The sequence below is a fragment of the Arthrobacter sp. SAFR-044 genome, from assembly GCF_051965175.1.
GTDB lineage: Bacteria > Actinomycetota > Actinomycetes > Actinomycetales > Micrococcaceae > Arthrobacter.
The window spans coordinates 1-110,292 of record NZ_JBQCMK010000013.1 but is presented as its reverse complement, the minus strand read 5'-3'; the positions used below and the strand labels follow the sequence as shown (position 1 = coordinate 110,292).

Annotated in this window: 107 protein-coding genes, 1 tRNA gene and 2 pseudogenes; 36 read left to right on the top strand and 74 right to left on the bottom strand. The window is 66.9% G+C overall.

Annotated elements, in window-relative coordinates; all coding sequences use genetic code 11:
• From ACTHQS_RS17920 to ACTHQS_RS17890, 7 genes and pseudogenes are all read right to left on the bottom strand, one after another.
• Nucleotides 1–302 (bottom strand): annotated as a pseudogene (locus tag ACTHQS_RS17920) (bifunctional D-altronate/D-mannonate dehydratase); the annotation flags it as partial.
• Between the two features lie 50 nt (nucleotides 303–352).
• The gene (locus ACTHQS_RS17915) at nucleotides 353–1,324 is read right to left on the bottom strand and encodes a sugar kinase (protein WP_440171590.1); all 972 of its coding nucleotides are present in this window, start codon (nucleotides 1,322–1,324) and stop codon (nucleotides 353–355) included.
• On the bottom strand, nucleotides 1,321–1,995 hold the full coding sequence (locus ACTHQS_RS17910) for a bifunctional 4-hydroxy-2-oxoglutarate aldolase/2-dehydro-3-deoxy-phosphogluconate aldolase (protein ID WP_440171588.1): 675 nt from the start codon (nucleotides 1,993–1,995) through the stop codon (nucleotides 1,321–1,323). The genes ACTHQS_RS17915 and ACTHQS_RS17910 overlap by 4 nt, the downstream gene beginning before the upstream one ends.
• Before the next feature lie 5 nt (nucleotides 1,996–2,000).
• Nucleotides 2,001–3,176 carry a galactonate dehydratase gene (dgoD, locus tag ACTHQS_RS17905; RefSeq protein WP_440171586.1) on the bottom strand — a complete coding sequence of 392 codons (1,176 nt, stop codon included), beginning with the start codon at nucleotides 3,174–3,176 and terminating at the stop codon, nucleotides 2,001–2,003.
• Between the two features lie 11 nt (nucleotides 3,177–3,187).
• Complete coding sequence (locus tag ACTHQS_RS17900; protein ID WP_440171584.1) at nucleotides 3,188–4,066, bottom strand: carbohydrate ABC transporter permease; 879 nt, start codon at nucleotides 4,064–4,066, stop codon at nucleotides 3,188–3,190.
• Nucleotides 4,063–5,016, bottom strand: coding sequence for a carbohydrate ABC transporter permease (locus ACTHQS_RS17895; RefSeq protein ID WP_440171582.1), 954 nt, complete (start codon nucleotides 5,014–5,016; stop codon nucleotides 4,063–4,065). The genes ACTHQS_RS17900 and ACTHQS_RS17895 overlap by 4 nt, the downstream gene beginning before the upstream one ends.
• Before the next feature lie 95 nt (nucleotides 5,017–5,111).
• Nucleotides 5,112–6,410 (bottom strand): ABC transporter substrate-binding protein, encoded by a 1,299-nt coding sequence (locus ACTHQS_RS17890; RefSeq protein WP_440171581.1) that lies wholly within the window; start codon nucleotides 6,408–6,410, stop codon nucleotides 5,112–5,114.
• A 138-nt stretch (nucleotides 6,411–6,548) separates the two neighbouring features.
• Here ACTHQS_RS17890 and ACTHQS_RS17885 point away from each other — a divergent pair, with 138 nt between their 5' ends.
• Nucleotides 6,549–7,298 (top strand): FadR/GntR family transcriptional regulator, encoded by a 750-nt coding sequence (locus ACTHQS_RS17885; protein ID WP_440171579.1) that lies wholly within the window; start codon nucleotides 6,549–6,551, stop codon nucleotides 7,296–7,298.
• Between the two features lie 62 nt (nucleotides 7,299–7,360).
• On the opposite strand, the gene ACTHQS_RS17880 is transcribed toward ACTHQS_RS17885, so the two are convergent.
• Genes ACTHQS_RS17880 through ACTHQS_RS17870 form a run of 3 tightly spaced genes read right to left on the bottom strand, consistent with a single transcriptional unit; the run spans nucleotide 7,361 to nucleotide 12,068 of the window.
• The gene (locus ACTHQS_RS17880; RefSeq protein ID WP_440171577.1) at nucleotides 7,361–8,326 is read right to left on the bottom strand and encodes an alpha/beta hydrolase; all 966 of its coding nucleotides are present in this window, start codon (nucleotides 8,324–8,326) and stop codon (nucleotides 7,361–7,363) included.
• The gene (locus ACTHQS_RS17875) at nucleotides 8,323–9,312 is read right to left on the bottom strand and encodes an alpha/beta hydrolase fold domain-containing protein (RefSeq protein WP_440171576.1); all 990 of its coding nucleotides are present in this window, start codon (nucleotides 9,310–9,312) and stop codon (nucleotides 8,323–8,325) included. The genes ACTHQS_RS17880 and ACTHQS_RS17875 overlap by 4 nt, the downstream gene beginning before the upstream one ends.
• The gene (locus ACTHQS_RS17870) at nucleotides 9,309–12,068 is read right to left on the bottom strand and encodes a family 78 glycoside hydrolase catalytic domain (RefSeq protein WP_440171575.1); all 2,760 of its coding nucleotides are present in this window, start codon (nucleotides 12,066–12,068) and stop codon (nucleotides 9,309–9,311) included. The genes ACTHQS_RS17875 and ACTHQS_RS17870 overlap by 4 nt, the downstream gene beginning before the upstream one ends.
• Nucleotides 12,069–12,228: 160 nt before the next feature.
• Between ACTHQS_RS17870 and ACTHQS_RS17865 the strand changes: the two genes are divergently transcribed.
• The gene (locus ACTHQS_RS17865) at nucleotides 12,229–13,059 is read left to right on the top strand and encodes an IclR family transcriptional regulator (RefSeq protein ID WP_440171574.1); all 831 of its coding nucleotides are present in this window, start codon (nucleotides 12,229–12,231) and stop codon (nucleotides 13,057–13,059) included.
• Nucleotides 13,060–13,064: 5 nt separating this feature from the next.
• Here ACTHQS_RS17865 and ACTHQS_RS17860 read toward each other — a convergent pair whose 3' ends face one another.
• Both ACTHQS_RS17860 and ACTHQS_RS17855 read right to left on the bottom strand, forming a co-directional pair.
• Nucleotides 13,065–14,216, bottom strand: a complete 1,152-nt coding sequence (locus tag ACTHQS_RS17860; RefSeq protein ID WP_440171572.1) for a cation:proton antiporter — start codon at nucleotides 14,214–14,216, stop codon at nucleotides 13,065–13,067.
• 142 nt (nucleotides 14,217–14,358) lie between these two features.
• On the bottom strand, nucleotides 14,359–15,282 hold the full coding sequence (locus ACTHQS_RS17855) for a LysR family transcriptional regulator (protein WP_440171570.1): 924 nt from the start codon (nucleotides 15,280–15,282) through the stop codon (nucleotides 14,359–14,361).
• A 100-nt stretch (nucleotides 15,283–15,382) separates the two neighbouring features.
• Between ACTHQS_RS17855 and ACTHQS_RS17850 the strand changes: the two genes are divergently transcribed.
• Nucleotides 15,383–15,766 (top strand): CBU_0592 family membrane protein, encoded by a 384-nt coding sequence (locus ACTHQS_RS17850; protein ID WP_440171568.1) that lies wholly within the window; start codon nucleotides 15,383–15,385, stop codon nucleotides 15,764–15,766.
• Nucleotides 15,767–15,770: 4 nt separating this feature from the next.
• Here the strand turns inward: ACTHQS_RS17850 and ACTHQS_RS17845 are convergent, their stop codons facing one another.
• The 9 genes from ACTHQS_RS17845 to ACTHQS_RS17805 all read right to left on the bottom strand — a co-directional run bounded on the left by ACTHQS_RS17845 (nucleotide 15,771) and on the right by ACTHQS_RS17805 (nucleotide 27,806).
• A complete protein-coding gene (locus ACTHQS_RS17845) occupies nucleotides 15,771–17,258 on the bottom strand; it encodes a family 43 glycosylhydrolase (RefSeq protein ID WP_440171566.1) in 1,488 nt (495 codons plus the stop codon).
• Between the two features lie 79 nt (nucleotides 17,259–17,337).
• Nucleotides 17,338–17,802 (bottom strand): phage tail protein, encoded by a 465-nt coding sequence (locus ACTHQS_RS17840; RefSeq protein WP_440171564.1) that lies wholly within the window; start codon nucleotides 17,800–17,802, stop codon nucleotides 17,338–17,340.
• 80 nt (nucleotides 17,803–17,882) lie between these two features.
• A complete protein-coding gene (locus ACTHQS_RS17835) occupies nucleotides 17,883–18,836 on the bottom strand; it encodes a glycoside hydrolase family 43 protein (protein ID WP_440171563.1) in 954 nt (317 codons plus the stop codon).
• Nucleotides 18,836–21,133: a family 78 glycoside hydrolase catalytic domain gene (locus ACTHQS_RS17830; RefSeq protein ID WP_440171561.1), complete on the bottom strand. Its 2,298-nt coding sequence runs from the start codon at nucleotides 21,131–21,133 to the stop codon at nucleotides 18,836–18,838. The genes ACTHQS_RS17835 and ACTHQS_RS17830 overlap by 1 nt, the downstream gene beginning before the upstream one ends.
• Before the next feature lie 53 nt (nucleotides 21,134–21,186).
• Complete coding sequence (locus tag ACTHQS_RS17825) at nucleotides 21,187–22,116, bottom strand: MBL fold metallo-hydrolase (protein WP_440171559.1); 930 nt, start codon at nucleotides 22,114–22,116, stop codon at nucleotides 21,187–21,189.
• Nucleotides 22,116–23,120, bottom strand: coding sequence for an oligopeptide/dipeptide ABC transporter ATP-binding protein (locus ACTHQS_RS17820; protein ID WP_440171557.1), 1,005 nt, complete (start codon nucleotides 23,118–23,120; stop codon nucleotides 22,116–22,118). Before ACTHQS_RS17820 ends, ACTHQS_RS17825 begins: the two co-directional genes overlap by 1 nt.
• Nucleotides 23,117–25,237, bottom strand: a complete 2,121-nt coding sequence (locus ACTHQS_RS17815; protein WP_440171555.1) for a dipeptide/oligopeptide/nickel ABC transporter permease/ATP-binding protein — start codon at nucleotides 25,235–25,237, stop codon at nucleotides 23,117–23,119. The genes ACTHQS_RS17820 and ACTHQS_RS17815 overlap by 4 nt, the downstream gene beginning before the upstream one ends.
• Nucleotides 25,234–26,187 carry an ABC transporter permease gene (locus tag ACTHQS_RS17810; protein ID WP_440171553.1) on the bottom strand — a complete coding sequence of 318 codons (954 nt, stop codon included), beginning with the start codon at nucleotides 26,185–26,187 and terminating at the stop codon, nucleotides 25,234–25,236. Before ACTHQS_RS17810 ends, ACTHQS_RS17815 begins: the two co-directional genes overlap by 4 nt.
• A 62-nt stretch (nucleotides 26,188–26,249) precedes the next feature.
• Nucleotides 26,250–27,806, bottom strand: a complete 1,557-nt coding sequence (locus tag ACTHQS_RS17805; RefSeq protein ID WP_440171551.1) for an ABC transporter substrate-binding protein — start codon at nucleotides 27,804–27,806, stop codon at nucleotides 26,250–26,252.
• Nucleotides 27,807–28,028: 222 nt separating this feature from the next.
• Here ACTHQS_RS17805 and ACTHQS_RS17800 point away from each other — a divergent pair, with 222 nt between their 5' ends.
• Nucleotides 28,029–29,288, top strand: coding sequence for a glycoside hydrolase family 1 protein (locus ACTHQS_RS17800; RefSeq protein ID WP_440171549.1), 1,260 nt, complete (start codon nucleotides 28,029–28,031; stop codon nucleotides 29,286–29,288).
• A 51-nt stretch (nucleotides 29,289–29,339) separates the two neighbouring features.
• On the opposite strand, the gene ACTHQS_RS17795 is transcribed toward ACTHQS_RS17800, so the two are convergent.
• The 3 genes from ACTHQS_RS17795 to ACTHQS_RS17785 form a co-directional block, all read right to left on the bottom strand.
• Nucleotides 29,340–30,170, bottom strand: coding sequence for a nucleoside hydrolase (locus ACTHQS_RS17795; RefSeq protein WP_440171547.1), 831 nt, complete (start codon nucleotides 30,168–30,170; stop codon nucleotides 29,340–29,342).
• A gap of 76 nt (nucleotides 30,171–30,246) precedes the next feature.
• Complete coding sequence (locus ACTHQS_RS17790; RefSeq protein ID WP_440171545.1) at nucleotides 30,247–30,684, bottom strand: universal stress protein; 438 nt, start codon at nucleotides 30,682–30,684, stop codon at nucleotides 30,247–30,249.
• A 33-nt stretch (nucleotides 30,685–30,717) separates the two neighbouring features.
• Nucleotides 30,718–31,002 (bottom strand): hypothetical protein, encoded by a 285-nt coding sequence (locus tag ACTHQS_RS17785; RefSeq protein ID WP_440171543.1) that lies wholly within the window; start codon nucleotides 31,000–31,002, stop codon nucleotides 30,718–30,720.
• A gap of 193 nt (nucleotides 31,003–31,195) precedes the next feature.
• Here ACTHQS_RS17785 and ACTHQS_RS17780 point away from each other — a divergent pair, with 193 nt between their 5' ends.
• Nucleotides 31,196–31,501 (top strand): hypothetical protein, encoded by a 306-nt coding sequence (locus ACTHQS_RS17780; RefSeq protein WP_440171541.1) that lies wholly within the window; start codon nucleotides 31,196–31,198, stop codon nucleotides 31,499–31,501.
• Here the strand turns inward: ACTHQS_RS17780 and ACTHQS_RS17775 are convergent.
• Nucleotides 31,486–32,238, bottom strand: a complete 753-nt coding sequence (locus ACTHQS_RS17775; RefSeq protein ID WP_440171539.1) for a GAF and ANTAR domain-containing protein — start codon at nucleotides 32,236–32,238, stop codon at nucleotides 31,486–31,488. The two genes, ACTHQS_RS17780 and ACTHQS_RS17775, sit on opposite strands and share 16 nt — an antisense overlap.
• Before the next feature lie 103 nt (nucleotides 32,239–32,341).
• Here ACTHQS_RS17775 and ACTHQS_RS17770 point away from each other — a divergent pair, with 103 nt between their 5' ends.
• Nucleotides 32,342–33,895 carry a carboxylesterase/lipase family protein gene (locus ACTHQS_RS17770; RefSeq protein ID WP_440171537.1) on the top strand — a complete coding sequence of 518 codons (1,554 nt, stop codon included), beginning with the start codon at nucleotides 32,342–32,344 and terminating at the stop codon, nucleotides 33,893–33,895.
• On the opposite strand, the gene ACTHQS_RS17765 is transcribed toward ACTHQS_RS17770, so the two are convergent.
• From ACTHQS_RS17765 to ACTHQS_RS17745, 5 genes are all read right to left on the bottom strand, one after another.
• Entirely contained in the window at nucleotides 33,873–34,313 is a 441-nt protein-coding gene (locus ACTHQS_RS17765) for an SRPBCC family protein (protein WP_440171535.1), read from the bottom strand. The two genes, ACTHQS_RS17770 and ACTHQS_RS17765, sit on opposite strands and share 23 nt — an antisense overlap.
• A 77-nt stretch (nucleotides 34,314–34,390) precedes the next feature.
• Nucleotides 34,391–34,882: an RpiB/LacA/LacB family sugar-phosphate isomerase gene (locus tag ACTHQS_RS17760; RefSeq protein WP_440171533.1), complete on the bottom strand. Its 492-nt coding sequence runs from the start codon at nucleotides 34,880–34,882 to the stop codon at nucleotides 34,391–34,393.
• Nucleotides 34,882–36,627, bottom strand: a complete 1,746-nt coding sequence (locus ACTHQS_RS17755; protein ID WP_440171531.1) for a dihydroxyacetone kinase family protein — start codon at nucleotides 36,625–36,627, stop codon at nucleotides 34,882–34,884. The genes ACTHQS_RS17760 and ACTHQS_RS17755 overlap by 1 nt, the downstream gene beginning before the upstream one ends.
• A gap of 56 nt (nucleotides 36,628–36,683) precedes the next feature.
• Nucleotides 36,684–37,457 (bottom strand): SDR family NAD(P)-dependent oxidoreductase, encoded by a 774-nt coding sequence (locus ACTHQS_RS17750; protein WP_255174113.1) that lies wholly within the window; start codon nucleotides 37,455–37,457, stop codon nucleotides 36,684–36,686.
• 142 nt (nucleotides 37,458–37,599) lie between these two features.
• Nucleotides 37,600–38,424: a sugar phosphate isomerase/epimerase family protein gene (locus ACTHQS_RS17745; RefSeq protein WP_440171529.1), complete on the bottom strand. Its 825-nt coding sequence runs from the start codon at nucleotides 38,422–38,424 to the stop codon at nucleotides 37,600–37,602.
• 185 nt (nucleotides 38,425–38,609) lie between these two features.
• Here ACTHQS_RS17745 and ACTHQS_RS17740 point away from each other — a divergent pair, with 185 nt between their 5' ends.
• The 5 genes from ACTHQS_RS17740 (at nucleotide 38,610) to ACTHQS_RS17720 (ending at nucleotide 43,259) form a co-directional block, all read left to right on the top strand.
• Nucleotides 38,610–39,947 (top strand): MFS transporter, encoded by a 1,338-nt coding sequence (locus ACTHQS_RS17740; RefSeq protein WP_440171527.1) that lies wholly within the window; start codon nucleotides 38,610–38,612, stop codon nucleotides 39,945–39,947.
• Between the two features lie 36 nt (nucleotides 39,948–39,983).
• A complete protein-coding gene (locus ACTHQS_RS17735; RefSeq protein ID WP_440171525.1) occupies nucleotides 39,984–40,910 on the top strand; it encodes a transketolase in 927 nt (308 codons plus the stop codon).
• Nucleotides 40,907–41,938, top strand: coding sequence for a transketolase family protein (locus tag ACTHQS_RS17730; RefSeq protein ID WP_440171523.1), 1,032 nt, complete (start codon nucleotides 40,907–40,909; stop codon nucleotides 41,936–41,938). The genes ACTHQS_RS17735 and ACTHQS_RS17730 overlap by 4 nt, the downstream gene beginning before the upstream one ends.
• Nucleotides 41,939–42,057: 119 nt before the next feature.
• The gene (locus ACTHQS_RS17725; RefSeq protein ID WP_440171521.1) at nucleotides 42,058–42,717 is read left to right on the top strand and encodes a GntR family transcriptional regulator; all 660 of its coding nucleotides are present in this window, start codon (nucleotides 42,058–42,060) and stop codon (nucleotides 42,715–42,717) included.
• Nucleotides 42,718–42,809: 92 nt separating this feature from the next.
• Nucleotides 42,810–43,259 (top strand): transferase, encoded by a 450-nt coding sequence (locus ACTHQS_RS17720; protein WP_440171519.1) that lies wholly within the window; start codon nucleotides 42,810–42,812, stop codon nucleotides 43,257–43,259.
• 39 nt (nucleotides 43,260–43,298) lie between these two features.
• On the opposite strand, the gene ACTHQS_RS17715 is transcribed toward ACTHQS_RS17720, so the two are convergent.
• Complete coding sequence (locus ACTHQS_RS17715; RefSeq protein ID WP_440171518.1) at nucleotides 43,299–44,351, bottom strand: LacI family DNA-binding transcriptional regulator; 1,053 nt, start codon at nucleotides 44,349–44,351, stop codon at nucleotides 43,299–43,301.
• 168 nt (nucleotides 44,352–44,519) lie between these two features.
• Here ACTHQS_RS17715 and ACTHQS_RS17710 point away from each other — a divergent pair, with 168 nt between their 5' ends.
• Nucleotides 44,520–46,445: an adenylyl cyclase gene (locus ACTHQS_RS17710; protein WP_440171516.1), complete on the top strand. Its 1,926-nt coding sequence runs from the start codon at nucleotides 44,520–44,522 to the stop codon at nucleotides 46,443–46,445.
• A 53-nt stretch (nucleotides 46,446–46,498) separates the two neighbouring features.
• Here the strand turns inward: ACTHQS_RS17710 and ACTHQS_RS17705 are convergent, their stop codons facing one another.
• From ACTHQS_RS17705 to arfA, 12 genes are all read right to left on the bottom strand, one after another.
• Nucleotides 46,499–47,536 carry a HoxN/HupN/NixA family nickel/cobalt transporter gene (locus ACTHQS_RS17705; RefSeq protein ID WP_440171514.1) on the bottom strand — a complete coding sequence of 346 codons (1,038 nt, stop codon included), beginning with the start codon at nucleotides 47,534–47,536 and terminating at the stop codon, nucleotides 46,499–46,501.
• Nucleotides 47,536–48,366, bottom strand: a complete 831-nt coding sequence (locus ACTHQS_RS17700) for an urease accessory protein UreD (protein ID WP_440171512.1) — start codon at nucleotides 48,364–48,366, stop codon at nucleotides 47,536–47,538. The genes ACTHQS_RS17705 and ACTHQS_RS17700 overlap by 1 nt, the downstream gene beginning before the upstream one ends.
• 164 nt (nucleotides 48,367–48,530) lie before the next feature.
• Nucleotides 48,531–49,145: an urease accessory protein UreG gene (gene ureG / locus ACTHQS_RS17695; RefSeq protein ID WP_440171510.1), complete on the bottom strand. Its 615-nt coding sequence runs from the start codon at nucleotides 49,143–49,145 to the stop codon at nucleotides 48,531–48,533.
• 28 nt (nucleotides 49,146–49,173) lie between these two features.
• Nucleotides 49,174–49,839, bottom strand: coding sequence for an urease accessory protein UreF (locus ACTHQS_RS17690; protein WP_440171508.1), 666 nt, complete (start codon nucleotides 49,837–49,839; stop codon nucleotides 49,174–49,176).
• Nucleotides 49,840–49,989: 150 nt separating this feature from the next.
• Nucleotides 49,990–50,475: an urease accessory protein UreE gene (gene ureE / locus ACTHQS_RS17685; protein ID WP_440171506.1), complete on the bottom strand. Its 486-nt coding sequence runs from the start codon at nucleotides 50,473–50,475 to the stop codon at nucleotides 49,990–49,992.
• A gap of 21 nt (nucleotides 50,476–50,496) precedes the next feature.
• Complete coding sequence (gene ureC, locus ACTHQS_RS17680; protein WP_440171504.1) at nucleotides 50,497–52,227, bottom strand: urease subunit alpha; 1,731 nt, start codon at nucleotides 52,225–52,227, stop codon at nucleotides 50,497–50,499.
• Nucleotides 52,224–52,577, bottom strand: a complete 354-nt coding sequence (locus tag ACTHQS_RS17675) for an urease subunit beta (RefSeq protein ID WP_440171502.1) — start codon at nucleotides 52,575–52,577, stop codon at nucleotides 52,224–52,226. Before ACTHQS_RS17675 ends, ureC begins: the two co-directional genes overlap by 4 nt.
• An 11-nt stretch (nucleotides 52,578–52,588) precedes the next feature.
• On the bottom strand, nucleotides 52,589–52,891 hold the full coding sequence (locus tag ACTHQS_RS17670; protein WP_324643838.1) for an urease subunit gamma: 303 nt from the start codon (nucleotides 52,889–52,891) through the stop codon (nucleotides 52,589–52,591).
• A 109-nt stretch (nucleotides 52,892–53,000) separates the two neighbouring features.
• Complete coding sequence (locus ACTHQS_RS17665) at nucleotides 53,001–53,558, bottom strand: cysteine hydrolase family protein (RefSeq protein ID WP_440171499.1); 558 nt, start codon at nucleotides 53,556–53,558, stop codon at nucleotides 53,001–53,003.
• A 77-nt stretch (nucleotides 53,559–53,635) separates the two neighbouring features.
• Nucleotides 53,636–54,640: a LacI family DNA-binding transcriptional regulator gene (locus tag ACTHQS_RS17660; RefSeq protein ID WP_440171497.1), complete on the bottom strand. Its 1,005-nt coding sequence runs from the start codon at nucleotides 54,638–54,640 to the stop codon at nucleotides 53,636–53,638.
• On the bottom strand, nucleotides 54,640–55,227 hold the full coding sequence (locus ACTHQS_RS17655; protein ID WP_440171495.1) for an HhH-GPD-type base excision DNA repair protein: 588 nt from the start codon (nucleotides 55,225–55,227) through the stop codon (nucleotides 54,640–54,642). Before ACTHQS_RS17655 ends, ACTHQS_RS17660 begins: the two co-directional genes overlap by 1 nt.
• 55 nt (nucleotides 55,228–55,282) lie before the next feature.
• Nucleotides 55,283–56,809, bottom strand: a complete 1,527-nt coding sequence (gene arfA, locus ACTHQS_RS17650) for an arabinosylfuranosidase ArfA (RefSeq protein WP_440171493.1) — start codon at nucleotides 56,807–56,809, stop codon at nucleotides 55,283–55,285.
• 305 nt (nucleotides 56,810–57,114) lie between these two features.
• Here arfA and ACTHQS_RS17645 point away from each other — a divergent pair, with 305 nt between their 5' ends.
• Together ACTHQS_RS17645 and ACTHQS_RS17640 are read left to right on the top strand one after the other, a co-directional pair.
• Nucleotides 57,115–58,065 carry an ANTAR domain-containing response regulator gene (locus ACTHQS_RS17645; protein ID WP_440171491.1) on the top strand — a complete coding sequence of 317 codons (951 nt, stop codon included), beginning with the start codon at nucleotides 57,115–57,117 and terminating at the stop codon, nucleotides 58,063–58,065.
• Nucleotides 58,066–58,148: 83 nt separating this feature from the next.
• Nucleotides 58,149–58,616, top strand: coding sequence for a hypothetical protein (locus ACTHQS_RS17640; RefSeq protein WP_440171489.1), 468 nt, complete (start codon nucleotides 58,149–58,151; stop codon nucleotides 58,614–58,616).
• Between the two features lie 4 nt (nucleotides 58,617–58,620).
• Here the strand turns inward: ACTHQS_RS17640 and ACTHQS_RS17635 are convergent, their stop codons facing one another.
• The 5 genes from ACTHQS_RS17635 to ACTHQS_RS17615 all read right to left on the bottom strand — a co-directional run bounded on the left by ACTHQS_RS17635 (nucleotide 58,621) and on the right by ACTHQS_RS17615 (nucleotide 62,973).
• Nucleotides 58,621–59,460, bottom strand: coding sequence for an anti-sigma factor domain-containing protein (locus ACTHQS_RS17635; RefSeq protein WP_440171487.1), 840 nt, complete (start codon nucleotides 59,458–59,460; stop codon nucleotides 58,621–58,623).
• Complete coding sequence (locus tag ACTHQS_RS17630) at nucleotides 59,447–60,061, bottom strand: RNA polymerase sigma factor (RefSeq protein WP_440171596.1); 615 nt, start codon at nucleotides 60,059–60,061, stop codon at nucleotides 59,447–59,449. The genes ACTHQS_RS17635 and ACTHQS_RS17630 overlap by 14 nt, the downstream gene beginning before the upstream one ends.
• 45 nt (nucleotides 60,062–60,106) lie before the next feature.
• Nucleotides 60,107–60,850: a class F sortase gene (locus ACTHQS_RS17625; RefSeq protein WP_440171486.1), complete on the bottom strand. Its 744-nt coding sequence runs from the start codon at nucleotides 60,848–60,850 to the stop codon at nucleotides 60,107–60,109.
• A 113-nt stretch (nucleotides 60,851–60,963) separates the two neighbouring features.
• Nucleotides 60,964–61,800 (bottom strand): DUF4397 domain-containing protein, encoded by an 837-nt coding sequence (locus ACTHQS_RS17620; RefSeq protein ID WP_440171484.1) that lies wholly within the window; start codon nucleotides 61,798–61,800, stop codon nucleotides 60,964–60,966.
• Nucleotides 61,801–61,953: 153 nt separating this feature from the next.
• Complete coding sequence (locus ACTHQS_RS17615; RefSeq protein WP_440171482.1) at nucleotides 61,954–62,973, bottom strand: LacI family DNA-binding transcriptional regulator; 1,020 nt, start codon at nucleotides 62,971–62,973, stop codon at nucleotides 61,954–61,956.
• 135 nt (nucleotides 62,974–63,108) lie between these two features.
• Between ACTHQS_RS17615 and ACTHQS_RS17610 the strand changes: the two genes are divergently transcribed.
• Both ACTHQS_RS17610 and ACTHQS_RS17605 read left to right on the top strand, forming a co-directional pair.
• Nucleotides 63,109–63,237, top strand: coding sequence for a hypothetical protein (locus ACTHQS_RS17610; RefSeq protein WP_440171480.1), 129 nt, complete (start codon nucleotides 63,109–63,111; stop codon nucleotides 63,235–63,237).
• Between the two features lie 3 nt (nucleotides 63,238–63,240).
• Nucleotides 63,241–63,858 (top strand): M23 family metallopeptidase, encoded by a 618-nt coding sequence (locus ACTHQS_RS17605; protein WP_440171478.1) that lies wholly within the window; start codon nucleotides 63,241–63,243, stop codon nucleotides 63,856–63,858.
• A gap of 98 nt (nucleotides 63,859–63,956) precedes the next feature.
• On the opposite strand, the gene ACTHQS_RS17600 is transcribed toward ACTHQS_RS17605, so the two are convergent.
• Nucleotides 63,957–64,029, bottom strand: a tRNA-Lys gene (locus ACTHQS_RS17600).
• A gap of 211 nt (nucleotides 64,030–64,240) precedes the next feature.
• Between ACTHQS_RS17600 and ACTHQS_RS17595 the strand changes: the two genes are divergently transcribed.
• The 4 genes from ACTHQS_RS17595 (at nucleotide 64,241) to ACTHQS_RS17580 (ending at nucleotide 67,420) form a co-directional block, all read left to right on the top strand.
• Nucleotides 64,241–64,900, top strand: coding sequence for a hypothetical protein (locus tag ACTHQS_RS17595; RefSeq protein ID WP_440171476.1), 660 nt, complete (start codon nucleotides 64,241–64,243; stop codon nucleotides 64,898–64,900).
• A gap of 314 nt (nucleotides 64,901–65,214) precedes the next feature.
• Nucleotides 65,215–65,832: a DUF47 domain-containing protein gene (locus tag ACTHQS_RS17590; RefSeq protein ID WP_159634237.1), complete on the top strand. Its 618-nt coding sequence runs from the start codon at nucleotides 65,215–65,217 to the stop codon at nucleotides 65,830–65,832.
• Between the two features lies 1 nt (nucleotide 65,833).
• A complete protein-coding gene (locus ACTHQS_RS17585; protein ID WP_440171475.1) occupies nucleotides 65,834–66,844 on the top strand; it encodes an anion permease in 1,011 nt (336 codons plus the stop codon).
• Nucleotides 66,845–67,012: 168 nt separating this feature from the next.
• Nucleotides 67,013–67,420: a hypothetical protein gene (locus tag ACTHQS_RS17580; RefSeq protein WP_440171473.1), complete on the top strand. Its 408-nt coding sequence runs from the start codon at nucleotides 67,013–67,015 to the stop codon at nucleotides 67,418–67,420.
• A gap of 30 nt (nucleotides 67,421–67,450) precedes the next feature.
• Here the strand turns inward: ACTHQS_RS17580 and ACTHQS_RS17575 are convergent, their stop codons facing one another.
• From ACTHQS_RS17575 to pstS, 5 genes are all read right to left on the bottom strand, one after another.
• Nucleotides 67,451–67,879 (bottom strand): hypothetical protein, encoded by a 429-nt coding sequence (locus ACTHQS_RS17575; RefSeq protein WP_440171471.1) that lies wholly within the window; start codon nucleotides 67,877–67,879, stop codon nucleotides 67,451–67,453.
• A gap of 85 nt (nucleotides 67,880–67,964) precedes the next feature.
• Entirely contained in the window at nucleotides 67,965–68,744 is a 780-nt protein-coding gene (pstB, locus tag ACTHQS_RS17570) for a phosphate ABC transporter ATP-binding protein PstB (protein ID WP_018763202.1), read from the bottom strand.
• Between the two features lie 76 nt (nucleotides 68,745–68,820).
• Complete coding sequence (gene pstA / locus ACTHQS_RS17565) at nucleotides 68,821–69,933, bottom strand: phosphate ABC transporter permease PstA (protein WP_440171469.1); 1,113 nt, start codon at nucleotides 69,931–69,933, stop codon at nucleotides 68,821–68,823.
• Complete coding sequence (gene pstC / locus ACTHQS_RS17560) at nucleotides 69,934–70,866, bottom strand: phosphate ABC transporter permease subunit PstC (protein WP_440171467.1); 933 nt, start codon at nucleotides 70,864–70,866, stop codon at nucleotides 69,934–69,936.
• A gap of 103 nt (nucleotides 70,867–70,969) precedes the next feature.
• Nucleotides 70,970–72,091 (bottom strand): phosphate ABC transporter substrate-binding protein PstS, encoded by a 1,122-nt coding sequence (gene pstS / locus ACTHQS_RS17555; protein ID WP_440171465.1) that lies wholly within the window; start codon nucleotides 72,089–72,091, stop codon nucleotides 70,970–70,972.
• 251 nt (nucleotides 72,092–72,342) lie between these two features.
• On the opposite strand from pstS, the gene ACTHQS_RS17550 reads away from it, so the two are divergent.
• Entirely contained in the window at nucleotides 72,343–73,470 is a 1,128-nt protein-coding gene (locus ACTHQS_RS17550; RefSeq protein WP_440171463.1) for an FUSC family protein, read from the top strand.
• 49 nt (nucleotides 73,471–73,519) lie between these two features.
• Complete coding sequence (gene radA / locus ACTHQS_RS17545; RefSeq protein ID WP_440171461.1) at nucleotides 73,520–74,893, top strand: DNA repair protein RadA; 1,374 nt, start codon at nucleotides 73,520–73,522, stop codon at nucleotides 74,891–74,893.
• A gap of 109 nt (nucleotides 74,894–75,002) precedes the next feature.
• Here radA and ACTHQS_RS17540 read toward each other — a convergent pair whose 3' ends face one another.
• Nucleotides 75,003–75,242: a hypothetical protein gene (locus ACTHQS_RS17540; RefSeq protein ID WP_440171459.1), complete on the bottom strand. Its 240-nt coding sequence runs from the start codon at nucleotides 75,240–75,242 to the stop codon at nucleotides 75,003–75,005.
• Nucleotides 75,243–75,361: 119 nt separating this feature from the next.
• On the opposite strand from ACTHQS_RS17540, the gene ACTHQS_RS17535 reads away from it, so the two are divergent.
• Entirely contained in the window at nucleotides 75,362–75,850 is a 489-nt protein-coding gene (locus tag ACTHQS_RS17535; RefSeq protein ID WP_440171457.1) for an NUDIX domain-containing protein, read from the top strand.
• A gap of 118 nt (nucleotides 75,851–75,968) precedes the next feature.
• Here the strand turns inward: ACTHQS_RS17535 and ACTHQS_RS17530 are convergent, their stop codons facing one another.
• Genes ACTHQS_RS17530 through ACTHQS_RS17515 form a run of 4 tightly spaced genes read right to left on the bottom strand, consistent with a single transcriptional unit; the run spans nucleotide 75,969 to nucleotide 79,518 of the window.
• Nucleotides 75,969–76,373, bottom strand: a complete 405-nt coding sequence (locus tag ACTHQS_RS17530) for a universal stress protein (RefSeq protein ID WP_440171455.1) — start codon at nucleotides 76,371–76,373, stop codon at nucleotides 75,969–75,971.
• Nucleotides 76,370–77,917, bottom strand: coding sequence for a tripartite tricarboxylate transporter permease (locus ACTHQS_RS17525; protein ID WP_440171453.1), 1,548 nt, complete (start codon nucleotides 77,915–77,917; stop codon nucleotides 76,370–76,372). Before ACTHQS_RS17525 ends, ACTHQS_RS17530 begins: the two co-directional genes overlap by 4 nt.
• Nucleotides 77,918–77,926: 9 nt before the next feature.
• Entirely contained in the window at nucleotides 77,927–78,502 is a 576-nt protein-coding gene (locus tag ACTHQS_RS17520; protein WP_440171451.1) for a tripartite tricarboxylate transporter TctB family protein, read from the bottom strand.
• A 5-nt stretch (nucleotides 78,503–78,507) separates the two neighbouring features.
• Nucleotides 78,508–79,518 carry a Bug family tripartite tricarboxylate transporter substrate binding protein gene (locus ACTHQS_RS17515; RefSeq protein ID WP_440171449.1) on the bottom strand — a complete coding sequence of 337 codons (1,011 nt, stop codon included), beginning with the start codon at nucleotides 79,516–79,518 and terminating at the stop codon, nucleotides 78,508–78,510.
• A gap of 149 nt (nucleotides 79,519–79,667) precedes the next feature.
• Here ACTHQS_RS17515 and ACTHQS_RS17510 point away from each other — a divergent pair, with 149 nt between their 5' ends.
• From ACTHQS_RS17510 to ACTHQS_RS17490, 5 genes are all read left to right on the top strand, one after another.
• Nucleotides 79,668–80,552 carry a LysR family transcriptional regulator gene (locus ACTHQS_RS17510; RefSeq protein WP_440171594.1) on the top strand — a complete coding sequence of 295 codons (885 nt, stop codon included), beginning with the start codon at nucleotides 79,668–79,670 and terminating at the stop codon, nucleotides 80,550–80,552.
• A 141-nt stretch (nucleotides 80,553–80,693) separates the two neighbouring features.
• A complete protein-coding gene (gene kdgD / locus ACTHQS_RS17505; RefSeq protein ID WP_440171448.1) occupies nucleotides 80,694–81,608 on the top strand; it encodes a 5-dehydro-4-deoxyglucarate dehydratase in 915 nt (304 codons plus the stop codon).
• Nucleotides 81,609–81,635: 27 nt separating this feature from the next.
• Nucleotides 81,636–83,249, top strand: coding sequence for an aldehyde dehydrogenase (NADP(+)) (locus tag ACTHQS_RS17500; RefSeq protein ID WP_440171446.1), 1,614 nt, complete (start codon nucleotides 81,636–81,638; stop codon nucleotides 83,247–83,249).
• A complete protein-coding gene (locus tag ACTHQS_RS17495) occupies nucleotides 83,246–84,574 on the top strand; it encodes an enolase C-terminal domain-like protein (RefSeq protein ID WP_440171444.1) in 1,329 nt (442 codons plus the stop codon). Before ACTHQS_RS17500 ends, ACTHQS_RS17495 begins: the two co-directional genes overlap by 4 nt.
• A 95-nt stretch (nucleotides 84,575–84,669) precedes the next feature.
• Entirely contained in the window at nucleotides 84,670–86,022 is a 1,353-nt protein-coding gene (locus ACTHQS_RS17490; RefSeq protein ID WP_440171442.1) for an MFS transporter, read from the top strand.
• A 103-nt stretch (nucleotides 86,023–86,125) separates the two neighbouring features.
• Here ACTHQS_RS17490 and ACTHQS_RS17485 read toward each other — a convergent pair whose 3' ends face one another.
• Nucleotides 86,126–87,355 (bottom strand): beta-ketoacyl-[acyl-carrier-protein] synthase family protein, encoded by a 1,230-nt coding sequence (locus tag ACTHQS_RS17485; protein WP_440171440.1) that lies wholly within the window; start codon nucleotides 87,353–87,355, stop codon nucleotides 86,126–86,128.
• 8 nt (nucleotides 87,356–87,363) lie between these two features.
• The gene (locus ACTHQS_RS17480; protein ID WP_440171438.1) at nucleotides 87,364–88,977 is read right to left on the bottom strand and encodes a peptide chain release factor 3; all 1,614 of its coding nucleotides are present in this window, start codon (nucleotides 88,975–88,977) and stop codon (nucleotides 87,364–87,366) included.
• A 532-nt stretch (nucleotides 88,978–89,509) separates the two neighbouring features.
• Here ACTHQS_RS17480 and ACTHQS_RS17475 point away from each other — a divergent pair.
• Together ACTHQS_RS17475 and disA are read left to right on the top strand one after the other, a co-directional pair.
• Entirely contained in the window at nucleotides 89,510–90,043 is a 534-nt protein-coding gene (locus ACTHQS_RS17475) for a 2'-5' RNA ligase family protein (protein WP_440171436.1), read from the top strand.
• Between the two features lie 214 nt (nucleotides 90,044–90,257).
• Nucleotides 90,258–91,334, top strand: coding sequence for a DNA integrity scanning diadenylate cyclase DisA (gene disA, locus ACTHQS_RS17470; protein WP_440171435.1), 1,077 nt, complete (start codon nucleotides 90,258–90,260; stop codon nucleotides 91,332–91,334).
• Between the two features lie 90 nt (nucleotides 91,335–91,424).
• Here the strand turns inward: disA and ACTHQS_RS17465 are convergent, their stop codons facing one another.
• Nucleotides 91,425–92,132 (bottom strand): hypothetical protein, encoded by a 708-nt coding sequence (locus tag ACTHQS_RS17465; RefSeq protein WP_440171434.1) that lies wholly within the window; start codon nucleotides 92,130–92,132, stop codon nucleotides 91,425–91,427.
• Nucleotides 92,133–92,305: 173 nt separating this feature from the next.
• On the opposite strand from ACTHQS_RS17465, the gene ACTHQS_RS17460 reads away from it, so the two are divergent.
• The 3 genes from ACTHQS_RS17460 to ACTHQS_RS17450 are packed head-to-tail and all read left to right on the top strand — an operon-like array spanning nucleotide 92,306 to nucleotide 94,252.
• Nucleotides 92,306–93,226: an A/G-specific adenine glycosylase gene (locus ACTHQS_RS17460; protein ID WP_440171592.1), complete on the top strand. Its 921-nt coding sequence runs from the start codon at nucleotides 92,306–92,308 to the stop codon at nucleotides 93,224–93,226.
• A gap of 59 nt (nucleotides 93,227–93,285) precedes the next feature.
• Nucleotides 93,286–93,717 (top strand): DUF3592 domain-containing protein, encoded by a 432-nt coding sequence (locus ACTHQS_RS17455; RefSeq protein WP_440171433.1) that lies wholly within the window; start codon nucleotides 93,286–93,288, stop codon nucleotides 93,715–93,717.
• Nucleotides 93,718–93,745: 28 nt separating this feature from the next.
• Nucleotides 93,746–94,252, top strand: coding sequence for a hypothetical protein (locus ACTHQS_RS17450; protein WP_440171431.1), 507 nt, complete (start codon nucleotides 93,746–93,748; stop codon nucleotides 94,250–94,252).
• Here ACTHQS_RS17450 and ACTHQS_RS17445 read toward each other — a convergent pair.
• From ACTHQS_RS17445 to lysS, 10 genes are all read right to left on the bottom strand, one after another.
• Complete coding sequence (locus ACTHQS_RS17445; protein WP_440171429.1) at nucleotides 94,249–94,422, bottom strand: hypothetical protein; 174 nt, start codon at nucleotides 94,420–94,422, stop codon at nucleotides 94,249–94,251. The two genes, ACTHQS_RS17450 and ACTHQS_RS17445, sit on opposite strands and share 4 nt — an antisense overlap.
• Nucleotides 94,423–94,457: 35 nt before the next feature.
• The gene (locus ACTHQS_RS17440; protein WP_440171428.1) at nucleotides 94,458–95,210 is read right to left on the bottom strand and encodes an HPr family phosphocarrier protein; all 753 of its coding nucleotides are present in this window, start codon (nucleotides 95,208–95,210) and stop codon (nucleotides 94,458–94,460) included.
• The gene (gene dhaL, locus ACTHQS_RS17435) at nucleotides 95,207–95,839 is read right to left on the bottom strand and encodes a dihydroxyacetone kinase subunit DhaL (RefSeq protein WP_440171426.1); all 633 of its coding nucleotides are present in this window, start codon (nucleotides 95,837–95,839) and stop codon (nucleotides 95,207–95,209) included. The genes ACTHQS_RS17440 and dhaL overlap by 4 nt, the downstream gene beginning before the upstream one ends.
• A 2-nt stretch (nucleotides 95,840–95,841) precedes the next feature.
• On the bottom strand, nucleotides 95,842–96,843 hold the full coding sequence (dhaK, locus tag ACTHQS_RS17430) for a dihydroxyacetone kinase subunit DhaK (RefSeq protein WP_440171424.1): 1,002 nt from the start codon (nucleotides 96,841–96,843) through the stop codon (nucleotides 95,842–95,844).
• A 250-nt stretch (nucleotides 96,844–97,093) separates the two neighbouring features.
• Nucleotides 97,094–97,603 carry an amino-acid N-acetyltransferase gene (locus ACTHQS_RS17425; RefSeq protein WP_440171422.1) on the bottom strand — a complete coding sequence of 170 codons (510 nt, stop codon included), beginning with the start codon at nucleotides 97,601–97,603 and terminating at the stop codon, nucleotides 97,094–97,096.
• Between the two features lie 159 nt (nucleotides 97,604–97,762).
• On the bottom strand, nucleotides 97,763–99,883 hold the full coding sequence (locus ACTHQS_RS17420; protein WP_440171420.1) for a prolyl oligopeptidase family serine peptidase: 2,121 nt from the start codon (nucleotides 99,881–99,883) through the stop codon (nucleotides 97,763–97,765).
• A gap of 387 nt (nucleotides 99,884–100,270) precedes the next feature.
• Nucleotides 100,271–102,763 (bottom strand): ATP-dependent Clp protease ATP-binding subunit, encoded by a 2,493-nt coding sequence (locus ACTHQS_RS17415; protein ID WP_440171418.1) that lies wholly within the window; start codon nucleotides 102,761–102,763, stop codon nucleotides 100,271–100,273.
• A 344-nt stretch (nucleotides 102,764–103,107) separates the two neighbouring features.
• Nucleotides 103,108–103,437 (bottom strand): histone-like nucleoid-structuring protein Lsr2, encoded by a 330-nt coding sequence (locus ACTHQS_RS17410; protein ID WP_440171416.1) that lies wholly within the window; start codon nucleotides 103,435–103,437, stop codon nucleotides 103,108–103,110.
• A gap of 140 nt (nucleotides 103,438–103,577) precedes the next feature.
• Nucleotides 103,578–103,754 (bottom strand): hypothetical protein, encoded by a 177-nt coding sequence (locus ACTHQS_RS17405; RefSeq protein WP_307492758.1) that lies wholly within the window; start codon nucleotides 103,752–103,754, stop codon nucleotides 103,578–103,580.
• Between the two features lie 2 nt (nucleotides 103,755–103,756).
• Nucleotides 103,757–105,295, bottom strand: a complete 1,539-nt coding sequence (gene lysS / locus ACTHQS_RS17400) for a lysine--tRNA ligase (RefSeq protein WP_440171414.1) — start codon at nucleotides 105,293–105,295, stop codon at nucleotides 103,757–103,759.
• A gap of 68 nt (nucleotides 105,296–105,363) precedes the next feature.
• On the opposite strand from lysS, the gene ACTHQS_RS17395 reads away from it, so the two are divergent.
• Together ACTHQS_RS17395 and ACTHQS_RS17390 are read left to right on the top strand one after the other, a co-directional pair.
• Complete coding sequence (locus ACTHQS_RS17395; protein WP_440171412.1) at nucleotides 105,364–106,278, top strand: alpha/beta fold hydrolase; 915 nt, start codon at nucleotides 105,364–105,366, stop codon at nucleotides 106,276–106,278.
• A gap of 61 nt (nucleotides 106,279–106,339) precedes the next feature.
• A complete protein-coding gene (locus tag ACTHQS_RS17390) occupies nucleotides 106,340–107,176 on the top strand; it encodes an alpha/beta fold hydrolase (protein WP_440171410.1) in 837 nt (278 codons plus the stop codon).
• A gap of 79 nt (nucleotides 107,177–107,255) precedes the next feature.
• Here ACTHQS_RS17390 and ACTHQS_RS17385 read toward each other — a convergent pair whose 3' ends face one another.
• Together ACTHQS_RS17385 and ACTHQS_RS17380 are read right to left on the bottom strand one after the other, a co-directional pair.
• Nucleotides 107,256–108,758, bottom strand: coding sequence for a DHA2 family efflux MFS transporter permease subunit (locus ACTHQS_RS17385; protein WP_440171408.1), 1,503 nt, complete (start codon nucleotides 108,756–108,758; stop codon nucleotides 107,256–107,258).
• A gap of 130 nt (nucleotides 108,759–108,888) precedes the next feature.
• Nucleotides 108,889–109,455: a type 1 glutamine amidotransferase domain-containing protein gene (locus tag ACTHQS_RS17380; RefSeq protein ID WP_440171406.1), complete on the bottom strand. Its 567-nt coding sequence runs from the start codon at nucleotides 109,453–109,455 to the stop codon at nucleotides 108,889–108,891.
• Nucleotides 109,456–109,768: 313 nt separating this feature from the next.
• Here ACTHQS_RS17380 and ACTHQS_RS17375 point away from each other — a divergent pair.
• Nucleotides 109,769–110,292: pseudogene (locus tag ACTHQS_RS17375) on the top strand (HNH endonuclease signature motif containing protein); the annotation flags it as partial.

Below are 110,292 nucleotides of genomic sequence, written 5' to 3'. Positions count from 1 at the left end.
GCGAGCTTGCCCTTGATATCCCACAACGCCATGTCCACCGCAGCGATCGCCGCCATCGTCACCGGACCCCGCCGCCAGTACGAGGACCGGTACAGGAACTGCCACGTGTCCTCGATCCGGTGCGGATCCTTCCCGATCAGCAACTGCGCCACGTGCTCCTTCAAGTACGCGGCAACCGCGAGCTCACGGCCGTTCAGCGTGGCATCACCAATCCCGGTCACACCATCCTCGGTAGTAATCCGGAGGGTCACAAAGTTCCGGGAAGGGCTGGTGACGAAGACGTCGGCGGCAATGATTTTCATGGCTGGCTTTCGGGTCGGGTTTCTGAAGGTCTGGAACGTGAAGGCAGGAGTCAGCGCACGGTGCTGCCCCGGGCGGCATCAAGCAGGGCCAGTTCGTCGGGCCGGGGCAGCCCTTCCCAGTCACCTCGTGTGCTGACGGCGAAGGCGCCGGCAAGGATGCCGTGGTGCAGGCGGCCGGCGGTATCGACGTCGTCGAGCCGCGCGGAGAGGTAGCCTGCGGTGAAGGCGTCCCCGGCTCCCACGGTGTCCACGCAGGTCACGGCGAGGGCTGGTGCTTCCAGGCGCCCTTCGGCTGTATAGACCGCCGCGCCCGCTGCGCCACGCTTCACCACCACTTCCCTGACCCCGGCGTCGAGCAGCCGTGCCGCTGCGGACGCTTCGTCTGCAACAGTCCCTGCCGCCCCGTTCCCCTCGTGCGGCGGGGCAATCAGGTCGAGCTCGTCGTCGGACGCTATGACGACGGCGGCATGCCGGGCCAGCGGGCCAAGCACGGCACGCGCCTGGTCCCGGGACCAGAGCTTGCTGCGGTAGTTCACGTCGAGGCTGACCACCATGCCTTCATGGGGGGCGCGTTCGGCCGCGTATTCCACGGCGTCCCGGGCTTCCGGGCTCAGCGCTGCCGTGATGCCGGTCAGGTGCAGGATCCGGGCGCCGGAGTCCAGCGCGGCCGCCACGTGCCCGCGCGAGATGCTGGCCCCCGCCGAACCGGCGCGGTAATAGAAGGCCCGGCTGAGGTCGGCCGTGCGCTGCTCCAGGAACATCACGCCGGTGCTGCGGTCCGGGTGGACGCTGTGGTGCAGCTGGATGCCTTCGCCCCGGAGTTGTTTCAGGATGAACTCGCCGTGCGGATCCGCTCCCACCAAGCCGGCCCAGGCGGCCGTGTGGCCAAGGCGTGCAACACCGATGGCAACGTTCGATTCCGCCCCGGCCACCTGCATGGCCAGGGTCCCGCCGGAAGCCAGCGGGCCGGTGGACCGGAGCGAGACCATGGACTCGCCGAAGGTCAGCAGGTCCACAGTCACGAAGGGGTCCCGGTACGGGCAGCGAACTCGGCTGCGAGGCCAAGGAAGCTGCGGGCGCGGCCGCGCATCTCCTCGAGGTCACCACCTGAGGCTGATGTCCCGAACAACGGACCGCCCAGTCCGACGGCGATGGCGCCGGCTTCCCAGTACCCGGCGGCTTCGTTCAGGCCCACCCCGCCGACGGCGATGAAGGGGATGTCCGGGAAGGGATCCCGGACGGCCTTCAGATAACCGGGTCCGCCGATCGAGGCAGGGAACAGTTTGATGGCGGTGGCGCCGCGTTCCATCGCTTCATAGGCCTCGCTGGGCGTCAGCGCCCCGGCCAGGACGGGGATTCCGGTGCTGGCCGCTTCACTGATCGAGGGGGCCAGGGAGGGCGTGACGATGAACTGGCCACCGGCAGCGGTGACGTGTGCGACGTCGGCCTCGCTGAGGACGGTGCCGGCGCCCACCAGGCAGCCCGGCGGGGCAGCCGCGCGGACTTCGCGGATGGCGTCCAGCGCGTTGGGCGTGGTGAGGGCGATCTCCACGTACCGGAAGCCCTCCTCCATCGCCGCGAGCGCGGCCTTGGCGGCAGCACCGCCGTCGTTCCCGCGGACGATGCCGACGAGTCGTGCCTGCCGGATGCCGTCCAGCAGGCTGGCTGACGCAACAGCATTGTGGGATGTCATGGGGTTCACCATTCTGCGAAGGATCCGTCGGGGTGGCGCCATACCGGGCCGCGCCAGGCGTGGCCGCGCTTGTCCGCTGCCCGTACCACTGCCTCGTCGATTTCGACGCCCAGTCCGGGCCCGGTGAGCCGCTCAATGTGGCCGTTCACGAATTTGAACGGCGTCTTGTCCACCACGTAGTCCAGGACTTCGGCGCCCTGGTTGTAGTGGATGCCGATGCTTTGTTCCTGGATGAGGAAGTTGGGCGTGGCAAAGCCCACCTGCAGGCAGGCTGCCAGCGCCAGGGGACCCAGCGGGCAGTGCGGCGCCAGGGGACCCAGCGGGCAGTGCGGCGCCAGCTGGACTTCGTAGACCTCGGCCAGCGCGGCGATCTTGCGGACCTCGGTGATGCCGCCGGCGTGCGACAGGTCCGGCTGGGCCACCGCGATGCCTGCCTGCAGCGCCGGCAGGAACTCCTGCCGGTTGTAGAGCCGCTCCCCCGTGGACACCGGCGTGGTGGTGGAGGACGTGAACTCCCGGAGCAGGTGGGTGTTCTCCGGGACCACCGGCTCTTCGAGGAAGAAGGGCCGGAACGGTTCCAGCAGCGGCGCCACCCGTCTGGCGTTGGCCAGGCTGAAGCGGCCGTGGAAATCGACGGCGACGTCCCGGTGGTCGCCCAGGACCTGGCGGGCAGCGGCAACACGGCGGATGACGCCGTCGATCTCGGCAACCGAGGCGACGGGGCTCATCCGGCCGCTGGCGTTCATTTTGACGGCGGTGAGCCCCACCTCGAGCTGGGCGCTGATCTGGTCGGCCACCTCGTTCGGCTCGTCGCCGCCCACCCAGCCGTACATTCGGATCCGGTCGCGGACGTGGCCCCCCAGGAGCTGGTGCACGGGGGTGTTGAAGTGCTTGCCCGCGATGTCCCACAGGGCCTGGTCCAGGCCGGAGACGGCGCTGGCGAGGATGGGGCCGCCGCGGTAGAAGGAGCCCTTGGTCATCACCTGCCAGTGGTCTTCGATCCGGAGGGCATCCCTGCCGATGAGCAGTTCCGAGAGCTGCCCGACGGCGGTGCGAACCGTCTCGCTGCGGCCCTCGCAGGTGGCCTCGCCCCACCCCACGATGCCGCTGTCGGTCTCGACCCGGACGAAGAGCCAGCGAGGGGCAACGATGAAGGTCTCAATCCTGCTGATGAGTGTCATGTGTTGAAGCCCTAGCCCTTGGTGGCGCCGGCGGTCAGGCCGGAGACGATGTACTTCTGCGTGAAGAGCGCAATGATCATGATGGGAATGGTGACAACGGTTGCGGCGGCCATCAGCCCGCCCCAGTCGATGCTCGCGTAGGAGACGAAGTCGAAGATGGCCACCGGCAGGGTCTTGGTCTTGGAGCCGGAGAGCACCAGGGCGAACATGAAGTTGTTCCACGAGAAGATGAAGGACAGGATGCCGGCGGTGGCGATGCCGGCCACGGACAGGGGCAGCGTGATCCGGCGGAACGCGCCAATGGGGGTGAGCCCGTCCACCTCGGCCGACTCCTCGAGTTCCAACGGCAGTGAATCGAAGTAGCTCATCATGATGTAGACGATCAGGGGCAGGGCGACGAACATGTGGCTGAGGATCAGCACTTCGAAGCTGCCCACCATCCGCAGGTTGGAGAAGACGTAGTACCAGGGCACCAGGAGTGACACACCCGGAATGACGCGTGCCATCAGGACCACGAGCGCGGAGCGGTGCATGGTGAAGCGGCTCATCGCGTACGCCGCGGGGACGCCGAGGACGATCGACAGTGCCGTGGAGACAAAGGCCACCCAGAAGCTGTTGAAAATGAACACGAAGTAGTTGTTGCGCTGGAGCACGTTGGCGTAGTTCTCGAAGGTGGGCGAGAACACCACTGCCTTGGCCGTGTCATAGATGTCCACGTTGGTCTTGAGGGACGCGAGCAGCATCCAGAACAGCGGAGCCAGCAGGAACAGCACCACAACGATCAGGGCCACAACCCGGAACACCTTGTAGGCGCGGGTGGCAAGCGGCTTGCGCCGCCGCGGGGCCGGCGTGGCGGCGGCGGGAGTGCTGGAGTCTGTCACGACGGTCATTTGCTTACCGCTTTCTTGCGCATGGTCAGCAGCCACATGATGCCGATGATGATCATGAAGAACAGGATCAGGACGGCGGAGGAGAGCCCGTACTGGTTGTAGTCGAAGCTCAGCCCGTAGGCGTACACGTTCAGCGTCTCCACCTCATGGAACGAACCGCCGCCCTTGCCCTTGGTGGCGTACAGGATGTCGAAGGTCTTCAGGGCGTCGATGCCCCGCAGGAGGATCGCCACGATCACGGTGGGCATCATGAGGGGAAGAGTGATGTAGAAGAACCGCTGGAAGGCGTTCGCGCCGTCCACGCGGGCAGCCTCGTCCGGCTCGTCGGACAGCGAGGTCAGTCCGGCGAGCAGGATCAGCACCACCATCGGGGTCCACTGCCACACGTCCATGAAGATGGTGGTCCCCAGCGCGGTGTCCTGCCCGGAGAGCCACGGCTGGGGCGGAATGCCGATCGCGCCCAGGAGCTGGTTGGCGAAGCCGATGTTGGGATCGAAGATGAGGCGCCACATCATGCCGACAGCCACGGGAGTGGCCACCAGCGGCAACAGGATTGCCACCCGGACCCACTTTTCGCCCCGGAAGGGCCGCCACAGGAGCAGCGCTATGCCCATGCCGAGGACCACTTCGAAGGCCAGCGCGACGCCGGTGAAGGCAAGCGTGCGGCCCACGGCAGGCCAGAACCGTTCCATGTCCGTCAGGACGGTGAGGTAGTTTTTGAGGCCGATGAAGTCGGTGGCTGCCCGGACGGAGCCCTGGGAGTCGGTGAGGCTCAGGTAGAGGGTCCAGGCCAGCGGGAAGACGATGAGGACGCCGACGAAGATCATCGCCGGTGCTGCAAACAGCCATTTGCGGTGCCGGTTGGCCCAGGCGGAGAAGCTCCGGCCGGTGCCCTTACGGCCGCTGGCATTGCGGGTGCCGGCGCTGCGGGGAGGGTTCAGAACAGACATGGTTCACCTAAAAAGTTGGGGGTGAAGATGGGCCGCGCCGGGACGGTGATGGGACCGTCCCGGCGGGCTGGTGCGGCAGGCGTGCGCCGCGGGCGCTACTTCTTTTCGCTGTCCAGGAAGGTCTGGAAAGCAGTCTGGGCCTCGTTGGCCGCGGCGGCAGTGTCCGCGCCGGTGATGCTGGCAACAATGGGCCCGCCCACGATTTCACGGGCCTTGCCGACCGTGATCACTTCGGGACGGTCGTGTCCGACGCCGTTCTTGGCGCTGGCGGCAATGGCGTCAGCAAGGTCCTTCGGGTAAGTGGAGGTTCCTTCCGGGTTGGACCAGACAGAGGCACGGGGTCCGGGGACGCCCGCCTTCTGGGCTTCCAGGGTGCGTTCCTTGCTGGTGGCCCACTGGATGAACTTCCAGGCGTTGTCCTGGTTGCTCGAGTTCTGGTTGACGCCCAGGGCCCAGGAGGGGATGTTGTAGGGCTTGCTTCCGGCGGGGCCGGCGGGGAGCGCCGCAAAACCTACCTTGTCCGCGACCTTGGACTTTGCCGGGTCCGTGGCGTTCTTGTAGAGGGAATCAGCCTCGGTGTAGAAGGCGGCGCCGCCCTGGGTGAAGATGGCCATGGCTTCCGGCCAGCTCATGTCGGTGCTGACGTTGGCCGGCCCGTAGTTGCGGATCAGGCCGCCGTAGTAGGCGTAGGCCTTCTTTGCGGCGTCAGTGTTGATGGAGGCCTTGCCGCTGGAGTCGATGAAGTCACCGCCGAAGCTGTACAGGAAGCTGGAGAACTGCGTGACGGCCGTGGACTTGCCGGTGCGGGCAACGAAGCCTGCAGTGTCAGGCGAAGAAGCCTTGATGGCCTTGGCTGCGGCTTCAAGCTCTTCCATGGTCTTGGGGACCTGGAGCCCTGCGGCCTGCAGCAGGTCCTTGCGGTAGTAGAGGACTTCGCGTTCGGTGATGATCGGCACGCCAACCACCTTGCCGTCGGCAGTGGTGGCCTTGACGGGGCCTTCCTGGTAGTCCTTCCAGTCCCAGCTGGAGTCGGAGGACACCTTGCTGGTGAGGTCCGCCAGGTAGCCGTTCTTGGCGAAGGCTTTGCCTTCCTGCAGCGGGCGGTACATCATGACGTCGACTTCGTCGCTGCCTGCGTTGAGCTTGACGTTGTACTGGTCGGAGAGCTGGTCCTCGCCCAGCTGGGTCAGCTCCACCTTGAGTCCGCTGGACTTCTCGAATTCCGGGATGGCGGCCTTGATGCCTTCGGTCCAGACGTGGTTGGCAAGGGTGACCCGGACGGTACCGGCCTCCTTCGCCTGGTCGCTGCCGCCTCCGCCGCCGCTGCAGGCCGTCAGCCCCAGCGACATCGCCGCGGCCACTGCCGCGTACTTCACAATTGAACGCCGCTTCATTACGACTCCCTTTGTTCAAGGCCGCGGACTTAGCCGGGCCGGGTTGCACACGCCTCTTTACGTCTGCTCTGTTTAGCGAGCATAAACAAATAAGGCAGACATATACAAGACCTTGCCATGTCCCCATATGATTTATTCATGACCATCCCAAAGGCGGCGTTGTCCCCCGACCTGCATTCCTCGCTGGTCGAGAACCTGGGGCTCGCCATTGCCGAGGGAACCCTGGCGCCGAATTCGATCCTGCGCCTGGACGAGCTCGAGGCGCAGCACAAGGTGTCCCGCTCCGTCATCCGTGAGGCCACCCGCGTCCTGTCCTCCATGGGGATGCTCGAGTCCCGCCGGCGCCTCGGCACCGTGGTGCAGCCCGAGGCCAGCTGGAACCTCTACGACCCCCAGGTAATCCGGTGGCGGCTGGCATCCGCCAAGCGGCTGGAGCAGCTGCGGGCCCTGAACGAACTCCGCGGGGCCATTGAGCCGCAGGCCGCCCGCCTGGCCGCTGAACGTGCGTCACTGGACGAGGCCAGCGACCTTGTCTCGATGGCCGCGCGGCTCTGGGCGGCGGGGCAGCGGGGAGACCAGAATGAGTTCCTCCGGCTGGACATTGAATTCCATGCAGGCGTCCTCAATGCCTCCGGCAACCTGATGTTTTCCCAGTTGCACAACCTGGTGGCGGAGGTGCTGGCGGGACGGACCCAGCACGGCCTGATGCCGCACCTGCCGGACCACGAGGCTCTGCAGTTGCACGTTGATGTGGCCAGCGCCATCCAGCACCGCGACCCAGGTGCCGCGCTCGCGGCCATGAGCAGGATCGTGGAGCAGTCCACCGAGGAGATGGGCGATATCTGGTCCAGCAGCCACGCGGCCGAAGAGACGCCAGGGAAGCCCTGACTGCCCGGCCGCTCTCGCGTCCAGGGAGCACCAGGCGCCGGAGGCATCAAGGCCTCCGGCGCCTAAGCCCTGCGCACCGCCGCCAGCTCGCCCGCCAGGAAGTCCAGGGCCGCCTGTCCTTCCGGCAGCCCGGCGGTGTGGTTGAGGTGGCCGTGGACTGCGCCCTCGGCAAGGAAGTAGGACACCGGAACCCCTGCCCGCTCCAATGCCGAGGCAAACTGCTCGGTTGAGCCGCGGGCGTCGTCGTACTCGCAGGCAAGCAAAGCGGTGGGCGGAAGTCCGGCAGGGTCCGCGTAGCCGGGCATGGCGTAGGACGGTGCCATGCTGACCGGACCGCCCACGTAGTTCTCCGCCGTCCGGATGCAGTCCTCCAGCGTGAACCGCAGGTGCCGCGGCAGCCCGGCCATGACCTCTTCGTCCAGTCCCCCGGCGGGTGGCGGGAGTTCGGCGTCCAGGAAGGGATAGGCCAGCAGGAGTTTCGCGGGCAGTGGCTTGCCGGCGTCGATCAGGTAGAGCGCGGCGCCCACGGCGAGGTTGCCGCCGGCACCGGCCCCGCCCAGGTAGAGCAGGTCCGGATCCAGGCGCAGTGATTCGGCGTTCTTCCGCGCCCAGAACCATCCGGCCAGGGCGTCATCATGCGGAATGGGAAAGGACACGCCATTGCGCGCCAGGCGGTAGTCCACGGACAGCACCGGCGTCCCCTGGGCCGCGAGCACCCGTGCCAGGTAATCCGATTCGGGGATGTCCACGCTCCCGCTGACGAAGCCGCCGCCGTGCAGCCACACCAGGGCAGGGCTGCCGGCAGCGGCGGCCTCCCCGTAGATCCGGATGGCCACCGGCCCGTGCCGGCCATCCGCCGTCACCGTGCGGATGGGAACATCGGGCCCGGGCGAACGCACGGCGTCCGGGTTGAGGAACTGCGGGCCTTCCGGCCTGGCCAGGTACTCCGCGAACCCCGCGTCGGGCGCCTGGGCGTCGTTCTCCGGGCCGGCCGCCGGCGCGGAGGCGGCGGGTTTGGTGGGTGTCATGGCGTGCCCAGCTTCCGTGAGAAGTAATCGACGGCGGCTGCCAGGATGGTGTCCATCTGGTCCTCCGCGCCGAAGAAACAGTGGTCGCCGCCCTCGATGGTCACCACGTCATGCTCGACGCCGGCCTCCGCGAGCGCGGCGGCCAGGAGTTCAGTCTGCGAGTGCGGGACCAGTCCGTCACTGTCGCCGTGGACCAGGAGGAACGGTGCGGCGTCGGGGGTGACGTAGCTGACGGGGCTGGCAGCGGCCAGCAGGTCACGGTCGTCCGAGCCGCCCACCAGCATATGTTCGGGTTGCAGGGACATGCCCGGCGGCACGGCAGCGGTCAGCGCGGCGGGGAACAGCCCGGCCGGCCGCTGCATGGGCGGGATGTCCGCCAGGGAGGAGACGCCGTAAAAGTCGACGACGGCGCTGACGCGGCTTGGGTGCCCCTGCGCGCCGAGGCCGCCCTCCAGGTCCGGGCGGCTGCCGGTGAGTCCGAGGAGCGCTACCAGGTGGCCGCCAGCGGATTCGCCCCAGGCACCGAACCGTTCCGGATCGATGTTGAGCTCGGCGGCGAATTCGCGGAGGTACCGGACGGCGGATTTGAGGTCGTGAAGCTGCGCGGGGAACGGGGCCTCCAGCGAATGCCGGTAGTCGGCGGTGGCGCAGGCGATGCCGGACTCGTTGAGCATCCGGAAAACAGAGTTGGGCGCGAAGGTGGGCGGCAGTTCGCGGCGGTCGCCCAGCTGGAACGCGCCGCCGTGCACCCAGAGCACCAGGGGCGTCGGTCCGGCGGCCTCGCGGGGCAGCCAGATGTCCAGCTTCAGCGGGCGGAAGCCGATGGCCCGCGCGTACGTCACTTCGCGGTGCACCAGGGAAACGTCGCCTGCCAGCTCCGGCGTGCCGGGGGCGTCATAGACCGGGAACGGCGGAACGGTGCGCCCTCCGGGGCGGGAAGCATCGCGGGAAGCGTCAAGTACGTCGGTAGCGCGGTCCACTGTCATAGTGTGCTCCTCATCAGGTCAGGTTGGGTGCTGTCCCCGCCGGCGGCGGCAAGGAAAGTATGGTGTCCGGGTCCGACGACGGCCGCCGCCGCCGCAGGCAACATAAGGCTTCCGGGCAGCAGCACCTCGGCGGTGGTGCCGGCGGGGATCGTGGCGGTGAGCGTCAGCACGCCGTCGTCCGCTATGTCCTCAGGCGCTGCCGCCTCAGACGCAGTCCCCGCTGAAATTGCCCACGCCACCTCGATCAGGCCGCGCGGCCCCACGTGCGAGGTGGCGGCGGAGGTGAGGCCGGCGCCGGGGCGCGGTTCGATGACGATCCGTTCCCAGCCCGCGCTGCCGGGCGCCTGGCGAAGCCCGGCTGTGCAGCGGTGCAGGAAGGACACCACCGCGCCCTTGCTGTAGTGGTTGAGCGACTGGTGCGGGACGCCGTCCGCGTCGATGCCGTTCCACAGTTCCCAGACCGTTGTGGCGCCACGGTCCACCATGGCCAGCCAGGACGGCTCCGAGTCCTGCATCAGCAGTTCGTAGGCCAGGTCCAGTTCGCCGTTGTCCGCCAGGACCGGCAGCAGGTAGGGCGTGGCCAGGAAGCCTGTGCCGAGGTGCGTGCCGGCGTCGCGGATCAGTTCCACGAGCTGGGCGGTGACGGTGGCGCGGCGTTCCGGGCTGACCAGGTCAAAGGCCAGGGCGCGGACACAGTTGGCCTGGCTGGCCTGGGTGAGGTGCCCGGCGGCGTCCAGGTATTCCGTTTCCCACGCCTCGCGGATGTTCGCCGAGAGTTCCGCCAGTGCGGCCGCTTCCACGGACAGACCCAGCACCCCGGCAATCCGCGCCATCAGGTCCGTGGTGTGGCGGTAGTAGGCCGTGGCCACAATGCCGTTATCTGCCATGCGGGCGGCGAAGAGGTCCGGTTCGGGGCCGTCCGGCTCCATCCATTCGCCAAAGTGGAAGCCGGTGTCCCACAGGTACTTTTCGTGGCAGGCAGGGACAGGGCTGGCAGCTGCGCGGGCTGCGTGCCGCCGGGTTTCCGCGGTGGTGCGGACGAAGCCCAGCCAGCGCTGCATCGCCTCCCAGTTTTCGGCGAGGATGGCGGCTTCCCCGGTCGCGAGATAGATCTCCCACGGCACCATCACGATCGCGTCGCCCCAGCCGGACGAGCCGTTGGTGAAGCCCATGAATTCGGCCGAGGTGACCTCCGGTCCGGGCGACGGCGAAATGTTGGCGATGACGCCGTTGTCCCACTGGTCGGCCCGCACGTCCCGGAGCCACTTCCGGGAGAAGCCGGTGACGTCGTACAGGTACGCGGCGGTGGGGACGAACAGCTGCCAGTCCCCGGTCCAGCCGGCTTTTTCGCGCTGGGGGCAGTCGGTGGGGACCTCGCAGGAGTTGCCCAGGAAGCTCCACTCCACGATCCCATGGAGCTTGTTCAGCCGCTCGTCGCTGCAGCTGAAGGTGCCGATGCGTTCCAGGTCCGTCCGGACCAGGCAGGCGGTGATGTCCTCCGGCTGCAGGTCCGTGGCGAGGCCCTGGACGGAGACGTACTGGAACCCGTGGGTGGTGTACCGGGGCTCAAAGACCTCACCCGCGGCGCCGGAGGAGATGACGGTGTCCACCTGGCCGGCGTCGCGGAAGGCGCCCGGCGTCCGGAAGTCGAGCGGACGGAGGTGGTCCCGGGTGACGTCGCCGTCCGGGCCAAGCGCCTCGCCGTATTCCAGGGTGACGGCTTCGCCCGGGGCCCCAAGCGTGGTCAGCCGGACCCAGCCGTGGATGTTCTGGCCGAAGTCCACCACCTGGTGGCCGTTGGGCAGGCGGGCGATGGACACCGGCGCCAGTTCCCGCGTCACGCGGGTGGGAGGGGCCAAGGGGCCGGCCAGCTGAGCGAAGCTGCCCGGACGGACGACGGCGGGACGCACGCCCGGTGCCATGCCTGCGGGCGGTGGGCTCCCGCCGTCGTGCGCCCGGAAGTCAACCCGCTGGCCCGCCATGAGGTCCGCGCTGGTGATCTCCGTTGCGGACACCAGCCAGGAGCCGTCGGTGCCGATGACCTGAGTGCCGCTCCCTGACTCCACCTCGAGCTGCGCAAGGAACGCCGTCCGGGTTCCGTACATGTCGGCGTAGCGTGTGTACCCGAAGGTGCCGCGGTACCAGCCGTCGGTGAGGACGGCGCGGACGGTGTTGGGTCCTTGGCCGAGCAGGGCCGTGACGTCGTGGGCCTGGACCTGGAGCGTGGTGTTGTAGCTTGTGGAGCCGGGGGTGAGCTGCTGGTCGCCCACGCGGCGGCCGTTGATGAAGAGCTCGTAGATGCCGTGGGCGGTGGCGTAGGCTCGGGCTTTGTGCGGGGCTGCGTCGAGCGTGAAGGTTTTGGTGAAGGCGTAGCCGGGGCGTTCTCCCGGCGCCGGGATCTCCGGCTCGTCGGCGCCGATCCACTGCGCTGTCCAGTCGCTGGCGTGCAGGAGGCCCAGTTCCAGCGGCATCGGCTGGGACCAGCCGGTTGCCGTTTCGGTGCCGTTCCCGGCGGTGTTCCAGGTGCGGACGCGCCACTCGAACCGGCTGCGGGAGTCCAGCGCGGGGCCGGTGTACGGGACGGCGCATGCGGCTGATTCCTGCCGGCCGGTGTCCCAGCCGTTGCTGGCGGAGATCCGGTAGGCCGTCTGGCTGGTGGTGCCGGCGGGCGGCGTCCAGCTGAGCCGGGGTTCCCGGATGGTCAGGCCCATCGCCTCAGCCAGGTGTTCGGCCCGAAGCCGGGTGGGGGCGGTCATGCGGAGGGACTCCTGGGGTGGGGGTGCTGGGAGTTCCAGCTTCGCGTTCCGTGACTTCCCCTCCACAGGGAGCTTTCAATGGTTGGAATAGTATTGTGGTTCAGCTCACCGCTTTGCCCGTGGGCCACAGGATCTGCCAACGGCGCTAGGAACCACTGCCATGACTGCCACTCCGGATACGGATGTCCCGCCTGCCCGCGGAAAGCGGCCCAAACAGGGCGAACCGGTCATCGACCGCGCGCTGAGCCTGCTCGCCGTCTTTTCCGACCGGCGCCGGGCCCTGACCCTCTCCGAGCTGGCCCGCCACGCGGACATGCCCGCCCCCACGGCGCTGCGGCTGATAGCCCGGCTGGTGGCGTGGGGCGCGTTGGAAAGGCTCGACGACGGCCGGTACGTGGTCGGGGTCCGGCTGTGGGAGGTGGCCTCCCTGTCTCCGCGCGGGCACGGCGTGCGGGAGATCGCGCTTCCCTACCTGGAGGACCTGTTCGAGGTCACCCGGCACCACGTGCTGCTGGCGGTGCGGGACAACGAGGAGGCGGTGCTGATCGAACGGCTGTCCGGGAAGGACGCCACCGAGGTGGCGTACCGGGTGGGCGGCCGTGCCCCGCTGAGGTCGACGGCCATCGGCCTGGTGCTGCTCGCCGGGGCAGACCAGCAGTTCCAGGAGACCATCCTGAAGCGCCCGCCGGAAAACGAGCCCGGCGTGCCCGAAATGCCTGAAGGCCAGCTGCGCCGGACCCTGTCCGATGTGCGGCGGACCGGCATCGCCATGATCCGCAGGACCGTCCCGTCCCGTACGGTGTCCGTGGCCTCGCCCATCTTCGATGCGCAGGGCGCCGTGGTGGCCTCGCTGTCCATCGTGGTTCCGGACGGCGCCACGCCGCCCAATGTCCTTGCCCCGGCGGTCCGGGCCGCCGCCCGTGCCGTGTCCCGCAATCTGGGCTTCCAGGCGCAGGCAAGCTCCGGGGTGTGGACCCACTCCCGGGGGTAGACCGGCTATTTTGCCGGGGCCGGGGCGTTCCGGGCGAAGGAGCGGGCAGCCCGTGAACCGGCTGCGGCACTTGCCCCGATAGTGATGAGGGCGCCCAGGATCAACGCCGAGGCTTCCCCCGGTTCCAGCAGATCCAGTTGGGAGCCGATGGTGGCAGCGGCCACGGGCACGCCCAGTTGGGATGCGGACAGCACGGCGAGCGGCAGCGGCTGGCCCAGCAGGCGCAGGCTGCCGTGGACCAGCAGGGTGCCCGCTCCGAGGCAGACCCCGAGGAGCACCATGCCCGGCGTGCCGGCGAGCGCGCGCAGGTCCAGCAATGCGCCCAGCCACACGAAGAACACCGGCCCCAGGAAACCGTCGCTGACCGCGAAGAGCTGGTGCGCCAGGCGCCGGGGTTCACCCACCGCCGCCACCACGAGTCCGAAGGAGAATCCGGCAAGCATGACGGACACGTGGCCTGCGACGGCAAGCCCGGACAATGCGAAGAGCAGGGCAAGCTGGATCCGCAGTTCCAGGGCAAACTTCCGCTCCTCGGACACGTCGTGCACCCGCCCGCGGGTGCCGCTGCGCTCCAGCCAGCGCAGCACGAAGAAGAGCACCACGGAGCAGGCTGCGACGGCGGCGGCCCCCGTCGCTGCCCTCGGCGCGTTGGGTGGGTCCACGGCTAGCGGAAGCGCCACGATGCAGGCGATGTCCGCCACCGCCACCTGCGCCATCGTCGTGAGGACCTTTGGTCCCGTCAGCTGCAGGGAGTGGACGATGGGCAGGACAAGGGCCGCCGAAGAGGAGGCGAGCAGCACAATGTAGAGCGGTGCGTGTCCGGTGCGGAAGGCGAAGGCGAAGGCGATTCCGACGGCGGCCGCGAGGACCGCTGCGATGGCGGCCCGCAGGGCGCCACCGCCCAGGGCGGCGCGGATGGCCTTGTCCCGCACCGGCACGTGCGTTCCGGCGACGAACATGATGAGTGCGAATCCGACGTCGGCAACGAACGTGAACGTCGGGTCCGAGGAATCCACCAGCCCCAGTCCGGTGCGACCGATTGCAATGCCTGCGAGCAGTTGCCCAAGCACCATGGGAAGGTGCCAGGTCCGGGGAAACGCCAGCAGGGGCCCGAGGAGCGCGACGGCGGCAATCAGCGAAAGCTGGAAGAACGACACCTGCCTCCTTTTGCCGGCGCGCCCGGGCCACCGGCCGCCACAGCCATCGGCAGCCTGCCGGCGCCGCGGACGGATTGTGCGCCCACAGTACTCATGCCCTTGCAGGTGGTCAACGGCACAGCAGACTGCCCACCAGGGCGAGTCAGGATGCCGACCGCGTGTCGAACGCCGCCGCTGATTCGCGCAGGAGCCGCGCAACAGTGTCCACCGGGGTGCTGGAACGCCGGCGCCCGTCGAACCGACGCAGGACGATGCGCCGCGTCCCCAGCCCGGGAACGTCAAGGATGTCCACCCCTTCATGCGCCACTCCGGCCAGGGCCAGGGTGGGCAGGATGGCAACCCCTTCGCCGGCAGCGACGAGGGCGAGCGCCGTCAGGGTCTCCTGGTACTGGTGCGCAGTCTCCATGCTGGCGCCCGTCGAATGGCGCAGCCGCCCCAGCACTGCTGAGTTGGCGGCTGCGGAGTCCACCCCGAGCCAGGGAAGGGGCAGCCGGGCTAGGTCCACGCTCTCAGTGCTAAGCAGTGCTCCGGTCGGCACCGCCAACCTCCACGGTTCATCCAGCAGTGGTTCCTCGATCATTCCTGCCCCGAGTGAAAGCGGGCCGGCGGTGGTGGAGTCATGTTCCACCACGACGGCGTCGAGCTGGCGTTGCCGGAGCAGCCGCATCAGCGCGGGAAAATCATCCTCCACGATGCGGATCTGAAGCTGCGGATACTGGCTCCGCCACTCGGGCAGACGGGGAATCACCACGGTGCGGACAAAGCTGGTGAAGCCGCCGAGCCGCACCACGCCTGAAATATTGGCCCCACTCTCCATCCGGGTCCGGGCGACGCTGAGGGCGCGTTCAATTTCTTCGCCCGCTTCTGCCATTGCGAGGCCTGCGGGCGTCAGCACAGAACCCTTTGGCGTGCGGACCATCAGCGCGTGCCCGGTTTCCCGCTCCAGCTTGGTGATTTGCTGGGACACCGCGGAGGGCGTCAGGCGCAGTTCATCGGCGGCGGCCAGCACGCCTCCCGTCCGGGCAACAGCGAGAAGCACGAGCAGCCGGCGCGGGTCCATATCCATGTTAAGTAGTTCTAAACCAGGCCTGCAGAAGAATGCAATTGAACTACATGCCTTTGCCCCGCAGAATTGCCATCAGGTAACGATTTACGAAAGGACACCAATGGAACTCGTTTGGGAAATTTCCGGTTGGGCCGGCGCCGCCATGATTCTGACTGCGTTCCTGTCGGTCTCCATGGGGTGGGTGAAGGCCGGCCGGGCGTTCCAGGGCGCAAACCTCCTTGGGGCCGCTGCTTTCATCCTCAACGGCGCCTTCCATGAGGCGTGGCCTTCAGTGGCCACCAACGCCGCGTGGCTCCTCATTTCCGCCGTTTCGCTCCTCCGCATGCGTAGCGCCCGGGGCGCGCAGGCCGGCGCCGAGATCCCTGCCATCCACCTTCCCGGCGTCCCGGACACCACCGGCCAGCTCGCCGTCGTAGAACCGGCGCGGGCAGCGTGCACGGCCTCGGCCGGCCACGCCGCACAGCCCGGCACCGTGGCCGCGTAGCGGGTCAGTCCCTGCCGCGGTAGGAAAGCCGGCGGACCAGGACCTCGCCGTCCACGGCGAAGACGCCGAAGGCCCGGCCGGTGAAGCCCTTGGCGGTCTCGAAAGCCCAGTGCCTGCCATCGAGTTCGGTGAGCAGCTCATCGTCTGGGTTGCCGCCTGGCCCGGAGGACCGGACCAGGAGGCGGATCCTGTCGCCGCCCACGGCACCGGCGCTGAAATCCGACGGCGGCTGGCTGGCCATGATGGCGAGTTCAACGTCTCCGGACGGAACCGTAGTTTCCCAGGTGCGGTCAAAGCCTGCGACGACGGCGCGCGCCGTGATCCTGACGGATCCGCCGTCCTGGCTGGCTTCGATGCCGAACCAGTTGTCCTCGGCGTTCCGCACGGCGAGCCCACCCGCGCCGGCGGCGACGTCAAGCACGGCCCTGCATTCCATCCCGAGGTGGCGCTGGCGTTGGGCGAGGAAACAAGGCCTGGGCGAGCCCATGGTGCTGCCTTCGCCCCTGAGCAGGAGCCCTTTGGAGGTGGGGGCGGAGAACTCCGCCGGTACCCTGCGTACGCCGACCCATTGCGGGTCCTCCAGCCCGGCACCGTTGCTGAAGTCGTACTCATGTTCCTCGGGCCGCGCGCCAGCCACACGGGGAAGCCGCGCGTGCGGCCAGCCGTCCACCCAGTCCACTGCGGCCAGGAAGGTCTCACGGCCCAATGGTGAGAATGACTTCGCCAGCCCCAGCGGGCGGACACCCAGCAGGACCATGGCCGTTCCGCCGTCGGGCAGTTCAACGAGGTCTGCGTGCCCGGTGTTCTGGACGGGCGAACCGGTTCCCGCGGCGGTAAGGATGGGATTGTGCGGCGCGGATTCGAACGGGCCGTCCGGGCGCCGCGAGCGGGCCACCGTCACGGCATGCCCGCGGTCCGTTCCGCCTTCCGCCGCCACCAGGTACCACCAGTCATCGCGCCGGTACAGGTGCGGGCCCTCGGGTGAATACAACCCGCTGCCGGACCACAGTGTCCGCGGCTGTTCGAGGGCTTCCCCGGCTTCGAGGTCCACCCGCACCTGCTGGATCGCGTCTGGGTGGCGGGCGAACGTCACGTACGCAGTTCCGTCGTCGTCCCAGGCGAGGTCCGGATCGATGCCGTCCACCGCGCCGATGACGGTGCCGTCACTCCAAGGCCCGGCGGGGTCGGTGGCCGTGAACACCACGCAGCCGCGGCCGCCAAGGAACACCGAGACGATCAGGTAGAACACGCCGTCCCGGTAGCGGAGGGTCGGCGCCCAGACGCCTCCCGGCGTGGGGACGTCGGCAATCCGTACCTGTTCCTCCCGCGTGGCCACGTGGCCCACCAGTTCCCAGCGTTCCAGGTCCGGGCTGTGGTAGACCGGCAGGCCCGGCAGGTATTCGAAGGACGAGGTGACCAGGTAGTAGCCGTCCGGGGTGCTGGCGATGCTCGGGTCAGGGTTGAAGCCCGAAAGGATGGGGTTGGAGTTCATCCCGCCATCGTGCCGCGCAGCGGCGCCCGGGGCAGGGCCTGGTTTCAATCGTTGGAAGGCGTTCTTCGGCGATCTGGCCCTAGTACTGGCCCTTGACCACAAAGTAGGAGCCGCGGATGGTGCCCGCGAGCTTGGACTTCTGGCGTGCGAACTTGAAGCTGGAGGCCAGTTCCTCCGGGACCTCCATGCCGTCGGACAGCTTGAAGCCCACTGCCCGCTTGCCGCCCTCTTCAACGGAGTACATGACATTGATGGACAGCCCGGATTCGTAGAAGACGTACGCCATCCGCAGCCCGTCCACTTCGAAGGAGGACACCTCAAGGGGCTTGGACCCGATCACCAGGTTCCGCTCCGTGGACAGGATGTTGTGGATGTATGCCAGCGTCTCCGCATCGTCTTCCGCTGGCGTGACGGTGAAGTCGTGATCGTACTTGTTCTTGTAGTAGCGCGCCTCGTTGGCCCGCAGCCCGGCCAGCGCCTCTGCTACCGGTGACGATTCCAGACCGGTGGTGGAGACGTTTTTGAAATCCACGGTGTACGGCATGAGTCCTCCTGGGTTTGGTCCTGAGGCACATCGTTGCAGATCAGCGCCCCGGTTGCACCCGGCACGGCGGGGTTCCCCCATCACAGGATCCGGATGCCGTCCCCGCTGATGTCCACTTCAGTCAGCCTGACACGTTCATCGGGGGTGCTGTTCGGCCAGTGGAAACCCAGGTAGTCGCGCCCGCCGGATGTGCGGAGGACCATGCCGTGGCCGCCGTCGCTGGCCCACAGGGGTTCAGGGTGCTGGATCCAGGGACCCGTGACGGTTCCGCCGGTCGATTCGGCGATGCCCATCGCGTATCCGGCCTCACCGTGGCTCGACCACAGCATCAGGAGGCTCCCCCCGGCTCCCCGAATGACGAACGGTCCATCGGTGAAGAGTGGGTCTTCGGAGAGGTTCAGGCCCTCCGGGGGTTCCACGCCCTCCGGAAAACGCAGCGGCCGCGTCCACGGGGCTGAAGATGCGGTAAACAGCAGGACCGGCCCGTCAGCGGCCAAGCGCAGGTCCGCAGAGAGGCGCAGCGCGTACATTTCGCCGTCGCTTATACCCGCCGCGCCAGCCGCCCCCTCCGTCCCGCGGCTGTAGATGAGCCAGCGCGTCCCGTCATCTTCCACATGCAGGGTTCCGTCCAGGCACGGCTGGGTTGTCGGGGTAACCGGGCCATCGCTCCATGGCTGGTACGGTCCCGTGGGGCTATCGGAGACGAGTACCGACACCCCGCGCGGGCGGGAGCCAGAGGACGCCGCCAGGGTGGCGAGCATGAAGAACCGGCCGTCAAGGGCGTACACCTCCGGTGCCCAGAACTGGGTATCCGCCCAGAAACCGGGCGGCGGGCGGAACGCGGCGATGGGACCGTCCCAGCGTTCCAGGTCGTGGCTGGTGTAGCAGTCAAAGCCGGTGGCGGGTCCACCCCAAACGTTCCCGTCGCTGGTCCCGAACAGGACGAACTTCCCGGGAGCAGCCTCCAGGATGAAAGGGTCCCGCATCCTGATCTCACTGAGCCGCAGGTGCTGGCCTGTCTCCTGGTAACGCATCAGCGGCTCGCCTGGTAATCGAGTGTGGGAGCAGCAACGCCGGCAGTGAAGGAGTGAGTCCCGCCTTCCACGCAGTGCCGCGCGCCGTCCGGAAGGACGACGTCGGCCGCCACCCCGGCAGGGACGGTCGCCTCGAGCCGGAACTCCCCGCCGTCGGACGTCCATGCCACGCGGACCTCGCCGTGCGGGGTCTTCAGGGACGTCCTGGCCCAGCTGATCCCCTCCCCTGGCTGCGGCTGGATGAGAACGCGCGCGTACCCGGGTTCCAGCGGCCGGATGCCGCCGATCGCCTTGTGCATCCAGTCCGCCACAGCGCCCAGGGCGTAGTGGTTGAAGCTGGTCATTTCGCCGGGGTTGATGGTGCCGTCCGGGAGCATGGAGTCCCAGCGTTCCCACACCGTGGTGGCGCCCATGGTCACCGGGTAGAGCCAGGACGGGCAGCCCTCCTCCAGCAGCAGCCGGTAGGCCTCGTCCACGTGCCCGGTATCGGTGAGCGCATGGGTGATGAACGGCGTCCCGGCGAACCCGGTGGACACCCGGTAGCCGTTGTCCCGGACCAGTTCGGCCAGGCGGGTGCCGGCGGACTCCCGCAGCTCCGGGGTCTGCAGCACATCAAAGGCGACGGCCAGCGCGTACACGGTGGTGCAGTCGCTGCGGATGGTGCCGTCGGCCGCTACGTAGTGCTCGGCGAAAGCTGTACGCACCCGGGCGGCGAGCGCCTCAAAGTGCGCTTCGTCGTCGTGCTTTCCCAACAGCCCGGCGGCCTGGGCGGTGAGCCGGGCGGTGCGGTACATGCAGGCGGTGGCCACGACGGCGGTGTCTGCCTTGGCTGCCCACGGTTGGTCCGGCGCGGCGTCAGGATCCAGCCAGTCGCCGAACTGGAAGCCGGAATCCCACAGCCCGGACGGTGAGAGCTGACCTTCGACGCGGCGCGTGTGCGCGGTCATCGATTCGTACTGGTTCCGCAGCACGGAGAGGTCCCCGTACGCTTCCCACAGCGCCCACGGTACCCAGACCGAGGCCTCGCTCCACAGCGCGGAGGACTCAGGGGCGGGGAATTCAGCCGGCTGCGGGCAGTATTTCAGGGCGTCCGGCACGGTGATGGGGACTAACCCGTCCTGTGCCTTCTGCTCCGCTGCGAGGTCCAGCAGCCAGTCCTGCAGGAACCCCTTCACGTCGTACAGATAGGCGGCGGTAGGGGCAAACACGGCGATGTCCCCCGTCCAGCCGAGCCGCTCGTCACGTTGCGGGCAGTCGGTGGGCAGGTCCAGGAAGTTGCCGCGCAGGCCCCAGACGATGTTGCGGTGCAGCTGGTTCACCAGTTCGTTGGAGCATTCGAAAGTGCCGGTGCGCTCCAGGTCCGAATGGACCACCACGGCTTCCAGGTCACCTGTTTCGAGGGTTCCGGGCCAGCCCGTAATTTCGGCATACCGGAAGCCGTGGAAGGTCTTGGTGGGTTCGAAGAAGTCCTTGCCGCCGGAGAGGATGAAGGTGTCCGTGGCCTTCGCCGACCGCAGCGGCCGGACGCCCAACTCGCCGTCCTCCAGCACCTCGGCATGCCGCACGGTGATCACCTTCCCGGCCTCGCCCTGGACCGTGAACCGCAGCCAGCCCAGCAGGTTCTGGCCGAAGTCCACGAGCGTCTTCCCTGAGGGTGAGGTGAGGATTTCCACGGGACGGACGACGCCGGTACGCACCACGGGCGGCCCCACCGGTTCGGCCAGCCGGCCGCCGTCGAACGCCAGCTCCCGCACGCCGGTCCAGCCCTTGCCGGGAGCGAAGCCTGGCTCCGCCCAGCCGGCCTGGAGCCTGCGGGCGTCAATGGTTTGCCCGTCGTACAGGTCGTTGACGGTGGTGGCGGACGGCCCTGCCTGCCAGGACGAGTCCGAGGCGACCGTCTGCACGTAGCCGTCCTCAAACTCGATATCGAGTTGCCCGAAGAACCCCAGTTCACTGCCGTACAGGTTGGACAGTCCGTGCCAGGCCAGCCGGCCGCGGTACCAGCCGTTGCCCAGTTCGATGCCGATCACGGTGGAGGGGCCCACCAGCGATGTGACGTCGTAGCTGCGGTAGCGGAGGCGCCACTCGTAGGAGCTCCAGCCCGGACTCAGCACATCCGGGCCTACCGGGGCACCGTTGATGAAGGCCTCGTAGACGCCGAATGCCGTAGCCCGCAGGGTTGCCTTCACAACCTCTCCGTGGCCCTGGTCGAGCCGGAACTCCCTGCGGAGGCGCGGGGCGCCGTCTAAGTCCTGCTCGGGGGTGATCATGGCGGCCTGCCACGGTTCCTGTGTCATGCGGGGGGGTATTCCGTTCTGCTTTGTCCGCGAGGGACGGGGTGTTTCTGCTGTCAAAGGGTAATGATGTCCAGTGCGGCCGGGGCGATGATCTCTCCCGTGTAGCCGGCCAGGGTGGCCTCGGGCAAGGCCATCGCCAGCCATGCCTCCGGCGGCTGCGCCATGGGGGTGTAGTGACTGAGAACGAGTTTCCCGGCCCCCGCAGCGTGGGCAACGGCGGGCAGTTCAAGGACACTGGAGTGCGCCTCGAACAGGTGCTTGATCAGTTCGGCGCCGCGCGGTTCCGGGAGGCCCGCCGCGATGCGCTCGATCGCCGAATTGTCCTGGGCTTCGTGGACAAGGACGTCGCAGTCCCGTGCCAGTGCTATCAAGTTGGCGTTGTGGGCAGCGGTGTCTCCGGAGAAAACTACAGCCTTCCCGGTCTCTTTGACGGTGAACCTGTAGGCGTAGGCGTCGGCGACCTCCGGACCGTGGAAAACACGGGTGGCGGTCACGGTAATATGGTCGTCCTCCATCACGAATGTGATGGCGCCGTCGTCCGGAAGGTCCAGGTCGTGCCCCGTCACTGCAGGGAAGGACCCGAAGCCGCCCCCTGCCGCGAAAAGGGCGATTTCGTCGTCGAAGCCGGCCAGCAGCTTGGCCGCTTTGGCCTCGGCCCCCGGCGGGCCCCAGATGTCCAGGGACGGAAGGGCGGGGCGGGCCGTCCAGCCGTGCAACATCACACCGGGCAGCCCGGAGGTGTGGTCAAGGTGGTGGTGGGTGATGAACACGTTCCTGACACCGCCAAAGCCCAGACCTGAGTGAATGAGCTGACGGGCGGTGTCCAGGCCACAGTCCACTAGGTAGACGCCGCCATTGACCACTAGCGCAATGGCGGGTTGGGCCTCCTGCGGGGTGATCACCGGCCCGCCGTTGACGCCCAGCATGACCAGCCGGTCGCCGTGGCCGCCCGCTGGCCGGTCCGCGGGCAAAGTGCCGCCCATCAGGCGTAGTGGCAGGCGACGTCGGAGGCGCCCACCTGCCGGAGCGCCGGGCGTTCGGTGGCGCACAACTCGGTGGCGAGCGGGCAGCGGAGCCGGAACGGGCAGCCGCCGGGTCCGGGAACGGCGGCGGCGCCTGTGCGGACACCCAGCGATTCGCGGGCTTCCCGCCGGGCGGCCTGCTCGGCAGGCCTCGGCACGGGGGACGCGGCCACGAGGGCCTGGGTGAAGGGGTGCTTCGGGTTCCCGGTGACGGCGGCGGCCGGTCCGGTTTCCATCACCTGGCCGCGGTAAAGCACCACCACGCGCTCGGCCAGGAACTGGACCACGGCGATGTCGTGGGCAATGAAGAGGTAGCTCAGGCCGCGTTCGTCGCGGAGGTCGGCCAGGAGGTTCAGGACCTGGGCCTGGGTGGACAGGTCCAAGGCGCTGACGGCCTCATCGCAGACCACCAGCTGGGGGTCGCAGATCAGGGCGCGCGCCACGGAGATGCGTTGCCGCTGGCCACCGGAGAACTGGCTGGGGTACCGGTCCACGGCGTCCCGCGGCAGCCCAACGCGTTCCAGCATGTCTTCCGCTTTGGCTCTTGCCTCCGCGCCGGAGACGCCGCGGAGGCGGAGCGGTTCGGCGAGGGAGGTGCCGATGGTATTGCGCGGGTTCAGGGACGAGTTGGGGTCCTGGAAGACGGCGCGCAGTTCCCCGCCCAGGGCCCGCCGCTGCGCGGCATTGGCCCCAGTGATGTCCCGGCCCTGGTACGTGATGGACCCGCCGGAGACCTTCTGCAGGCCAAGGATGGCCTTGCCGATGGTGGATTTCCCGGAGCCGGACTCCCCCACCAGGCCCAAGGTTTCGCCGGGTGCGATGCTGAAGGTAACGCGGTCGACGGCGGCCGGTGCCGTGGCTGCCTTGCGGCCCTTTCCGTAGCGGACCACCAGGTCCTTGACCTCCAGCGTGGGGGTGGCTGCGGTGGGCGGTGAATCGCGGCGTTCCGTGACTGTGGTGCTCATGCCAGGTCCTTTTCAACGATGTGGTCTTGCTTGGGCGTGACCCGCAGGGTGCGGGCGCCGGGCACGTCCGTAGCCAGCCAGTCCATGCCTTCGACGGCCAACTGGTCTGCCTTGACGCAGCGCACCAGGCCGTCGCCGGCGCCGGAGGACAGCAGCGGGACCGGCTCCAGGCAGGCGGAGCCGGCGAACTGGCACCGGGCGGCAAAGCGGCAGCCGGAGGGCCAGTCCTTGGGTTGCGGGACCTGGCCGCTGATCGTGGCCAGCCGTCCGGGCATGGTGTCCCCGTGGTTGGCGTGCGGGTCGGCGGCGAGCAGGGCCAGGGTGTAGGGGTGGCGCGGGTTGTCCAGGATGGCCTGGGTCTTCCCGTTTTCCACCACCTGCCCGGCATACATGACAGCCACCTGGTCGCAGATGTCTGCCACGACGCCGAGGTCGTGGGTGACCATGACCACGGACATGCCGGTGTCCTTCACCAGGGTCCGGAGCAGGGACAGAATCTCGGCCTGGACCGTGACGTCAAGGGCGGTGGTGGGTTCGTCCGCCACCAGCAGCTTTGGCTGGCCGGAGAGCGCCAGGGCGATGGCCACGCGCTGGGCCATGCCGCCGCTGATCTGGTGCGGATAGGTCTTCAGGATGCGGGCGGCGTCAACGATGCCCACCTTTTCCAGGAGGGTCAGGGCCTCCTTCCGGGCCTCTGCCCTGCCCATCCCCCGGAGCCGGCGGATGGTGGCGGTGAGCTGGTAGCCCACCGTGAACATCGGGTCCAGGGCCCGCATGGGTTCCTGGCTGATCAGCGCGATCTCCCGCCCGCGGACGGCTTCCATGTCCTTCTCCGTGGTGGCGCCCAGGTTCCTGCCGTTCCACAGGATCTGGCCGCCGGTGACGGAGACGCCTGAGGGCAGCAGCCCGAGCAGGGACAGCGCCGTCATGGTCTTGCCGCAGCCGGATTCACCCACCAGGCCCAGGACGGTTCCGGGCTGGACGTCGAAGGAGACGTCGGTGACCAGGCGGACGCCTCTGCCTGTACCCGCACTGTCGACGCCGACGGAGAGGCCACGGACGCTGAGCGTCCCCTTTCCGTAGTTGTCCGGCGCTGGCACGTCCCCGGCGGAAGGGGCCTTTGCAGGTTCCGCTGCGGCGATGGCGGCGACGGCTTTGGCGCGCTGCCTCCGGGCGGCCGCCGAGGGCAGGTGCGGGGCGGCTGCGTTGGGTGCCTTGCCGAGTGCGTTGCCGATGGCGTTCGCTGAAAGAACCGTCAGTGCCAGCACGGCACCGGTGGGCACCATCATCCACGGGGCGTCGTAGACGTGCTGGGAGGCGCCCTGGATCATGCCGCCCCAGCTGGGCTGCGGAATGGGCGGGCCGAACCCGATGAACGCCAGGCCGGCCTGGATCAGCATGCCCACGGCAAAGATCAGGGCTGCCTGCACCACGATGGTGTTGGCCAGGCCCGGGAGGACGTGGCGGAGGCTGATCCCGAACGGACTGGTGCCGTCCACCTTGGCGGCGTCCACGTAGAGCTGGGACTGCAGGGACTTGGCCTGGCCCAGGATCACGCGATAGATCCCGGCGGACATCAGGATTCCCAGGATGGCCATGACCACCGGGATGTTGGTGCCTACGGCGCCGATGACGGCCAGGATGATCACGGTTCCCGGCAGGGACATCATAATTTCGGTGACCCGGCTGATCACGGTTTCGGTCCGCTCCCCCGCGCCTGCGGCGAGCATGGCCAGGACGGTGCCAAGTCCGACGCCGACAATCACCGTGATCAGCGACGTCCCCAGGGTGCCGGCCGCGGCAGCGAAGATGCGGCTGAGGATGTCCCGGCCGAGCTCGTCGGTGCCCAGCCAGTGCGCGGCGGTGGGGCCGGAGAGGACGGCGGTGAAGTCCTGGTCCTCGGTCTTGAACGGCAGCCACAGCGGCGCGGTCAGGGACGCGATAACCAGCGCGGCCAGCCACACCAGGCCGGCTGCGGCTCCCGGCGAGCTGAACAGGCGGTGCCTGGAGAACCTGGCGAGTGCCGCCCTGCCGGGGCTTGGCGCGGACGCTCCTGCCGCCGTCGTGCTTCCTGTCTGGTCCGCGTCCGCGGGAGCCGGGGCAACTGTGGGAATCATGAGGCACGCAACTTCGGGTCGAGGAACTTGGTGGCTAGTTCCAGCACCAGGTTGACGGCGACCACCACCACGGTGGCGATCACCACCACGCCCTGCACGGCAGGGGCATCGTGGGTGCTGACGGAGGACTGGACGGCCTGGCCCAGGCCGGGCATGGCGAACAGCTGTTCCGCGATGACGGAACCGCCGAACAGGCCGATGAACTGCAGGGCGATCCCGGCCACGATGGGCAGGCTCGCGTAGCGCAGGGCGTGGACGTAGAGGATCTTCCAGGTGGGGGTGGCCGTGGCCCGCAGCGTCCGGATGTGCTCCTGCTGCAGGGCCTCGAGCATGGACGCCCGGGTCTGGCGGGCAATGAACGCGGCGCCGCCCACGGCCAGCGTGATCACCGGCAGCGCCAGGGACTGCGCCCAGTCCTGCGGCGAGACCTCGAAGGGCACGTAGCCGGTGGCCGGGAAGACAGAGGACTGCACGGCGAAGAGGTAGACGAAGATGATGCCCACCCAGAAGGCCGGCAGGGCTACGAGGAGGCCAACGAAGCCACCGATCACCTGGTCCAGCAGGCCGCCGCGGACGGCTGCGGTCACGCCCAGGGCGATGCCCAGGACGGCGCTGAGGATGGTGGCTCCGGCGGCGAGCGAGGCCGTGACGGGCAGCCGGCTGGCAAGGTCTGCGCTGACGGAGCGGCCGTCGATCAGCGAAACCCCCAGGTCGCCCTGGACGGCGGATCCGAACCAGGTGGCGAACTGGGTGACCAGGGGATCGTTCCAGCCGAGCCGCTGGTTGACCTCGTCGATGGCTTCCTGTGAGGCGCCGGCGCCGAGGGAAACCGCTCCGGGGCTGCCGGGCATGGCGTGTACCAGCAGGAATGCCAGCACCGCCACCACCAGCACGGTGGCCAGCGCCATCAGCAGGCGCTTGGTGATGAATAGTGCCATGGTGACCTCCATCGGTCAGGCCCTGCCCGTGGGCCCTCCCCTTGCCGGGAAGGGCCCACGGGACGGTGCGGGTATTAGCTGGCCGGGGTGTAGGACGAGAGGAGCGGGTAGGCGTTGGTGCCGGCGAACTTCACCGGGGACACCTTCTTGGTGTTGTAGCCCTGGTTGGTGAGCGCTTCGTACAGCGGGATCATCCAGCCGGACTCCACCAGACGGGTGTTCAGCTTGGTGGCGGCTGCCTTGACGGCGGCGTCGTCCTTGGCTGCGGCAAGTTCGCCTGTGGCTGCGCTGAGCTGGTCGTCGGTGGCCTTCTGGACGTTGGTGAAGCCGTTGAGGATGGCGCCGTACATCACGCCGACGGGGTTGTCCCAGTTCAGTGGCGCGTATCCCAGGGGCGTGGTGGCGACGGCGGCGAAGGCTTCGTCGGTGGAGGCGGCCATCTTGACGTTCATGGTGATGCCCACCGCGGCGAGGTCCTTCTGGACGGCCTGCAGGTCCGTCTGGGTCTGGGCGCCGGCAATGATGGTGAACTCGAAGCCGTCGGCGTAGCCGGCCTCGGCCAGCAGGCTCTTGGCCTTGTCCGGGTTGTATGCGAACTTGGTTTCGAGGTCCTTGCTGAAGCCGGCAGAGTCCTTGGGCAGGGCATTCCAGGCGGGAATGTCACCCTTGTGCAGGGCGTCCACCAGGGCCTGGCGGTTGATGGCGTACTGGATGGCCTGGCGGACCTTTTCCTGGGCGAACGCCGGCGCGGTCTTGCCGGTCTTGTCGAAGGAGATCATGGTGTTGACGGTGCCGCCGATCTGGGTGACACCGACGCCCTTCGACTTGGCGAAGTCCACAGTGTTCGAGGTCAGCATGGCAACGTCGGCCTGGCCGGAGACCAGGGCGTTGGCCCGGGCCTGGGGATCCATGACAACGCTGAAGACCACCTTCTTGTAGGCGTATTTGGAAGCGTCCGCGCTCTTGTCGTTCTTCACCAGGACGTACTTGTTGCCCTTCACGGTGGAGGGGTCCAGGGTGTACGGGCCGGAACCGTCGGGGGTGGCCCCGAGGCTTGCCGTGTCCGTGACACCGTTCTTGCCTACGATCATGCCCGTGGTGGACGCCAGGTTCTTTTCAAAGCCCGGCTGAGGCTTGGCAAAGGTCAGGGCCACCTGCGTGGGGCTGACCACGTCCACGGACGTGATTTCCTGCGCGCCGCCCTTGGCTACGGCGGAGTAGGCGCTCAGGGCCGGATCGGAGCGGCGGTCCAGGTTGGCTTTGACCAGGGCGGCGTCGAGCTTGGAGCCGTCGGTGAACGTGACGTCGTCCTTGAGGGTCAGCGTGAGGATGGTGTTGTCCGCGTTGTAGCTGAACTCCTTGGCCAGGCCGGGGCCTGTGGAGCCGTCCGGCTGAAGCGTCATGAGGGAGTCGTAGAGGCCTTCGAAGAACTGGCGCTGGGCGGCCGAAACGCGCAGGGGGTCGTAACCGAAGGATGCCGAATCGCTGTCGATTGCCAACGTGAGGCTGCTGGTGTCAGCCTTTGCGGCGGCTTGGCTGGACCCGCCGCCGCAGGCGGCCAGGGAACCGATCAGCAGGGCACCGGCCAGGACGGCAGCGCTGCCGCGCGCGGTGGAGGTCATAAGTTTCATCTGGTGCGCCTTCGCATTCTTCTATGACGGTGACAAACGGAGGAAATTCGAGGGGCCGGAGCTGTCCGGCTCCCTTCAAGAATCCGTTGGAGCCTGCGGGGCCAAACATGACAATGTCATTGATTGAAAAAGTATTGTGGCGGCGGTCACGCTACTCGACAGGATGGATTTAGGCAGTGAGGCCTGGGACGCCGCCGCGCGTCCATCATGAGAGGAATCCCTATGACCAACCCGTTTCCGCGAACCTTCCTTTGGGGGGTGGCCACCGCCGGCCACCAGGTGGAAGGCAACAACGTCAACAGCGATATCTGGTTCCTGGAACACCTTCCGGGCACCATCTTCGCCGAGCCTTCAGGGGACGCCGTAGACCACTACCACCGGTACCGGGAGGACATTGCGCTGATTGCCGGCCTGGGTTTCACCACCTACCGCTTTTCCTTGGAGTGGGCACGTATCGAACCGGAGGAGGGCCACTTCTCGGTGACTGGGCTGGACCACTACAAGCGGGTGCTGGAGGCCTGCCTGGAGCACGGCCTCACCCCGGTGGTCACCTTCCACCACTTCGCGTCACCGCGCTGGCTGCTGCGTTCGGGCGGCTGGGAGGGCGAACGCACGCCGGAGCTCTTCGCACGCTACTGCGACCGCGTGATGGGGCACTTCGGTGAGCTCATCGGCGTCGCCTGCACCCTGAACGAGCCCAACCTTCCCTGGCTGCTGGAATCCTTCGGCATCGGCGGCGAAGCACCGGAAAACCGCAGCAAGGTCCCCATGTGGGCTGCCGCTGCCGAGCGTCTTGGCGTGGACGCCAGCACGGTCGCCCCGTTCCAGTTCTGCTCCACCGAGGCGGGTTTCAACGTCAAATTGGCCGCGCACCGGGCCGCCACTGCAGCCATCAAGGCGCACCGCCCGGACCTGCAGGTCGGCTGGACCCTGGCGAACTCCGATATCCAGGCGCTTCCCGGCGGCGAGGAGATCGCGGACCGGGTGCGCCGCGACGTCAACGAGCGGTTCCTGGAAGCATCCCGTGGCGACGACTTCGTGGGCATCCAGACCTACGGCCGGACTGTCTACGGAGCGGACGGGCACGCGCCCGCCCCGGAGGGCGTTCCCACCAACCAGATGGGCGAGGAGATCTACCCGCAGGGCCTGGAGGCAACCATCCGGGAGGCCTGGCGCGTGGCCGGTATCCCCGTGATCGTCACCGAGAACGGCCTGGCCACGGAGGACGACACCCAGCGGGTGGCCTATCTGGAGACAGCGGTCGACGGCGTTGCCTCCTGCCTTGCCGACGGCATCGACGTGCGGGGCTACATCGCATGGACCGCTTTCGACAACTTCGAGTGGATCTTCGGCTACCGTCCCAAGTTCGGCCTGATCGCCGTCGACCGTTCCACCCAGGAGCGGACTCCGAAGGAAAGCGCACGCTGGCTGGGCAGCTTCGCCCGGCAGCACGCCGAGGCGGGAGCGGCGCAGCCCGCCTAGCATCAGGCAATGGCCCGGACCACTTTTCAGAGGTCCGGGCCATTGTCCTGCTTACTGATGCAGCCGCAGCTTCGCGAGGAAGTCCGCGATGATCAGCCGCGTATCCACCGAGGTGTAGGTCCGGCGGGAGGGCTGGGTGCCGATTTCCCTGAAGGTGGACGTAACGTCGTCGAGCCCCGTGACCACCAGGGGCGCGCTGTCGCCCAGGCACCACAACGGCCCGAACTTCACGAAATCAGGCACCTCCAGGCGGTTGAAGAGCTCCCACAACCAGGCACCTGCCCGACCTGAGTTCCTGAAGGCATGGTCGAGTTCAGCCACCGGGGCAACCACCTGCCGGTACGTCTCCGCCGGGAACTGCCACACCGCCAACTCCTGGTTTCCCAGCACAAAGTCCGCAGCGGCGGGATCCGTGAAGTAGTTGTATTCTTCCTCGTTCGCCGCAGCTCCGCCCACCCAGGCCAGGGTGAGGGAGGACGCGACGGCGGGATGCAGCAGGAGCGCGTCGGCGACGTTGGTGAGCGGGCCGGCGCAGACAAGGATCAGGGGCAGTTCTCCCCCGGCCGCCGCGGCGTCCACAATGGCACGGGCAGCAGCATTGTTCCGCGGTTTGCCCGTGAAGGGAAGGTCGGGCCCGGCCTGGGCCACTGCCAGCTCCGGAAACTTGAGGACGCGCAGCAATTCCGTGGCCAGGTCCGCGCCTCTTTGGGCCATGCCCTCCGGCAGGCCGAACATCGGGTTGGTCAGTGAGCTGGTAACCGCCACGATTTCGTTGGCGGGCGACATTGCGTGATGGGCCAGGGCAACCAGCCCGTCCGGGTCCCCTGCCCAGTCATTGTCGATTACCACCCGGCAGCGCGGCTCAATGCGAATCATGTCCATCCGGCAAGCCTCGCAGCGGCGGCAGATTCGCAGGACGGCACTTTCCAATCACCGAAAGGGAAAGGTGTGCCGGCGGCTAATCCGCGTCCGGCTCCCGGATCACCAGCACCGGGCAGTGCGCGTGGTGGATGGTCTGGTGGGACACGGAGCCCAGCAGCATGCCGGTGAATCCGCCGTGGCCGCGGGACCCGACTGCCACCAGGTCGGCATCCTTCGAAGCGTCGATGAGCGCAGAGGCCGGGTTTCCCTCCACGATGCGGCCGGTAACGGTCACACCCTGGTCCTTCACGCGTTCGAGCTCTGCTTCAAGAATGGCCTGGGCGTCCTTCTGGAAGATCTCATAGTCCCACGCCGTCCCCATGGCATCGCTGACGTAAGGGAAGCTCCAGGCCGTCACGGCCTGGACTTCACCGTTGCGCAGCCTGGATTCCTCCACCGCCCAGTCCATTGCCGCCTTGGACTGGTCGGAGCCGTCCACCCCCACGACGATCCTGAAGCTTCCGTTACCGGCCACGACTCTCCTTTAGCTCACCTGGTGCCGTCGGGACTAACCCTGGTCCGTCGTCGCACCGTGCGCCGGAACGGCCACTGTGGAATGCTCCGGCTTGGCAGCCTGGTGTGGATTTCCGGCTTCCCTTGCACAGTGGACGCAGCAGTAGATGCCGGCTTCGCTCTCAACGGGGTGGCCCAGGATCCGGCAGCCGCAGTGCTCGCAGGCGGGAGCCATCATATGGATGGCGCATTCGAAACTGTCGAACGTGCCGGTCTGGTTTCCCATGCTGACGGTGAACATACGGCCCTCGCTGCTGCCGCAGACATCACATGCGCCCATGGTCCTTGCCTCCTGTTGTCGTCCCTGCTCCAGACACTCAAGTTGACTGCTTGGGCCGGTTCGCTGCCTAGGGGCAAAGGTCCCCCTGCGGGGCACGCGGTGCAGTCAAAAAGTTTCTGATTCTTTTCCCATCCACCGGGCCGGCCGTTCCGAAGACCAAGTGTCGGAGTGCAACCAAGGCTAGGACGGGACGATGGATGCCATTGACCAGCAGGCCCTGACCGGTGCCGTCATCAAGGAGCACCGGCTGGACCTGGCCCAGCTGTGGCTGGAGTTCGTCGGGCTGGGTGGTGACGCCTCGGAACAGCTCATCCGCGACTACTGCGACGGCCAGGCCACCCTCTCGCCGAAGGAGCGGGACGCGCTGGCCCAGGCCGTCAATGAACACTGCGCCGCCGAAGGCCTGCTGCTGCGCGCTCCCCTGAGCAGTTATGCCCTGGTCCTCTGCCAGCCGGGGCCGCAAGGCCCTGAGCGGAAAGGCCCCTACTCGTCGAAGTAGGTAAAGGTGTCGGCGGCGCCGGCAACGGACGACACCACGACAGCCGCCACCTCCCGGAGTTTCATGTTCCGGGTGCTGGACGCGTCCCGCAGCAGCTTGAAGGCGGCTGCCTGGCTGCAGCGGTTCTGCGCCATGATGGCACCGGTGGCAAGGTCGATCACGGTGCGCGTCCGCATGGCTGCGGTCATGCCATCCCTGGTTTCCTCCAGTTTCAGCATGCGCAAGGCAAGCGTCAGTCCTTTGGAGGCCTGCCGGACAAACGTCTCGGCGACGTCCACTTCATTGCTGCCCAGGGCCACGGGCTGTGAACAGTAAAACGTCAGCACGCCCTGCGCATCACCCTCCAGCCCTGCAGGGATGCTCACCAGCGAACGGAACCCCAGGCCCCGAACAGCCTGCACATACTCCGGCCAGCGGTTCTCCAGCCGCAGGTCGGCCACCAGGACGGTCGTGGCGGTCCGCATGGCCATCAGGCCCGGACCGTCCCCGTGTTCGAATTCCAGCTGGTTCATTCCCCCGGCGCCGGGGTTGCTGCAGGCCGTGGTCAGGGGTTTTTTGGGGCGCAGCACCGTAACTTCACAGCAGCACTCGCGGCCCGGGCTGCCAAGCCTGGACGCCGCGTATGCTGCCAGGTCCTGGAGAATTGCCCCCACCTCGGGGTTTTGGAGGAACGACTCCTGAAGGTGCAGGGCAACATCAGGAAAGTTTTCGGCACCAGAGACGTCGGCGTTGGACACGCGACTTACCTCCCGGACAGTATTGAAAAGCCACAGCTTCGTGGCCGCCCACTGCCGGACGGTGATGCCAGCCTACCTTCGCAGAGGCCGTAACCTGTCAACCATGACGCGCCTCTCCACCCCCGCAGGATCAGTCCGCGGCAGCTCCCTTGATGCTGACGGGACCACCATCCACAGGTTCCTTGGCATTCCATACGCTGCGCCGCCGTCGGGCGCCAACCGCTTCCGTCCTCCGGTCCCGGCCGCTCCGTGGGCCGGCGTGCTGGACTGCACTGCAGCTGGTCCCGCTGCGCCGCAGAACCCGGAAAACCCCGCGCCGCCCGGCGCCAGGCCGCGCACCTGGAGCGAGGAAGGCTGCCTCAACCTGAACATCTGGACACCGGCCACGGATGGCCCGGGCAGGCCGGTCATGGTATGGATCCATGGCGGCGCATATCTTTCGGGCGCCAACAGTGACGGCATGTACGACGGCGCCCGGCTCGCCGCCGCGGCGGGCGTGGTGCTGGTGTCCATTAATTACCGCCTGGGCGCCCTGGGGTTCCTGCACCTGGCGGACCTGCTGGGGCAGGGCTACGAGGATTCGTCCAACCTTGCCCTGCTGGACCAGCTGGAGGCCCTGCGCTGGGTCCGCCGGAACATCGCCGCGTTCGGCGGCGACCCGGACAACGTCACCGTCTTCGGCGAGTCCGCAGGCGCGGCAGCGATCGGCACCCTGCTGGGGATGCCGGCGTCGGAAGGGCTGTTCCGCCGGGCCATCATGCAAAGCGGCACCGTCGAACGGTACCGCCGGCCGGAGGAGTCGGCCCGCGTCAGCGCCGGGTTCCTGGGGCTGTGCGGCCTGGACGGACCGACCGCGAAGGAACTGCTCACCCTCCCTGTGGAGCGGCTGCTGGAAGCCCAGGCTGCCCTGGAGCGACAGCTCGCAGCCAAAACCTTCGCCGTCCCGCTGCCTTTCCAGCCCACGGTGGGGACGCCGTCGCTGCCGGTGCCGCCGCTGGACAGTGTGCATGCCGGGCTCAACAGCGGGGTGGACCTGCTGATCGGAACCAACCTCAACGAGGGCTCCTTCGCCGTCGAGATGCGGCCGGCCGCCGCCGGCGACCCGGACTACCCTGACCGCGCCGCCGCCGTCCTGGCCTCAGCCGGGGTGCCGTCCGCGGATGCGTCGGGCTACACAGAAGCGCTCACCCGGGTGTTGTCGCGGCAGCCCGGCGGCAAGGAACTGTTGGAGGCCGCCATCGCCGATACCGTCTATCGCCAACCCAGCAACCGGCTTCTGGCAGCGCGCCAAGAGGCTGCACGAAACGGCGCCGGAAAGACCTTCGCCTACCTGTTCACGTGGCGCAGCCCGGCGATGGGCGGAAAACTTGGCGCCTGCCACGCACTGGACATCCCCTTCGTCTTCCGGCACCTGGACGCACCGGAGGCTGCGTTCCTTACCCGGGGCATGGCGCCGCAGTCCCTCAGCGACGCCATGAGCGGAGCCTGGGCGGCCTTCGCCGCGACCGGAAACCCGGCATCTGCCGGACTTGATTGGCCCGGGTTTGGGGCAGCGCGCAGCACTATGGTGCTCGACGACAACGCCCGGGTGGAAGAGGATCCGCGCGGAGAGATCCGGGAGTTCTTCGAGGGCGTCAGGCCGCTGCCAGCGCGTTAAGCGTGTCCCGGATCCCGTTCAGTGCAGGGTCGCGCAGCGACATGAAGGCAGGCTTCAACAGCGGCTGGATGATCTTGGCCGGCCCGTTGATGCTGAACTCGGCGGTGTACTTCACCACCGATCCCGCTCCGTTGGGGCTTACGTCGATGGAATCAAAGGCTGTGACCGTCTTGTTCTCGCCGCGCAGCTTGATGTGGTTCTCCGTCAGCTCGATGACCTCATAAACCAGGGTCTGGCGCTTTCCGCGGAACTCGGACTCGGCGTGGTATTTGTGGCCCACCGCCACGGGCCCCGGGGTCATCTTGTCCATGACAGGGGTGTTGGGGTCCCACTTGCTGGTGTTTTCGAACTCACTCATGAAGGCAAAGGCCTTCTCCGCGGACAGGTTGGTTTCCACACTTCCGGTGACTGTGATCATCACCCCAGTGTAGGAGTACGGTGCGGCCGGGCGGCAGCTGTTCGCTGAACAACTGCCGCCCCGCGCCCGGACTCTTGCTAGCAGCCCTCGAAGTCGGTGAGAACCTTGACCTTGCCCGCCGAGGCCGACGACGGATCGAACGTGTACCCGATCCATTCCTTTGCCAGGCGGCGGGCCAGCTCAATGCCCACCACGCGCTGGCCCATGGTGAGAACCTGGCAGTCGTTGGACAGGATGGAGCGCTCGACCGAGAACGAGTCGTGCGCGGCGGTGGCCCGGATGCCTTCCACCTTGTTCGCGGCGATCGCCACGCCGATGCCCGTGCCGCAGAAAAGGATGGCCCGGTCCGCTTTGCCGTCCCGGATCATCTCACCGGCAGCGATGCCCACGTAGGGATAGGGCCTGGTGAAGTCGTCCGCGGCGTCGGTGCGGTTCACGCCAATGTCGATCACCTCGCTGACGCGGGGATCGTTGCGGAGGTCCGCGAGGACCTTGTCCTTGTAGTCCACGCCGGCTTCATCCGCGCCGACAATGAGCCGCAGCCCCATGGGGTGTCCTTCCGTCGTCATTACTTGGCTCCTGCCGGTGCAGTGCTGGTGGTGGTGGTGAAGTGGGGCCCCATGACGGCGAAGACCATGGCAAGGGACGTCGCGCCGGGATCGGCGGTGCCCAGGCTCTTCTCGGCCAGCGGGCGGGCGCGTCCCTTCAGGGGCAGCAAATCGGCGGTTGCCTCCGCGGCGGCTGCCGCGTCGCGGGCGGCATCCTGCCAGGCCAGGCCCGGCGCCGTCCCGTCGGCCACCGCACGGCTGAAGGTGGAGGCGAACGGCAGCAGCGCGTCCACCATGGTCTTGTCGCCAATTTCAGCCTTGCCCAGCTGGACGATCCGGTCTGCGAACGCCGTCACACCGGCGGCAAGGACGGCGGTTTCAGGCGCCGAGGAGTTCCCCACCGTCTCGCCGAAAGCGCGGAGCCCGGCTCCCCACAGGACACCGGAAGTTCCGCCGGCCTTGTCTGCCCACGCGTCACCTGCGGCGGCCAGCACGTCACCGGCGCCGGCGCCCCGGCCGAGCGCGTCGGCGGCTGCTGCGGCTGCGGCATCCACGCCGCGGACCATGCCGCGGCCGTGGTCGCCGTCGCCGGCGATGGCGTCCATCCGGCCCAGCTGTTCCTCGGCGCCGTGCAGCAGGGCGCGCGCCGCACCGATGGCCTCGACGCAGGCCGCGGCGTACCCACGGGAGGCGTCACTGGCGACGAACGCCTCCGCGGCCGCGCCGGCGTCGGCCGCTTCTTCCTGGGCGGAAGTTCCCGCCTGGGCTGACACTGCACCGCGGCGGTATGCCGGGGTTTCTGCAGGGGCCGCCCACAGCGGTTCCAGTTCCTCGTCCAGCCAGGTCACGGTCAGCGAGACGCCGGCCATGTCCAGGCTGGTGACCAGCTCGCCCACCTCAGGCATCACCAGCGTGTAGCCGGCGGCGCGCAGCAGCGGTGCAACGGTCCCCCAGAGGACAAACAGTTCCTCGTGCTTGGTGGACCCGAGCCCGTTAAGGATGACCGCGATGCGCTTGCCGGCGTTCGGCGGGGTTTCGGAGAGTACCCGGGCTACCAGTTCCTGGCCCAGGTCCTTCGCCGAAGGCAGGTCGGTATCGTGCAGGCCCGGCTCGCCGTGGATGCCCAGGCCCAGGCCCATCTGCCCCTCGGGGAGGGTGAACAGCGGGGCTTCGGCGCCCGGGAACGTGCAGCCGGCAAACGCACTGCCGATGGTGCGGGTCAGGTCGTTGGCCTTGCGGCCCAGGCGGACCACCTCGGCCAGGTCCGCGCCGTTCTCCGCGGCCGCACCCATCACCTTGAACACTGTGAAGTCACCGGCGATGCCGCGGCGCTTCGCCGATTCCGACGGCGGGGCGCTGGCGATGTCGTCCGTCACCAGGACGTTCTCCACGGCGATGCCCTCGGCAGCCAGCCGCTCGCTGGCCATGCCGAAGTTCATCACGTCGCCGGCATAGTTGCCGTAGGTAAAAATGACGCCGGCGCCGGACTCTGCAGCCTTGGCCACGGAGTAGGCCTGCTGGGCGGACGGCGAGGTGAAAATGTTGCCCACCACCGCGCCGTCGGCAAAGCCGCTGCCGATCAGTCCGGCGAAGGCCGGGTAGTGGCCGGAGCCGCCGCCGGTAAGCACGGCAACCTTGGGCTGCGTGGGCCGGTAGCGGCGGACGGCGCCGCCCTGGACCTGGCGGACCAGGTCTGAATGGACGTCGCAGAAGCCTGCCAGGGCCTCCTCGGCGAACTCTGAGGGGTCGTTGAAGATTTTGGTCATGGTGGGTTCTCCGGCGTCCGGGTGCTGTCAGTGCTGGGGGCTGTCGGGGGTGGCTGCTAGTGGATGTGGCTGCCGCCGTTGATGTCGATTGTGGTGCCGGTGAGGTAGGCCGAGTCCTCGGAAGAGAGGAAGGCGATCACGGCGGCCACTTCCTCGGTGGTGGCGTTGCGGCCCAGCGGGATGCCGGCGTTGATGGCCGCTTCCTGCTCCTCGGTGCTGCCCACGCGGATGTTGGTGTCCACGGCGCCGGGGGTGATGGCGTTGACGGTGACGCCGGTGGTGCCGAGTTCACGGGCCAGGGCCTTGGTGAAGCCCAGGATGGCTGCCTTCGCGGCGGAGTAGGGGACCTTGCCGAAGACGCCGCCGCCGCGCTGGGCGGAGACGGAGGACATGTTCACGATCCGGCCCCAGCCATTGGCGATCATGTCCGGCAGGAAAGCCTTGGTCACCAGGTAGGTGCCGGTGGCGTTGACGTCCATGACCTTGTGCCACAGCTCAAGGGTGGTCTCCAGGAACGGAATGGGCGAGGTGATGCCGGCGATATTGGCCAGGGCGCCGACTGGCGGGAGGTTGCCGGCGGCCACTTCGGCGGCGACGGCTGCCTGGGCGGCGGTCACGGAGGCTTCGTTGGCGACGTCGATCTCGTGGCCGAAGGCGGGGACGTTGAATTCGTTGCCGATTTCGGCCGCGACCTTGGCGGACTTTTCGCCGTCGAGGTCCAGGATCACGATGCCCCAGCCGTCACGGGCGTAGCGGCGGGCGGTGGTGATGCCAATGCCGCGGTCTGAGGTTGCTCCGGTGAGGACGGCGGTGCGCTGGATGGTGGTCATGGTGGTGCTCCTTGAATTGTTTTGGTGGATCGATTGCTCCCTACCGGCTCCCAACCTTCGCAAGCTCAGGTCGGGGCCCTCGCCGGCAGGGGCCCACGTAGTTGTCGTTATGGGGTCCCAACGGCATCTACGCAGGTGGGGCTCAGATGAGGTCGGTGATGAAGCTTGCTGCCTTGGCGGCGGCGGCCGGGCGTTCGTCGTTGGTGACGTCCCGGGTTTCCAGTTCGAGCGAGAAGTGGCCGGTGTACCCGTCGGCGGCGAGCCGTTTCAGGCCCCCGGCGAAGTCGGCGTCCCCGTTGCCGATGCTGAGGTTGATGTTCCCCGGCACGGCATCGCGCAAGTGGACGTGGACGAGGCGGCCCTGGTGCCGGTCCAGGTAGGCCTGGATGTCCTCGCCGGACGCCACGATGTGGCTGAAGTCCATGACGATTCCGACGCCGGAACCTGCAAGGCGGTCGGCCAGCAGTTCCGCGCGCTCCAGGTTCCAGCAGAACCGCAGGAAGTGCAGGGATTCGGTCCAGAGTTCGACGCCGAACTCCGCCGCCCGCCGCCCGGCACCAATGAGCTGGGCGGCAACGAGGTCCAGGTCCTCGTCGACGCTCCGTACAGGGGTGTGGTCCAGGGCGCCGCAGGGCAGGACCAGCGCCTTCGCACCGATGTTGGCAGTCAAGGTGAGCAGGGCGTCAAGGTGGCGCTCCCGCGCGGCCCGGCCCTCGTCGTCGAGCACCCTGTTCAGGTCCCCGATGTCGCCGTTTACCGAACGGACGCGCAGGCCCGAAGCGGTGACCTCGGCGGAAACTGCGGCGACGGCACCGGCGTCGAGCCCGAACGGTACGTGGTCACATACTCCGGGCAGCGCGCCCAGATCGATCTCTTCGAAGCCCAGCCCCTTCATGGTGCGCAGGGCGCTGCCCAGGTCCTGGTGCCGGAAGCTGATGGATGAGCACCCAAGTCTGGAATGGAACATCGTTGATCCTTTGGTTCGTGCCGGGCAGTAGTGATGAGGACCACAATAGGGACGTTAACTGTCAACAGTCAACTCTGAAAGTCGACTGTTGACAGTCGGAATGATGTGGGTCACACTGGAACCCATCATTTGTTAACAGTCGACAGCGCGGACTTTCTTCGGCCGCTTTTCGAAAGGGAACCACCATGAGCAAAGATGCTCTGACCATGCGCGGCCCGGTCCACGGCACCAAGGATGCGCGCCGAGTTGCCATCGGATCCGGCGTGGGGGCCGTGATTGAGACGTATGACTTCATCGGCTTCGGCACCGCTGCCGCACTGTACTTCGGCACTGCTTTCTTCCCGGGAACCGATCCCGTGACGGGCACCCTCGCCTCGTTCGCCACCCTGGGGGTCGGATTCGCAGCCCGCCCCCTTGGCGGCATCATTGGCGGGCACCTTGGTGACAAGGTGGGCCGCAAGCCCGTCCTCGTCGCCTCCCTCATCCTGATGGGCCTGGCCACCTTCGCCATCGGCCTGCTCCCCACCTATGCCGCAGTCGGGCTGCTCGCCCCGGCACTGCTCGTCTTCGTCCGCATCGTCCAGGGCCTGGCCTTCGGTGCGGAATGGGGCGGCGCCATCCTGATGAGCTACGAACACGCACCCTGGAAGGCCAAGGGCAAGTACACCGGCATCGTCCAGGCCGGCTTCCCCGTGGGCCTGCTGCTGGCCAACCTGACCTTCCTGTTCAGCGTCCAGCTCGGCAACGAACTCGCATGGCGCATCCCGTTCCTGGCCAGCATCCTGCTGGTCATCGTTGGCCTGATCATCCGCTCCAAGGTCCCCGAGTCCCCCGTCTTCGATGAGGTCAAGGACAGCGGCGCCATCGTCAAGGCACCCATCGTGGAGGTCATCAAGACGGACTGGCGCAACATCGTCAAGGGCATCGGCCTCCGCATCGCCGAGACCGCCGGCTACGCCGTTTCCATCACGTACATGATTTCCTACCTCAACAGCCAGCACCTGGCGGACAAGAGCCAGACGCTGATCGCGCTTTGCATCGCTTCGGCCATCGGCATCTTCGCCACCCAGGCCTGGGCCGCACTGACGGACCGCATTGGCCGCCGCCCGCTGTACGTCTGGTCCACCGCCTTCGCGGCCCTGTTCGCCATCCCGATGTTCCTGCTGGTGAACACCGGCCTGTTCATCGCCATCATCCTGACCATCGTGATCTCCTACGCCGTGTGCCAGAACTCGCTGGCCGGCGCCCAGGGCGCCTGGTTCCCGGAGCTCTTCCAGGCCAAGACCCGCGCTTCCGGCGCCAGCCTGGCGTACCAGATCTCGGCCATGGTGTCCGGCTTCACCCCCTTCATCACCACCCTGCTGTTCGTCAGCTTCGGCTGGATGGGCCCCGCGCTGCTCTTCGGCGCGTACGCCCTGATCGGCCTCTGGGCCGCCGTCGCCACCCGGGAAACCTGGGGCAAGCGGGAACGTGAGCTGGCTGACGAGGCCACCAAAAGCACCCCGAACACCGTCAACGCCTGAATGACCACCACGCACGAAACGACCACGGAGCCAGTAATGCCTACAGATACCGTCCAGGACGCCGCCCCGCAGGGACAAACACTGCAGGAACAAACACTGCAGACTGCGGTGACTCCGGAACGGCTGGAGAAGATCAGCGCCGCCGCCTACCGGATCCGGCACCATGCCCTGAACATGGGCGAGGTCCAGGGCCAGGGGTACGTGGGCCAGGCCCTGGGTGCCGCGGACATGCTCGCCACCGTCTACGGTGACCAGCTCCGCTTCCGCGCCGAGGACCCGCACTGGGAAGCCCGCGACCGGTTCCTGCTCTCCACCGGCCACTACGCCATCGGCCACTATGCCGCTCTCGCCGAAGCCGGGATTGTCCCGGTGGAGGAACTGGAGACCTACGGCTCGGACGATTCCCGCCTGCCGATGTCCGGGATGTCCACCTACACGCCCGGCATGGAAATTTCCGGCGGCTCGCTGGGGCACGGCCTGACCATCGCCGTCGGCATGGCCCTGGGCCTGTGCTACCAGGGTTCCTCCGCCCGGGTGTTCAACTTCCTCTCCGACGGGGAACTGGACGAGGGCTCCACCTGGGAAGCCGCGATGGGCGCGCACCACCACCAGCTGGGCAACCTCACCGCCATGGTGGACATCAACGCCCTGCAGGCCGACGGCAAGACGGACACGGTGCTCCGCACCGAACCGGTCACTGAAAAGTGGGAATCGTTTGGCTGGTACACCCAGCGGGTGGACGGGAACGACGTCGGCGCGCTGCTGGCAGCGTTCGACAACGCAGCCGCCCAGGCCGCCGCCGTCGGACGCCCCTCCGTGATCCTGTGCGACACGAAGGTGGGCCGGGGCGTTCCGCTGCTGGAAGACCGCGAAAAGGCGCACTTCATGCGCATCGAAGAGAACGAATGGCAGATCTGCCGCGAACAGCTCACCGCCGGCTACGAAGGAAAGGCTTCAGCATGAGCACCACCACCGAGGCCCCGGACACCGCAGCAGCCGCTGCAACACCCGCCAAGCCGAAGCTGAAGACCTCGGCGATGATCGCATCCTTCGCCGATCCCGGCCAGAAGACCTCCTCCGCGCCGTTCGGGCACGCCCTGGTCAAGGCCGCACAGGAAAACGACAAAATCGTGGGCCTGACCGCTGACCTGGGCAAGTACACGGACATGCACATCTTCGCCAAGGCCTTCCCGGAGCGGTTCTTCCAAATGGGCATGGCCGAGCAGCTGCTCTTCGGCGCTGCTGCAGGCCTGGCCGAAACCGGGCTGGTCCCGTTTGCATCCACCTACTCGGTGTTCGCTGCCCGCCGCGCCTACGACTTCCTCTGCCTGGACGCGGCCGAACCGAACCTGAACGTCAACATCGTGGGCGGCCTGCCGGGCCTGACCACCGGCTACGGCCCCAGCCACCAGGCCACCGAGGACATGGCGATCTTCCGCGGCATGCCCAACCTGACCATCGTGGACCCCTGCGACTCGATCGACATCGAACAGGCCATCCCGCAGCTCGCCGCATCGGAAGGACCCACCTACCTGCGGCTGCTGCGCGGCAACGTGCCCACGGTCCTGGACGAGTACGATTACACGTTCGAACTCGGCAAGGCCAAGGTCCTGCGGGGCGGCAACGATGTTGTCTTCATCTCCTCCGGCCTGATGACCATGCGCGCCCTGCAGGCAGCCAAGGCCCTGGCGGCGCACAACGTGGACGTCGCCGTCGTGCACACCCCCACCATCAAGCCGTTCGACGCCGAGACCGTCCTTAAGGAGATCAACACGGACCGCCTGGCCGTCACCCTGGAGAACCACTCCGTGGTGGGCGGGTTGTTCGAAACCGTCGCCTCCGCCGTCGTCACCGCCGGAGTAGGCAAACGCGTGGTGCCCATCGGACTCCCGGACCAGTTCCTCGATGCCGGCGCCCTGCCCACCCTGCACGAGCGCTACGGGCTCTCCGTGGACCGCATCGTAGCCAAGGTCCTCGCCGAACTCGGCTAAGGGCAGTTGTCGGATGCAGAAAGCACGGCACCGGTCCTAAGCCGGAGCCGTGCTTTCTGTCGTAATATCGGAACCACTACCGACTGTAAACAGTCGACTTATGACAATGAGGACAAGCCATGGCCGGACTGACCGCCCCGCTGCTGGGACTGGAAAAGAAAAGCCTGCGCGAGCAGGCGCTCTCGGCGCTGAGGACCGCCATCACCAGCGGCGAGCTGGAACCCGGACGGCACCTGGTGGAAACCGAATTGTCCGAGATGCTGCAGATCAGCCGCGGCACGCTCCGTGAGGCCCTCCGCCAGCTGGAACAGGAGGGCCTGCTGTCCGCCGGACCCCGCGGCCGCCTCTCCGTCCGCCACCTGGATGAGAAGGAAATCCGGGACATCTACGCTGTCCGCGCCGCCCTGGAATCCCTCGCCGCCCGGACGCTCTGTGAACTGCCGGACCGGCAGCATGTCACCGAATCGCTGCACAAGGCCATCGACGCCATGACGGACGCTGGAAACGGGAGCCTGGAGGAACGGATCGAATCCGACCTTGAATTCCACCGCACCCTCTGCCGGCTCACCGGCAACGAAACCCTCCTCCACTCCTGGGAGTCCTTGGAAGGGTCCATCCGGATGTCCATCATGTTCGCGGGCCTGGAAAAGGGCGTCAGCAACATGAGCGTGGACCGCCACAAGGACATCGTGGGCGCCATCGACACCGGGGACGCCACGTTGGCGCGGAAGACCATCCTGGAACACATGGACACCGCCGCCGCGAACCTGGTGGCGTAGCGTCCTTTCGAGTCCCTGTTCGGGAATCCCGGCGCCCTCCCGGCCGTTAACTTACTGCGCGGTAAATAACCGCGGTGTTAACGAGGGACGGTATGACCGCAAAGTTTGTGTCAGTCGAGGACGACGCCGGTAAGGTCACCCGGTATGCCCGCCATGACAACGGCGGCGGGCTCATTGCACCGGGAGCCAGCGTGGCGGACAGCGCCCGGATCGGCCCCATGACCTACGTGGAGCACGGCGCGCAGGTGGGTTCAGGCTGCCGGATTGGACACGGCAGCTGGATCGACCGCGGCGCGACCATCGGTGACCGGACGGTCATCGGCGACGGCGTGCGGATCGGCCGGGGCACGGTGATCGGCAACCGCGTCCACATCGGCAGCCACTCGCGCATCGGCTCCAGCGTCCTGATTGAGCACGGTGTGCACCTGGACTCCGACAGCACGGTGCCGGACGGCAGCGAGGTTCTCGCGGGCGCCCACTCACGCCTGGCCCCGGCACGACACCGGACGCACCGCAAGGTGAAGGGCGGGCTGGCGGCGTAAGTTGCGGCAGGCAATTGGCAGTGGCCGCTCCGCAACGGGCTACAAAACAGTGCTTCCGCGCACCACCAGTTCTGCCGAATAAATGATGGGCTCCCAGGCCTCGCCGGGGTTGCCGATGGCGCTGACCAGCAGCTTTCCGGCCGCAGCCGCGATATCCGCCACGGGATGGGCCACGGTGGTGAGGCCCAGGCCGTTTGCCGCCTGGATTGGGTGGTTGTCGAAGCCCACCACCGCCACATCGTCCGGCACCCGCCGCCCGGCGGTGCGAAGAGTGTCCACCACGCCGAGCGCCATAAGGTCGGAGGCGGCGAATATGCCGTCCACGTCGTGCGTCCCGGCGAGGAGGCTCTTGGCAGCGGCGGCACCTCCCGCCGTCGTGAAGTCCCCGTGCATGACCGGTCCGGGCTCAACGCCGGCTTCCCTGAGTCCCTGCAGCCATCCTTCCAGGCGGTCGACGGCGGCCGTCATGTCAGGAGGGCCGGCGACGGTCGCGAGCCTGCTGCGGCCGATGCCCGCCAAGTGCCGTGCAGCCAGCCGGCCGCCCTCGAAGTTGTCCAGGTCCACGTAGGGAATTCCGGACGACGTGTCCCACGGCCTGCCGATGAAGACGGTTGGCAGGCCGGTGGCCCCCAAGGTTTCCACCCAGTCGTCGGCGCGGTGGTGGGACACTACGATCGCCCCGTCGACGTGGCCGCCGCGCAGGTAGCGGATGGTCCGCGCTGAGTCGTCCCCTGCCCGGGACATCAGCAGCACCAGCTGCAGGTCGGTGTCGCGCAGTGCTTCATTGACTCCCGTGATCACCGCGGCGAAGTACGGGTCCATCATGACCCTGGCGTCGGGTTCGGGGATGACCAGCGCCACCGAACCCGTGCGCCGGGTCACCAGGCTTCGGGCCGCACGGTTTGGGGTGTAGCCGAGTGCCACGATCGCGGCATCAACGGCAGCCTGGGCCTGCGCACTCACCTTGGAGCCGCCGTTAATGGCACGGGAAGCGGTGGAGCGGGACACCCCGGCAGCTGACGCCAGGTCCTCGAGCGTGGGACTGGCCGATCCCGCGCCGGTCAGGCCGGGCCGGCTGGTCTTTTCCTTCATCACATCGACAATACGACACCCCGACACAGTGGGAGCGCTCCCGCGAAACCCTTGCCGGGGCAAAAACCCGATGCTACGCTTCCCCGACGGGAGCGCTCCCATCACTCGACCCGGGCTGCCTGTTGCAGCCGTTATGGTCGTCCAGCCCCTCCACTGACAGGACCAGCAATGCCGCTAGCCTTACGCCCTGACGCACCCAGACCCCTTCCGGCGCGCCGCCGGCCCCATGCCGGCACCGTTGCGGCCGCCACGGCCCTTCTCCTTGGGCTTTTCGCTGCCGGCGGGACCGTTCCAGCACAAGCCGCACCGTCAGTTGCACAGCCCGCAGTCCAGGCTCCGGCCTCGCCACCGCCGCCGGCACAGACTTTGCAAAACCCTTTCGGACCCAATACTTATGTCTTCGATCCAAGCATGCCGGTGGCCCAGATCCAGGCCACCGTGGACTCCATTGCGGCCCAGCAGGTGGACGACGAGATGGGCTCAAAGCGCTACTCACTGCTGTTCAAACCCGGGACTTATGGCACCCCCGAGGAGCCGCTGATCGTCCAGGTGGGCTACTCCACCGAGGTGGCGGGACTGGGCGCTGCACCCACTGATGTCACCATCAACGGACACGTGGACGTCTACAACCGGTGCCTCACCGCGGACAACTGCATCGCGCTGAACAACTTCTGGCGTTCCCTGTCCAACCTCACCATCAACGTGACCGGACTGGAAGGTTGCCGCAGCTCGGCGAATTTCTGGGCAGCATCCCAGGCCGCACCGATGCGCAGGGTCAACATCACGGGCGGCAACCTCTCCCTGATGGACTACTGCACCGCCGGCCCGCAGTACGCCAGCGGGGGCTTTATCGCGGACTCAAAGACGGGTGCCGTCATCAATGGCTCCCAGCAGCAGTACCTTGTGCGCGGCAGCAGCATCGGAAGCTGGTCCAACGGGGTCTGGAACCAGGTGTTCTCGGGCGTCAACGGGGCGCCTGCGGATTCCTTCCCGGACCCGCCGTACACCACCTTGGACACGACTCCGATCAGCAGGGAGAAGCCCTACCTGACCGTGGACCCCGCCGGCCAGTACAGCGTGTTCGTGCCCTCCGTCCGCCAGGACTCAGCAGGGACCACGTGGGAAAACGGCCCTACCGAAGGCCGCAGCATCCCGTTGGCCGACTTCTACATCGCATCGCCCGGCGATTCGGTCCAGGCCATCAACTCGCAGCTGGCGCGTGGAAAGAACCTCATTCTGACCCCCGGCGTCTACGACGTTGACCAAAGCATCGAGGTCAAGCGGGCAGGAACGGTGATCCTTGGACTTGGAATGGCAACACTTTCCGCCGTCAACGGATCAGTTCCCCTGGCAGTCGCGGACGTCCCAGGAGTAGACATTGCCGCCGTCACCGTGGACGCCGGCGAAGTGAATTCCCCGGCCCTGATGCGCATCGGCAAGGCAATCGCGGGCGCGGGGAGCGGACCGGCCAACTCTGCCCTCCACAGCGATCCGGCCAATCCCACCACACTCCACGATGTGTTCTTCCGCATCGGCGGGCCCCACGTGGGCAAGGCCTCGGTCAGCCTTGAAGTCAACAGCGACAACGTCCTCCTGGACCACATCTGGGCCTGGCGCGCGGACCATGGGAACGGTGTCGGTTGGACCACCAACACCGGCAGGAACGGCGTGATCGTCAACGGTAACAACGTCACTGCGACCGGCCTGTTCGTGGAGCACTACCAGGAGTACAACGTCATCTGGAACGGCGAAAACGGCAAAACGGTCTTCTTCCAGAACGAACTGCCCTATGACGCCCCCAACCAGGCAGCGTGGCAGCATGACGGGGTCCTCGGCTGGGCCGGGTACAAGGTCTCGGATTCCGTCAAGACCCATGAACTCTGGGGCGGCGGCAGCTATGTGTACAACAACGTGGACCCCACCATCCACGCCACCCGCGGCTTCGAGGTCCCGGTGACGCCCGGCGTGAAGCTGCACAGCCTGCTGACGGTGAACCTCGGGGCCGGGACGCTGGACCACGTAGTCAATGACACCGGAGCGCCGGTGTCCACGGACGCCGTCGGAGTTCCCAGCTACGTGGCCGATTTCGGCTAGGAGCCGCCCACACATGGGGGCGCGGTGCCGGCAATGGGTGCCGGCACCGCGCCCTATCCGTTCCGGGCCTGCCTCCACGCGAGCGCGGCCCCGCCCCAGACGGCCAGCAGCAGCGCCACAAGCAGCAAGCCGGCGTCGCCCAGGTCGATCGATGAAAGCCAAGCCGTCACCGGATCATGCAGGCCGAATGCGGCGTGAAAGAAGCCGGCCAAAGTGATCACGGCAATGAACAGGGCCGAGACGGCAGAGATACCCGTCACCAGCGCGTTGAAGCCAAGCTTCCGTCGCGGGTCGGCCAGTGCCGAGCGGTACATCCGCATCATCGCCATGCCGTTCACTGAATCACACAGTGTCATCGCGGCTGCGAAGGCGAGCGGCAGGGCGAGAAGGGCAAACGGGGGCACCCCGGCCAGGGACGCCGCCGTCGTCATCATCAGCAGCCCGATGGTGGTGGCGGTATCGAAACCCAGCCCAAAGAGGAAGCCAATCACGTAGATGTTCCGCGGCCGGCGCACCCTGGCGAGGGGTTTGGCCAGCAGCCGCGCCACCAGTCCCTGCGGTTCCAGGTCGCGGGGATCAATGGCTGCTCCGGCCCGGGAACGCCGGAAGGCAGCGGCCGAGCGGGTGAACGCCGAGCCGTTGAACAGCCCCATGGCCAGCAGGAACACCCCGGATACACCGCTGCCGATCAGCCCCAGCACCAGGTTCCCGGCCGTACCGTCCTCCATCAGGCCGCCAACCATGGACGCACCGGCGATTACCAGCACCCCCGCCAGGGTCACCACCGAGCTGTGCCCCAGGCTGAACGCGAAGCCCACACTCACCGGATGCTGCCGCTGTGCCACGAACTTCCGGGTGGAGTTGTCGATGGCGGCCAGGTGGTCCCAGTCGTAGCTGTGCTTCACCCCGGCCAGGTAGGCGGTAAGGACAAGTCCCCAAGAGAGCGCCCCGCCGCCCCCGGTCCGGGTTCCGGCAAGCAAAAGGACGACGGCGGCAGCGTGCAGCGCGGCCACGGCACCAAAGGTGAAGAGCGCCCGGGTCCGGAGCGGCAGCGAGTCCCGGTCCCGGTAGAGCGTGGCGATGCCGGCCATCAGTGCTTCCTCAGGTCCAGCGGCCCCTGGCCGTACCAGCGTCCGCGCAGCAGGTCAGTACAGGATCGAAGCAGGCGGGTCAGCTCGTCCGTGCTGTTGGAGAGGCTCCGCAGCACCAGCCCGGTGGTCCCCGCAACAGTGCGGGTCAGCGAGATGCCGGTCAGGGCCTGGTGGTCAGTGGTCAGCAGGTGCAGTTCGTCGGCAAGCGCCTGGTCCACCCGGGGATCCACCACCACCAGCGATCCGAGGTGGCTGTAGCCTTCCATGAACCCCAGCCCGGTGACGTCGTGGAGCGGCGGCCGGATCAGCAGGTTGTCCAGCGACAGCAGTTCGGCGCCCGCCCCTGTTTCCACACAGATGTGGTTCCTCAGGCGCACTTCCTCATACCGGAAGGCGGCGCCGTCGGGCGACCAGCCGGGCGTCACAACCTCGGCCATGACCAGCGACGACGACGGCCGCAGGGTCACGGACGTCCGCTGCCGGTAGCTGGCTTCCCGGTAGGCGATGAGCTGGTCCGGCATGAGTTCCAGCCGCGCCCCCTCCCCCAGCCGCACAGCCATCCGTTGCTCAGCAAAAGACCCGGGAGTCCGATAAACCTTCGTCGCAGACTGCGTAGTCAGCAGCAGAGAAGCAGAGTCCCCCACCTCAACATCAATGCGAAAGAGGTCCGCCCCAAGATAAGCCCCGCCAGGATTCACGACCACATAACAAACCTGTCCGGAGTCATCGAGGTAATGCGGCCGCATAACCCTCAAGGCACCACGATGGTACTGATGCGAAGCAACTGAGCGCTGCCCACGAACGGCGACCCGAAGCTCAAGCTCGCCCATCGGTGACCTGCCAGCAAAAGCGGAGCCGGGGATAGGGGGCCGCGGCGTGGTGGGCACCGCGAAGCGGGCACGGCCCCCTATCCCCGGTGAAGCGCCGGAAGCGGCCTCACCCGCGGGCGCAGGCCCCGGTGCGGCGAGCGCTGAACCCGAGTCCGCCGTCGTACTCATGCCAAATCGAGCATCAGGACGTCGTGCCGGATCCATTCGATGACCTTCTCGAGGCCTTCGTCGGTTTTGAGGTTGGTGAAGCAGAACGGCTTGTTGCCACGGAATTCCTTGGAGTCCCGTTCCATGACGGCGAGGTCGGCGCCGACGTGGGGTGCGAGGTCGGTTTTGTTGATGATGAAGAGGTCGGATTTGATCATGCCCTGGCCGGCTTTGCGGGGGATTTTCTCGCCTTGGGCAACGTCGATGATGTAGATGGAGAAGTCCACCAGTTCGGGGCTGAAGGTGGCGGAGAGGTTGTCGCCGCCGGATTCGACGAAGATGACCTGCAAGTCGGGGTGCCGGACTTTGAGTTCCTCGATGGCGGCGGTGTTCATGGAGGTGTCTTCGCGGATGGCGGTGTGCGGGCAGCCGCCAGTTTCGACGCCGATGATCCGGTCTGCAGGGAGGATGCCGTTGGCGGCGAGGATTTTGGCGTCCTCGATGGTGTAGATGTCGTTGGTGATGGCGGCCATGGAGATATCGCCGCTCATGTGCCGGGTGAGCCGTTCCACGAGCTGGGTTTTGCCGGCGCCGACGGGCCCGCCGATGCCGATTTTGATGGGTTCAGTCATGGTTTCCTCCTATCGAGCCGAAGCACAGTCAGCTCATGAACATCCGGGCACGCTGGCGTTCGTGCCGCATTTGCGAAATTTCCAGTCCGGGGCTGACTGCGCCAAGGTCGTCCGGCGTGAGGTGCGCGATCGCGTGGAGGGCGGCAGCGACGTCGTCGTGCGCTTTCCGCAGCACCCGCTGCCCGGCGTTCTGGCCAAGCGGGATGGCCCGGACGGCGTTCTGGGTGAGCGAGGTAACGGTGGCGAAGAGGTAGGCAGCAAGCGCCTCCCGCTGCGGTACGCCCAGGGAGCGGGCGACGACGGCGAAGGCCAGCGGCTGGTGCCCGGCGGCGCGGCCCGTGGCCACCAGGTCCCGGTACAGTTCCAGCGCAGGCGAGGGAAACACCTCAGCCCCAATCTCGAGCAACCGCCCGCCCATCTTCACGCTGGCCTCCCGGACCTGCCGCGGCAAAAGGGAAGCAGACAAAAGCGAATCCAGTTCCCCAAGATCACCCCCCTCATACAGAAGCCGAATAGCAAGCCCATCAGAGTAAGTAAGCGACTGCGCCACAAAAGCAGACAGCCACACCCCAAAAGAACCCTCATCAAAAACACCCCCACCGTCGACATAAGTCTCAAACCCAAGGGAGTGAGCAAAAGCCCCAGTAGGCAAGGCTGAATCAACCAACTGCTGCAGCGCCAGCTGATAGCTCATACCTGCGCTCCCAAGGCGACGTGCCTGCTCAACTCGGCGGAGGCGGGTGATAGGGGCCGCGGCGTGGCGGGCACCGCGAAGCGGGCACGGCCCCTATCACCCGCCGAAGCCCCCGCGCCGGCGCTCGCCGAAGGAGCCGAAGACGCTGAGTTAGTGACTGTGTTCAGCATGGCGGAAAGGCACGGGCATGACGCGTTCCTGGCGGGTGTAGGGCACGGCGTTGTGGCGGAGGTAGTCCTCGACGGTGTGGTCGTAAGCGCACACCATGACGGCGGCCCCGTACTCGCTGTCCGCGTCGAAGAATTGTGCCTGGAGGTGCCGGTTGCCGAGGGAGTGCGCGGTGACGCCCATTTGGTGGATGGTCCGGGGTGCAATGACCAGGACGTCGGTGGGCAGGACGGAGACGACGATCATATTGGTTTCGGTGACGTGGAGGATGTCGCCGTCGCGGAGGTCGCCGGAGCCGGAGGGGAGGCGGATGCCGATTTCCCTGCCGTGGTCGGTGGTGGCGCGCTGGATGCGTTTGACCAGCTGGGTGCTGGGCAGGACGATTTTTTCGCGGTGCAGGCCGGCGTAGGCGGCGAGGTCGGAGTCCGGCAGGTCGTGCAGGTTGCCCAGGACTTTGTCGATGATCACGTGGTTTCTTTCGGGGAGGGCTTAGAAGAGAAAGTACCGCTGGGCCATGGGCAGCACGTCGGACGGTTCGCAGGTGACGTCCTCGCCGTCCACCGTCACCTGGTAGGTTTCGGGGTCAACCTGGATGTCGGGGGTGGCGTCGTTGTACTTGAGGTCGGCCTTGGTGAGGTTGCGGATTCCGGAGACGGGCCGGATGACCTTCTCCAGGCCCAGCTCCCGGGGCACGCCGGCGTCGATCGCTGCTTTGGACAGGAAGGTGATGGAGGACTGCTGGACAGCCTTGCCGAAGGTGGCGAACATGGGCCGCATGGTGCGCGGCTGCGGGGTGGGGATGGACCCATTCGAGTCGCCCATCAGGGCGTAGGCGATCTGCCCGCCCTTGAGCACCAGTTCCGGTTTGACCCCAAAGAACGCAGGGTCCCACAGCACCAGGTCCGCGAACTTGCCCACTTCAACTGAGCCTACGGAATCCGCGATGCCCTGCGCGATGGCGGGGTTGACGGTGTACTTGGCCACGTAGCGCTTGAGCCGGAAGTTGTCGCTGTCCGCACTGCCGTGCGCCCCGCCGTCGTTGTCTTCCAACACCCCGCGCTGCTTCTTCATCTTGTCCGCCACCTGCCATGTGCGGGTAATGACCTCGCCTACCCGGCCCATGGCCTGGGAGTCGGAGGAGGTGATGGAGAAGATGCCCAGGTCCTGCAGGACGTCCTCCGCGGCGATGGTCTCGGCACGGATGCGGGAATCGGCGAAGGCCACGTCCTCGGGAATGTCCGGGTTGAGGTGGTGGCACACCATGAGCATGTCCAGGTGCTCTTCGATGGTGTTGCGCGTGTACGGGAGCGTGGGGTTGGTGGAAGCGGGCAGGACGTTGGGCATGCCGGCGATCTTGATGATGTCCGGTGCGTGCCCTCCGCCGGCGCCTTCGGTGTGGAAGGTGTGAATGACGCGGCCGCCGATGGCGCGGATGGTGTCCTCCACGAACCCGCACTCGTTCAGGGTGTCGGTGTGGATGGCCACCTGGACGTCGTACTCGTCGGCGACCCTCAGCGACGTGTCGATGGAGGAGGTGGTGGCACCCCAGTCCTCATGGACTTTGAGCCCGATGGCACCGGCACGGATCTGCTCGGCGAGGGGTTCGACGGCGGATGCGTGGCCTTTGCCGAACAGGCCGATGTTCATGGGGAACGCCTCGGCCGCCTGCAGCATCCGCTGGATGTGCCACTTTCCGGGCGTCACCGTGGTGGCTTTGGTGCCTTCGGCAGGACCTGTGCCGCCGCCGATCATCGTGGTCACGCCGCTGGCCAGGGCAGTGGGGACCTGGTCCGGTGAGATGAAGTGGATGTGGGTGTCGATGCCGCCGGCGGTGAGGATTTTCCGCTCGCCCGCGATGATTTCGGTGCTTGAGCCGATCACGATGTCCACGCCGTCGGTGATCTGCGGGTTGCCGGCCTTGCCGATCCGGAAGATGTGGCCGTCCCTGAGCGCCACGTCTGCCTTGTAGATGCCGGTGTGGTCCAGGATCACGGCGTTGGTGATGACGGTGTCCGGAATGTCCCCGTCACGGGTGGACTGGCCGTTCTGCCCCATGCCGTCGCGGATCACCTTGCCGCCGCCGAACACCACTTCCTCGCCGTACACGGTGAAGTCCTTTTCGATCTCAAGGAAGAGTTCGGTGTCCGCCAGCCGGATTTTGTCCCCGGTTGTCGGCCCGTAGAGGTCCGCGTACTGCCTGCGCGGAATCTCGAAGCTCACTCGCCGTCCCCTTCCATCACAGGCCCGCTTTGCCGGGTGCCGTCGTCGAGCCTTCCATTGACCGCATTGCTGAGCCCATGCACCTCGCGGGTCCCAGCCAGCTCAATGAGCCGCACGTTCCGTGAATCCCCCGGCTCAAAGCGAGCCGCTGTTCCTGCCGGGATGTCCAGGCGCCGGCCGTAAGCCGCCTCGCGGTCGAAGGCCAGGGCCGCGTTGGCCTCGGCGAAGTGGTAATGCGACCCCACCTGGACGGGCCGGTCGCCGGTGTTGGTTACGGCCACCTCGATTGCCTCCCGGCCCGCATTCGCGGTCACGGGTTCCGGCCGCAGGACGTACTCGCCTGGAATCATTGCCGCGCTCCTTAGCGGATGGGGTTGTGGACGGTGACCAGCTTGGTGCCGTCCGGGAACGTGGCTTCGATCTGGACGTCGTGGATCATCTCCGGCACGCCTTCCATCACGTCGGCCCGGGTGAGCAGGGTGGTGCCGTAGCTCATGAGGTCGGCCACGGTCCTGCCGTCGCGGGCGCCCTCGATCAGTTCGTAGCTGATGATGGCCACGGCCTCGGGGTAGTTGAGTTTGAGGCCGCGGGACTGCCTTCGGCGGGCCAGGTCGGCGGCCACCACGATCAGGAGTTTTTCCTGCTCACGCGGCATGAGATGCATGGGGTTCCCTTCGACGGCCTGCGGCGTGCTGCCAGCGTAGGCGGGTCACGTTTCCGCCAGGTTTCAGGAGTATCAACGAAAGCTGGGGATGTGCCCCAACGGTGGGAGGCTACTCCGCCCCGCTGAGCCGGGCAAGGATCTCGTCGCTGGACTGGATGGGCTGGCGGTAGGTGGCGGAGAGGATGCGGAGCATGTCTGCAGCGTCCTGGTCGGCTTCGGAGGCCATCGCGTCCTTGGCGTAGGTGACCCGGATGTTGTGCGCGAATGCGTCGGCTGCGGTCTGGGCGATGCAGTTGTGCGTGGAGACACCGGCGAGCACCACTTCGTCGGCGTCCCAGTTCCGCAGCCGGGCCAGCAGGTTGGTTCCCACGAAGGCACTGTCCCGGGTCTTGTTCAACTGGGGCAGGTCCTCCTTGATGAGGCCGGGCACCGACTGGGCCTGCCCGCTCCCGCGGAAGATGAAGCCTTGGTCGTCGTCGAGCATGCTGAGGGTCCAGGTGGACTTGTCCCGCTCGTGCTCGGTGCCTACCAGGAGCGCCGCGTGTCCGGCGGCCTTGAACCCTTCCAGCAGCCGGTTGCACTCGCTGACCACCCGGTCCTGCTGGGCTGCCAGTTCGGGCGTTTCGAAGAATGCGTTTTGCATGTCGATGACCAGGAGGGCGATCATGGGGGCACCTTTCCTCGTTGAGTCCGTGGGCCGGCGGGTGGTGAGGGAAAGTTACCCGCCTGCGGGGCTGCGAAACCCTAGGGCGCGGATTCCCTGACCTTCAGTTCGAACCCGGCTTCCACGTGCACGCCCTGTTCCGACGGCTCGCGGCCGGCGATCCGGTCCAGCAACAGGGTGATGGACCGCTCCGCGATCTCATCCATGCCCGGCGAGACGGTGGTGAGTGAGGGGGACGCGAAGCGCGCTTCGTCGATGTCGTCAAAGCCCGCCACCGCCACGTCCTTCGGGACCTTGACGCCGCGGACCAGCAGCTCGTGCATGGCGCCCAGCGCCAGTACGTCATTCAGTCCGAAGACGGCGTCGAACTCCACGCCCGCTTCCAGCAGACCGGCGACGGCGGCAGCACCCGTATCGCGGCGCCATTCAGCGGGTGCCACGAGCGCGGGGTCGAAGGGGATGCCCGCTTCCGCCAGCGCATTCCGGTACCCGTTCAGGCGCAGGCCCGCCGTCCCGGCGGACTCCCCGGTGCTGGCTCCCACCACGGCGATACGACGGCGGCCGCCAGCCAGCAGGTGGGTGGTGAGCGCAGCCGCGGCCTCCTCGTTCTTCATGGTCACCAGGTCGAAACGGGGATCCACGATGTGCTCGCCGAGCATCACCATCGGTTTCTTGCCCGCCCGCGCGGCAATGGCATCCGCGTCCACCACCAGCGGCGTGAACAGCAGCCCGTCGGTGAGCTGGCGGAAGGTCCCCTGCAAGGCACCAAGTTCGGCGGAGGCCTCGGCGTCGGACTGCTCCACCATTACCCGGTACCCGTGGCGGGCGGCAGCCTTCATCAGCTTCGACGCCAGTTCGGCGTAATAGGGGGCGGAAAGATCGGACAGGACCAGGCCCAGCGTGGACGTCTTGCCGGACCGCAGGCTGCGGGCGGTGAGGTTGGCCTCGTAGCCCAGTTCCGCGATGGCATCCTGCACCCGCTGCTTGGTGGCTGGGCGGATGAATTCATAATCGTTCAGGACGTTCGAAACGGTCTTCAGGGAGACGCCCGCCGCCCTCGCGACGTCGTTCATGGTGACTGCCATTAACGTTCTTTTCCTGCCTTTGCTGCTGCCTTTGCAGCCTGCTTGCTGGCACGCACCTTGGCCAGGGATTCCGGGTCCACGATGTCGGCCACCGACAGGTACGCACCGTCCTCGCCGTAATGGCCGGCGGCTTCCCGCCAACCGGGTGCCTCGAGTCCACGCTGCTTGCCCAGCAGGGCCAGGAAGATCTTCGCCTTTTGCTCCCCGAAACCGGGCAGCGCCTTGAGCCGGCGCAGCACCTCTGCGCCGTCCGGCGAGCCCTTGGTCCAGATGGCGGCAGTATCGCCGTCCCATTCGTCCCGGACCGCCCCGGCGAGCGCCTGCACGCGCGCAGCCATGGAACCGGGGAAGCGGTGGACGGCGGGCCGCTCCTTGAACATCTCCACGAACGCGGCTGGATCGTGCGCTGCAATGGCCTCGGGCTCCAGCGACCCGATCCGGGCCCGGATCTTTTCGGGCCCGGCGAAGGCGGATTCCATCGTCACCTGCTGGTCCAGCAGCATGCCGGTCAGGAGGGCGAAGTCGTCCTCACTCAACAACTTGTCCGCGGCGGGATCGCCCGTGATGTGCAGTTCCATGCCGTCCATCCTCCCACCTGCGGCCCGCCGTCGTCATAAGCACACCCTCAGGTGTTTGAGCCGGTCAGGACTCCACGGCCAGCCGGATCATGGACCAGGACACAGCCGGAAGTTCGGCGGTGAGCCGGCCAGCCTCCACCTTTGCCGTGCCGTTTTCCGAGGGCAGGACGGAGGTGGAATCGTCGGCGGTGGCCTGCCAGTAAGGATCCTTGTTCGCATAGGTCAAAGCTTCCACCACCCGCACCCTGCCGAGGCCGGCCACGGCGGCGTCCAGCGTGAGCGCCTGGTCAGCCGAGCGGTTGACGGCGAACACCACCGCCTGGCCCTTGTCCGCGTCATAGGTGGCGACGGCGGACAGCGCGGCGAAGCCGGCCGTCGTGCCGCCGCTGACCAGCGGCGATTCGGTGGCGAGCTGCAGCACCGTACCGGAGGCGTACCGGGAGGTCAGTGCGAAGGGGTGGAAGGTGGTCTGCTTCCAGGACCGGCCTCCGGGTTCGGTCATGATGGGTGCGATGACGTTCACCAGCTGCGCCAGGCTGGCCGAGTGGACACGGTCCGTGTTCCGGAGCAGCGTGACCAGGAGGTCACCCACCACCACGGCGTCGGCCACCGTGTAGGTGTCCTCCAGCAGCACCGGCGCCACCGGCCAGTCCTTGCCGGCGGGCACTTTGGATTCGTCACGGCTCATGTGCCAGACGTTCCACTCGTCGAAGGAGATGTTCACCTGCCTGCTGGACTTCTTGACTGACTTCACGTGGTCGATGTGGCTCACGATGTCGCGGATGAACGCTTCCATCTTGTGCCCGGCAGCCAGGTGTTCCTGCAGGTCGCCGAAGTCCTCGAAGTACTGGTGCGCCGAGATCAGGTCAACGAGTTCGTAGGTTTCGGTCAGGACCACACGCTCCCACTCCCCAAAGGTGGGCATGCTGGGTCCGGAGCTGCCGCAGGCCACGAGTTCCAGGCCGGGGTCGATCATGCGCATGCCGCGGGCAGTGTCCGCTGCCAGCCGGCCGTACTCCAGCGCGTTTTTGTGCCCGATCTGCCAGGGGCCGTCCATCTCGTTGCCCAGGCACCACATCCTGATGCCGTAGCCCTTTTCCGCGCCATTGGTGCGGCGCTGCTCTGAAAGGTCCGTCCCGCCGTCGATATTGCAGTACTCCACGAGGTCAAGTGCCTCCTGCACGCCGCGGGTGCCCAGGTTCACGGCCATCATGGGTTCCACGCCGGCCTTGGCCGACCACTTGGCGAACTCGTCCACGCCCACGGTGTTGGGGTCGGTGGAGTGCCAGGCCAGGTCCAGCCGGACGGGGCGCTGCTCTACCGGGCCCACGCCGTCCTCCCAGCGGTAGCCGGAGACGAAGTTGCCGCCCGGGTAGCGGACGGTGGAGACGCCCAGCTCCCGGGTCAGCTCCAGGACATCCTTGCGGAAGCCGTCCTCGTCGGCGTCCGGGTGGTCCGGCTCAAAGATGCCGGTATAGACGCACCGGCCAAGGTGCTCAACGAAGGCGCCAAACGTACGACGGCGGACGGGCCCCACGATGAAGGACGGGTCGAGGGTGATTTTTGCTGCGGCGGGTTCTGGCTGTGTCACGGAGGCATCCTCGGATAGTTTCTACAACGTTATAGAAGCATTCTTTGGGGTGCCGCTTCCTGAGTCAAGTGTTTTGCCGCGTATTCGGCCCCGGGCGTCCGGTGCATGCGGGAGAACCAGGCCGCGGGCTGGACCTGCCGCAATGCAGGGAAAGGCCCCGGACCGGGGGCATCCAAGTACTACCTAATCGAAAAGACAGGTACCAGCTACGCATTCACCCGGGGCTGGAGGGCAATTAGTTTTTTCACAGAGGCAAGACCTTCAAGCTCTCGGTTTTGGCTCACTAGGGGGGTGTGAGACTGGCAATGCATCATTCACCACAAATCGGCCCAGGTTTCCCGGTCCATCGGACACGGGTAATAGGCGGGGCCGGCGACGAGGAGTCCTTCGAGACCAAGGGCTCTCCCCCAGCCGTCGCCGGCCCTCTAGCCCCTCCGCTCTCCCGGAGGGGCCACGCACCGCTGACCGTGGCGGGCAGCCACGAACAGGCCGCGTCCCGGAACACCTCACTCCTCCTGGACCTGGTCAACGGTGCCCCAACTTTGGCCGACTCCCTGGACCTGCTGGTTGCCGCTTCGGCCGCACACGTCGTCAGGACGGCCGGGATCGACGTCGGGTGCGGGCTGATGCTGCATCAGCCCAAACGCGCTCCGGCCATCACGGGCACCACTGACGAGGTGGCCCGCCTGCTGGACTGGGAACGTGAAACGGCCGAGGGCCCCGTGACCGATGTGATGTCCGGCGGCCACCCCGTGGCCGTTCTCCAGAGGAACGGGGACTTCCGCTGGCGGCGCTATTCCAGCCAACTCCAGTCGGCCGGCTTTGGCAGCGCCCTTGCCGTAAGGCTCCGCCTGGACACGGGCGTTCCCGCCGACGATGGGATCCCTGGCAGCAGCGAACTAGGCCAGTCAAGGGCCGCCCTTGCCTTCTTCGCTGAGGACTCGAAGGCTTTCCCGCTGCAGGTTATCGCGGAAGCACGCACCTTCGCAGTGCTGGCAGCCAAGAGCCTCCAAATGGCCATCAACCTGCACACTGCCCGCTCGCTGGCCACCGATCTCCGCTCGGCACTCGACAGCCGCACCTCCATCAATGTGGCCTGCGGCGTGATCATGGCGCAAAACAGGTGCTCCTACCAGGAGGCGTTTGCCATCCTCGCCAAGGCGTCAAGCCACCGGAACATCAAGGTGCGCAAGGTGGCCGAAGACATCCTGGAACGCCTTCCGGAAGGTGCGCCGCACGCACACTTCGGCCGCTGACCGGCTTCCGGTTCATGATGGTTCACCGGCCCCGGGGTGGGTAGGGAACAACAAGGACCAAGGAACGCGGGAGGGGCGGAGGCATGGAAGGCACGCATCCGGCGGTCGCCCGCGCGGGTACCCTCACCTGGCTGGCCGGACCGCTGGGCACCGCTCTTGGCCTGGCCGCCCATGTGGGCGGCGGCGGCCAGGCGCCGGCGGTCATCATCATTGCCGCACTGGCGGTGCTGCTGGGGCTTGGTGCGGTGCTCCTGGATCGGGTGGCGCCGGCGCAGGTTCCCGGCTGGGCGGTCCTGGTGGCGGCTGCCGTCGCGCAGCAGCTGCTGCATCTTGCCTTCACCGCCTTCTCCACCGCCAGCGCCGTTCCGTTGCCGGGCCACGGCCACGGAACCCCGCCCACTGCAGACGCGCCGCCGTCGGCCGGTGCTCCCGCCGCGCACTCGCTCCACCTGATGCTGTACCTGCATGCGGCCGCGGCGCTGCTGGCCGCCGCCACCGTGGCCCAGTGGGGCAGGCTCGCCGGGTGGGCCCGGGCACTGATCAGGCCCTGACCGATCAGGTTGTAAGGGTGCCCCTGGCAATACTCACGCTGGAATGGGCGGGATTACCGTCTACCGGCTCGTCCGACACATCCACTACCGGGTACTGGGAAAGGTCAAGGCCGGCGGGAACCTGGAACGTTCCCGACGTTGAGTTCATGACGCCCAGGCTGACCAGTTTGGAGAGGTCCGGCGCAATCAGCCACACTTCCTGATAGCCCTTGGCTTCATCCTTGTCCAGGCTCACCTGCAGGCTGCGGGAGCCGTCAGCAGCCTCCACCACCTTGGCGGAGCCTGCCGCGGAATGCTGTGCCAACGGCGTCAGCTGGGTCGCCGCGAGCTCCTGGGGCTGGGGCGGGCGGTTGAAGGCCCAGTTGGCGCCAAAAACCACCAGGACAGCAGCTGCCGCCGTCGCCAGCCACGTGCCGGGCCGCTGCCACCACGCACCCCGGGTCCGGGCACCCTTGGTTTTGACGCCACTTGTTCTGTCAGAGAGCGGGACAACGTTCGACGGCGGCACGTCCCCGGATGCGGGCATGGCGCCAGGAGCTGCCCCGGCTTCCTTCGTCCCGGCTTCCTTGGTCCCGCCCTCTTCAGGCGCTTCCGCCGCCAGCGGGTCCTCCCGGAGGGACTCACCCAGGCCAAGTTCGCGATGGATTCCCGCCCAGACCTGGGGCCCGGGGACGGACAGGCGGCTGGTGTCCGGCGTTGTCTTCACCGCTTCCACCGTGCGGCGCAGGGCTGCATAGTCGGCGGCACACTGGGGGCAGGCCAGGAGGTGCTCCCGGGCGCCCGGGTCATCCCAGTCGTCGTACAGCGCCAGGAGGCTCAACTGTTCCGGATCAAGATGCGGCATGGTCTACCTCCAATCTGCTTCTCAGGTGGGTCAGGCTGCGGCGGATGTGGCTCTTGACGGTACCAAGGGGCAGGTCCAGTTTCCGGGAGATCTGTTCGTGCGTCAGGTCCTCGTAGAAGGCAAGCTTCATGATGGACCCCTGGGGCTCTCCCAGCCTTTCCAGTTCACCGTCCAGGAGCAGCCGGTCCGCCAGCGTTTCCGCGGCCTCCGTTCCCGCCCCTGCATCCGCGGCCATGCCGGCGCCCGCGGCGGCGTAGGCCTTGCGGGCTTCGCGGGCGGACGACTGCTGGGCATCCGCGATGGCATTGCGGGTGATGCCGACGATCCAGGCCGGGAGCCGGGCTATCTGCGGGTTGAAGGTGCTCCGCGAGCGCCACACCCGGATGAACACCTCCTGGGTCACATCGTCCGCCGCAGCGCGGTCCGCCAGGGACCGGAGGGCCAAGGTATGCACCAGGGGCGCGAACTCGCGGTAGGCCGCCGCCAGCGCATGCTCATCGCCGGACAGGAAAGAGGCGGTGAGCCCGTCATCCCATCCGGGGGACGCGCGGCCGGGGAGCGTCACGGGCGGCTCCCTCCCGGCTTCGGCGACGAGATACATGGCTGGCCACCCACCGTGCAGGAACTGGTTCATGCGGGGACCGGTTCAGGCAGGGACTGCGGTGACAATCACATTGTCGCTGTAGTCCATCCGCTCGTCCAGCCATTTGCCGCCGCAGGTAACCAGCTTGAGTTCATGGGGCCCTGACCGCCTGAACAGGGATGCGCCGTCGAACTTGTCCTTCGCCATCAGCTCCACGCCCGCAACCCGGTAGGTGAGTGCGGAGGCGCCTTCCCTTCCCACCCGGATGATGGTTCCGGTCGCGAGCGACTTCAGGGCGGACAACGGCGCGCGGTCCGAGGTGGTGTCGATGTGTCCGGCGATGACGGCGGTACCTTCGGCCGCGCCCGGCGCCGGGCCGAACCTGTACCAGGCGGCACGGTCGAACACGTCCGGAATCTCCATCGCTCCCCCGGCGGACACGCCCCCGGGCACCACCGGCATGTCGATGGCCGTGCCGGCCACAGTGAGCGAAATGGGTGCCGGCGCGGCAGGATTCGCCGACAGGGTGGCCGGCCGGAGCGGGATGTCCCCCGGCTGGGCAATGCCAGGGCTGGAAATGGCAGGGCTGGAAGGGGGAGCTCCGCTGGGGGCGGATGCCTGCGGCGGCCGGGCGTCCGACGAAGCCGTGGAACTGGTTGCAGCCGCTGGGGACGATGCCCCGGATGTGGACGGGGCGGCCGAACCGCAGCCGGAGAGAACCAGCACCCCAGCCACCAGCGCTGCTGCCGCACCCCTTGAGGCAGGCCGACGGCGGTACCCGCCTGCCGGCGTCGTGCGTGTTGTCATGGCTGCCGCCCTTCCCTGGAGACATCTATTGCGGACAAATGGGCCGGCGCAGGGGCCCGTCCGCGGATATGCGGCCGGGCCCCTGCGCTTGGCTGGGCCTTCAGCGGAGCCGGTTAGAGTTCCGCCCGCCGGGCGCGGACGGCGCGGCCTACACCCACCGCCCCGGCCAGCAAGGCCAGGGCTGCCAGGCCAAACCCGGCGGTGGCAACCGGGGAACCCGTCCCATCGGCATTTGCGGAGCCTTCAAGGGCGCCGGGTACCGAGGCTGGAGACGTGTGCAGGCCTTCGATGGTCTGGACGGCGAGCTTGAGGTTCTGGTCCGCCAGGCTGCCCCAGGCGTAGACGATGGTGTGCGTCCCTTCGGCCACCGTGACGTCTGCGGGCCCGATCACGGGGGTGGTGGTCCCGGCGGCGGCAACTGCGGCCGGGACCGTGCCGGGATCGAGGGTCAGGGTCTGTTCGGCCGGGTTGGCCAGGTTGGTGACGACGGCGGTACCGCCGGCCAGGACATCGACGGCGGGTGCGGCGGCGGCGTGCCGGACGGTCAGTTTGCCCTTGCCGGCCGGGATCGGGGAGACGTCATTGGTGAACAGGCTGGCCGTGGGCTTGCCGTCTGCGCCGAGGTGGGCGGCCGCGGTGTAGTTACCGTTGGCTGCCAGGTTGACGCTGACAGGACCAATGGCGGGGGCGGATGCGTCGGCGGCGTCGGCTGCCGTGATGGCGATCTCGTAGGTGCCCGCCGGAAGGGCCAGGGGCCCGGCTAGGGTTCCCGGCGTGAAGTCATCCAGCGTACGGTCGCCGTTGACCCAGACGTCCACGGTCAGTCCGGGGACCCCGTGCAGCACCGAGAGCTGGGCGTCTCCTTCTGCTGCGTTGGCGGGGCCGGCCAGAGCGATTGCGGCTGCAATGGCCGCCGCACCGGCACCTGCGGTGAAGATTGTGTTGCGCATGTCCATCTCCTTGAACGGCCCGGCTCCCCGGGCATTTTTGCTGACACCCCTACTACCGGCGCAGGCCCGGAGTTGGATGCAGATTCATGGAGATTTTTTTGGTTTTCTTTTGCCGGCGTCCATCCCGCCCTTTCCAGGCGGCTGCCGAGGCTTCTAGGCGGACACCGGGGCGGCGGTGCTGGCGCGGAGGACCAGTTCCGGCGGGACCACGGTGGAGCTCACCGCGGCACCCGACTCGATTTCCTCAAGCATGATGTCCATGCAGCGGCGCCCCAGTTCCTCGAAGTCCTGGCGGACGGTGGTCAGCGGGGGCGTGAAGTACCCCGCTTCCGGCTGGTCATCGAAGCCCACCACGGACACGTCGTCGGGCACCCTGACGCCCGCCTCGGTGAACGCGCGCAGGAGGCCCAGGGCCATCTGGTCGTTGCCCACGAAGATGGCCGTGGCCGTGAGTCCTGATGCCAGCCCGCAGCCGATCGCGTAGCCGCTCCCGGCGCTCCAGTCCCCTTCCACCAGGAGGGATTCGTCCAGCCCTGCCTCGCGGAGCGCCGCCCGCCAGCCTTCGGCACGCTCGGCGCCGTCAGTCCAGTCCGGTGGCCCTGCAATGTGCCCGATCCGCCGGTGCCCTTCCTTGATGAGATGTTCGACGGCGAGCCTGGCACCCGCGCGCTGGTCCACCATGGCGCCGCTCACCGAGGCGCTGCCGGTGGAGCCGACAGCCACCACGGGCACCGGAAGGTTCATCTGCTCCAGCACGGCCAGGGTTTCTGAATGCGGCACCAATACGGCGATCCCGTCCACGGCCTGGTCCATGAAGTGGCCCACCGCGTCCGAGATGGCGTCCCTGCTGACCTCCCGCAGGGCGGCGATGCTGACAAAGTAGCCGGCGTTGCGGGCGGCATGTTCAACCCCCACCAGGGTGTTGGCCGGGCCGTACTGGGAGAGCTCGCTGGCCAGCACGCCGATGGTCTGCGAGCGCCGCGTCACCAGGCTCCGGGCCGCGGTGTTGCGCCGGTACCCCAGTTCGGCAATGGCCGCCTCCACCTTTTCCCGGGTGGCCTTGCTGACGTTCGGGTGGTTGTTCACCACGCGGGAGACGGTCTGGTGGGAGACTCCGGCCACCTTGGCCACGTCTTCCAGGCGCGGCATCCGGCCCTTGCTGGTTTTTGCCATGTGCCTATTGTGCCTGTTGCAGTCCCCGCGCCGGCGTACCTGGCAGGCGGCGGATCGTGGCTGGATCCTTGCGCACCGGGGGTCCGGTGGGAAGGATGAGGGTGATCCCCCGAGTGTGCTGAAGGAGCCGGCGGAATGGCCAAGTACCTGATGTCGTTTCCCTGCGGCGACGGAACCGTAAGTGGGGGGACCTACCGGCAGACCGCGGTGGCCTGCCGCTGCGCGCAGGAGCTGCGCGTCTTCGAGTACGACCCCGCCGGCTGAACCGTGAATCCGGCAGGCCCGGTTGACCTGGCCTATCCCTTCACGGGCACCTGGCTGGTGCAGAACTCACCGGCGGACCGGGTCCCCAGCCACGGGACGCGGCTCTTTGCCACGGATCTCGCCATCGACTTCACGCCGGTGGACGGGAACCGGCACTCTGCACCAATCACCGTCGCCTCGCTGTTCCGGCCCGAGCCGCCGGACCACTTCGTCGGGTTCGGCAGGACGGTGACGGCGCCGGTGGCCGGGCTGGTGCGGGCCGCCCATGATGGGGAGCCGGACCACCCCGCTTACCGCGGCTTCCCATCGATCGGCTATGCAACGGCCCAGGCCCGGCGGGTGCGGGAGGGATGGCCGGCCCTGGCGGGCAACCACGTGATCATCGAGCTGGGCGGGGTGTTCATCGCCCTGTGCCACCTGAAGCGAGGGAGCGTCTGCGTCCAGCCCGGCCAGGTGGTTGAGTGCGGGGAGCCGCTGGGGCGGTGCGGGAATTCGGGCAACAGCACAGAACCGCATGTGCACGTGCAGGCCATGGACTCGGCGGATCCGGGACAGGCTTCCGCAATTCCCATTTCGTTCCCGGACGGATTGCCGCGAAACGGGACCGTGGTAGCTGCCTGACCTGGAATGTTGAGTCTGCCCCGGGGACCTGCTGACCGGGATGCTTAAAAGACTGGGGCCCGCCTGCGTTAGCGGCGGACCCTCGTGGTCTTGCTGGGTGGGCCCTGTGGGGCTCGAACCCACGACCCACGGATTAAAAGTCCGATGCTCTACCAACTGAGCTAAAGGCCCCTGCCGGCCGGTCAAACACGCTGTGCCTGCCCGTTCGGCCCAATCCATTTCTGGACGTTAATACTCTAACCCATGGTTCCGGCCACTTCGCACACGTCCCGGGCACCGCCGTCGTACGTTTTTACGCCATCCTTCCGCCCCTTGCGGCCGGCAGCCGACAAGCCCCGCGGATGCTCGATTTCCGCGGCGGCACAGGAGTAGCGTGGGGGGCATGAGCGAGCAAGCAGGAACCAGTCCGTACGGCGGCAGCAACCGGCACCACAAGCCCAAGCCCTTCGCTCCGATGGACTTCGAGCCCTTTGCCGGCGGCGCCGATCCCGCCCGCGTGTCAGAGGCCGCCCACCTCGCCGCCCAGGCCCTGGTCCGCCATGGCCGCGACAGCGACGATCCCGTGATCACCGAACGCCTGGTGAAGCTTGCCGACGAACAGGGCCTGGATGCCATCGCCGAGATGTGGGCGGAGAGCCCCGCCCGATCCCTTCCCGGCGCCCTGTGGCGGCTCTACGCACTCCGCGCCGCCACCGTCCAGGACCCCGAGCGCATCTCCGTCTACTTCCGCGCGGGCAGGGACACTGCCCAGGTGTCCAACGTGGTGGCCGGCGCAGCTGAACCGCCGGGCGCTGACGAAATGCGCACCATGGCAGATGCCATTCTTTCCGGCGCCTTCGACGGCGACTTCGACGTCGCGCTGGAACGTTCAGCTGCCTTCTGCCGCGTGGTTGCGCTCGGCCAGGCCACCCTCGCCGACGGCGCCGAGCATGCCAACGAAGCACACGCCAGCAAGCTGACCCGCAACTCCCATCAGCTGGTGAAGACCGCCGAGGACCTGGAACACGCGGCCAACGCGTGGCGCCTGGGCGAACTGGACTGAGCCCTCCTTTACGCCGCAGGGCCTGATTTCCGGGACGAACCGAGGCCCCGCTGTCAAGATTGACTTGGGCCGGGCGAAGTAGAAGACTGAAACCGGTGCCGAGCCGCGAAACCCCCGGGCTTCAACAATTAGCCGCCTAGAGCGGCCTACCGCCGAGAGGCGTATCCGGTTCGGCACCATTTTTCTGCCCTCGTCCAGGTGGCCAATTCAGAGGGTGCAGTTACGGGCCGGTAGAGTAAGCGTCAGTTGCGCGCCCGCGTCAAGTCACACGGCAGCAACCCCCGCCTTGATACGTCCTGGAGACCGGTAAACACGTGAAGCTGCGCCTTTTTCCACAGGAGCCCGCAGGGCTGAACCTGCTCTCACAGATGGCACAACAGATCGTGCTGGCCACCGCCACGCTGGCCGAGATCCTTGGCGTACCCGCGGACGAGCACGGCAAGCTCGTTGAGGACATGCACAACATCGAAGCCAAGTCCGCCGAACTGCATTTCGCGCTCCTGACCCACATGCGCACGAGCTTCGTGAATCCGCTCCCCCGCGAGGACATGTACGCCCTGTCCCGGTACCTCAACGAGGCCATGGAGAAGATGGACGCCGCGGCGGAGCTGGTGGCCCTCTACCGGCTGGACCGCCTGCCCAAGCGCGCGGCCGACCAGTTGGAGATCATCAGCAGGCAGGCCGAGCTGACCGTTGACGCCATGCGCAGGCTCAATGACCTGGACGACCTCGAGGATTACTGGATCGAAATCCTGCGCCTCGCCAAGCGGGCCGAGCGGACCCACCGCGTCTGGGTGGCGGACATGATCGCGGACATGAAGTGGGCCCAGTACTCCCGCAACCGGGACATCGCCAACCAGCTGGTGGAGGTCACCAAGGATATGCGGCGGGTGGCCACCCAGGTAGGCAGCATCATCGTCAAGGAATCCTGACGTGGCGGGAGTCATTTTCGGCGCCGTGGTCCTGCTGGCCGCGGCGTTTGCCTTCCTGAACGGCTTCCGTGACGCATCCACCTCGGTGGCCCTTGCAGTCCGGAACCGGGCCCTCACCCCCAGCGTGGGCGTGCTCCTTGCCGCGTTCTTCAACTTTGTCGGCGCGCTCCTCAGCGCCGTGCTCGCCGTCGCCGTCAGCCGGACCTGGATCAGCCTTCCGTCCGGCCCCCACGGCCTGGCCATCCTGGTGGCAGGCCTCGCCAGCGCCTGCGCCTGGGGCGTCCTGATGTGGTGGCGCGGCATCCCGGCTTCCTCCACCCATGCCCTGGTGGGCGGGCTTGCCGGCGCAGGCCTCGCCAGCCTGGCCATTGGCGGCCCGGGAGTGGTGGGCGTGGACCAGTCGCTCCTGTTCCAGGTGGTCCTGCCGCTGGTGCTCTCCCCGCTCGTGGCCTACAGCGGCTCCTTCCTCCTGGTCTATCCAGCCACGTGGGTGGCCCGCTACACCCAGCCCAACGTTGTCAACCAGCGCTTCCGCCGGGGCCAGGCCGTAGCGGCCGGCGCGGTGGCCTTTGGGCACGGCCTGCAGGACGGGCAGCGCGTGAGCGCGGTGCTGCTGCTGGCCTTGCTGGCGGCAGGCTATTCCGACGGCGGGATCCCCACCTGGGTGGCGGCGCTCTCCGCGGTGATGATGACTGCCGGGACGCTCTTTGGGGGGTGGCGGATCTCGCACACCATCGGCTACAAAATCACCAGGATCGATCCCCTGCGTGGTTCCGTGGCCCAGACCTTCAGCGCGCTGATGCTCTTTGTGGGCGCCATCGGGCTGCACTGGCCGCTCTCCACCACCCACACCGTCACGGCCGGGGCCCTGGGAGCGGGGGAAAACCAGCACTTCTCGGTGACCAACCGGAAGCTGGTCATCCGGATCCTGTGGCTCTGGGGCCTGACGCCACTGGCCACCTGCGCCCTGGGCTTCGTGCTTGCGCTGGCCCTCTCCCCCATTTCCGCCTAGGCGGGGCAGCTGCCCTATACAGGCCATCCTGCGTGACGTAAATTCGGAAGTACGCCCCCGGTCAACGACGCCGGGGACCGGCGTCCGCGCCGCGTGCAGGGCTGCGGACCAGGCGCCGCTGCAGCCACCCGGCGGCTCGGATGCACAACGCGGAAAAGAGCAGGCGTCATGTCTTCCTCCTATTCCCGGCGCCCCCTTCCCCAGCCCCGGCAGCCCCAGTGCGAGGCCTGCGGAACCGAGCACCAGCTGACCATCCACGCGATCACCGCCATTGGCGCCGCCGGCGGGGACCTGGTCACAATCTCCTACACCTGCAACGACTGCAACCGGTTCCAGGAACACACTGCCTACGCCACCGACGTGGCGGCCGCGCTGAACCAGGTCCGCTGGATGGCCAAGGTAGTCCTCTTCGGGGACGACTACATTCACTGCGGCTTTCCCATGGAGGAAGCGGAGTTCGAGGTTGAGCGGCTCTGCTACCGCAGCAGCAGGTCAGGCAGCGGGCTCAACGCCGTATCCCTGCCGACCCGGGTCCTGCGCTGCCATTGCGGGTTCCAGCTGGAGGTCCCGGAATAGGCACTGCGCCCGCCGCGCCTCGAGGATTTGCTAAAGCTCCAGGGCCACAGGGCTGACGACGGCAGCGGCCAGGAGGACGGCGGTGAGCTCGTCCGGGGTCAGGTTGGCCGCCGCGCACAGTTCACCGTCTGCCACTCCGGCCGCGGAGGCTTTGCGGACTGCCTGCCGCAGGGATTCCTGGGCTGTGTCCAGTTCCCACTGCATGCTTTCGAGCCGCGAACTGGTTCGCCACACCTCCGCCAGGACATCCTCTTCCTCGACGGCATCCTCCACACCTGCTGCCACCAGGGCGAGGTGCGGTTCGAGCTCCGGCGCCAGCGGACCGGCTGCCAAGGGTCCAGCCAGACCCGCCGCAGCGGCGAAAGCCTGGGCCGGTTCCACGGCGTCCGGCACCGGGTCCACGCCGGGAACGGAAACAGTAAGCTGGGAGCCCAGGGGTTCACTGGCCGTCTGCGTCATGCAAAACTCCTTAAGCGGGCTTACTACTAGTTCCAAAAGTATCTCGATAAGCGTACCCGCCAGTAGATCGCCAACGGGACCAGGCTTACCCGAAGCGTCCGGAGACGTAGTCTTCCGTCGCCTTTTGCACGGGATTGCTGAAGATGGTGTGGGTATCGCCGTACTCGATCAACTTGCCCGGCTTGCCGGTGCCCGCGATGTTGAAGAACGCGGTCTTGTCGGACACGCGCGCGGCCTGCTGCATGTTGTGGGTCACGATCACCACGGTGTACTGGTCCTTGAGCTCGTTGATGAGGTCCTCGATGGCCAGGGTGGAGATGGGGTCGAGGGCAGAGCACGGCTCGTCCATGAGGATCACCTGCGGCTCCACGGCGATGGCGCGGGCAATGCAGAGACGCTGCTGCTGGCCGCCGGAGAGGCCGGAGCCGGGCTTCTCCAGCCGGTCCTTGACCTCGTTCCAGAGGTTTGCGCCCTTGAGCGAGCGTTCCACGAGGACGTCCGCCTCGCCCTTGGAGATCTTCTTGTTGTTCAGCTTCACGCCGGCCAGCACGTTGTCCCGGATGGACATGGTGGGGAACGGGTTGGGGCGCTGGAAGACCATGCCGATCTGCGAGCGCACGGTGACAGGGTCCACGCCGGGTCCGTAGAGGTTGTCGCCGTCCAGCAGAACCTCACCCTCGACGCGTGCGCCGGGGATGACCTCGTGCATGCGGTTCAGAGTGCGGAGGAAGGTGGACTTTCCGCAGCCGGAGGGACCGATGAACGCGGTGACGGACTTGGCCTCGATGTTGATGCTGACGTCCTCAACGGCGAGGAAATCGCCGTAGTACACGTTCAGGTCCTTGACGTCGATGCGCTTAGACATGGTGTTCCTTCACTTACTGGGTATGGGTTGAAGTCTAGGATCCGCCGCGGTATGGCGGAAGATGCGGCAGGTCTGGTTACCGGCCGGTTTTGGGGGCGAAGATCCGTGCGATCAGGCGCGCCACCAGGTTCAAGACCATCACCAGGATGATCAGCACCAGGGCGGCACCCCAGGCCCGCTGGGAGGACGGGTCCGGGTTGGACGGCGAGGTGGGGTTGAGGATCTGGGTGTAGATGAACGTTGGAAGCGAGGCCATCCACCCGCCGAACACGTTCGAGTTGATATTGGTGGCGAACCCGGCGGTGACCAGGATGGGCGCCGTCTCACCGATGACCCGGGCAATCGCCAGGGTGACGCCGGACGCGATGCCCGAGATCGCCGTCGGGATAACCACCTTGAGGATGGTCCGCCACTTGCGGACGCCCAGGGCGTAGGCGGCCTCGCGGAGCTCGTTGGGGACGATCTTGAGCATTTCCTCGCTGGAGCGGACCACCACGGGGATCATCAGCACGGAAAGCGCGACGGCGGCCACCGCACCGGTCTTGGTGCCCGGGCCCACCACCGCGAAGAAGAACGCGGCGGCGAACAGGCCGGCGACGATGGACGGGATGCCGGTCATGACGTCCACGAAGAACGTGATGGCCTTGGCCAGGCGGCCGTCGTGGCCGTACTCCACCAGGTAGATGGCCGTGAGCAGGCCCACGGGAACAGAGATGACGGTGGCCAGCAGGGTGATCTGCACGGTGCCCAGGAGGGCGTGGTAGATGCCGCCCACCACGGGACCGCCGCTTTCCACGGCCTTGTTGTCGAAGGCCCCGGTGACGCCGTTCATGGAGGTGGTGAGGAATCCGGGGTCGAGGAGCCCGGGGATGCCGTTGACCAGCACGGTCCAGATCACCGAAACGAGGGGCAGCAGCGCCACCAGGAACGAGCCGACCACCAGGCAGGTGGCCAGCTTGTCCTTGGCCTTGCGGGAGCCTTCCACGGCGGCGCTCCAGGAAACCAGGCCAACGGCGAACAGGATCGCGGAGACCAGGCCCCAGCCGAACGGGTTGAAGCCGATCAGGGCGAGGATGGCGGCCCCGACGATCAGGGCTCCGACGAGCACCACATAGGGTGCATACTTGGGCAGCTGGCCCTTGGTGAGGGCAGACCGCTTGCTGCGGACCGGGGTAAGCGTGGAGGTCATTTAGTTGGCTCCCGAGAATTCTTTGTGCCGGGTGATGACCCAGCGCGCGATCATGTTCACGCCAAGGGTGATGACGAACAGCACCAGGCCGGCGGCGATCAGGGTGCTGACCTTGAGGCCGCTGGCTTCGGGGAAGTTCAGGGCGATCTCAGCAGCGATGGTCTGGTTTCCGGATTGGATCAGGCTGGCGGTCAGCGCACCGGAGGAGAGCACCAGGGCAACGGCCATGGTCTCACCGAGTGCACGGCCCAGGCCCAGCATGATGGCGCTGATGATGCCCGGGCGGGCGAAGGGCAGCACGGCCATCCTGATCATTTCCCAGCGGGTTGCACCTAGCGCCAGCGCAGCTTCCTCATGCAGCTTGGGGGTCTGCAGGAAGATCTCGCGGGACAGGGAGGTGATGATGGGCAGGACCATGACGGCGAGGACGATGCCCGCGGTGAGGATGGTCTTGCCGGTGGTGGAGGCCGGGCCCTGGAAGATGGGGATCCAGCCCATGTTTGCCGCGAGCCAGCCGTAGGCCGGGGAGATCTCCTTGGCAAGGAAAGCCGCGCCCCAGGCGCCGTAGACCACGGAGGGGATGGCGGCGAGCAGGTCCACCACGTAGCCGAGCCCGGAGGCGAGGCGGCGGGGTGCGAAGTGGGAGATGAACAGCGCCACGCCGATGGCGATGGGGGTAGCGATAACCAGTGCGATGGCGGCGGCGATCAGGGTGCCGATCACGATGGGCCAGATGTAGGCGAAGAAGCCCTGCCCGCCCTGGATCTTGTCCGCGGGCGCGGTCAGCGCGGGGATTGCCTGGACTACCAGGAAGAGTGCGACGCCGAAGAGGACGGCGAGGATCAGGCACCCGGCTGCCAGCGTGGCGCCGGAGAAGACTTTGTCCCCGGCGCGCCCGGCGCCCTGGGTACTGGTCAGGGAGGTGGCGGTCATTCGACGGCCCTTCGGTTCGTAACTGGATTAAGGAAGCGGGTTGCAAAGCCAAGTTCCCCGCACTGCCGTCCGGCAGGCGGGGAACCCGGTTATGCAGCGTTGGCTAGGACTTGACCTTGATCGAGTCGATGGCCTTGGCGGCCTTGGCTGCCAGGTCCGAGGACAGCGGAGCGGACTTGGCCGACTCTGCTGCGGCCTTCTGGCCTTCGTCGGAAACTACGTAGTGCTCGAAGGCCTTGACCAGGTCAACGGTCTCCTGCTTGTCGTAGGTGGTGCACAGGACGTGGAAGGACACCAGCACGATCGGGTAGGCGCCCGCGATGGTGGTCTTGCGGTCCAGCTTGATGGAGAGGTCGTTGGCGGCGCGGCCTTCGACCGGCTTGCCCGCGTCAACGGCCTTGGCAGCAGCGTCGGCGGAGATCTTGGTGAAGGAATCGCCCACCTTGATCTGGGCAACGCCCAGCTTGCCGCTGACGGCCGAGTCGTCAGCGTAGGTCACGGCACCGGGGGTGTCCGTGACGGTCTTGACCACACCGGAGGTGCCCTTGGCGTTTTCGCCCTGGAGGCTGGCGGGCCACACACCGGCGGCCTTGTCGGTCCAGACCTCGGGTGCCGCGGCGGCCAGGTAATCGGTGAAGTTCTGCGTGGTGCCCGAGTCGTCGGAACGGTTCACCGGGGTGACCTTGAGGTCCGGCAGCGAGACACCTTCGTTGAGGGCAGCGATGGCGGGATCGTTCCACTTGGCGATCTGGCCGCGGAAGATCTTGGCCACGGTGGTGGCATCCAGCTTCAGGTCAGTAACGCCGGGAACGTTGAAGGCCACGGCGATCGGGGAGATGTAGACGGGGACGTTGATGGCGCCGTCGGGTCCGCACACGGACTTGGAGGAGGCGTACTCGTCATCCTTCAGGTAGGCGTCCGAGCCTGCGAACTGGGCCGAGCCGTCCAGGATTGCCTTGCGGCCTGCACCGGAGCCGTCCGGGGAGTACTGCACGCTCGCGCCGGAGTTGGCGGAGGCGAAGTTGGTCTTCCAGGCGTCCATGGCTGCGCCCTGGGCGGAGGAACCGATGCCGGTGAGCGTACCGGTCACCTTGGGGCCGGAGGCGGACTGGGAGCCTGCGGGCGCGGTGTTCGTGGCGTTGTCTGAACCGCAGGCGGTAAGCGCGAGTGCGCCGGCTGCGATAACAGCGATAGCCGCGTGGCGGCCGAAGCGGAGTGCCTTCACTAGATGTACCCCTTCCAGGGTTATTCAGGTGCGGGACAGGGACGGAGAACCCTGCTGCGCGATGCGTACGTTTTGTACCTTCAAGAAAGTTAAGGGCCGCAGGTAACGGGATGGGCTGTCCAAAGTGAACGGAGGATTAACGACGGCGGCATATTGGCTGACAAATGCCGGGTCACCATTGCGCGGATCACATGCGCGGTCGTAGTGCACCGGCGCAGGGCAGTGGATCGGCACTGAATAGTATTGGACCCATGGCCATCCCAGCAGGACTCTCAGCAACTAAGCGGTTCCTGCGGAGCCGGGTCCGGACCGGGCTGATCCGCAGCCGCAACTCGTTTGTTCCTGCCATCCAGATGACCGTCTGCGCCGTGGGCGCGTACGCCTTCGCGGAGTACATCCTTGGCCACACCGGGCCGCTCTTCGCCGCCACTTCGTCCCTGATAGCCCTGGGGTTTTCCCGGGAGCCCCGGCTGCGGCGGGTGATGGAAGTGGGCCTGGGCTGCACCCTGGGCATAGTGGTCGGTGATCTGCTCCTGCATTGGCTTGGCGGCGACATCTGGGTGGCCGCCGTCGTGCTCCTCTTTTCCATCCTGCTGGCCCGGTTCCTGGACAGCGGAAACATCTTCACCACCCAGCTGGCCCTGCAGTCACTGCTGGTGGTGCTGCTCCCGGCACCGTCCGGCGGCCCGTTCACCCGGAGTATCGATGCCGTGGTGGGCGGCATGTTCGCCCTGCTGGTGACCATCCTCGTGCCAAAGGACCCCCGCCAGGAGCCGCGCCGGGATGTGCAGAAGCTGCTGCATGAACTGGCGGAGGTACTGCGGGAATGTGGCGGCGCCCTGGTCAACAGTGACTCCACGCAGGCCTGGCACGCCCTGATCCGCGGCCGGAACTGCCAGCCCCTCGTTGATGCCATGCGTCAGTCCCTCCGCGCGTCCGGCGAGGTGGCCACCCTGGCTCCCGCCTACCGCCGGCACCGCGATGAACTGGACCGGCTGAAGCAGTCCCTGGATTTCATCGACCTTGCCCTGAGGAACAGCCGCGTGTTCGCGCGGCGGTTGACCAGCGCCATCAACCACACGGCGCTCTCTGACGAGGCAACGGACAGCATCGCGGGGGTGCTGCAGGAGACCGCCGCCGCCATCGACGAGCTCTCACTGGGCCTTGCGGAAACGCACGAAGGCGTCCGCCGCGCCCACCTGCGCACTGCCCGGCGGGACCTGAGCGAGATCGCCCTGCGCCTGCATCCCAAGCTGCTGGAGGTGACCCGGCTGGAGGGCGAAACAGTCGTCATGCTGTTCCGGCCGCTGATGGTGGACCTGCTGGAAGCCACCGGAATGGACGCGGCCGAGGCCAGGGACGTGCTGCCCGCGCTGTAGCTGCGGACAGGTGGGTGGCGTGTCGGTGGCCGCCACTAGGGTTGAACGCATGGCAACAAAGACTTCCCGGGCGTCCAAGGCGCCCGCATACAAATGCGCCGAATGCGGCTGGACCACGGTCAAGTGGGTGGGGCGCTGCGGCGAGTGCCAGGCGTGGGGCACGGTTGAGGAAACAGGCACGGCCGTGGCGCGGACGACGGCGGCCACAACAGTTGCGGAGCCTGCGCGCCGGATTGCCGACGTCGATGCCACCACGGCGGCTTTCCTGCCCACCGGCGTGGACGAACTGGACCGGGTGCTGGGCGGCGGCCTGGTTCCGGGCGCCGTCATCCTGCTGGCCGGCGAACCCGGCGTCGGCAAGTCCACCCTGCTGCTGGACGTCGCTGCCAAGTTCGCCCGCACTGCCCAGGACGTCCTGTACGTGACCGGCGAGGAGTCGGCCGCCCAGGTGAAGCTGCGTGCCGAGCGGATCGACGCCGTGGCCGAATCCCTGTACCTGTCCGCGGAGACGGACCTTGGCCAGGCCCTGGGCCAGGTGGAGAAGATCGAACCGCGGCTGCTGATCGTGGACTCGGTGCAGACCCTCAGCAGCGCCGATGTTGACGGCAGCGCCGGGGGCGTGTCCCAGGTCCGCGAGGTGGCTGCCTCCATCATTGCGGCCGCCAAGCGGCGGAACATGACCACCCTGTTGGTGGGGCACGTCACCAAGGACGGTTCCATCGCCGGACCCCGGCTGCTGGAACACCTGGTGGACGTGGTCTGCCAGTTCGAAGGCGAGCGGCATTCGAGGCTGCGCCTGCTCCGTGCCGTGAAGAACCGGTACGGGCCCACCGACGACGTGGGCTGCTTCGACCTCAACGAGAACGGCATCGAGGGCCTGGCCGATCCCAGCGGGCTGTTTGTCAGCCGCACCAAGGATCCAGTGTCCGGGACCTGCATCACCGTCACCATGGAAGGGCGGCGTCCCCTGCTGGCGGAAGTGCAGTCGCTGCTCGCCGAAAGCCCCAACTCACAGCCCCGCCGGGCCACCAGCGGCCTGGACAGTTCACGCGTGTCCATGCTGTTGGCCGTGCTCCAGCAGCGCGCAGGGACCATGCTGCACAAGGATGATTCCTACGTTGCCACCGTGGGCGGGGTGAAACTCAGTGAACCGGCCACGGACCTTGCCGTGGCCCTTGCCGTGGCGTCGGCCAAAGCCCGCAAGCCTCTGCCCATCCGGCTTATTGCCTTCGGCGAGGTGGGCCTGGCCGGCGAGGTCCGGCCCGTGCCGGGGATCAACCAGCGCATTCAGGAGGCCCACCGGCTGGGGTTCACCCACGCGGTGGTTCCGGCCAGCCACGCCGGACCGGGGCCTGTGCCGGCAGGATTCTCGGTGCGTGAAGTGGAGCACCTTACAGAGGCACTCAGCCTTTTGATTGGCTAGCAGGCCCTTCCACGGGGGCCGGGTTTCCTGGCAGGAACCTGCCCGCAGCCTGACGGCCCCCGCCTTGCCTGCCCTGAGTGTCCCAACGGGGTCAGGGCAGGCGCGGCGTTCAGGAGGGGGCGCCGGCCAACCAACTGGAAACGTCACTGCGCAGCACCAGCAGCGGGCCGCCGGTGGCGCTCACGTTGCCGTTGGCCACGTAGTACCCCTTGCCGGACCCCGATCCGCCGGCTGCCCGGTCCAGTGCGTCCACCAGATGCCGCGGCAGGTGGCCCTGCGGACCAAGGCTGCGGAGTTCATCCACTTCATCCGGGGTGAGCCGTCCCAAAACCTCAGCAATGTTGGCCATGAGTGCTCCTTTCGAGCGGAATGCCTGGCAGAGTGCCTGAAGGAATAACCTAGAGCAGCGCCGTGAACTCCACGTTAACGGCGGACGGCAACTGCACTTCCCAACGATCCGGAGATTCAATGCCCATTCGCAGCGCAGGCATCCTGCTGTACCGGCAGGAGCCGGCCACCCCTGCTGGTACCCGGGATGGGCTGCAGGTATGGATAGCCCACATGGGCGGCCCCTTTTGGGCGCGCAAGGACACGCACGCCTGGTCCATTCCCAAGGGCGAGTATGCAGACGGCGAGGACCCGCTGGCCGCAGCACTGCGCGAGTTCGCAGAGGAGATGGGGACTGCCGCCCCGGAGGCCGAATACAGGCTCCTTGGCGAGTTCCGGCAATCCTCGGGAAAGCTCATCACCGCCTACGCAGCGCAGGCTGAGTTCACCCCGGAGGTCATCAACAGCAACACTTTTCCACTGGAATGGCCCAAGGGTTCCGGCAGGATCCAGCACTACCCGGAGATTGACGACGCCCGCTGGTTCCCGGAGCAGCAGGCCAGGCTCAAACTCGTGAAGGGCCAACTGCCCATCCTCGATGCACTGGTTGAAAATCTGGCAACCACATAGATCGTCCGATTAAACGCGGACCGGGCCGGCAACCCCGCGAGGTTCCCGGCCCGGTCTGCCTTTAAGCCCCTCCTGCCTTGTGGGGGGACGGTCTGCATTGAGTAGGCAGCGCCGCCGGCTAAGAGCGTGCGCCGTCAGCTTTGACCGCCAGCACCGGCCGGTCCGCCTGCATGAGGATCTGCTGGGCGTGGCTGCCAAGGATGAACTTGCCCACCTGGGTGCGGTGCCGGAGGCCGATCACGATCAGTGAGGCATCCACCTCCCGGGCCACGTCCAGGAACTCGTCGGCGAGGTCATGTTCGTAGGGCGGCTGGATGACAGTGGCGGTGACGCCCGCGTCTGCGGCCTTCTTCGCTGCCTGCGCCAGCACATCTTCCGGTGCCACGGATTTGTCCACCAGTGCACCCTGGCGGGCGGAGTTCACGATGTACAGATCCTTCTGCCGGAGCTGCGCTTCAGCGATGCCTGCAGCGAGGGCCGCCTCCCCGGCCGGGGTGGGAACGAACCCGACGATGATGCTCATACCTTCTCCTTGATGTTCTGGTTGGTGACGTTCCCGGCTGTGGCGGCTGCCGCCGTCGTGCCCTTACGCTTGGCGACCATGCTGCGGACGCCGGGCAGCACGGCCACCAGGACAAAGACCACCAGCAGGGTTGCCGAGATGGGGCGGGTAAAGAATCCAGTGGGGTCGCCGCCGAAGACCAGCAGCGAGCGCCGCAGCGAGCTCTCCAGCAGTTCACCCAGGACGAATGCGAGGACCAGCGGACCCGGTTCGAAGCCGAACTTCTTCATGAGATAGCCCAGCACGCCGAAGAACACCACGAGGGCTACGTCGAACATGCTGTTGTTGATGGTGTAGGCGCCCAGCAGCGTAATCAAGGCGGTGATAGGTGCGAGGATGGCTGCCCGGACGCGGAGGATGCGGACGAAGATGCCCACCAGCGGCAGGCTCATGATCAGCAGCAGGATGTTGCCGATGTACATGGAGTTGACCACGCCCCAGAACAGGTCCGGGTTTTGCTCCACCAGCTGCGGGCCCGGGGTGACACCCTGGATCAGCAGCGCACCGAACATCAGGGCCATGGTGGCGTTGGCGGGAATGCCCAGCGTCAACAGCGGAATGAACGACGACGTTGCTGCCGCGTTGTTGGCCGTTTCCGGACCTGCCACGCCTTCGGGGGCTCCCTTGCCGAAGCGTTCCGGATGCTTGGCGCGCTTCTTTTCCATGGCGTAGGAGGCCATGGATGCGATGGTGGCGCCGCCGCCGGGCAGGATACCCAGGAAGAAGCCCAGCACGGAGCCGCGGGTGATGGCACCGGACGCGTGCTTGAGGTCCGTCTTGGAGGGCCAGACGTTGGAGACCTTCGACGGCGCCTTGGCAGCGCGGTGCCGTTCCTCGAGGTTGTAGAGGATCTCGCCCAGGCCGAAGAGGCCCATCGCGATGGGCACGAAGTCGATGCCGTCAGCGAGCTGGAGGTTGCCGAAAGTGAAGCGGCTTTCGCCGGTGAAGACGTCCCTGCCCACGGTGGCGAGCAGGAGTCCGACGCTCGCCGCGATGAGTGCCTTGGCCTTGGAGCCGCCGCTGATGGTGGCCACCAGCAGGATGCCCAGCATCGCAAGGGCGGAGTATTCCGCGGGCCCGAAGTCGAGGGCGAACCCCGCTACGACCGGAGCCAGGAAGGTCAGTCCGATGATGGCGGCGGTTCCCCCGATGAAGGAGCCGATCGCCGCCAGGCCCAGCGCTGTGCCGGCCTTGCCCTGCCTGGCCATTTGGTAGCCGTCGAAGACGGTGACCACCGACGACGCCTCGCCGGGGAGCCGCAGCAGGACGGAGGTGATGGTGCCGCCATACTGGGCGCCATAGAAGATGCCTGCCAGCATGATGATCGCGGTGACGGGCTCCACGCTGTAGGTCAGCGGGAGCAGGATGGCGATGGTGGCAGCCGGTCCCAGCCCGGGCAGCACGCCGATGAGCATGCCGATCACCACGCCGATCAGGCAGTAAAGCAGGTTCATCGGTTCCAGGACGACTGAAAAACCGTTAATCACGGGATTGAAGAAATCCACGGTGGTCTCCTAGAAGAGGTGGGGAATGGACGTGCCGAGGGCAAGGACGAAAATCCCGTAGAACGCCGCAACGACAATCGCACTGACCAGGAGGGTTGAGCGCCAGGTTTCATTGCCCAGGAACTTCATCCAGATGATGCACAGGATGAGCGAAGGGATCTCAAAGCCGATGGCGGCCATGAGTGCGACCATCGCGGCCAGCGTGACGAGGCCGGTGAGCGGGGCGAAGGAGAGCCTGGTGAATTTCTCCGCGTCCCGGTTGTGGCGGCCCCACACCAGCTGGAAGATGGCCAGGGCCACCATCACGCAGCTGGTCAGGAAGGGCCACAGCCCCGGTTCGGGCTTCTCCGGTGTGCCAAGGCCCATGGCAACGGACAGGGCCAGGGCACCGAGTCCGACGCCGAGCACCACCAGGGAGGAGGCCGCGTTGGCGAGCGGCCCTGCGGCGGGAGGCTTTTCCTCCTCCCACTGCGCAGCCAGTTCTTCGGGGGTCAGGGCTTCGGGCATCTCATCCGGGCCGTCCCCGGCGGGCTGCCGGCCGGAGCTTCCGCCCGGCCCGGCAGCCACTGCTGGAGTTGATTCCATGGCGGTTACTTGTTCCCGCCAAGGCTGATGCCGTACTTCTCCACCAGGGACTTGTACTTCGCGGCGTAGTCCTTCCACTGCGTGCGAACTTCCTCGCCGGAAATCTCCTTGGGCGTCAGGAGGTTCTTCTTGTTGAACTCCTGGTAGGCATCCGTTTTGAAGGTGTCCTTGAATGCCGCAGCGAGCTTGTCCTTGACGTCCTGGGGTGTGCCCTTGGGGGCCGCGACGGCACGGTACTGCGCCACTGGAACGTCGTAGCCCGCTTCCTTGGCGGACGGGACGTCAGGCAGGAAGCTGTTCCGCTCTTCGGAGAAGACCAGCAGGGGCGCTACCTTTCCGGCCTGGATCTGCGCCATGGCCTCGCCGAGCTGGACAGTGGCCAGCTCAACCTGGTTGCCCAGCACGGCGGTCAGCGCCGGCTTGCCGCTGTCGAACGGCACATCGGTTCCCTGCACGCTGGCCTGCTTGAACAGCACGGTCTGCGCCAACTGGCTGCCCGTGCCCACGCCGGTGGTGCCAAACGTAATGTTCCGGCCTGCGGAGGTGACGTCCTTGAAGCTCTTGAATCCCGAGCCCTGGCTGGCGACCAGCACGTAGTCGTCCTGCGAAAGGCCGGTGATGATATCCAGGTCATCAAGGTTGACGGCCTCGTCCTTGCTCACCGCAAGGGGGGTAATGGTGATCAGGGAGGCCGTAAGGAGGACCAGTTCCTGGCCGTCGGCAGGTTTTCCAGCTACTTCCTTTGTGGCCAAGGCACCGTTGGCCCCCGGCTTGTTGACCACCGGCATTGGGGCGCCCAGCGTCTTCGCTGCGCCATCTGCAAGCGCCCTGGCGATAAGGTCGGTGCTTCCGCCGGCTGCCTGGCCCACCGTCATTGTTACGGGCCCCGAGGGGTACTTGGAGGAATTGCCGGCCGCGGTTCCGCCGGCAACGTTGCCGCCGCAGGCCGTCAGTGCCAGCAGGGTGAAAGCCGACGCCGTTCCAAGGACGGCGCGGCGGGACGGGAAGTGCATCATTGGAACTCCTAGGTGCAAGTGCAGGTGCGGGCTGGGACGCCCGGACAACTGTGAAGGGGGTCACCCCGCTTCACAGTTGTCGAGTGTAGGGAGCAGCTATGATGCCTGTCTAAGCCCATATCTGCATCATTTGATACCCGGAAGGCATGATGTTTACTTTTGACCAGCTGGCTGGCTTTATCGCCGTTGCAGAGGAGCTCCACTTCGGACGGGCAGCCGAGCGGCTGAACATGACGCAGCCCCCGCTGAGCCGGCAGATCCAAAAGCTCGAGAAGATCGTGGGGGCCGAACTTCTGGAACGGGACAACAGGAAGGTGGAACTGACCTCCGCCGGCCGCACATTCCTGGAGGAGGCCCGCCGGCTCATGGCACTGGCGGAAAGGGCCCCCGTGACAGCGCGGCGGATTGCGTCAGGGAAGTCGGGCGTCCTGCGCATAGGCTTCACCGCCGCCAGCGGCTTCAGCATCCTGGGCCCGCTGCTGGAGGAACTTTCGAACATCATTCCGGATGTCGAGATCGAACTGCAGGAACTGGTGACTGGAGACCAGCTGGCAGGCCTGGTGACCGGCGAACTGGACCTGGGACTTGCCAGGCCTCCGTTCGACACGGAGACGTTCGACTCCCACCTGCTTTACCGGGAATCCATGGTGCTGGCCGTACCCGAGGGCCACCGCCTCACCCTGCTGGGCCGGGTCATCACCGCCGACGACTTCAGCGACGAGCCCCTGATCATGCATTCACCCACGCAGGCCCGCTACTTCTACGACCTGGTGGTCCGCATGCTCCCCATCCGGCACACCAACGCAGTGCACACCGTCAGCCAGATCCTCACCATGGTGTCGCTCGTGGCAGCCAAGCGCGGACTGGCCTTCGTCCCGCACTCCGCCACCCTGCTCGGCATCCGCGGAGTACAGTTCCTTCCGCTGGAGGGCGGGGACCATGAGCAGGTGGAACTGCATGCCCTGTGGAACCGCCGGATCACCAATCCCGCTCTGTCACGGCTCCTGAAAGATCTTGAGTTCGCCATGGAGTGAACTTTCCCGCGGCCGACACTATGCAGTAAAGGTATCAATAAATACAAAATTGCACTTAGACAGGCATCGGACACGCTTCTACTGTGGGAGGGAACCACCACCCCTGCCGCCGCGCGGCGCACACATCCGAAGGACCACACCGTGGCAAAGTACACTCCCCGCGAACTGGCGGACACCCTCAAGGAAGGCCTGCTCTCCTTTCCTGTCACCTCGTTCGATGCAAACCTGCAGTTCGATGAGGAGAACTACCGCAAGCACCTGGCATGGCAGGCCAGCTTCCCGGTGGCCGGCCTTTTCGCAGCAGGCGGCACCGGCGAAGGCTTCTCCCTCACCCCCGCGGAGTCAGAACGGGTAGTGCGCACCGCCGTCGAGGAAGTGGGCAGCCGCGTGCCGGTCCTGGCCTCCGCAGGAGGTTCCACCGCCCAGGCCATCGAAAACGCAAAGGCCGCCGAAGCGGCCGGCGCAGAGGGCATCCTCCTCCTGCCGCCGTACCTGACCGAAGCAGACCAGGACGGACTGGTGGAGCACGTCAGCGCCGTCTGCAGCTCAACCTCGCTGGGCGTCATTATCTACAACCGCGCCAATGCCATCTACAAGGACACCACCGTGGCAACCCTTGCAGAGCGCCACGAAAACCTGATCGGTTTCAAGGACGGCGTGGGCGACCTCGAGCACGACGCCCGTGTCTACGCCAAGCTCGGCGACCGCCTGTTCTACCTTGGCGGACTTCCCACCGCCGAAACCTTCGCCCTGCCCCTGCTGCAGCTGGGCATGAGCACCTACTCCAGCGCCATGTACAACTTCGTCCCGCAGTTCGCCCTGGACTTCTACCAGGACGTGCGCAACAACGACCGCGCCGCAGTCAACAAGAAGCTCAACGACTTCGTCATCCCTTACCTGGACATCCGCGACCGTGTAAAGGGCTACTCTGTGTCCATCGTCAAGGGCGGCCTGGATGCCATCGGCCGGTCAGCGGGCCCCGTCCGCACACCACTGCAGAACCTGGCACCGCAGGACCTCGAAGACCTTAAAGCCCTCATCGACGTCATTTCGTAGCCGTCACCGAAGACACAGGAGCACCCCATGACCCTCACCGGACATTCACTCATTGCCGGCCAGCCGGTTATCGGCGACGGCAAGACCACCACCGGATTCAACCCGGCCACCAACGAGGCCCTCGAGCCCGCCTACACGCTGGTCACCGAAGAGCAGCTCACGACGGCGACCCGCGCCGCTGCGGATGCGTTCGCCTCCTTCAGCACCCTGGACCCGGACACCCACGCCGCGTTCCTTGAGTCCATTGCGAACAACATCGAGGCCATCGGCGAGGAGCTCATCACCCGCGCCGGACAGGAAACCGGCTTGCCGGCAGCCCGGCTGCAGGGTGAACGCGCCCGCACCACAGGCCAGCTTCGCCTCTTCGCCGCAGTCGTCCGCCAGGGCGACCACCGCGGTGTCCGCATCGACCCCGCCATCCCCGACCGGGCACCCCTGCCCCGCGCGGACATCCGCCAGCGACAGGTCCCGCTTGGCCCGGTTGCGGTGTTCGGCGCCAGCAACTTTCCGCTTGCCTTTTCGACGGCGGGCGGGGACACGGCGTCGGCCCTCGCCGCAGGCTGCCCGGTGGTGTTCAAGGCCCACAACGCCCACCCCAGCACCAGCGAACTCGTCGGCCAGGCTGTGACCAAAGCGGTCAAGGAGCACGGCCTGCACCCCGGCGTGTTCTCCCTGATCTACGGCCCCGGCTCCAGCATCGGCCAGGCGCTCGTGGCGGACCCCGCCATCAAGGCGGTCGGGTTCACCGGCTCCCAGTCGGCCGGCATCGCCCTCATGCGCACCGCCGCCAACCGGCCCGAACCCATCCCCGTCTACGCCGAAATGTCCTCGCTGAACCCCGTCTTCGTCTTCGAAGGCGCCCTCACCGGCGGCCCCGAAAGCATCAACGCCCTCGCGAAGCAGTACGTCACGTCCGTCACCGGAAGCTCCGGCCAACTCTGCACCTCCCCCGGCCTCCTGTTCGCCCCCGCCGGCGAGGCCGGTGACAAACTCGCTGCCGCCGTCGGACGCGCCGTCGCAGCCTGCGCGGGACAAACCATGCTGACCGCGGGCATTGCCGGCTCCTGGAACACCGGCACCGAGGCACTCAGCGCCGCGGACGGCGTCGAGCTCCTCGGCCAAGGCACTCCGGGCGCCACCGAGAATGCCCCCGCTCCGGCGATCTTCGGCACCGGCGTGGACCAGTTCGTGTCCAACCACGTCCTGCACGAGGAAATCTTCGGCGCCGCCTCCCTGGTGATCCGCTACAACACCATCGAGGACCTGGGCCAGGCTGCCGCCCGGATCGAAGGCCAGCTCACCGCGTCCCTGCACCTGACCGAACAGGACTACGCGACGGCGGCACCCCTAATCCCCGTCCTCGAAGAGAAAGTGGGCCGCATCATCGTCAACGGCTGGCCCACCGGCGTCGAGGTCGGCCACGCCATGGTCCATGGCGGCCCCTTCCCCGCCACCTCCGACTCCCGAACCACCTCCGTCGGAACCCTCGCCATCCACCGCTTCCTGCGGCCGGTGGCGTACCAGAACCTCCCCCAGGAACTCCTCCCCCAGCCCCTCCAGGATTCCAACCCCTGGCACCTGAACCGCCGCATCGACGGCGACATGGTCCCCGCAGCAGAGAAAGCAGACGTCAGCGCATGAGCACCCAGCCCACCATTGCAGGCATCGAGGTGGTGCCCGTCGCCGGCCACGACAGCATGCTGATGAACCTCAGCGGTGCGCACGGCCCGTTCTTCACCCGCAACGTGGTCATCATCACCGACTCCGAGGGCCGGACAGGCCTGGGCGAAGTTCCCGGCGGAGAGAAAATCCGCGCCACCATCGAGGAAGCCGGTGCCCGGATCAAAGGCAAGCCGGTGGCCCGGTACCGTTCGCTCCTGCGGGAGATCACGGCGGAGTTCGCCGACCGTGATGCCGGTGGCCGTGGTCTCCAGACCTTCGACCTGCGCACCACCGTCCACGCCGTAACGGCCGTCGAATCCGCCCTCCTGGACCTGCACGGCCAGTTCCTCGGCGTTCCGGTGGCGGAACTGCTGGGTGACGGGCAGCAGCGCAGCTCTGTCCCGATGCTCGGCTACCTGTTCTTCGTGGGCGACCACAAGCGCACCGACCTGCCCTACCTGGTGGAGGAATCGCCGTCGGACCGCTGGGAGATACTCAGGCGCCAGGAGGCCATGACTCCGGAGGCCGTCGTCGCCCTCGCCGAAGCTGCCCAGGAACGCTACGGCTTCAGCGACTTCAAGCTCAAGGGCGGCGTGCTGTCCGGCCACGCCGAAGTGGACGTGGTCACCGCCCTCGCCACGCGCTTCCCGGACGCCCGCGTCACGCTGGACCCCAACGGCGGCTGGCTCCTGGAAGAAGCCGTCCGGCTGGGCAAGCGGATGCAGGGTGTCGTGGCGTACGCGGAGGATCCCTGTGGCGCGGAAGGCCGCTTTTCGGGGCGGGAGGTCATGGCCGAGTTCCGCCGCGCCACCGGCCTGAAGACCGCAACGAACATGATCGCCACGGATTGGCGCGAAATGTCGCACGCAGTCCGCAGCAACGCCGTGGACATCCCGCTGGCGGATCCGCACTTCTGGACCATGCACGGCTCCGTGCGCGTGGCGCAGCTGTGCAACGAGTTCGGCCTGACCTGGGGCTCGCACTCAAACAACCACTTCGATATCTCACTGGCAATGTTCACCCACACCGGTGCGGCTGCCCCGGGTGAAATCACTGCGCTGGACACGCACTGGATCTGGCAGGACGGGCAGGGCCTCACCAAGGAGCCGCTGCAGATCAAGGGCGGCGCCATCGAGGTCCCTGCCAAGCCCGGGCTCGGCATCGAACTGGACCGCTCAGCCCTTGACAGAGCCCACCAGCTGTACCTTGAGCACGGCCTGGACGCGCGTGACGACAGCGTCGGCATGCAGTACTACATCGACGGCTGGTCCTTCGACCCCAAGCGGCCCTGCCTGGTCAGGTAACACCCCGCAGGTAACAAGCGGTCCGTTAACAAGCCGGTCCGGTACATTTCTCCAAGGCCCCCGCCTTGGCTGCCCCATCCCAAAGGAAACACTCAATGAAGTCTGTGGACAACGCCGTCCTGGACCTGGCATCCGCCACCAGGAAGTTCTTCAAGCGCGTACTCCCCATCATGCTGGTCATGCTTGTCTGCAACCAGCTGAACCGCTCCAACATCGGCTACGCCCAGGACCACCTTCAGGCCGACGTGGGCATCGGCGCCGCCGCGTATGGTTTCGGTGCCGGCCTGTTCTTCATCGCATACGCGATTTTCGAGCTCCCCAGCAACGTGATGATGGAAAAATACGGTGCCAGGGTCTGGCTGACCAGGATCATGGTCAGCTGGGGCATCGTGTCATTCCTCATGGCCTTCGTACAAAACGAAACCATGTTCTACGTCCTGCGGTTCCTGCTGGGCGCCGCTGAAGCCGGCTTCTTTCCGGCCGTCATCTTCTACTTTGCCCGCTGGGTCCCGGCAGGCCAGCGCGGGAAGGCGACAGCCGTCTTCATCGCCGGGTCTTCCGTTGCAGCTGCCATCTCGGGTCCCATCGCAGGCATGTTGCTGAACCTGAACGGCGCCCTGGGGATGCACGGCTGGCAGTGGCTCTTCGGCTTCGAAGGTGTTCTGTCGGTGCTGGTGGGCATCGTGGTGTTCTTCCTGCTCGACGCAAAGATCGAGGATGCCAAGTGGCTCGATTCCGCCGAGAAGGATGCGCTGTCGCGGGCCATCAGGGCAGAAGATGAAGCGCACACGAAGGCAGACACCGGGAAGGTCAACCGCTGGAAGATGCTCCTGAACCCGCAGATCCTGCTCCTGTGCGGCATCTACTTCGCCATCCAGCTGTCCATTTACGCCAACACCTTCTGGCTGCCCAGCATCGTCAAACGGATCCCCGGGACCACCGATCTTTCAGCCGGATTCCTGTCCTCCATCCCCTGGATCTGCGCCGTGTTCGCCATGTACTTCGCTGCGAAGTGGCAGGACAAGGCCAGGTCAAGGAAGCCGCTGTTGGTGGTTGCGCTCCTGGTGGCCGCCGCCGGCACGTACGCAGCGGCTGTGGCGTCGCCTGTCCTGGCGCTGGTGTTCCTGGCCGTCGCCGCGATGGGCTTCAAGAGCGCGTCTCCCCTGTTCTGGACCATTCCGCAGTCCGGCCTGCACCCGCTGGTCCTGGCCCCGGCCATCGCCATCATCAACTCGCTGGGCAACCTGGGCGGATTCGTGGCGCCGTTCGGATTCGGCATCATCAAGGAACAGACCGGCAGCGTCATTCCCGGGCTCTTCGCCCTGGCCGCCGCTTCCGCGGTGGCCGCCGGGCTCGTCTACTTCCTGAAGGAACGCCGCCCGGGCGGCCCGGCGGAGGTGGAATCCCAGGATCAGGACGTCGAGGCGGCAGTCCCAGCCCGCGCCTGACCCTCTCCTCATCAAAAACCGCTGCATCCGGGACCGCCGGAACGGTCCGGGAACGCCGATCAGGTACGGCGATCCCACCGTTCCGGCGTTTCCGGCGTTTTGGCTAGCTTCCCGCGATCACCAGGGCGACGCTGTGTCCACCGAAGCCGAAGGCATTCACCAGCCCTGCACGCAGGGATCCGGCAGGCAGGCCCCGGGAGGTTTCCGTCACGACGTTAAGGTGCACTTCAGGGTCCAGCGCCTCGACGTTCAGCGTGCCGGGCAGTTGGCCGGTGCGCAGGGCTTCGAGGACAACGACGGCGGCCAGCGCTCCGGCGCCGCCCAGCAGGTGGCCGGTGTGGCCCTTGGTGGAGGTGACGGGAACGTCCGCGCCGAAGACGGCGCTGATCGCCTGGCCTTCCAGGCGGTCGCCCACGGGAGTGGAGGTGGCGTGGGCGTGTACGAACCCGATCTCCGCAGGCTCCATCCCGGCCGATTCCAGTGCCTTCTGCATGACGCGGCGCTGCATCACGGGATCTGCGGCCACGATGTCGTTCGCATCGGAGGTCACCGCTCCCCCGGCCACGGCCCCGAGGACGGCAGCACCGCGGGCACGCGCATGCTCTTCGCTCTCCAGCACCACCACTGCGGCGCCTTCCGCGAGCACAAAGCCGTCCCGGCCGCCGTCGAACGGGCGCGAGGCTGCCTGTGGATCGCCCGGGCGCGTGGACAGCGCGCGGATCTGGGAAAAGCCGCTGATCACCAGGTCGTTGACGGAGGCGTCCACGCCGCCGGCGATCACGACGTCGGCAGCGCCGGAGCGGATCAGCTCGGCTGCCTGGACAATCGCCTCAGCCCCGGAGGCACAGGCGCTGACAGGGGTCCGGGCGCCGCCGCGGGCACCCAGGTCGATGGAGACCCAAGCGGCGGGGCCGTTAACCATCAGCCGGGTGAGCGTGTGGGGCGACACCTTGCGCGGGCCTGACTGGTTCAGCGTGCGGTCCTGCTCAATGGTGGAGCCCAGGCCGCCGTAAGCGGAACCAATAACCACCGCGAACCGCTCGGGATCAACCTCGGGGCTGCCGGCCTGGACCCATGCCTCCCGGGCCGCCACCAGCGCCAGCTGGCCGCAACGGTCCATCCGCTTCATTTCGCGGGTACTGAGGTGCTCCGAAAGGTCGGCAGTGATTTGCCCGGCGATTTTGACCGGCAGCTGCCCGGCCCAGTCCTGGTCCAGCGCCGTGATCCCGGAGCGCCCTTCAAGCAGGGCCTCCCAGGTTTCCTTGACCGTAGTGCCGAGCGGGTTAATGGTGCCGGCACCGGTGACGACGGCGCGGGGTGCAGGAGTGTTCACGGATTGCCTTACTTAGCCGGGTTGTGCGTGCCGATGGGCACGAGGGTCAGGTCCGGGTGGTTCTTTTCGATCCGTCGCAGCGCCCAGACGTCGTTGAACAAGGCGAGGTACTCGCCGTCGGACCGCAAAAGCACCTCCGCGCCCGGCACGTTGGCCAGCGCGGGCATGGCATCCGCCGTCGAAATCCTCGCCAGCGAGTAGGGCAGGCGTTCCAGGCGCATGGGGGCGCTGAAATCGTGGGCCATGCGGTCCTCCACCACTTCGAACTGCATGGGCCCGACGGCGGCAAGCACCGGCGCCTGGTCGCCGCGGACGTCGGAGCGGAGCACCTGGATGACGCCCTCGTGTTCGAGCTGCTCGATGCCTCGGCGGAACTGCTTGAACTTGCTGGGGTCCTTGGACCGGGCCACCTGGAAGTGCTCGGGGGCAAACAGCGGGATGGCCGGGTATTCCACGGCGTCCTCGAGGAAGAGGCTGTCGCCCACGCGCAGGGACGAGGCGTTCACCAGGCCCACCACGTCACCGGGATACGCCTCGTCGATGACTTCGCGTTCCCGGCCGAACACCTGCTGGGCGTACTTGGTGGCGAAGGACTTGCCGGTCCGGGTCTGGGTGACCACCATGCCGCGCTCGAAGACCCCTGAGCAGACGCGGATGAAGGCCACGTGGTCGCGGTGGGCCTTGTTCATGCCGGCCTGCACCTTGAACACGAAGCCGGAGAACGGCGACTCGACCGGGCGTGGGGTGCCGTCCACGTCAGGGCGCGGGGATGCCGGCGGCGCGAAATCCACCAGGGCGTCCAGGATTTCCTTGACGCCGAAGTTCAGGGCGGCGGAGCTGAACAGGATGGGGGTGGCCTTTCCGGCATGGAAGGCGTCGACGTCGAACTCCAGGTTGGACTCGATCACCAGTCCGGCCTCGTCCACGGCGTCGGACCAGTTGCTGCCCTGGCTTTCCGCGGCTTCCTCAGGGGTGAAGTACTCGGTGATGGCGATCTGGGCGCCCGCGTTGTTGCGCTGGAACCTGGCGAAGCGGTCGTTGCGGAGGTCCCAGACGCCGCGGAAGTCGCCCGAGATGCCCACGGCCCAGGTCAGCGGCATGGGCTGCAGACCGGTTCGTTCGGTGATCTCGTCCATCAGCGCCAGGGCGTCCAGGCCGGGCCGGTCCCACTTGTTGATGACGGTGATGATGGGCAGGTTGCGCTGCTTGCAGACCTCGAAGAGCTTCATGGTCTGGGTTTCCAGGCCCTTGGCGGCATCCACCAGCATTACGGCGCAGTCGACGGCGGCGAGCACCCGGTAGGTGTCCTCGGAGAAGTCGGCGTGGCCGGGGGTGTCCAGGAGGTTGATGACCGTGTCCCGGTAGGAGAACTGAAGCGCCGCCGAGCTGATGGAGATGCCGCGGTCTTTTTCCATCTGCATCCAGTCGGAGACGGTTTCCTTGCGGTTCGCCTTGCCGCTGGAAGCGCCGGCGGTGCCAATGACCTTGGCATGCAGGGCCAGGGCCTCGGTGAGCGTGGACTTGCCGGCGTCCGGGTGTGAGATGACTGCAAAGGTCCTGCGGCGGCCGGCCTCTTTGTGGATACCGGAGATCCGGGCGGGGGTCAGGACATCTTGGGACACGGTGTTACCTTCGCTGCGGTTGTGGCTGCCCAGGGGCCTTTCGGGTACTGCGCTGCGACTCGAGGGCGGGGAATGTGATTGGCAAACGGCCAAAATACAAGTTTATCGCAGGGCAGCAAACCGGCACGGGCCGTGCTTAACGCGGGCGAAACCGAACGTTCAAAGCCGCGAAATGCCGGACGGTTAGCTTGGGCGCATGATGCATGGCGCCACTTTCTCCGGCAACCTTTTCTTTGATCCGCTGGCTACCAACTTGGCAGCGAACGTGCTCACGAACGCGGAAGCGGGCCTTGGCAAGCCAACCCAGGCACCGACGCCGCCCTTTCCTTCCGGAACATCCCGGAAGCGTGGGATTCAGACAGCGGCAGAGCACAGGGCGCTCCGGGCCGCGTCCCTTTCGAAAGTCAGCAGGGATCTGGAACGGATGCTCAGGGAGCGCAGGTGCTGAGGACTCCGGCGCCGCGGCCCAGCTTTCCCGGCGCGCACCATAGCCCTTGGCGGTAGGCGCCGTGGGTAACGGCATGATGTGTTCATGCGCAGCATCGAACTGGTCTTTGACCATCTCACCTACGCCCTCATCAGGGCCGACTGGGTGCGGCTCGAGGCCGCCGGCCTCCCGAGCCTGGCAGCGCATGCTTCCCCGAGCAACAGCCCGCACATCACGCTTGCCGCAGGCGTGGACCTGCAGGCCGGACAGGAAGGGCCTTGGCAGCAACTGCCGATGGATGTCGCGTTTTCCGGCGCCATCATATTTCCCGCAGGCGCCGGCAAGTATGTGCTGGCCCGGTCGGTCCTGTTGACCATTCCCCTGCTGGACCTGCACCGGCACCTGCACCAAGGCCTCGTGGGCGCCTTGCCGGTGACGCTGCCGGGAGCCTGGACGCCGCACGTGACGATCTCCCGCCGCATCCCCGGCCATCAGCTCGGGACGGCCATGGACCTGCTGGACCTGCGTATCGAGGGCCGCTGTACGGCAGCACGGCTGTGGGACAGCAGCACCAAAAAGGTCACGCCCCTGGGCGGCACTTCCTCAGCGGCCACCCCGGACCGGCGCCACAATGAGTGAAAGTGCCTCCCCCGCATGATGCCCGAGGTGTATTTTTCCGGCCTGTCCGGACACCCCCTAATGGGGCACTTTGGGGCTTGCCCGTGCGGAACTTGGGCTTCTTGCCCCTATCATTGAGCTTGCGGGAATCAGAGCACTTTCTTGATCCTGCCGGCCACCTGCAGATGCCGGCATTCCTGCGGGCGGCGGTCCGCACCTTTGAAGGGAAAAACCTATGGCGCGGAGCCCCGAAGAATCGCTGAGGGCCACTCTGGGCAGGGTTGCACCCGGAACTCCACTTCGCGACGGCCTCGAACGGATCCTCCGGGGGCGCACCGGCGCACTGATCGTCCTGGGCTCCGACCGCACCATCGATTCCATCTGCTCCGGCGGATTCGATATCGGCATCGAGTTCTCGCCCACCCGGCTGCGGGAACTGGCCAAGATGGACGGCGCCATCATCTGCGACAAGGATGCGGGCAACATCCTGCGCGCGGCCGTCCAGCTGGTCCCGGACTCAAGCATCGAAACCCAGGAGTCAGGTACGCGCCACCGCACGGCGGAACGGGTGGCCAAACAGACCGGGGTGCCGGTCATTTCCGTGAGCCAGTCCATGCAAATCATCGCCCTTTACGTCAATGGTCTCCGGCATGTCCTGGAGGGTTCCGAAAACGTCCTCGCCCGCGCCAACCAGGCGCTCGCCACCCTGGAGCGGTACCGTGCACGGCTGGACCAGGTCACCAGTTCGCTGTCGGCCCTGGAAATCGAGGCGATGGTGACGGTGCGGGACGTCGCCGTGACCCTCCAGCGGCAGGAAATGGTCCGCCGCATTTCCGAGGAAATCTCCCAGTATGTGCTGGAACTGGGCGAGGACGGACGGCTCCTCTCCCTGCAGCTCGACGAGCTCACCGTGGGCAGGGGCCCCGGCAGCGACGTGATCATCCGCGACTACGCCAGCCCCAACGCGTCCGCGGACGACATCGACAAGGCCGTCCATGAACTGGTCAGCCTGGGCCCCACGGAACTGATCGACCTTGGCAAGATCTCCGCGATTGTGGGGTTTGCGGGCGGCGAAGCCAATCTCGACGCAGTGGTCCAGCCCCGCGGCTACCGGCTGCTGTCCGGCCTCAAGGCAGTCCCCAAGGCCGTGGCAGACCGCCTGGTGGACCATTTCGGGGGCCTGCAGTTCCTGATGGCCGCCACCATTGATGACCTCATGACCGTTGACGGCATCGGCGACCAGCGCGCCCGCACCGTCCGCGAGGGCCTCAGCCGGATGGCCGAGGCAAGCCTCCTGGACCGCTTCCTCTAGACTCCCCGGGATAACACCCATCGATTGCTCCGTAGTTGTCGTTACGGAGCCTGAAAACGACAGTTAGACAGCAATCGATGAAGCAGCAGCTCAGTTCAGCTGGAAGACGGCCTTGGGGCTGGCCCGGGAACCCAGCTTTGCAGTGAAGATGTAGTACGCCCCGCCGCCGCCCGGGGCCGCAGCCACGGCCTTGCAGCCATCGGCGCTGCGGTTCCGGCTCCACGGGAAGTTGGCGGTTTCGCTGGCACCGGGCGCGATCACCTTCAACAGGTCCTCGCTCGACGCCTGGCAGTCCTTCGAAGAGAAGATCCGGTCGGAGCCGCTGGTCACCAGGAACTCCATCTGCGACGTTCCAATGTTGACTTCACAGGGGACGGTGCCGCCGTTGGTCACCTTCAGCGTGAGCAGCGGGTTTTCCCCCGGGCCGTAGGCGGGCTTGTCCGTGGCAGCCGAGACGGTCACCAGGTTCTGGTTGCAGGTGGGCGTCGCCGGGGCACTGGGCGACGGCGTGGCGGACGGGGTTGCCGACGCGGAAGCAGAGGGGGTGGCCGCGGCAGACGGGGTGGCTGCGGCGCCGGGCGACGGAGTATCGGAAGAAGTTGCAGTGGAGGATGCCTGCTGCGAACCGCCCCGGAAGGCGCCGGCGAGCGCGAAACCGCTGACCACCAGCACGATCACCAGCAGGAGCGCGCCGCCGGCAACCAGCCGGCGGCGGCGGTACACGGCGGCGCTCGGTTTCCGGACGCTGCTGGAACCCGATGCCGTGCCGCGTGCTGGTGAATCGCCTTGCCTGCCCATCCTCCTAGGCTATGGAACGCCGCCGCTTCTGCCCTGCCACCACGCCGCCGTGCCCGCATCGCTCTGGTCACAACCCGGTTTGCGGCCCGCCCGAACCCATCCATTACAGTGTTGGCATCGACACTCAAACCTCCCCCGCAAAGCACGCCCCGGCGGACCCCTCCGGCCTCGAGCTGCTCCACCACCGCATCAACGGCTGGTTCGCCGGCATCGCCCGCGACCTGCCCTGGCGCGAGCCCGCCTGCTCCCCTTGGGGCGTACTGGTCAGCGAGATCATGCTGCAGCAAACTCCGGTGGTCCGGGTGCTCCCCGTCTGGCACGAGTGGCTCAAGCGCTGGCCCACCCCCGCCGGGCTCGCGGGCGAACCGGCAGGGGAAGCCGTCCGCTCGTGGGGCCGGCTGGGCTACCCCCGCCGTGCCCTCCGGCTGCATGCCGCAGCAACGGCGATCGTGCAGGACCACGGCGGCAAGGTCCCGGACACCTACGCCGAGCTGCTGGCCCTTCCCGGGGTGGGCAGCTACACCGCCGCCGCCGTGGCAGCGTTCGCGTACGGCCGCCGGGAAACGGTGGTGGACACCAACATCCGCAGGGTGCACGCCCGGCTGGTTTCCGGCGTCGCGCTTCCCGCCCCGGCGCTGACCGCGGCGGAGATGCGCCTGGCCACTGCCCTGTTGCCGGACGACGACGAAACCTCCGTGCGCTGGAACGCTGCAGTCATGGAGCTTGGGGCTTTGGTGTGCACGGCCCGGGCGCCGAAGTGCGCCGCCTGCCCGGTCAAAGACTCCTGTGCGTGGCTGGCGGCGGGTGAGCCCCCGCCGTCGTACGTTCCCAAGGGACAGGCGTGGCACGGCACTGACCGCCAGGTCCGCGGCGCCGTGCTGGCCGTTCTCCGGCTGGCGGAATCGCCCGTGCCGCCGGACATGTTCCACCGTGAACCCGCTGACCTTGGCTTTGCCCCGGAAGGAATCGGCGTGCCGCTGGCCGCGCTGCACCGGCTCGATTCCGCCCCGGAACAGCTGGAGCGGGCGCTGGCGGGGCTGCTGGCGGACGGGCTGGCAGAGATGCACGACGGCGGCTACCGGCTCCCAGCCTGACCACCGGCCGGGCGGGCCCGGGATGGCATACTTCTTGGTGACCGGAACCGGGGGAAGCCATGAAGACCATCCTGTACATCGTCTGGGCGCTGTTTGTTGCCGCGGCGATATTTTCGCTGCTCCATGCGTCGCGCCGGACCAAGCGGCAGGAACAACAGATGGCGTCCTGGCCCAAGGCGGAGGCAACCGTGACCGGCAGTGCAACCGGCTGGACCAGCGGCGTGGGCGGTTCCAGCCGGAACCTGCGCTACTTCCCCACGTACCAGTTCACCGATCCGCGAGGCACCCTCTTCATGGGCAAGTCCGAAATCTCCGACGTGGAGCAGCCCGTGCCGGGTTCGCTGATCGAAGTGGCCTACAACCCGGTGAACCCCAATGAATCGCTCCAGGTGTCCTCGGAGCCGCGTACGGCCATGGGCTTTCTGATCGCGTTTTTCGCTGTCTTCGCCGTCGCTTCGTTCTGGTTCATCGGCATTTTCCCAATGGGCTGACCGTCACGGTGGCGCGTAGCCTGAAGGCATGCACAAGGCCGGACTCGTGGTGGCACTGGTGGTGGCCACAACGCTCATTTCCGCCTGCGGCCCCGTCGGCAGCGCCTGCCCGGCAATTGCCCAAGCCACCGCTGTCACAGTGACAGTCACCGCTGACTATTCCTCGCATGTGCGTACGCTCCACCTGCGGGCCTGCCAGGACGGCACCTGCAAAGAGGCCGACGTCGAACTGCGGCCCGGCAGCTCCTCCGTTGACCAAGGATGCACGCAAGAGGGCGCCTGTTCGGCTACGTCTTCTCCCGACGGCACCAAGGTGGCGACGCTGATGCTGGAGACCCTGACGGAATCACCCATGACGGTGACCGCTTCCGGGACGGTTCCTGACGGCACAGCGCTTCCTGCCCGCACCCTGGAGTTCCGCCCGCAGGCGCTGTATCCGTTCGGTGAGCAGTGCGGGAAGTTCCTGTCGGCATCACTCACCCTGGATGCCGAGGGGCTGCACCAGCAGCCGGCGTCCCAAAAGGCGCGGGGCTAGAAAAGCGCGGGCTGGGTGAAGGTTCCGTCCTCGGAAGCTCCAGCCGCGGGGCCGCTGCCCACCGGTCCAGCGCTCCAGTTGAAGCCCAGTTCAGCCAGCAGTTCCTCCACGGAGAGTTGGCCGTCCAGCACTTCGATCTCCTGGGTGTTGTCTGCAAGCGGCCGTTCCATGCCATCGAGCTTATTCCCAGGAACGGCCAGGGAGCTCAGGGCTCGCCGAAGCCGGCCTCCACCAGGCCGCCAACGTACTCCACCGCCCGTTCCGCGTCCACGCCCCACGCTTCCACATGCAGCACAGTGCCCTTGCCGGCACCCAGGGTCATCAACCCGGTCATGGACGCGCCATCCACGCCGTTGATGGTGACTTCAGCATCAAGTGAGGCCAGGCCACCTGCAACTTTGGCAGCAGGCCGGGCATGCATGCCGGCCTGGTTCACCAACTCGAAGTCGCCAGTGGAGTCCGGTGGGGCGCTGCTGACAGGCTCTTGTCCGGCTTCCGCCCCGCCCGGCTCCGGTTCGTGCGCCGGACCCCGCACGCCTTCGGCCGCCTTAAGGACCGCGCGCACGTCCGCTCCCCCCTGCGCGGCGACGGCCGCGGCCACCAGGCCTTCCACCAGCGGGGCGTCTGCGAGCAGGACGCCTGCCGGACTTTCCAGGAACTCGAGCGCCGATTCCGCGGTCATCACGGCTGATCCCAGGTCCGTGAGGATCACCGTGCCAGTTACCCCGGTGCCATCCCCGCCGGCCTGCCCTGAAGATTCTCCGCCAGCCTGTTCCCCGGCGTGTTCGCCCGCCTTTTCCAGTGCGGCGAGCACCTTTTCCAGGCTGGTACCGATCCTGCCGTCGTCGGTGCCGCCTGCCGGCAGGATCATCACGTCAGGTGCCATCTGGGCGGCAAGCTCCACGGCGCCGTCGGCAATTTTTTCGCTATGGGACACCACAACGATGCTGACGGTCACGCAGCCGCCCCGACGGCGGCGCGCAGGATCAGCGCGCTGGACACTGCTCCCGGGTCCCGGTGGCCTGCACTGCGTTCGCCAAGGTAGCTGGCTCGGCCTTTCCGCGCCACCATGGGGTCGGTGGACACAGCCCCCGCCTCGGCGGCCTCGGCGGCGGCCACCAGGACGCTGAGGACGTCCGTGCCGCTGCCGTCGGCTGCCGCCCGGGCAGCATCAACTGCCGGCGTCCATGCATCCACCATGGTCTTGTCCCCGGACTCCGCTTTGCCCCGCGCCACGATGCCGTCCCGGGCCGCCTCCAGGGCGTTGGCCCAGGCGGTGGGATCGATCTCGGCGGAATCACCCAGCGCGGTGGCGGCGCGAAGGAACGCTGTTCCGTAAAGGGGGCCGGCAGCGCCGCCCACCTTGGACATCAGGGTCATGGCGGTCATCTTCAGCGCCGCCCCCGGTGTTTCGGGCGTGGATTCGCCGAGCTTGGCAAGGACCGCCTGGAAGCCGCGGTCCATGTTCTCGCCGTGGTCCGAGTCGCCGATGGCGCGGTCAAGTTCGATGAGTTCAACGCGGTGTTCAGCCATGGCCTGCGCGCACAGGGTCAGCCACTTGACGGCCCAGTTGGCATCCAGCACCACGGCTACACGCCCCAGCGCAGGGCGGGGGTGTGCACGGGGGCGTCCCACAGTTCCGTGAGCTCGTCATCGAGCCGGAGGACCGAGATGGAACAGCCCTGCATCTCCAGCGCGGTGATGTAGTTGCCCACCAGCGAGCGTTCCACCGTGGCGCCTGCGTCGGCCAGCACCTGCACCGCCCGCCGGTACACGATGTAGAGCTCGCTTAGCGGGGTGCCGCCCATGCCGTTGACGAACAGCAGCACTTTGTCACCGGACGCGACCTTCAGATCGGCGAGGACGGGTTCCAGCAGGCGGTTGGTGATGTTGTCCGCGTTTTCCATGGGGATCCGGTGCCTGCCGGGTTCGCCGTGGATGCCGATGCCGATCTCGATCTCGTCCTCGGCAAGGTCGAAACTTGGCGTGCCTGCGTGCGGCACCGTGCAGGCCGAAAGCGCAACGCCCATGGTCCTGACATTGGCGTTGACCCGTTCGCCGATGGCGGCCACGGTATCGAGGTCATCTCCGCGCTCGGCAGCGGCGCCGGCGATTTTCTCCACGAGCACTGTGCCGCCCACCCCCCGGCGGCCGGCGGTGTACAGCGAGTCCTCCACGGCAACGTCGTCGTTGACCAGCACGGTGCGGACGCTCACGCCCTCCGCCTCGGCCAACTCGGCGGCGGTCTCGAAGTTCAGGACGTCGCCGGTGTAGTTCTTAACGATATGCACGACGCCGGCACCTGAGTTGACTGCGAGGGTGGCGGGAAGGATCTGGTCCGGCGTAGGTGAGGTGAACACCGCCCCGGGCACGGCAGCGTCGAGCATGCCCCGCCCCACGTAGCCGGCGTGCAGCGGTTCGTGGCCACTGCCGCCGCCTGAAACCAGCCCCACCTTGCCGGCCACCGGCGCGTCCTTGCGCGTGACGTAGATAGGGTCTTCGCTGACGGTGACCAGGCCGGCGTGGGCCAGGCCAAAACCCTGGACAGCTTCCTGGACAACGGATTTGGGATCGTTGATGAGTTTCTTCATGGCGGTGCTCCTGGCTGTGCTCCTGAAGGATGTGTTTCCGACCCTACTACCGGGATCGCAGCTGGCGGTAGGTTCCTGGGGCCCGGGTTTTCCGGCCGCTTCCCACTGCGTCTGATCCCGGACGCAGCAAAGGGACAGCCCCCAATGACTGTCCCTTTCCTGAGGCCCCCCACATCCCGGCCTCAAGAAGTTTATCCATCAATTCGAATAAAGCCAACAGGGGCGTGCCATCCCCTTCCGGACTGAGCCCCTAAAGGGTGCGGATCATGCGGGTGTTCCCAAGGGTGTTCGGCTTGACGCGCGCGAGGTCCAGGAATTCGGCCACACCTTCGTCGTGCGAGCGCAGAAGCTCCGAATACACATCCGGATCCACTGCCGACTGGTCCGCCATGACCTCGAAGCCGTGGCGCTTGAAGAAGTCCACCTCGAAGGTAAGGCAGAAGACCCGGGACACGCCGAGCGCCCGGGCCTCCTCCAGCAGACTTTCCACCAGGACATGGCCCACGCCCTTGCCGCGCCATTGCCCCGAGGCTGCGAGGGTGCGGATTTCGGCGAGGTCTTCCCACATGACGTGCAGGGCACCGCAGCCGATCATTTCGCCGTCGCTGGACTCGGCAATGCGGAACTCCTGGAGGCTCTCGTAGTACGCCACCGTCTCCTTCGCCATGAGGATGCGCTCCTCGGCCAGGGGCGCCACCAGCTTCTTGATGGCGGGGACGTCGCTGGTGCGGGCTGGGCGGATGTGGAAGGAGTCGGTCACAAAGCCATCCTACGAGGCGAAGGCTTCCGGCTCGGGGACTGCGGCATTTACCGCGTGCTCGCTCGTCCCTCGCTTAGACGCACGCTACGTAAATGCCCCAGCCCCCTTCGCCTCGCAATCTTCCCCGGCGATCGACGCCTTGCGCCTGTTGGCGGGAAATTACAGGCCCAGTTCTGTCGGCAACTCGGTGTCCTGGCCCAGGACGTTCTTTGCCAGGAACCACTCCACCACCTGGTACCAGACCTTTGCATGCTGCGGCTGGAGGACCCAGTGGTTTTCGTCGGGGAAGTACAGGAACCTGTGCGGGGTTTGCCCGTCCTGGTCCGCCGCCAGCCGCGATTTGGACAGCAGCTCGTACCAAAGCCGCAGGCCCTCGCCGATGGGCACCCTGTAGTCCTTGTCGCCATGGATCACGAGCATGGGCGAACTGATCTTCTCCGCATGCAGGTGCGGTGAATTCTCCAGCGCCATCTCTTCGGTCATTTCCTTGAGCCAATACTGCGAGGCATCCGTGGTGGGTCCGAACTGATCCAGCGCCCAAAGGCTGGCGTGGGTGACCACCGCCTTGAACCGGTCCGTGTTGCCCGCGACCCAGTTGGCCATGTACCCGCCGAAGGAGCCACCCATCGCAGCGGTCCGGGTCCCATCGATGTCGGGCCGTTCCACTGCCGCGTCCGTGATGGCCATGAGGTCGGTAAACGGCGCCTTGCCCCAGGAGCCCCAGCCGCGCTGGATGTAGGCCTGGCCGTAACCCGTGGACAGCGCCGGGTCGGGCAGCAGCACCGCGTAGCCCTTTGCCGTCAGGAGCCACGGGTTCCAGCGCCAGGTCCAGGCATTCCAGGACCCCAGGGGGCCGCCGTGGATCCAGAGGAGCAGCGGCGCTGGTTTGTCCGCGGAGGCGCCGTCGGGGAGGGCCAGGTAGGCAGGCACCCGGGAGCCATCCGGAGCCGTGGCGGCGATCCGCTCCAGCCGGCCCGGGCAGGACGGACGTTCGGCGGGCGCAGGCAGGCGGGTGGTTTCACCCGTGGCCACGTCGATCCGCACGGCTTCCGCCGGGAATTCATAGGAGCTGCGCAGGGCATAGGCGTACCGTCCCTCCGGCGAGATCACGACGTCGGTGTAGGCCGCCGCGTCCTGCGTCACCCGGGTAACGCCCAGTTCAGCGGCAGCCGCCGGAACGCTGACCCGGAAAACCGGCGATGCACCGTCGTCGTCCGCTGTGACCAGGATGCCGGAGCCGTCCGGAAGCCACGCCGCGGGTTTGGGCCAGCGGTCCCAGTCGTGGGCCAGGGGCTGCAGTCCGGTGTCCCCGGCAGCCTCGCCGGAGACGTCCAGGAGGTGCATCCTGATCTCTGGAGCCTGTTGCGGGGTGGAGTCGCTCTCGCTGACCACCACAAGCGTGCGGCCATCCGGGCTGACGGGACCCGGGAAGTAGCTCATTCCCTCCTGGTCCAGCAGCACCTTGAGGCTGCCGGACGCCACATCCACCGCCACCAGGATGGAGCGGCTGTCCGCCTTGGCAAGGGGTTTGGTGTAGCCGCTGTAGAGGGTCTTCCCGTCCGGGCTGACCACTGTCTCCGCCTCCCTGAGCCGCGGGCCGGCGTCGGGCGTCAGGTTGCGCAGTGCCAGGGGAACAGTGGCGTCAACGGTTGTGGGCTTGCCGGGCCCCTTGTCCGCCCCGGCTTCCACGGCGAAGATCCGCGGCTGGCCGGGGCCCAGGTCGGCGTCCCAGTAGCGGACCGGGTATTCGCTGTGCAGGATGGCGGAGACCTTCCTGTCCTTGCGGGACTTGCGCCGTTCCGCGTCGTCCTCCTCGTCGGCGGACCCTGCCAGGACCTCCGCCGTGACGAATGCTGCATCGGCGCCCCTCGCCGTCATCACCCTGCTGATGCCTCCGGCCCGGCTCAGGACAACGCGGGCTTCCCCGCCGTCGGCCGGCAGCAGCCACAGCGCATTGACCGGCTCTTCATCGGGGCTGTCGGGGTCGGGACGCGCGGAGGTGAAATAGACGTCGCCGTTGGCGGCGAAAGCAGCCCCGGCCTCGCCCTTGGCGCTGCGGGTGATGCGCCGGGCGTGTTTCTGCCCGGCCGGGTCCAACTCCCACAACGCGGTGGCAAACTCGGTGCCCTTGCCGTTCAGGGTGGCGACGGTGGTGACCAGCCTGGCACCGTCCGGGCTGAGGGCCAGGCCGCTTACCCGCGGGATGGACAGGTAGTGGTCGAGGTCGTGGAAAGGGGTCCTTGGTTGCTCGTCCGGGATCGCCGGATTCTCGTTAGCCATGCTCCTGATTCAACCCGAGGTGTGTCGCCCATCACAACCACTTCACTACCGGCGGAACGACGACGGCACATCCGTCGCTTCGTGGGTCGAGGGTGCGGGGCCGGGTTGGCGCCGTCGGCCGAGCCATTTGCCGGCGCCTGCTCGTTCCTCGCTTTGACGGCGCCTACACAAATGCCTGACCGCCGCCACCCGCGTGAGGTGCGCCTTCGCGTGAAGCGGAGGGGCCGGGGTCATTTGTGTAGCTTGCGTCAAAGCGACGAAGGAGCAGCAAGCGGCAAATGGCGCTGGTGCCGGAGCGGACCCAACCACGGAAGAAGCGGGCAGGTGGATGAACGCAAAAAGCCCCGCCGCTCCTTTGCGGAGTGGCAGGGCTTTCTGGTGTGGAGCTTAGACGCTCGGGGCGATCTCCGGGATGCGGGGCTTGGCGTTGCCGGCGAAGGTGAACTTCGCGTCGTCGCCTTCGCCTTCGACATCCACCACGACGATGTCGCCGGTGTGGATCTCGCCGAACAGGATCTTCTCGGACAGCTGGTCCTCGATCTCGCGCTGGATGGTGCGGCGCAGCGGCCGGGCACCCATGGCGGGATCGTAGCCGCGGGTTGCCAGGAGCACCTTGGCGGCCTTGGTCAGCTCGATGCCCATGTCCTTGTCCTTGAGGCGCTTCTCCAGGCGGGTCACGAACAGGTCCACGATCTCGATGATCTCGTCCTGGGTGAGCTGCGGGAATACCACGACGTCGTCAACACGGTTCAGGAACTCGGGGCGGAAGTGCTGCTTGAGTTCCTCCGTGACGCGGGCACGCATGCGGTTGTAGCCGGTCTGCGTGTCGGTGCCGGACTGGAAGCCGGTGGCAACGCTCTTGGAGATGTCCCGGGTACCCAGGTTGGTGGTCATGATGATCACGGTGTTCTTGAAGTCCACCACGCGGCCCTGGGAGTCGGTCAGGCGGCCGTCTTCCAGGATCTGCAGCAGCGAGTTGAAGAGGTCCGCGTGGGCCTTCTCCACTTCGTCGAACAGGACCACGGAGAACGGACGGCGCCGGACCTTCTCGGTCAGCTGGCCACCTTCTTCGTAGCCCACGTAGCCCGGAGGGGCACCGAAGAGCCGCGAAACGGTGTGCTTCTCGGAGTACTCGGACATGTCCAGCGTGATGAGGGCGTCCTCTTCACCGAACAGGAACTCCGCGAGTGCCTTGGCGAGTTCGGTCTTGCCGACGCCGGTGGGGCCGGCGAAGATGAACGAGCCACCGGGACGCTTGGGGTCCTTGAGCCCGGCACGGGTGCGGCGGATGGCCTGCGACAGTGCCTTGATGGCCTCGTTCTGGCCCACCACGCGCTTGTGCAGTTCGTCTTCCATCTTGAGCAGGCGCGAGGACTCTTCCTCGGTCAGCTTGAAGACGGGGATGCCGGTGGAGTTGGCCAGCACCTCGGCGATGAGATCCTCATCCACCTCGGAAATGTCGTCCATGCCACCGGACTTCCAGTGCCGCTCCTTCTCCGACCGCTCGGAGATCATCTTCTGCTCCTTGTCGCGGAGCGCTGCGGCGCCTTCGAAGTCCTGCGCGTCGATGGCGGATTCCTTCTCCATCTTCAGCTTTGCGATGCGCTCGTCCATGGCCTTGAGCTCCGGCGGAGCGGTCATGCGGCGGATGCGCAGCCGGGCGCCGGCTTCGTCGATCAGGTCGATCGCCTTGTCCGGCAGGAAGCGGTCCGAGATGTAGCGTTCGGCCAGGCTGGCAGCGGAGGCCAGGGCGCCGTCGGTGATGGTAACGCGGTGGTGTGCCTCGTACCGGTCCCGCAGGCCCTTGAGGATTTCGATGGCGTGCGCCACGGAGGGTTCCTTGACCTGGATCGGCTGGAAGCGGCGCTCAAGGGCGGCGTCCTTCTCGATGTGCTTGCGGTACTCATCCAGGGTGGTGGCGCCGATGGTCTGCAGCTCGCCGCGGGCCAGCATGGGCTTCAGGATCGAGGCTGCGTCGATGGCGCCTTCGGCGGCACCCGCACCTACCAAGGTGTGGATCTCGTCGATGAACAGGATGATGTCGCCGCGGGTGCGGATCTCCTTGAGGACCTTCTTCAGGCGCTCCTCGAAGTCACCGCGGTAGCGGGAGCCTGCCACCAGGGAACCGAGGTCCAGGGTGTACAGCTGCTTGTCGCGGATGGTTTCCGGGACATCGCCCCGCACGATCGCCTGGGCCAGGCCTTCGACGACGGCGGTCTTGCCGACGCCGGGCTCGCCGATGAGGACCGGGTTGTTCTTGGTGCGGCGGGAAAGGACCTGCATGACGCGTTCCATTTCCTGCTCGCGGCCGATGACCGGGTCCAGCTTGTTCTCGCGCGCAGCCTGGGTCAGGTTGCGGCCGAACTGGTCCAGGACAACGGAACCGGCAGGTGCGCCCTCGGGCTGCCCGCCGCCGACGCCCGCGCCGGTGGTTTCCTTGCCCTGGTACCCGGAGAGGAGCTGGATGACCTGCTGGCGGACCCGGTTGAGGTCGGCGCCGAGCTTGACCAGAACCTGGGCAGCGACACCTTCACCTTCGCGGATCAGCCCGAGCAGGATGTGCTCCGTGCCGATGTAGTTGTGGCCCAGCTGGAGGGCTTCGCGCAGCGAGAGCTCCAGTACCTTCTTGGCACGGGGGGTGAAGGGGATGTGACCGGAGGGAGCCTGCTGGCCCTGCCCGATGATCTCCTGCACCTGCTCGCGAACGCCGTCGAGCGAAATGCTCAAGGACTCAAGAGCTTTGGCGGCAACGCCCTCACCCTCATGGATCAGACCCAAGAGGATGTGTTCGGTACCGATGTAATTGTGGTTCAGCATGCGTGCCTCTTCTTGGGCAAGCACAACTACGCGACGGGCACGGTCCGTAAATCGCTCAAACATTTCGCCACACTCCTAGCTACGACGTACTTTGATGCTACGTGGCCGCCCCTGAGTTGTGGAGCGTGTTCGCCACAGGGGAAACCGTGCCCCTTGCGGGAATAACCGCCGCGGGCAGTTGCAGCGCGGCACACGGGACCAGCAAGGCGAACCGGCAGCCGCCCCGGGCACCGGCAAAGGCACCGCAACCCGTCGAATACTGCCGGGCGCCAAGAGGCCACGGCAGCGTCCCAAATGAGTCAAATGGACAACAGCTCCCGTCGCCCCATAGCAGCAATATCCGCGAATTGAAAAACCCCGCCCCGCCTTGCGGCGGGAGCGGGGTTTCGGTGGAGCCAAAGGCAGTCCTAGGAATTTGCCTTTTGGTAGGCTTCCTGGATTTCGGCCTGAATTCGGCCGCGGCTGTTAACGGTGTACCCGTTATCCCGAGCCCATTGCCGGATTTGCGCTGAATCGTGGCTGCGGCCCCCGGTTGGCGTCTTGGTCCGCTGTACGCGGCCTCCGGATGCCTTGCGCGCGGCAGTGGTGAACCTCTCCAATGAAGACCGGAGTTCAGCGGCATTGGCTGCCGACAGGTCAATCTCATAGTTGACCCCGTCGAGGCCAAACTTAACATTCTCGTCTGCGGATCCCCCATCCAGATCATCAACGAGGATGATGTTTACTTTCTGTGCCATTTAGGTCTTCCTCTTGCTGGAAAGTTCGGTTTTCAGAAAAGCAGGATGTTTCCCATAAAAAAGTATGACTCTTATCTTGGCAACGCGTCAAAGCGCCTAATGGTTCCTTGGGGATAAAACCGGAAAGCAGGGGGGTTTATCTATTTGGATTCCGAACCCGGTTGCTCCGTGGGCTGCACCGGGAGGGAATCCGCTTCGGCCTGGGCGCGGGCTTCCGCCTGCCGCTCTGCCTTGTCCGCGTTGAAGATTGCTTTCATGGCGAACCAGAAAAGCAGGCCCACCACGAGGGAGGGAAGAATGACTGCTACGTATTCCATGGTCAGTGCCCTTCGGGCTTCAGCAGTGGGAACAGGATGGTTTCGCGGATGCCGGCTCCGGTGAAGAGCATCACCAGCCGGTCGATGCCCAGGCCGATGCCGCCCATGGGAGGAGCGCCGTATTCGAGGGCGCGCAGGAAGTCCTCGTCAAGCTGCATGGCCTCGACGTCGCCGGCAGCGGCGTGCAGGGACTGTTCGGTGAGCCGTTCGCGCTGGATGACGGGGTCGATCAGTTCGGAGAAGGCGGTGCCGCGCTCCATGCCGCCGATGATGAGGTCCCAGGCTTCGATGAGGCGGCCGTCCTCGCGGTGCGGGCGGGCCAGCGGCTGCGCGGAGGGCGGGTAGTCGTAGACGAAGGTGGGGTTCAGGAGGGTGGGCTCCACGATTTCACCGAAGAGCTCCACTGCCAGCTTCTCGGCGTCCCACTTGGGGTCCACCTTGACGTCATGCTTGGCTGCAAGCTCCCTAAGCACCTCAGCGGACGTGTCCGGCGTGATTTCCTGCCCAACGGCGTCGGACAGTCCGGGGTAGACGGCCAGCCAGGTCCACTCGCCGTCGAGGTTGATCTCCCCCGCCTCGGTCTGCAGGACGCGTCCGGCACCCACGGCGTCCGCGGCGTCGAGGATGATTTCCTTGATCCGCTCGGCCATGACGAACTGGTCCGCCCAGGCCTCGTAGCACTCAAGGGTGGTGAATTCGGGGCTGTGGGTGGAGTCCACGCCTTCGTTGCGGAACACGCGGCCCATGTCGTAGACGCGGTCGATTCCGCCCACCACGGCGCGCTTGAGGTACAGCTCGGTGGCGATGCGGAGGGTCATCTTCTGGTCGAAGGCGTTCATGTGGGTCTCGAACGGACGCGCCAGGGCGCCGCCGTGGACCAGGTTCAGGATGGGCGTTTCCACTTCCACGTAGCGGTGCCGGAACAGCGTTTCGCGGATGGAGCGGGTGATGGCGGCGCGGGTGTAGACCATCTCGCGGGCCTCGTCCCGGACCATCAGGTCAACGTAGCGCTGGCGGACGCGGGTTTCCTCGTTCAGTTCCGCGTGCAGGACGGGCAGCGGGCGCAGCGCCTTGGAGGCCATGGACCAGGACTCGGCCATGATGGACAGTTCGCCGCGGCGGGAGGAGATGACCTCGCCCTTGATGAAGACGTGGTCGCCCAGGTCAACCAGGGCCTTCCAGTCGGCGAGCGCTTCCTCGCCCACGTTGGCCAGGCTCAGCATGGCCTGCAGGCGCGTTCCCTTGCCGTCGGTGCCGCCTTCCTGCAGGGTGGCGAAGCAGAGCTTTCCGGTGTTGCGGACAAAGACCACGCGGCCGGTGACGCCCACGATGTCGCCGGTGGTTTCATCCGCCTCGAGATGGGCGTACTTTTCCCGGATTTCAGCGAGGGAGTGCGTGCGCTCCACACCCACGGGGTACGCCTCCGTGCCGCGCTCAAGAAGTTTGGCGCGCTTTTCCATGCGGATCCGCATCTGCTCGCTGGCGTCGACGGGCTCTTGGGCATTCTTGGGCGCGGGGGTGTTTTGGGAAGTCACAATCATCAAGTTTACCGGGCATTGGCTGCCCGGACTTTCAGCTTCCCCGCAGGCTTGCGCCCTAGGATGGGCGGGTGAAAGAACGGGTACTTCCAACGCACGACGGCGGCAGGCTGGCTTTGTACAGCTATGGCGCCGAGGATGCGCCCGGCGACAAGCGGGTGCTGCTGATCGGTGGCGCGTTCCTCACGGCCCTGATCTACCGGCCGTTCTCCATTGCGCTGGCGAAGGGCCTCGGCGACGGCTGGGCGGTGGACGTTTACGACCGCAGGGGCCGGGGCAAATCCTCTGAACAGCCCGCGGACTACTCCATGGCCACGGAGATCGAAGATGTCCGGACGGTACTCAAAGCCACCGGCGCCCGGAATATCCTGGGCCACAGCCTGGGCGGTTCGGTGGCCCTCAACACTGTGCAGGAGTTCACCGGGACCGGGTTCGTCCCTGACAGGCTCGCCGTGTACGACGCGGCGGTGAACATTGACGGCAGCATCGACACCGCATGGCTGGACGGATTCGAGGACGCCGTGAACAACGGCAGGGTGGGCCACGCGCTGGCGCACATGAAGAAGGCCACCAGCCCGGGCTCGGCCATGGCCAGGATCCCGGAACCGGTCCTGGCCGGCTTGATGGCGGTGTTGTCCCGGACCAAGGTCAACAGGATGTTCCGGCAGGTCATGCCCAGCGGCGTGGGAGAGCTGAGGGCGGCGTACGACGAGAAGGACCACGCCCGGGACTTCAGCGTGCTGCCTGCCGGTACGCTCTTCATGGCTGGCGGGAAGAGCCCCCGCTATTACAAGGTGACGGCGGAGCGCCTCCACGCCGCAGTGCCGCGCAGCACCTACCAGCTCTCCCCCAAGTGCTTCCACGGCTCCGTTCCAGCGGCCGTGAAGGAACTGGTGACGGACATCTCGGCGTACTTCAAGGACGAAGGTCCGGACGGGAAGCCCCGCCCGGACACTCCTGACGCTATCCCCGTTCGCCGCGGCTGACCGGCTGGCCCCAGACAGGTTCCGGGATGCCTGCAACCAGTTGCTCGGCTAGGCTCGGAACATGACGCGAGAGAACATCAGGACCCCCGACGGCGGCACTGTGGAGCTCTTCTCCACCGGTGCGGAACTGGCTTCAGCTGGTTCGGGCGTGGTGGTGGTTCCGCCTTCGATGGTGACGGCCGCGGACTACACCAAATTTGCCCAGAAGCTCAGCGCCGCCCTGGGCCGCCCCGTGCACACCTTCAACCGGCGCGGCCGCGGCTCGTCGTCGCCCCAGCCGGAGGATTACACGCTGGATGTGGACATCCGGGACCTGGACACGGTCATGAAGCACACCTCCAGCACGGACGTCTTTGGCCACAGCTTCGGCGGAGCGGTTGCCCTGCACGCCGCGCGGACCCTGCCGGTGGAGCGGCTGGCCGTCTACGACCCCGCAGTCTCCGTGAATGGCAGCGTCACCGCCAACTGGATCGTGGAGTACGAGCGGGCCATCGCCGCCGGCGACCATGACCGCGCCCTCGCCGTCATCCAGCGCGGCCTGGAAGCCGGTGGCTCCTTCTCCTCCCGCATGCCGCTCTCCATGCTGACGCTGGCCAACAAGCTGACGGCCGGCACCACCGAAGGAAAGCAACAGCGCGAGCTGATGCGCACCGGCGTCCGCGAGATCAAGGCCATTATTGCCGCGGACATGCCGGCCGAGCCGTTCCAGGCACTCCCGCTGGAGACGCTGATCGTGGTCGGCGAAAAGAGCCCGGCCTACTTCGGCATCGCCTGCGGGCAAATCCACGACGTGCTCTCCGGCTCCAGCTACACCATCCTGCCCGGGTTCGGCCACGACGGCGCCATCAAGGCCCCGGACAAGCTGATCAAGGAACTCAGCGACTTCTTCGCCGGCTGACCCATGTAGCTGGCAGTAGTTGTCGTTTTGAGCCGTCAAAACGACAACTGCTGCGAGTCAGTTGGGCTGGTGCCAGGGGTCAGTGGGCCGGGCCGTGTCCTGAGCCGGCACCTTCGGTCTTGCGCATCATCGCGGAAAGCACGACGGCGGCAAGGGCTATGACGGTTGCCGTCATGAAGGCGGCGCTCATCCCGGCGACGAGTCCCGACGCCGCGCTCACCACCGCGAAAATGGAGACCAGCAGTGCGGTGCCGGCCGCGCCGGCCACCTGTTGCGTGGTGCTCATGATCGCCGAGCCATGGGAGTAGAGGTGCGGCGGCAGGGGGTTCAGCCCGGTGGTAAAGGCGGGGGTGAACAGCAATGCCAGGCCGAAACTCAGCCCCACGTGCAGGGTGATGATCCACCAAACCGCAGTGCCGGCGTCGAGCATTGAAAATTGCCAAAGGGCCACGACCATCAGGATGGAACCGGTGACGGTGAGCGGGAACGGGCCCACTTTGTCGAAGGCGCGGCCGATGACAGGACCCAGCAGGCCCATGGCCAGGCCGCCGGGGAGCAGTGCAAGGCCGGTCTCAAGCGACCCAAGGCCACGGACTTCCTGCAGGTAGAGCGGCAGCAGGATGACCCCGCCGAACAGCGCCATCATGGCCACCACCATCAGCAGGACCGAGACGGTGAACATCCGGAAGTTGAAGGCCCGAAGATCCAGCAGCGGCGCGGCGGCCTTCTGCAGCCGGACCTGACGCAGGACGAATACCGCCAGGGCGGCGACGCCGACGACCAGGGCTCCGATGGCGCCGGCGTTGGGACCTGACTCGCCCCCGTGCCCGCCGCCGACCTGGCTCAGCCCGTACACCAGGCCGCCGAAGGCGGGGACGGTAAGGACCACTGACAGGAAGTCGAGCTTGCCCTTCTCCACCTCGCCCACGTTGGTGAGGTACTTGGCGCCGATGGCCAGCGCGGCGAGGGCCACGGGCAGGACGAAGACGAACATGAAGCGCCAGGTGAAATGCTCAAGGATCAGCCCGGAGACGGTGGGACCCATGGCGGGCGCCACCGAGATGGCAATACTCACGTTTCCCATGACGGCGCCGCGCTTGGCCAGCGGCACCAGGGTGAGGATGGTGGTCATCAGCAGCGGCAGCATAATCGCGGTGCCGCCGGCCTGGACGATGCGCGCCAGGAGCAGGACCTCGAACCCGGGGGCCACCGCGGCAAGCGTTGTTCCACCTGCGAACAGGCCCATGGCAAGCATGAAAACGGCCCTCGTGGAGAGGCGCTGGAGGATGAATCCAGTGGTGGGGATGACCACGGCCATGGTGAGCATGAATCCAGTGGACAGCCACTGGACGGTGGGTGCGTCCACCCGGAGGTCCACCATCAGCCGCTGCAATGCGACATTCATGATGGTCTCGTTGAGGATCACCACAAACGTCGCCACCAGCAGCGTGCTGATGATGGTTACGGACTCCCTGGACATCTTCTCCGGTGCGGCGGGCAGGGTTCCTCGGCGGATTCCTTCGCCGATTCCTTGGTCAGGAGCGGGCTGTCCGCTGGCGTTGGGAGAGACTTCGGTAGACATGGGTGTTCCCTCAGGGGTGGTTTAAGAGTGGTGCGCGGTCGGCGCCGCTGCAGATTGCAACACTCTACCCGTTGGAGTAATTCCTCCGCATGGGTTCTTTTTACCCCTGAGGGAACATTGGGGGTTTGCTTTAGGCGGTCTGCCCTGCATGCTGGCCTTCGGAGATTTCCTCCACGAGCTTGCTGTTGAACGCCGGGAGGTCATCAGGGTTCCGGCTGGTCACCAGGCCCTGGTCAACCACCACTTCCTGGTCCGTCCAGTTGGCGCCCGCGTTCTTCAGGTCGGTTTCGAGCGTGAAGTAGGACGTGACGTTCCTGCCCCGGATGACTCCGGCCTCGATGAGCAGCCACGGTCCATGGCAGATGGACGCTACCGGCTTGTGCTGCTCGAAGAAGCTGCGGGTGAAGGCCTGGGCGTCCTTGTCGACGCGGAGGTGGTCAGCGTTCACCACACCACCCGGAAGTACCAGCGCGTCGAAGTCGGAGGCGTTTGCTTCAGCGACGGTGAGGTCGACGTCGAAGGTGTCGCCCTTCTCCGTGCCGTTGTATCCCTGCAGCTTGCCGTTCTTCGGCGCCACCAAGGTGGGCTCGCCGCCGGCGTCCTTCACTGCCTGCCAGGGACTGGTGAGCTCTACCTGTTCCACGCCGTCAGTCAGCAGGAATGCCACCTTCTTGCCTGCGATGCTGTGCTCTGACATTGTTCCTCCTCGCTGGAGGGGGCCACGCGGCGTTCAGGCGCGCGGGGTCCCGCTCGAGAGTTGATTGCCTGACGCATTCCAGCCTAGGAAAGAGCAAAGTAATAAGCAAGCTGACTATCTGTTTTTGGTGGCGCTGTATTCGGGGGCCAGCCCGTGCGCGCCGTTTTCGGCGCCGCGGGAAGGAATTTGCGCAGCGGGAAGGCGTACGACGGCGGCACGCGCCTTTTTGAGTTTGGGTCACCGTTGGTTGCGGTTGGCCTTGGCGGCCAATGGCTCCGGTTTGAATGTCAGTGGGTCGTTGGATGATGTCGGTATGGGAAACAGCAGCGGGACGGTAGCAGCGTTAGAGGGTGTTCGTGCCTCTGTTGCTGCCCTCAATTCGCTGCTCCTGGAAGATGCCGGCCTGGTCTACGGTGCCGCTGTTCACACCGACATGGATGTGTTGCAGCGGCGGTACGAGATCCGGCTGGAACGGCTGGAGGTCGTGTCCGGACTGGAGGCGCAGCTTGCCGCGGTCAAAGCCCAGGACGCCGCCGATGCCGTTGAGTTCCAGAAGGCCATGACCCCGCCGGGCGTCTCGGTCCAGGACCGCACCTACGCCGGAGTGTCCGTTGTCGAGGAGATCGCGGGGATCCTGACCATCAGTTCCGCCGCAGCAGGCGCGTTGGTGGACCAGTCCCGCCGGATCTGCTCCCTGCCGCCCGTGTTTGAGGCCCTGTCCGCGGGCGCGGTGTCCTGGCAGCACGCGAAGATCATCGCAGACGAAACCGAAGGCCTCGATGCCGCCGGTGCCGCCGGTGCCGCCGGGTTGGTGGCGCACTTCTTCGACCCCGACGC

Coding starts and splice junctions, on each gene's coding strand:
- ACTHQS_RS17910 (WP_440171588.1), bottom strand. CDS start 1,995: ATGACATCCCACAATGCTGTTGCGTCAGCCAGCCTGCTGGACGGCATC.
- dgoD (WP_440171586.1), bottom strand. CDS start 3,176: ATGACACTCATCAGCAGGATTGAGACCTTCATCGTTGCCCCTCGCTGG.
- ACTHQS_RS17900 (WP_440171584.1), bottom strand. CDS start 4,066: ATGACCGTCGTGACAGACTCCAGCACTCCCGCCGCCGCCACGCCGGCC.
- ACTHQS_RS17895 (WP_440171582.1), bottom strand. CDS start 5,016: ATGTCTGTTCTGAACCCTCCCCGCAGCGCCGGCACCCGCAATGCCAGC.
- ACTHQS_RS17890 (WP_440171581.1), bottom strand. CDS start 6,410: ATGAAGCGGCGTTCAATTGTGAAGTACGCGGCAGTGGCCGCGGCGATG.
- ACTHQS_RS17885 (WP_440171579.1), top strand. CDS start 6,549: ATGACCATCCCAAAGGCGGCGTTGTCCCCCGACCTGCATTCCTCGCTG.
- ACTHQS_RS17880 (WP_440171577.1), bottom strand. CDS start 8,326: ATGACACCCACCAAACCCGCCGCCTCCGCGCCGGCGGCCGGCCCGGAG.
- ACTHQS_RS17875 (WP_440171576.1), bottom strand. CDS start 9,312: ATGACAGTGGACCGCGCTACCGACGTACTTGACGCTTCCCGCGATGCT.
- ACTHQS_RS17870 (WP_440171575.1), bottom strand. CDS start 12,068: ATGACCGCCCCCACCCGGCTTCGGGCCGAACACCTGGCTGAGGCGATG.
- ACTHQS_RS17865 (WP_440171574.1), top strand. CDS start 12,229: ATGACTGCCACTCCGGATACGGATGTCCCGCCTGCCCGCGGAAAGCGG.
- ACTHQS_RS17855 (WP_440171570.1), bottom strand. CDS start 15,282: ATGGATATGGACCCGCGCCGGCTGCTCGTGCTTCTCGCTGTTGCCCGG.
- ACTHQS_RS17850 (WP_440171568.1), top strand. CDS start 15,383: ATGGAACTCGTTTGGGAAATTTCCGGTTGGGCCGGCGCCGCCATGATT.
- ACTHQS_RS17845 (WP_440171566.1), bottom strand. CDS start 17,258: ATGAACTCCAACCCCATCCTTTCGGGCTTCAACCCTGACCCGAGCATC.
- ACTHQS_RS17840 (WP_440171564.1), bottom strand. CDS start 17,802: ATGCCGTACACCGTGGATTTCAAAAACGTCTCCACCACCGGTCTGGAA.
- ACTHQS_RS17835 (WP_440171563.1), bottom strand. CDS start 18,836: ATGCGTTACCAGGAGACAGGCCAGCACCTGCGGCTCAGTGAGATCAGG.
- ACTHQS_RS17830 (WP_440171561.1), bottom strand. CDS start 21,133: ATGACACAGGAACCGTGGCAGGCCGCCATGATCACCCCCGAGCAGGAC.
- ACTHQS_RS17825 (WP_440171559.1), bottom strand. CDS start 22,116: ATGGGCGGCACTTTGCCCGCGGACCGGCCAGCGGGCGGCCACGGCGAC.
- ACTHQS_RS17820 (WP_440171557.1), bottom strand. CDS start 23,120: ATGAGCACCACAGTCACGGAACGCCGCGATTCACCGCCCACCGCAGCC.
- ACTHQS_RS17815 (WP_440171555.1), bottom strand. CDS start 25,237: ATGATTCCCACAGTTGCCCCGGCTCCCGCGGACGCGGACCAGACAGGA.
- ACTHQS_RS17810 (WP_440171553.1), bottom strand. CDS start 26,187: ATGGAGGTCACCATGGCACTATTCATCACCAAGCGCCTGCTGATGGCG.
- ACTHQS_RS17805 (WP_440171551.1), bottom strand. CDS start 27,806: ATGAAACTTATGACCTCCACCGCGCGCGGCAGCGCTGCCGTCCTGGCC.
- ACTHQS_RS17800 (WP_440171549.1), top strand. CDS start 28,029: ATGACCAACCCGTTTCCGCGAACCTTCCTTTGGGGGGTGGCCACCGCC.
- ACTHQS_RS17795 (WP_440171547.1), bottom strand. CDS start 30,170: ATGGACATGATTCGCATTGAGCCGCGCTGCCGGGTGGTAATCGACAAT.
- ACTHQS_RS17785 (WP_440171543.1), bottom strand. CDS start 31,002: ATGGGCGCATGTGATGTCTGCGGCAGCAGCGAGGGCCGTATGTTCACC.
- ACTHQS_RS17780 (WP_440171541.1), top strand. CDS start 31,196: ATGGATGCCATTGACCAGCAGGCCCTGACCGGTGCCGTCATCAAGGAG.
- ACTHQS_RS17770 (WP_440171537.1), top strand. CDS start 32,342: ATGACGCGCCTCTCCACCCCCGCAGGATCAGTCCGCGGCAGCTCCCTT.
- ACTHQS_RS17765 (WP_440171535.1), bottom strand. CDS start 34,313: ATGATCACAGTCACCGGAAGTGTGGAAACCAACCTGTCCGCGGAGAAG.
- ACTHQS_RS17760 (WP_440171533.1), bottom strand. CDS start 34,882: ATGACGACGGAAGGACACCCCATGGGGCTGCGGCTCATTGTCGGCGCG.
- ACTHQS_RS17755 (WP_440171531.1), bottom strand. CDS start 36,627: ATGACCAAAATCTTCAACGACCCCTCAGAGTTCGCCGAGGAGGCCCTG.
- ACTHQS_RS17750 (WP_255174113.1), bottom strand. CDS start 37,457: ATGACCACCATCCAGCGCACCGCCGTCCTCACCGGAGCAACCTCAGAC.
- ACTHQS_RS17745 (WP_440171529.1), bottom strand. CDS start 38,424: ATGTTCCATTCCAGACTTGGGTGCTCATCCATCAGCTTCCGGCACCAG.
- ACTHQS_RS17740 (WP_440171527.1), top strand. CDS start 38,610: ATGAGCAAAGATGCTCTGACCATGCGCGGCCCGGTCCACGGCACCAAG.
- ACTHQS_RS17735 (WP_440171525.1), top strand. CDS start 39,984: ATGCCTACAGATACCGTCCAGGACGCCGCCCCGCAGGGACAAACACTG.
- ACTHQS_RS17730 (WP_440171523.1), top strand. CDS start 40,907: ATGAGCACCACCACCGAGGCCCCGGACACCGCAGCAGCCGCTGCAACA.
- ACTHQS_RS17725 (WP_440171521.1), top strand. CDS start 42,058: ATGGCCGGACTGACCGCCCCGCTGCTGGGACTGGAAAAGAAAAGCCTG.
- ACTHQS_RS17720 (WP_440171519.1), top strand. CDS start 42,810: ATGACCGCAAAGTTTGTGTCAGTCGAGGACGACGCCGGTAAGGTCACC.
- ACTHQS_RS17715 (WP_440171518.1), bottom strand. CDS start 44,351: ATGAAGGAAAAGACCAGCCGGCCCGGCCTGACCGGCGCGGGATCGGCC.
- ACTHQS_RS17710 (WP_440171516.1), top strand. CDS start 44,520: ATGCCGCTAGCCTTACGCCCTGACGCACCCAGACCCCTTCCGGCGCGC.
- ACTHQS_RS17705 (WP_440171514.1), bottom strand. CDS start 47,536: ATGGCCGGCATCGCCACGCTCTACCGGGACCGGGACTCGCTGCCGCTC.
- ACTHQS_RS17700 (WP_440171512.1), bottom strand. CDS start 48,366: ATGGGCGAGCTTGAGCTTCGGGTCGCCGTTCGTGGGCAGCGCTCAGTT.
- ureG (WP_440171510.1), bottom strand. CDS start 49,145: ATGACTGAACCCATCAAAATCGGCATCGGCGGGCCCGTCGGCGCCGGC.
- ACTHQS_RS17690 (WP_440171508.1), bottom strand. CDS start 49,839: ATGAGCTATCAGCTGGCGCTGCAGCAGTTGGTTGATTCAGCCTTGCCT.
- ACTHQS_RS17675 (WP_440171502.1), bottom strand. CDS start 52,577: ATGATTCCAGGCGAGTACGTCCTGCGGCCGGAACCCGTGACCGCGAAT.
- ACTHQS_RS17670 (WP_324643838.1), bottom strand. CDS start 52,891: ATGCATCTCATGCCGCGTGAGCAGGAAAAACTCCTGATCGTGGTGGCC.
- ACTHQS_RS17665 (WP_440171499.1), bottom strand. CDS start 53,558: ATGATCGCCCTCCTGGTCATCGACATGCAAAACGCATTCTTCGAAACG.
- ACTHQS_RS17660 (WP_440171497.1), bottom strand. CDS start 54,640: ATGGCAGTCACCATGAACGACGTCGCGAGGGCGGCGGGCGTCTCCCTG.
- ACTHQS_RS17655 (WP_440171495.1), bottom strand. CDS start 55,227: ATGGACGGCATGGAACTGCACATCACGGGCGATCCCGCCGCGGACAAG.
- ACTHQS_RS17645 (WP_440171491.1), top strand. CDS start 57,115: ATGCATCATTCACCACAAATCGGCCCAGGTTTCCCGGTCCATCGGACA.
- ACTHQS_RS17640 (WP_440171489.1), top strand. CDS start 58,149: ATGGAAGGCACGCATCCGGCGGTCGCCCGCGCGGGTACCCTCACCTGG.
- ACTHQS_RS17635 (WP_440171487.1), bottom strand. CDS start 59,460: ATGCCGCATCTTGATCCGGAACAGTTGAGCCTCCTGGCGCTGTACGAC.
- ACTHQS_RS17630 (WP_440171596.1), bottom strand. CDS start 60,061: ATGTATCTCGTCGCCGAAGCCGGGAGGGAGCCGCCCGTGACGCTCCCC.
- ACTHQS_RS17625 (WP_440171486.1), bottom strand. CDS start 60,850: ATGACAACACGCACGACGCCGGCAGGCGGGTACCGCCGTCGGCCTGCC.
- ACTHQS_RS17620 (WP_440171484.1), bottom strand. CDS start 61,800: ATGCGCAACACAATCTTCACCGCAGGTGCCGGTGCGGCGGCCATTGCA.
- ACTHQS_RS17615 (WP_440171482.1), bottom strand. CDS start 62,973: ATGGCAAAAACCAGCAAGGGCCGGATGCCGCGCCTGGAAGACGTGGCC.
- ACTHQS_RS17610 (WP_440171480.1), top strand. CDS start 63,109: ATGGCCAAGTACCTGATGTCGTTTCCCTGCGGCGACGGAACCGTAAGT.
- ACTHQS_RS17595 (WP_440171476.1), top strand. CDS start 64,241: ATGAGCGAGCAAGCAGGAACCAGTCCGTACGGCGGCAGCAACCGGCAC.
- ACTHQS_RS17580 (WP_440171473.1), top strand. CDS start 67,013: ATGTCTTCCTCCTATTCCCGGCGCCCCCTTCCCCAGCCCCGGCAGCCC.
- ACTHQS_RS17575 (WP_440171471.1), bottom strand. CDS start 67,879: ATGACGCAGACGGCCAGTGAACCCCTGGGCTCCCAGCTTACTGTTTCC.
- pstB (WP_018763202.1), bottom strand. CDS start 68,744: ATGTCTAAGCGCATCGACGTCAAGGACCTGAACGTGTACTACGGCGAT.
- pstA (WP_440171469.1), bottom strand. CDS start 69,933: ATGACCTCCACGCTTACCCCGGTCCGCAGCAAGCGGTCTGCCCTCACC.
- pstC (WP_440171467.1), bottom strand. CDS start 70,866: ATGACCGCCACCTCCCTGACCAGTACCCAGGGCGCCGGGCGCGCCGGG.
- ACTHQS_RS17550 (WP_440171463.1), top strand. CDS start 72,343: ATGGCCATCCCAGCAGGACTCTCAGCAACTAAGCGGTTCCTGCGGAGC.
- radA (WP_440171461.1), top strand. CDS start 73,520: ATGGCAACAAAGACTTCCCGGGCGTCCAAGGCGCCCGCATACAAATGC.
- ACTHQS_RS17540 (WP_440171459.1), bottom strand. CDS start 75,242: ATGGCCAACATTGCTGAGGTTTTGGGACGGCTCACCCCGGATGAAGTG.
- ACTHQS_RS17535 (WP_440171457.1), top strand. CDS start 75,362: ATGCCCATTCGCAGCGCAGGCATCCTGCTGTACCGGCAGGAGCCGGCC.
- ACTHQS_RS17530 (WP_440171455.1), bottom strand. CDS start 76,373: ATGAGCATCATCGTCGGGTTCGTTCCCACCCCGGCCGGGGAGGCGGCC.
- ACTHQS_RS17520 (WP_440171451.1), bottom strand. CDS start 78,502: ATGGAATCAACTCCAGCAGTGGCTGCCGGGCCGGGCGGAAGCTCCGGC.
- ACTHQS_RS17515 (WP_440171449.1), bottom strand. CDS start 79,518: ATGATGCACTTCCCGTCCCGCCGCGCCGTCCTTGGAACGGCGTCGGCT.
- ACTHQS_RS17510 (WP_440171594.1), top strand. CDS start 79,668: ATGTTTACTTTTGACCAGCTGGCTGGCTTTATCGCCGTTGCAGAGGAG.
- ACTHQS_RS17500 (WP_440171446.1), top strand. CDS start 81,636: ATGACCCTCACCGGACATTCACTCATTGCCGGCCAGCCGGTTATCGGC.
- ACTHQS_RS17495 (WP_440171444.1), top strand. CDS start 83,246: ATGAGCACCCAGCCCACCATTGCAGGCATCGAGGTGGTGCCCGTCGCC.
- ACTHQS_RS17490 (WP_440171442.1), top strand. CDS start 84,670: ATGAAGTCTGTGGACAACGCCGTCCTGGACCTGGCATCCGCCACCAGG.
- ACTHQS_RS17475 (WP_440171436.1), top strand. CDS start 89,510: ATGCGCAGCATCGAACTGGTCTTTGACCATCTCACCTACGCCCTCATC.
- disA (WP_440171435.1), top strand. CDS start 90,258: ATGGCGCGGAGCCCCGAAGAATCGCTGAGGGCCACTCTGGGCAGGGTT.
- ACTHQS_RS17465 (WP_440171434.1), bottom strand. CDS start 92,132: ATGGGCAGGCAAGGCGATTCACCAGCACGCGGCACGGCATCGGGTTCC.
- ACTHQS_RS17455 (WP_440171433.1), top strand. CDS start 93,286: ATGAAGACCATCCTGTACATCGTCTGGGCGCTGTTTGTTGCCGCGGCG.
- ACTHQS_RS17450 (WP_440171431.1), top strand. CDS start 93,746: ATGCACAAGGCCGGACTCGTGGTGGCACTGGTGGTGGCCACAACGCTC.
- ACTHQS_RS17445 (WP_440171429.1), bottom strand. CDS start 94,422: ATGGAACGGCCGCTTGCAGACAACACCCAGGAGATCGAAGTGCTGGAC.
- dhaK (WP_440171424.1), bottom strand. CDS start 96,843: ATGAAGAAACTCATCAACGATCCCAAATCCGTTGTCCAGGAAGCTGTC.
- ACTHQS_RS17420 (WP_440171420.1), bottom strand. CDS start 99,883: ATGGCTAACGAGAATCCGGCGATCCCGGACGAGCAACCAAGGACCCCT.
- ACTHQS_RS17415 (WP_440171418.1), bottom strand. CDS start 102,763: ATGTTTGAGCGATTTACGGACCGTGCCCGTCGCGTAGTTGTGCTTGCC.
- ACTHQS_RS17410 (WP_440171416.1), bottom strand. CDS start 103,437: ATGGCACAGAAAGTAAACATCATCCTCGTTGATGATCTGGATGGGGGA.
- ACTHQS_RS17405 (WP_307492758.1), bottom strand. CDS start 103,754: ATGGAATACGTAGCAGTCATTCTTCCCTCCCTCGTGGTGGGCCTGCTT.
- lysS (WP_440171414.1), bottom strand. CDS start 105,295: ATGATTGTGACTTCCCAAAACACCCCCGCGCCCAAGAATGCCCAAGAG.
- ACTHQS_RS17390 (WP_440171410.1), top strand. CDS start 106,340: ATGACGCGAGAGAACATCAGGACCCCCGACGGCGGCACTGTGGAGCTC.
- ACTHQS_RS17385 (WP_440171408.1), bottom strand. CDS start 108,758: ATGTCTACCGAAGTCTCTCCCAACGCCAGCGGACAGCCCGCTCCTGAC.
- ACTHQS_RS17380 (WP_440171406.1), bottom strand. CDS start 109,455: ATGTCAGAGCACAGCATCGCAGGCAAGAAGGTGGCATTCCTGCTGACT.